The following is a 112,387-nucleotide window of genomic DNA, read 5'->3' on the forward strand; positions in this document are numbered from 1 at the left end:
AACGAATCCATGACGTGCTGATGTTCATGGCACTTTGCCGGGGGTTGCTTCGCTGTCACGCCAGAATGCGATGAACTTAAAAAAACGCCCGCTGGGGGAAGCGGGCGCTTGGCGTGCTAACGGGGATGGTGGCCCCAGGCTGCTTAACGTAAGCCCAGCAGCGAAAGGATGAACAACACCACGACAACCAGACCCACGATATAGATAATGCTACGCATAACGGCACTCCTTGCTTTAGCGTTTCATGAAAATCAAAGGGTTGCTTCTCCCTTAACAGGCCCTTCTAGCGTAGCAGCCTTTTTTGATGTTTGCGTAATTTCGTGAACAGCCTGCCCAGCAATGCCGACCCACGGGTCAACGATGCGCTTAGCCGCCCGTTCGTCGACACCCCCAGCGGGCGCATGCTCTACTCTACGGGTACGAGCCATCTGCTCTCGGCGGCCCTCCCCCGGCGGCCAGTTCCAGCAGCAGTTGAATGGGCTGGTGGCGGGCCTGTTGGAGGAAGGCGAGGCCGCCGAACCGTAATCGGCTACGTTGGAGAGTTGCCCAATTTGCTGCGGATAAAATCACTGTGGCTGACGTGCAGGAGGTCGGCCAGGCGGCGAATGCGGTGCTCTTCCAGCGGGTCCAGCGCGCCATCGGCCCAGGCCACCTGCCACATCATGGCCACTACTTCCAGGCGCTGCTCATAGCCGTAGTGCTGTTTGATCAAGCTGATGAACTGGTAGTGGTCCACGGCGTCGTCCACTTCTGCCTCCGCCAGGCGCATCAGTTCGGCCACTGCCTGCTCATCGAGGCGATAGCGCGTCATCAGCATGCGCTGCATGGCGGCGCGCTCGGCCTCGCTCTGTTCATAGTCGGCCCGCATCACTTCGCATAATAGCGCAGCACAGGCGAGTTCCAGGGTCAGGGCCTGATCGTCGCGCTGCTCCGGGGCCGACAGCGTCCGCTGAAAGAAGCTTTGAATCGCGTCCAGCACGGCAATTACTCCTTGCGTTTGGCCAACTGCTCTTTGAGCTGTTTGGGCACCTGCTTGATGATAAGACGGTCCTGCGCGGCATCGTACTCGATGCTGGAACCCAGCAGGTGCGAATCGAAGCTGATCGACACCCCACCCGCTCGGCCGGTAAACCGGCGGAACTGGTTGATGGTGCGCTTGTCCGGCGGAATCTCCGGAGAGAGGCCGTAATCGGCGTTGCGGATATGGTCGTAAAACGCCTGTGGCTGCTTCTCGTCCACCAGCTCGGAAAGCGCTTCCAGCGTCATGGGTTCGCCACGGCGCAGCTGCTCGTTGGCGTAATCCACCAGGGTGTCGGTTTTTTCACGGCTGGCGTCGTCGTCCAGGTCTTCTTTTTCGACGTAGTCGCTGAAGGCCTTGAGCAGGGTGCGGGTTTCTGCCGGGGCATCGATGCCCTCTTCCATGCCCAGCAGCGCCACCAGCCCATCGGAGAGCTTTTTGGCACCACGGTCCTTGAGGAACGAGACGTACTGCGTCGTGGCATCCGCCCGTTGCCACTGGGTGAGGTTCACCCGGGCCGCCAGCGTCAGCTGGCTGGCGTTCAACTGAGCGGCTGGCACGGCCTGATGGGCCTCATTGAAGCCGATCCCTTCCCGCTGATGGATCAAGCCGAAGAACAGGGTATCCGTATCCCCCTGACGAAGGTGCGCCGTCACCAGATAACCACTGACCGACAGCTGCTCCTGCAGCGTTTGCGCAAGGCGCTCGGCCAGGGCGTTGGCCAGCTCGGCAAAACCTTGTTCGGTGCCCGAAGGGTCGGCCGCCAGATAGGCGCTCAGCCAGGCCACCAGAGGCCCGGCCTGCTCCCCCTGCTCGGCAAACCGCCCCCACCCCTTGGCCTTGGTGTTGTAGGTATCGTTGAGGGTGTTGACCAGGCTGGCCATGACGGGGTTGTCGGCCTCGGCGGGTGCCGGGGGCGGCGTCACGGTCAGGCGCTCGCCATCCAACGAGGGCTCCAGGCGGTGCACGGCACTTTGCAGTAGCGGCATAAGCAGGCGTTACCTTTGCAGAAAAACGTGAAACGTCAGGGCTTCAGCCGGTATCCGGTGCGGAAAATCCAGGCAATGGTGGCCAGACTGACGGCTAAAAAGAACAGGATCATCGCAATACTGGCGCCCACACTGACATCACTGATGCCATAAAAGCTCCAGCGAAACCCGCTCACCAGGTACACCACGGGGTTGGCCAGGGTCACGGTTTGCCAGAACGGAGGCAGCATATCGATGGAGTAGAAACTGCCGCCCAGAAACGTCAGCGGCGTAATCACCAGCAGCGGCACCAGCTGCAGTTTATCGAACCCGTCGGCCCAGATACCGATGATGAACCCCAGCAGGCTGAACGTGACGGCGGTGAGCACCAGGAAGGTGAGCATCCAGAAGGGATGGGCAATCTCCAGCGGCACGAACAAGCCCGAGGTGGCCAGGATGATCAAGCCCAGCAGAATCGATTTGGACGCCGCCGCCCCCACGTAGCCGATGACGATTTCCAGATACGACACCGGGGCCGACAATATCTCGTAAATACTGCCGGAGAATTTGGGAAAGAAGATGCCGAAGGAGGCGTTGGAGACGCTCTGGGTGAGCAGCATCAGCATGATCAGGCCCGGTACGATGAAGGCACCATAGCTCACCCCGCCGATCTCGCTGATGCGCGAACCAATCGCAGCCCCGAAGACCACGAAGTAGAGCGACGTGGAGATGACCGGCGAGACGATGCTCTGGAGCAGGGTTCGCCGAGTACGCGCCATTTCTGCCATGTAGATGGCCCGAATGGGATAGAGGTTCATGCGCGCTCCTTGACCAGATCCACGAAGATGTCCTCCAGAGAGCTCTGCCGAGTGTGCAGGTCCTTGTAGGTAATGCCCTCTTTTTCCAGCTGCGCCAGCAGTGACGAAATGCTGCGCCCCTCGGCCTGATGCTCTTCCTGGCGACCATCGTAGGTGTACACCAGCTCGTGCCCGTCGGCCGCCAGGCTCAGTGCTTCATTGGCCAGTGCTTCCGGCAGCGCTTGCAAGGGAGTGTGCAAGTGCAGGGTCAGCTGCTTGCTGCCGAGCTTTTTCATCAGCGCGGCTTTCTCTTCCACCAGCACGATCTGGCCACGATTGATGACCCCGATGCGGTCGGCCATCTCTTCGGCTTCTTCGATGTAGTGGGTAGTAAGGATGATCGTGACGCCGTCATCGCGCAGCCCGCGTACCACTTGCCACATGTCGCGCCGCAGCTCGACATCGACGCCTGCGGTGGGCTCATCCAGAAAGAGAATACGCGGCTCGTGAGACAGCGCCTTGGCAATCAGCACGCGGCGCTTCATGCCCCCCGAGAGGGTCATCAGCCGATTATGGCGCTTGTCCCAGAGGGCGAGTGACTTGAGCACCTTTTCGATATGCGCCGGGTTCGGTGCCTTGCCGAACAGGCCTCGGCTAAAGCTGACGGTGTTCCAGACGGTTTCGAAGGCTTCGTTGGTGAGTTCCTGGGGCACCAGGCCGATACGCTCGCGGGCTTGCCGATAGTGGCGAACGCTATCGAAGCCATCCACCAACACACGGCCTTCACTGGGATTCACCAGCCCGCATACCACGCTGATCAAGGTGGTCTTGCCGGCGCCGTTGGGGCCTAACAGGGCAAAGATTTCACCGCGTGCAATGGTCAGGTCGACACGGCTAAGCGCTTGAAAGCCCCCTGCGTAGGTTTTGTTCAGGCCTTCGATGGCAATGATTGGGTCGTTCAAGGCGTGCTGCTCCTTAAAGCTTGGCCATCATTGGCCAAAAAGGATTTATCCGCACCCGGTTGACATGCCGTGCTGGCAAACAACTCGGGCCTCTTGACGCTCAGTTGCGCCGGAGAAACGTCCCAACAATATTCGCTTGACCTCGCCGTGCGGCATGTACCGCGTAATGTCGGGGTCATCAAGCCTTGCCAGGACATTCCGCGCAGCATTGACATCCGCCTGGATCACGTCCCCGTTTGCACGGTAAAACTTGTCGCCACGGCGCTCACCTTCCAGGCGTCCCGTGATCGAGTCCATTTGCGACGTATAGGCGGCGTTCACGATGTCGTGACGGGTGCCACGCTGCTGCGATACTTCGTCGAGCGCCTGGGCCAGCACCCCCTTGGCCCAGTGGCTCATGCGGCGGTTGTAATCCCGCCACTGTACCTTGCCCGCGATGGGCTGAGTCAGGTCTTCCGAAGCGAGAAGCGCCGCCTCGTCCATGATGGTATGAGCCGCCTGATAGGCGATGGTGCGAAGGTGCTGCTGGGTGCGCTGGCGGCGAGCCACTTGCTTCTTCTTACCCAGATTATTGGCGCGGATGCGTTCGGCCTTGGCGATCCGTCCTGCCGCCCGATGCTTCTTTTCCAGGGCGTGCAGGCAATTGCGCGCCTTGCCAGTGGCGGATACCTGATGGCTGTACGCAGTGAGCACTTGACCGAACGACTCGCCATGATGCTGGCCTTGCGAGTCAGTGAAGGCCTCCGTGTAGCCCTTATCGACACCCATTACCTTGTCCCCATGAGGCCGCCCTGGCGGTTTCTCGTAGGCATAATGGATCTCGACCTTTCCCTCCCGAACGATGACGCGCAGATTCTTCTTTTCCAGGCTGACGTTCTTGCCTGACGTCGTGGTGTATAGCGTGATGCTGCCGCCCACCTTTTTGGACAGATGCAATGTAATAACCAGTTGGCCGTCGATGATTCGCTCACTGTGCTTGTCGGAACGGACGACGAACTGGTTACTACACTGGCTTTTGCCATGCCTGAAATGTTTGCGCATCATGCGATGCAGATAGGTATCTTCTAGCCATTTGTCCTGTTTCAGCAGCGTGTAGAGGCGTTTGCGTTCGGTTTCGTCCGTGGTGCGTGCGGCCACGGCCCGGCGCACCTTGTGCTTGGCAGCCGCCTTGTAGGTCAGGATGTCGTTGATCACATCCTTAGTGGATTCGGCGCGAACCGTGCCATCCAGTGGCAAGTCTGTATGCCAGCCACCCTGGGTTATTTCCTTGCGAACGGCGCTGGCGCTCTTGCCAACGGTACCAAGGGCACCGTACCGGCGCCAAAGGTCGGCCCGAATGAACCCCATCGTCCGGCACATCGCCAGCAAACGCGAAAGATCCGGACTCGTTGCATGAAGAATGCGTGTGACGGTGGTCATAACACTTCCTCTCTCGGCTCCCTGGCCGCGGGATAGTCTCCTTACATCGCGGGACAGCTCAGAACCAGCGCAGCGCGATGCCAATGGCACCGCGACATGGCTGCCGCGATGCATGACGGCCTTTAAAAGGTATTAAGTGCGGCTGGTGATTTCGAGCAAGTGATAGCCAAACTGAGTTTGAACCGGCCCGTGAACCTTGTTGAGTTCACCGCTGAAAACAACTTTGTCGAATTCCGGCACCATTTGGCCGGGGCCAAAGCTGCCCAGGTCGCCGCCCTGACGGCCAGAGGGGCAGCTGGAGTGCTGCTTGGCCACGTCGGCAAAGTCACGGCCGTTTTCGATCTCTTGTTTCAGTGCGTTGCACTGCTCTTCACTGCTTACCAGAATATGACGTGCGCTAGCGCGGGCCATGGTCAACTCCTTAATATTCAACCTGATAACGGTTCAACCCAAAACGGCGGGTCAGTTTATCACGCCGCTGTCGTGTAATGCTTCACCTACGCGGGTCAACGCCTGCTCGTGGGCACTCAGCGCCAGCGGGCCACGGCTACAGGCCACGATGACCCAGTGCTGCGCAGGTGCACCATCGCGGGTAGCAATGCCCGCATCGCAGCTGCGACGGTGCTGGGTGCCGGTCTTGTGAGCAAACGTCACCTCGCGGCCCATGCCACGCTTGAGCCGCTGTTCGCCAGAGCGGGTGCGCTGCATGACCTCCAGCAGGGTTTGCCGCTGCTCGCGGTCGAGGTCGTCCATGCCTCCGTGATGCAGGCTGGCCAGCAGGTCGCCATAGGCACGCAGCGTACCGACGTTTTCACCACTGGCTTCGTAGGCATCGAAGGCGCTGTCGTAGTCTGGCTGCGCGAAACTGCTGGACGATACCCCGAGCGTCCGGGCCAGCGCCGCAGGCCGCTGGCCAAGCCCATGCTGGCGAAGCGACATGAAATCGAGCCCGCCCAGCTGGCGGGCCTGCGGGTGCAGCTGGCCGTACACGCCCTGGCGCACACCCACCAGCAGGCTGATGGGCCCCAACTGCTCGGGGTGCCCGCCGCTGGCCGCAACCATGGCCCGAGCACGGGCGTTGACGTCGGCAAGCCCCACGCGGTTGATCAGCATGTCCGTGGCCGTGTTATCGCTGACCGTCACCATCTGTTCCAGCAGGTAGCGGATGGAAATGGGCGTGCCAGGGTCGTGCCAGTTGACCGGCCCGGCGCCATCCACGAAGTCGCTGCGCGAGAGCGTGATCCGTTCATCCAGCGACAGCGTGCCCGCCTGGCGCTGCGCCAATACTTCAGCGGCCACTGGGACTTTCACCAACGACGCAAGATACCAGGGGCCATCGGCACGCCATGAGTACGCTTCGCCGCTCGTCAGCTGTTGCACGTAGACGCCCAGCTCGCCACCGAATGCCTCTTCGATGGCCGCGATCCGGGCATCCAGGCGGCCCTGCCAAGGGCTCTGCTTGTCGACTTCGTAGTACCAGTTCGTCTCATAACCATGCGCCTGCCCGTGAGTCTCTGCCAGAACGATCGGCCCCATCGGCAGCAGCACGCCCAGCACCATACTCAACCACCAGCGTTTGAAACGTCTCAAACCTTGCCTCCCCATCTACGGCTTACCGTTGCTCTGCCTATTCTCGTACAGGCTATTTATGTCGAGCCACCCAGCGGGTCAGCCCTATCCACAAGGCGGCCCCCAGAATCAACAGCCCGCCCACGCCGAGCACCTGTGGATAAGAGAGGACATTTTCGGCCCCCAGCAAAAAGCGCAGCACCAGAAAAATCATCACGATGTGAAATATGAAGGCCTTGAGGGCATCGCTGCCCACCACGGTCAGCGGCAGCAGCACCTTGGCTGCCATGGCGCCACCGGCCAATGCCAGGCCCAGTAGCACCAGCGCTCCTCCCACACTGAACAGCATGAACTGCAGCCCTGGCGGGTGCTTGCCCGCATTGTTGGCAATCGCCAGCATGGCGGCATCGACATCTCCAGCGCTGATGGCCAGGCCATAAAAACCGGCCACCATCAGCACCCCTACCACGACCAATACGCCGACCAAACGGCGGCGCAGCGCCACATCGAAGTAGCAGCGCAGCAGGGCCTCACCCATCAGCAACCCCGCCAGCACCAGCGGTGCCCGGCTCAGTTGGCCCCAGGTGTAGTGGTCTTCATGATCCACCAACAGCGCCTTGAGAATATCGTTTCCACCGAAGCTCAGCCCTTGAAGCCAGGCCGAGAGCGCGGTCAGCCCCACAATGGCACCGAGTCGTGCCCACAGAGGCGTTCGTGCCCACAGAGGAAGCACCAGCGGCACCCATAACAGGGCAATGGCATAAAACCCGAGGATTTCGACCCAGATGGCAAAGCGGCCATACAGCAGGGTATCGACGATGTCGGCAGGAGAGTAGTAAGGCAGCATCTCGACGATGGTCAGGGCCTTGTACCAGAACCACACTTCCAGGGCGCGCACCCAGAGCTTCAGGCGCCTTTTGGGCCAATCCTCGCTTTGGGTGTGGGACAAAAAGGCCACCGCCAGGGCAATACCGAACACCAGAATGAACAGCGACGATGAAAACTTGGTGATGAAGTGAACGGGGACCATGCCCCAGTCCGGTACGTTGCGTATGCCGACCAAACCACTCACCGCATGGCTGACGATCATCAGCCCAATGGCGATACCTCGTGCGAGGTCGATGGCTTCGATACGCCCTTCGGCGCGAGGCAGCTGGGGAAGCTCTTTCCAATTCAACACGTTGGGCACATCCTTGTGATCGTGGTCAGGGTCATAGCGAAGGGATTTTGTGAAGATGCGTCTTTTACCATAGCGCATTCACGCGCATTTCCCTTCCACGCTTTGCCCCTATGACACGATAGCCCCTATGACACGATAGCCCCTATGACACGTTCGCCCCATGACACGATAGCCCAAACGCAACAGCGCCCCGCAATTGGCGGGGCGCTGCGTGGCTCATCCTTGAGCCGAAGTAGAAGTTACTCCCTTAAGCGGCCGTGGGATTACCAGCCAGAATCATCTTCCTCTTCAGTCTCCCACTGATCCTGCTCTTCTTCTTCCTCTTCATAAGTGAATTCTTGCTCTTCCTCTTCGTACTCGGTGGTCACACCGTCGTTGGTGGCACCGTGCTCTTGATCAGCATCGAAAGAGTTGAATGAGCCTTGATCGTCCTGCATGGTTTCTTCCTGCGGCGCAGTGGGGTGCTCTTCATGCTCCTCCATTGCGAATGCCAGCGGGCTGGCTACCAGGCCAAATGATACACCCAGAATACCGAGTTTCTTCAGAGCTTCCTTTTTCATGGTCGTGCCTCCTAATGGCGTTTCTTTCGTTCAGTTCGGCGTGTTACACATCTAACAACGTTTCATCTTCACGATCGATAAGAGCGGCGTGTCGTCCTGACATTCATGCTTGCCGTTCTTGCCTAGAACATTGCACCCCCCATGCCAGCCTGCGCCAGAAAATTTTTAAATCACTAAATTTCAGTGGTTTATAAAAATTTTCCGCATGCCAACGCGTATCTTCTATAACATTTAATTAGTTTTTTATTGTTTACCTCTGGCACATGGGCCCCTGATGCTCACGCCCCGCTGTAACACTGCTCACTTTACCTTGCCGATGAGCAGCCCGCCAAAGCGTTGGTAGCCGGGGTTGCAAGAGCGGAAAGGTTTATTTTAACCCACCATCACTGCTGGTATCGTTCAGATACCGATCACCGTGAAGAGACTACAAATGCCTACGCAACAAACATCCACGTTTCGTTTGGTTACCCGCAGCGATTTTGATGGGTTGGTATGCGGCGCACTGCTCAAGCATCTGGGGCTGATCGATGAGATCACCTTCGTGCACCCCAAGGACATGCAGGATGGCAAAATCGAGATCGATGCCAACGACATCACCACCAACCTGCCTTATGTGCCCGGCTGCCATCTGGCCTTCGATCATCACCTGAGCGAAACCGTGCGTAACGTCGAGCGGGCCGACAACCACATCATCAATGCCGACGCCCCTTCTGCAGCGCGCGTCGTGTGGGAGTACTACGGTGGCCACGAGGCCTTCCCTGCCCGCTGGGACGACATGATGGAGGCGGTCGATAAAGGTGATTCGGCACAGTTCGATCGCGACGAGATTCTCGACCCGCAAGGCTGGGTGCTGCTGAACTTCATCATGGACGCGCGCACGGGGCTGGGACGCTTCCGCGACTTCCGTATTTCCAACTACCAGTTGATGATGAAGCTGATCGATTACTGCCGTGAGCACACCATCGACGAAATCCTGGCCCTGGAAGACGTCCACGAGCGCACCGCGCTGTACCGTGAACACGCGCAACTGGCCAAACAGCAGATCGAACGCTGCGCCAGCGTACACGGCAATCTGGTGGTCCTGGACCTGCGCCACGAAGAGACCATCTATGCCACCAACCGCTTCGTGATCTACGCCATGTACCCCGAGTGCAACATCTCGATCCATGTGATGTGGGGCCTCAAGCAGCAGAACACCGTGCTGGCCATTGGCAAGTCGATCCTCAACCGCTCCAGCAACACCAATGTGGGCGAGCTGTGCTTGAGCTACGGCGGCGGCGGCCACCTGAATGCGGGCACCTGCCAGGTCGATAATGACCAGGCGGAAAGCGCGCTGGCGGAGATTGTTGAGAAGATCAATGCCGATGGGTAATGGGCATCTGGCCTGATACCCATCCTGTTGCCCCCTCGGCATCTACCGCTTTACTTCGCCCCTTAGCGCCCTATCCGCAAGGGGCGAAGCATTGGCGGACCAGGCTCAATACCCCATCACGCTCGGCAGCCAGGTCGCCAGTCCAGGCACGGCGATCAACAGCAGGATCGTGGCCAGGATGGGCAGCAGGAACGGCAATACGGCTTTGACCACCTGGCCGTACCTCAACCGGGTAATGCCGACCATCAGGAACAGCACCGTGCCGAAGGGCGGCGTGATGACGCCCACCGAGAGCGTGATGACCATCACGATACCGAAGTGAACGGGGTCCAGCCCCGCGCTGAGGGCGGCCGGTACGACGATGGGCGTGAAAATCAGAATGCTCTCGATCACCGACATGAAGCAACCGATCAGCAGGAAAAACAGCGCAAAACAGAGCAGCAGCACGATGGTGGGCATATCGATGCTGGCAACCTGGCCTGCCAGCGCCTGGGGGATACCCATGCGGACCAGAATCCAGCCGTAGAAGCTCGATACCGCGATGATCAGCAGAATGACCGCGCTGAACATCAGGGTTCTACGAAACGCATGGAATAAATCTCGCCCGTTCAAGTCACGGTAGATCACCCCGCCCAGGATCACCGCGTACAGCGAGGCAATCGCACCCGCTTCCGTGGGGGTGAAAAAGCCTCCCCAAATACCGCCCACGATAATGGCGGGCATCATCAGGGGCAGGATGGCCCGTTTGCCCGTGCGCACGACTTCGCAGGCATCGAACGCGGTCGGTGTGGGCATCACCACCCGGCCAGTCATGCCCAGCACCACCGTCATGCCCATCAGTAACAGCGCCATCAGGATGCCCGGCAGCAACCCCGCCATGAACAGCCCGCCGATACTGACATTGGCCAGCCAGCCATACACCACCAGCGCAATGCTGGGCGGCAGGATGGGGCCAATGACGCTGGACGCCGCCGTAATACCGGTGGAATAACCCAGCTCGTAGCCGCGCTCCTTCATGGCCTTGATTTCAATGCTGCCAAGCCCGGCGGCATCGGCGACGGCGGTGCCCGACATGGTGGCAAAAATCGAGCTGGCCACGACGTTGGCATGCCCCAGCCCACCTTTGGTGAACCCCACCAGCGCCGAGGCGAAGTCGAAGATACGGGTGGTCGTGGAGCCCACGTTCATGATGTTGGCCGCCAGAATGAACAGCGGGATGGCCAACAGCGTGAAGTTGTTGAGGGTTTGCACCATGCGCAGCGGCAGTAGCTCCACCGGCAGGCCCCCCGCCCCGGTTACCGCCAGGGCAATGAACGAGGTCACGCCAATGGCCACCACCACGGGCAACCCAATGGCCATCAGGGCCAGCAAGCCCCCTACGAATACGAGCAATTCCATCATGGCTGCGTAGGCTCCTCTTCACGGGGCGCTGCCAACCAGGCCACGGGGCCACGCAGGGTCTGCCACGCGGCGATCAGCGCCATGCCCGAGAAACTGAGCAATACGCCGTAATAGAGAAAACTGAAGCTGATACTCAGCGATACGGTCTTATTGTTGGCACTCATGTCGGACATGATCCAGGCGCCCCAGGCCGCCAGCACGAAAAATCCGCAGGAGATCATGGCCGTCAAGCGGTACTGAAGATGCCTGCCCACGTTGGAGAGCCGGTGACTGAACAGGTCCACGACCAGATGCTCACTACGCACCCACGCCGAAATGGAGCCAAAGCCAATCGCATAAATGGCCAGCAGCGACGCGACTTCTTCTGTCCAGGGCATTCCCAGCCCCAGCAGGTCACGAGCCACCACGGCGGCCACCAGCAGCAACAGAATGGCCACCATCAAGGTCACGCCCACCACATCGCACAGGCGCGTAATGACACGCAGCACACTTTGGGCAGCTCTATCCAGCCCCTGCACGGGTGCCGCTTTCTCTTCCGAGGGAGCATTCATCGATAATTTCCTGAGGTGATCTCGCAATCCACGGCCACGGTGGTGTCGGGCACCCCCGTGGCTGAACCCAACGCGTTGGCGCTAGCGCGTCATTCGCCCTGATGCCCGAGGGCGTCCTCGCTCACGCCATCGGCCATGTCGGCCATGACCCGCTCGATGGCAGGCAACGCAGCGGTTCTGAACGCTTCGATATCCGGTTCGATGATGGTCATGCCCTGCTCTTCCAGCGCGCCGAGGTAGTACTCGTCCAGCTCGCGCTCACGCTCGGAGCCATGGGCTCGCGCCACGTGAATGGCCTCTTCGATCAGCGCTTGATCGTCTTCTTCCAGGCCGTTCCACCACCGCGAACTGGCCACCCAGTTCCACGGGAACTGCACGTGGCTGGTCAGAATGATGTGGTCCTGCACTTCCCATAAGCGCCGGGTATATGGCGAAGAGAGCGAGTTTTCATGGCCGTCTACCTGGCGCGTCTGCATGGCCAGATAGATCTCCGGAGCAGGCACGTTGACCACCTGAGCACCGATCTCTTCCCACACCGTTAGCCACACCGGCAACGAGGGCAGACGCATGCGGAAACCGCGCAAGTCTTCAGGGGTTTCGATGGCCTTGTTGGCGGTCATGTGGCGCGGCCCACGATGCTGAGTGCCAAAGTACTTGAGCCCGCCCTGGTTTTCGGCCTGCTCGATTAACGCCTGCCCAGAGGGGCTCTCCATGTACGCATCCACCTCTTCCCAAGTGGCAAACACGAATGGCACGGTAATGGCGTCGTACTCAGGCGCATACTGCTGGCGCCAATTCCCGCCGGTAATGGAAAGCTGGGTTTGCCCCAGATTGAGCAATTCCAGAATGGCATCCTCGCCTCCCAGCGAGCCCGCTAGGAAAGGGCGAACGTTGAAGCGGCCCGGCGCCTGCTCTTCCAGGTACTCCGCAAAGCGCTCCACGGCGGCGCTTTCGGAACCGCCTTCGCTCATGGTGTTGTTGACTTGGATTTCAATCGGGTTAGCCAGAACGAACGGGGCTGTCGTCAGCATGCCCAGGGTCGCCAGCGTGGCAAGCAGTTGTTTCCGCATGGGAAGGCTCTCTACGGTTGTCGTTATTGGGTGTGGTGCTGATTCGATCTTGAAACAAGCCGCCAAACGGCTCAAATCGGCGTTCGAGAAGGCAGGCTTCGTCAATGACGATGGCTGTAATCGCCCTGAGAATGGCACCTTTTTCAGGGATACTGCGAAAGGCTGCGACTAAAGATGGATACTCAAGGGCTCGGGTTCGTTACCCAATGGCGCTTCCCCCGAGAGGTTCCATCACAATGCAGTATGGGAGTATTCTCCATGCACGAAACCGAGCAGGTCGTGTTCATCACCGGTGCGACGTCCGGCATCGGGCTGGCATGCGCGCATCTTTTTGCCGACGCGGGTTGGGCACTGGTACTGACCGGGCGGCGCCAGGACCGCCTGGCGCAGCTGCAGGCCACCTTCGAACAGCGCGTGCCTACCCATACGGCGGCTTTGGACGTCAGCGACGCCGAGGCGGTGGCCGAAGTCGTGGCGGCCTTGCCCGAGCGTTTTCAGCGCGTGCATACGCTGATCAACAATGCCGGGCTGGCGCTGGGCAAGGACCCGGCGCCGCAAGCATCGCTGGAAGACTGGCATCGCATGATCGACACCAATATCAAGGGGCTGGTCAACGTCACCAAGCACCTGCTGCCGCTGCTGAGCGCTTCCACCCCAGGGGCCACGATCATCAACCTGGGCTCCATTGCTGCCAATACGCCCTACCCGGGCGGCCATGTTTACGGCGCCACCAAGGCCTTCGTGGAGCAGTTCAGCTATAACCTGCGCTGTGACGTGGGCCCGCTGGGCATTCGCGTCACGGACCTGGCCCCCGGCATGACGGCCAGCGAGTTCACCCTGGTGCGCATGAAGGGCGACCAGGGCGTCGCAGACCGCTACTACGAAGGCACCCAGCCGCTCCAGCCAGAAGACGTGGCCGCGCAGGCGCTGCATGTGGCCTCCCTGCCTGCCCACGTCAACATCACCCGCCTGGAAGTCATGCCCGTGTGTCAGCAGTGGTCAGCGCCGACCATTTTGCGCCACCAGACGTAAGCGTTGGCCCGGCGACTTACGCCGGGCCATTCGGCATCCGCGCCTCACGACATCAACCTGACGTCCAGGCGTCATACAAACGCAACACCTTGCTCTCACTCTAGATCGTCGCCACACATGACGGATGAGAGCCATGAACCAATCGCGCATTCGCCTGGCAGGCGTCTCCAAGCACTGGGGCGCGACCACGGCAGTCAACGACATTTCCTTCGATATTCAGCCCGGGCAGTTCGTCATTCTGCTGGGGCCGTCAGGCTGTGGAAAATCCACCACCCTGCGCATGCTGGCGGGGCTGGACGACGCCAGCAGTGGCCGCATCCATATCGGCGAACGGGACGTGACCCACCTGCCGCCCGGCGACCGTGGGCTGAGCATGGTGTTTCAGTCCTATGCGCTATTTCCGCACTTGAGCGTGGCCGACAATATCGTCTTTGGCCTGCGCAGCCGCAAGGTAGCGAAGGCAGAACGGCAGCAGCGCCTGGCCCAGGTGGCCGAGCTGGTGGACCTGACGGATTACCTGCACCGCAAACCGGCACAGCTTTCCGGCGGCCAGCGCCAGCGGGTGGCGTTGGCGCGCGCCATCATTTCCGAACACCCCATCTGTTTGATGGACGAGCCGCTGTCCAACCTGGATGCGCGGCTGCGCAGCGATATGCGCAGGGAGATCAAAGCCCTGCAATCACGACTCGATATGACGGTGGTTTACGTCACTCACGACCAGGTAGAGGCCATGAGCATGGGAGACCGTGTGATCTTGATGCAACAAGGACATATCGTGCAGGACGGCACACCCGACGAGCTTTATAACCAGCCCACCAGCGCCTTCGCCGCCAGCTTCATCGGCAGCCCGGCCATGAACCTGCTGCCGCTGGTGGCCGGGGCACAGGGAGCGGTGATCGAAGGCGAACCCACCACCCCCGTTGCCCCGTTGCCCGCCGCGGGCGGCCAGTTGGGCATTCGCCCCGAGGATATCGAACTGCGCGAGGCCTCGGCGGCTGGCCTGCCCGGCCAGGTGGAAAGCGAAGAGTATCTGGGCGCCGACACCATTGCCCATGTGAGCGTCGGGCAGCACACCCTGCGTGTGCGGCTGGGCGGCAAACACAGCCTGACGGGCCAGCCCTGCCGACTGTTCTGGTCGGCAGACAAGGCCCACCTGTTCGACCCCTCCGGCACACGCCGGGACGACCTGTCGGCGCTGGAACTCACGCCGTATCGCACCATTCCGCGCCCGCCGACGGTGGGCTCTTTTCAGCACTGAGTTTGCTCACCACCCCACAACCCTTGCGACATCACCCACTCTTTGAGGAGTCAGCCATGCGAGTTTCTCATCCCTTGATGTCCGGCGCCCTGCTTGCCAGCGCACTGGGCGCCGCTCAGGTTCAGGCGGATACCATCGATTTGACGATGTACTACCCGGTGTCGGTGGGGGGCGCACTGACCGACGTGATCGATGGCCTGGTGGCTGAATTCGAAAGCGAATATCCGGACATCAACGTGGAAGCCATCTACGCAGGCAACTACGACGACACCCGCGTGCGCGCCATGTCCGCCATGGAAGCCGGGGATGCACCTCAGCTCTCGGTGCTGTTCTCCATCGATCTGTACGAGCTGATCGAGCAGAACGCCATCGTGGCCTTTGATGACCTCATCGACACCGAGGAAGAGCAAGCGTGGCTGGATAGCTTCTACCCCGGCCTGATGGAGAACGGTCAGTTGGATGGCAAGACCTACGGCATTCCCTTCCAGCGCTCCACCATCGTGCTGTTCTGGAACAAGGACGCCTTTGCAGCCGCTGGCCTGGACCCGGAAACGCCGCCGGAAAACTGGGAAGAGATGGCCGAGATGGCCTCCACCGTGCGCGAAGGCTCGAACGGTGAACAGTGGGGCGTGATGGTGCCGTCCACCGGCTACCCCTACTGGATGTTCCAGGCCTTTGCCTTCCAGAACGGCCATCGTCTGATGAACGACGATGGCACCGAGGTCTATTTTGACGACCCGGCCGCCATCGAAGCCCTCGAATACTGGGTGTCGCTGGCCACCGAGCACGACGCCATGCCCAGTGGCACAATCGAGTGGGGCACCCTGCGCCAGAACTTCCTCGAGCAGTCCACCGCCATGATGTGGCACACCACGGGTAACCTGACCGCGGTACGCAACGAGGCCAATTTCGAGTTTGGCGTCGCCATGCTGCCCATGAAGACCCAGCACGGCAGCCCCACCGGTGGCGGCAACTTCTACATCTTCGAGGATGCCAGTGAAGAGGAGCAGCGCGCAGCGATGACCTTCATCCGCTGGATGACCGCCCCCGAGCGTGCCGCCGCCTGGTCCATCGAAACCGGCTACATGGGCGTCAGCCCCGCCGCCTATGACACCGAGGCATTGCAGCATTACGTGGAAGAATTCGCCCCTGCCGCCGTGGCTCGGGACCAGCTCGAACACGGCACTGCCGAACTCTCTACCTACCAGGGTGGCCGCGTGCGCCGTGCCCTGGATAACGCCGTGCAAGCCGCACTGACAGGGCAAATGAGCCCTGCCGACGCGCTGAGCCAGGCCCAGCGTGAGGCCGATGCGGCGCTGCGTCGCTATGCCCGGTAAGTGCCGATAGGCGGACGTTTCCATGCTCGCCGGGGTTCGCCCCGGCTTTTTCTCATCACGGCGGCCCCATGAACCTGAACGCCCATCGAACGATGCAGCTTTACGGCGCCCTGCTGCTTCTGCCCGCGGCGCTGCTGCTTACAGCTTTTGCCTACTTGCCCACCATCACCACCGTGATCAACAGCCTTTTTTTGCCCGGCTTTCGCGGCGAGCCCGCCGCCTTCGTCGGGCTCGACAACTATCGCGTGCTGATGGACGACCCGACGTTCTGGAAAGTCGCCCGCAACAACCTGCTGTACGCGCTGGGCACGGTTCCCACTTCCATGGCGCTGGCACTGGGCATGGCGCTGCTGGTCAATGCCCGCCTGCCCGGGCGCGGGCTGGTACGCATGGCCTATTTCACGCCCACCATTCTGCCCATGATCGCCGCCGCCAATATCTGGATGTTTTTCTACGCCCCGCAGATAGGGCTATTCAACAAGCTGCTCGGCGCCCTGGGGTTTGCCGGGGTGAACTGGCTGGGCGACCCCGGCGTGGCACTGGGGTCGGTCATCGTCATGTCGGTGTGGAAAGAAGCGGGCTTTTTCATGATCTTCTACCTGGCCGCGCTACAGGCCATCCCCCCGGAGCTCAAGGAAGCCGCTGACCTGGAGGGCACGAGCCGCTGGAGCTTCTTTTGGCGAGTGACGTTTCCCCTGCTGATGCCCACCACGCTGTTCGTACTGATCAACGCGCTGATCAATGCGGTGCGGGTGGTCGACCACCTGTTCATTCTGACCAAGGGCGGGCCCAATAACGCCACCAACCTGCTGCTGTATTACGTCTACGAGAACGCCTTCTCGTTCTTCGACCGCACCATGGCGGCCACCATCACCGTGGTCATTCTGCTGGTGTTGGCGGTGGTGGCCACGCTGAAGTTCACGATTCTGGACCGCAGGACGCACTACCAATGAGTACCTCCTCTTTTCCGGTGTCGCCACGGCGCACCCTGGCGCTGCCCCGCCTGGAAACCCTGGCGGCCTGGCTGCTGGCCGTGATCTGGATCTTTCCGCTGCTTTACGCGGTGTGGGCCGCGATTCACCCGCCCGCCTACATGGTACGTTTCGACCTGCTGGCGCCTTTGACGCTGGACAACTTCACAAACGCCTGGGCCCAGGCCCCCTTTGCGCGTTACTACCTGAACACCTTCGCGCTGGTGACCGGCGTGGTACTGGCCCAGTTCGTGGTCTGCACGCTGGCCGCCTTTGCCTTTGCCCGCTTTCCGATCCCCGGCAAGAACCTGCTGTTCATGCTGGTACTGATTCAGCTGTTCGTGTTTCCCGAAGTGCTGATCGTCGAAAACTACCGTATCGCCAGCGAGCTGGGGCTGATCAATACCATCACCGGCATTGGCCTGCCCTACGTGGCCAGCGCCTTCGGCATTTTCCTGCTGCGTCAGACCTTCAAGACCATCCCCCGAGAGCTGGAGGACGCCGCCCGTATCGAGGGCTGTGGCTGGCTGGAAATTCTGTGGAAGGTCTACGTGCCGCTGGCCAAGCCCACCTATCTGGCCTACGGGCTGGTGTCGATCAGCCACCACTGGAACAACTTCCTGTGGCCGCTGGTGGTGACCAACTCCGTGGAAAGCCGCCCGCTGACGGTAGGATTGGGCGTGTTCTCCGCGCCAGAAACCGGCGTCAACTGGGCCACCGTCAGCGCTGCCACGCTGCTGAGTATTGCGCCGCTGCTGGTGGCTTTTCTGCTGTTCCAGCGCCAGTTCGTGCAGTCGTTTTTACGGGCGGGGATTCGCTAACCCAACTCACTCGGGTTTTCGTGCGACAATTCTCCTTCACGCACACGACAAGGAGAGCAGCGATGCACGGCGACCCGGCAGCCCTCAAGGTACTTCAAGAAGTCTTTGGCTTTGAGCGCTTTCGTGGCCCCCAGCAGGCCATCATCGAGCACGTGACGGGCGGCGGAGACGCGCTGGTGCTGATGCCCACCGGCGGCGGCAAATCGCTGTGCTATCAGATCCCGGCGCTGCTGCGCCCCGGCACCGCCATTGTGGTCTCGCCGCTCATCGCGCTGATGCAGGACCAGGTGGCCGCGCTGATCCAGAACGGGGTGCGCGCCGCCTACCTCAACTCCAGCCTCGAGATGCATGAGGCGACGGAGGTGGAGAACCGCCTGCGCGCAGGCGAGCTGGACCTGCTCTACATCGCGCCCGAGCGGCTGGCAACGGCGCGCATGCAGATGCTGCTGGAGCAGACGCGCATTGCGCTGTTCGCCATCGACGAGGCCCACTGCGTTTCCCAATGGGGGCACGATTTCCGCCCCGAGTATCGCCAGCTCTCCCACCTGCATCAGCGCTTTCCTGACGTGCCGCGCATCGCGCTCACCGCCACCGCCGACGTGCCTACCCGGCACGACATCATGGAGCACCTGCAGCTTCAGGAAGCCGCGCTCTACAACAACGGCTTCGACCGCCCCAATATTCGCTACCACATCGCTGAAAATCAGGGCAATGCCAAAGAGCAGTTGCTGAGTTTCATCCGCGAACACCACGACGGCGAAGCGGGCATCGTCTACTGTCTCTCTCGCCGCAAGGTGGAAGAAACCGCCGCCTGGTTGGCGCGTCAGGGGCTCACCGCGCTGCCCTACCATGCCGGGCTGCCCGCCGAGCAGCGCCAGCAGCATCAAACCCGTTTTCTGCGTGAAGATGGCGTGGTGATCGTCGCCACCATTGCCTTCGGCATGGGCATCGACAAACCCGACGTGCGCTTCGTGGCACACCTCAATCTGCCCAAAAGCATCGAAGCCTACTACCAGGAGACCGGCCGCGCCGGACGCGACGGGCTGCCCGCCGATGCCTGGATGGCCTACGGCCTTCAGGACGTGATCACCCTGCGCCAGATGCAGCAGGACTCCAGTGCCGCCGACCAGCAGAAGCGCATCGAACAACAGAAGCTCGATGCCATGCTGGGGCTCTGCGAGATCATCAGCTGCCGCCGTCAGGCGCTGCTCCACTACTTTGGCGATTCGCTAGACGAACCCTGCGGCAACTGCGATAACTGCCTCACCCCACCTGACACCTGGGAGGCCACCGTGGCCGCGCAGAAGGCGCTGTCGTGTGTCTACCGCACCGAACAGCGCTTTGGCGTCACTTATCTGGTGGATGTGCTGCTCGGCAAGCGCAACGAGCGTATCAGCCACTTTGGCCACGACAGCCTGAGCACCTTCGGCATCGGCCAGGAGCTCACCGCCAGCGAGTGGAAAGCGCTGTTTCGTCAGCTGATCGCCAGCGGCTATCTGAGCGTGGACATGGAGGGCCATGGCGCGATCAAGCTCACCGCCAACGCCAGGCCCATACTGCGCGGCGAGCAAAGTCTCACCCTGCGCAAACCCAGCAAGCCTGCGCGGCGCGGAGCCAAAGGGGCATCCGCCGCCAAGGGCCATGGCGTACTGTGGGAAGCGCTGCGCCAGCATCGCAAAGCGCTTGCCGATGCCCAGGGCGTACCCGCCTACGTGATCTTCAACGACGCCACCCTGGCCGAGCTGGTAGCGCAAAAACCGCAAACGCTGCAGGCACTGGGCACCATCTCGGGCATCGGCGCGCGCAAGCTGGCCGATTACGGCGAAGGATTTCTGGCGGTGGTACTGGCGCACCCCAATGAGCCCGAAGCGCCCACCGACATCGGCAATAGCGCCATGGAATCCGCCACGCTGCTGCGCCAGGGGCTAACCCCCGAACAAGTCGCCGAGCAGCGCGGGCTGGCCGCCAACACGGTCTACCGCCATTTGAGCGATGCCATTCAAGGCGGTGAACTGGCCCTGGAAGAGGTGGTCAACCTGGACACAGCGACCCTGGCGCAGATTCACGCCGCCTTCGAGCAGTTTCCAGGCCAGGGGCTGAAAGTCGTATTCGAGGCGCTGGAGGGGCGTATCGATTATTCGATACTGCACTGCGTGCGGGCCTCCATGGCTGCCAAGGGTTAGGCTTTTTACGAAAAGTCGGCGAGCGTAGGCAGTTTTCGTAAAAGCCTAGCGCCATCCTCGCAGATGCTCGCCTTGGGCAATGGCGGCGGCGTCGAACACGCCGGTATCCAGAATCCAGGCGGTGACCAGTGAGGCCGGGGTCACATCAAACGCCGGGTTCCACACCGGTGCATCGCTGGGCGCCCATACCACCTCGCCAAACGCGCCGGCGGCACCGCGCACCTCCGCGCCATCTCGCTGCTCGATGGGAATCGCCGCGCCGGTCGCGCAGACGGGGTCGACCGTGGTGTAAGGGGCCACCACGTAGAACGGTACCTGATGGTAGTGCGCCGCCACCGCCAGCATGTAAGTGCCCACTTTGTTGGCAAAGTCGCCGTTGGCGCAGATGCGATCCGCCCCCACCATCACTTTATCCACCTTGCCCGCCGCCATCAGGCTGGCCGCCATGCTGTCGGTGATCAGCTGGTAGGGAATGCCCAAATCCGCCATTTCCCAAGCGGTCAAGCGGCCGCCCTGGAGCAGCGGGCGGGTCTCATCCACATAGACCTGCAGCTCCACGCCGCGCTGTTTGGCGATGGCCAGCGCGCCAATCGCGGTGCCTACGCCCGCCGTGGCCAGCGCGCCGGTGTTGCAGTGGGTCAGCACCCGGTCGCCGGAGGCCAACAGGTCAGCGCCCCGCTCGGCCATGCGCTGACACAGCGCGCGGTCCTCTTCGAACAGCGCTTGGGCACGCTCGGCCAGGGCATCCGCGCCCTGGGCAAAGCAGGCTTCCATGGCGTCCAGGCAGTACATCAGGTTCACCGCCGTGGGGCGCGTCGCCCGTAAGCGATCACTCACCCACTGCCACTCACTTTGCGGATGGCGAGCCGCATACTGGGCCAGTACGAACGCCGCGCTCAAGCCAATCAACGGCGCCCCGCGAATGGCAAGATGCTTGACGGCGTGCTGCCACGCCTCGGGAGAGTCGCAGCGCACCCACTCTTCGGCCTGGGGGAGCCGGGTCTGGTCCAGGTATTCGAGGGCGTCGGCATGCACTCGTAAACTGCGTGACTGTAACATAACCATGAAGGGCTCCTTGAGGTCTTGAACCGGTGAACTCGGCGCGCGGCTTATCAGGCGCGAAGCTTATCATATAGAATGATGCCCATTGGATGAGACGATGCAGGCCTTATGACTACCTTACACACCGAACTGCTGGACGCCATTGCCTGGGCAGCGCAGCAAGGCTGGACCCCCGCCACCGGCGGCAATTTTTCCGCGCGTACCGAGGCTGGTTACTGGGTCACGGCATCCGGGCGGGATAAAACCCGCATCCAGGCCGATGACCTGCTGCTCTGCGACCTGGAAGGCCGCGTGCTGGAAGGTAGCGGCAAGCCCAGCGCCGAAAGCGATCTGCACGCCGCGCTGTACCGGCTAGACCCGAACATTCACTGCGTGCTGCACACCCACACCGTGGCCAGCACCGTGCTGTCGCGACGCTTTCCCGACGGCATCGAACTGAGCGGTTTCGAGATGCAAAAGGCGTTGGCGGGTAACGCGACGCATGATGCAACGATTCGCCTGCCGGTGGTGCCCAACTCCCAGGACATGGAGGAGCTGGCCAGGCACGTTCGCCAGGGCTGGCCGATGCCTTGGGGCTTTCTCGTGGCGGGACACGGCATCTACGCCGTGGGCGACAGCATTGCCAGCTGCCGCCGCCACCTGGAAGCCATCGAATTCTTACTTGCCTGTGTACTGGAAGAGAGCCGGTGGTCCCAATGAGTCAATCAACCGTTCGCGCTATCGTGACCGATATCGAAGGCACCACCACCGATATCAATTTCGTTCATAAAGTGCTGTTTCCCTACGCCTACGCCAAGCTGCCTGATTTTCTGCGCGAGCACGCAGCCACGCCTGCCGTAGCCGAGCAAATCGACGCCGTACGCAGCGACATGCAGGCCCCTGAGGCCACGCTGGAAGCGGTGATTGCGACACTGCTGCACTGGATCGATACCGACCAGAAAGTGACGCCGCTGAAAGCCCTGCAGGGCATGGTATGGGCCGACGGCTACCAGCGTGGCGACTTCACCGGCCACTTATACGCCGATGTGGCTCCGGCGCTGCGCCAGTGGCAGGCAGAGGGCGTGGCGCTGTACGTGTACTCGTCAGGCTCGGTGCAGGCGCAGAAGCTGCTGTTTGGCTACAGTGACGAGGGAGATTTGACCCCGCTGTTCAGCGGCTACTTCGACACCCATGTTGGCCATAAGCGCGAAGCCGCCTCTTATCAGCGTATCCTCGACACCCTTGACCTGCCGCCCGCATCGGTGCTGTTCTTGTCAGATGTCGTCGAAGAGCTGGATGCCGCTGAACAGGCGGGCATGCAAACCCGGCAGCTGGTACGCGAAGGCACCCAGCCGGGAACACACCACACCTGCGTCGCACGCTTCGACGAGATTGCCGTCTAGCGGCAACGGTTGACCATTGCTTATTTCAGGAGTCATTGATGTCACAACTGAAAGTCTTTGCCGATCAAAACCCTAACGATGCGCTTCTGGATACCACGGACGGCGCGCAAATCGCCGACGAACTGAACCGCGTGGGCGTTCTGTTCGAACGCTGGGCAGCGCCGGGCGAGATTGCCGACGATGCCACCCAGGAAGAGATCCTGGCGCTCTATCAGGAAGATATCGACCGGGTCAAAGCCAAGGGTGGCTACCAGACCGTCGACGTGCTGCACATGGTGCCCACCCACCCGGACAAGGAAGCGATGCGCCAGAAGTTCCTGAACGAGCACCGCCACCATGAAGATGAAGTTCGCTTCTTCGTCAAAGGCCAGGGGCTGTTCTGCCTGCACATCGACGACAAGGTCTACCAAGTGCTCTGCACCCGCAACGACCTGATCAGCGTGCCCGCCAACACCCCGCACTGGTTCGACATGGGCCCCGAGCCGGAATTCACCGCGCTGCGCTTCTTCGACAACGTGGAAGGCTGGGTCCCCCACTGGACCGAAAGCGACATCGCCGGAAAATTCGATCGTTTAGATCAGCTTTGAGCGATGAAGGGTGAAGGGTGAAGGGTGAAGGATAAACCGTAGCGCGGCGTAAGCGGAGCGCACCCGCGAAGCACCGCACAGCGGTGCCGAAGGTGCCACCGAGCGTTGATCATTCACTCTGGCCCCACCCAGGCGGCTACCGCCGCCCCCGCGGGTGCCTCATTTGCTCGTGCCGAGCAAGATGCGTTACGCCGCGCTACGGCGTTTCGCCAAACTCAAGATGGGCACCCGTAGCGCGGTGTAAGCGATAGCGCACCCGCGAAGCACCGCACAGCGGTGCCGAAGATGCCACCGAGCGTTGATCCTCCACAGCGGCCCACCCAGGCGGCTACCGCCGCCTTCGCGGGTGCCTCATTTGCTCGTGCCGAGCAAGATGCGTTACGCCGCGCTACGGCGTTTCTCCACGCTCAAAATGGGCACCCGTAGCGCGGCGTAAGCGGAGCGCACCCGCGAAGCACCGCACAGCGGTGCCGAAGGTGCCACTGAATCAATGGAAAGACGCTTACAACACCGCTTTCTGATTGAACGTTTTGGCGAGTTGCGTCAGCGCGTCGAGGTCTCGGTAGGCTTGCGGTTCCATGATCAGCGTTTGGCCCATCAGCACGTTGCGTGCTTCCAACTCGGCGCGCAGGGCGGTGTCTTCGATCTCTTCGAAGTCGGCGTTGTGGGCCAGCGACAGTACGCGGCGATGCATTTCGATGCCGCAGTAGGCCAGCGCATCTTCACGAATCTCATCCAGCAGGGCATCGCAGGCGTCGTCGGCACTGTTGCCCTGCTCTTCGAATAGCGACCTGGGGAACAGAATACCGGTCCGCTCGGTTTGCCAGAGGTGACGAAACTCCTCATCGAAGCGGGTAAAGCAGTCGCTGATCACCGAGAGAATCCAGGCTTGATACGCTTCCAGCTCGTCTGCCTGGCGGTGGGCTGGCTGGCTGAAGTAGGCCATGAAGAAATTGGCCACGGCCATGCCTAGGTCGAACGCCAAGGGGCCATACTGGGAAAACTCAGGGTCGATAACCCGTACGCTGGTGTCGGTGGCCATGATGGAGCCAGAGTGCAAATCACCGTGCAGCATGGTTTCGGTGTTGGCGGTGAACTTCATCAGCAGCCGCTGCACTTTGGCTTTCAAAGGCGCATTGCGGCGTAGTGCGTCCACCACGGGCGAGAGCTCGGGCGTGTGGCGGTTCATCTCGGCGCCGTAGTAGGGGTCGGTGAACACCAGTGATTCGGTAATCGCGGGGATCGCGACGTTGCCCGAGAACAGGCCCACATCGGCTTTTTTCTCTGGGCTGGCCATGGAAAGCTCCGAACCGCGAAACGCCGTGCGGGCACAGAATTCACCGATGGCTTCCCCTAGCCGAGCCACCCGCTCGCCGCTGATCAGCTTGCGCCGCAAAATCACGTGCGGGTGAAGGTACTCCATCACGATCAGCGCTTGGGGCTTGTCGAAATGGTACACCTCTGGGGCCACGCCAGGCGCACGCTTGGCCTGGCGCACCAGGGCGTAGTATTCGAAATGGGCTCGATAGAGCGGCAGCGGCCAGCTCTCACCGACCATGCGCACGTAGGGCAGCGCCTGCTTGACCACCACGCTACCGGTGCTGCCGGTGACGATGAATACCAGATTGAGGTTGCCATCGCCCACTTCACGGATCTGCCACTGTGCCGGGTCGCCGCCCACGCGGCGGGCGACCGCTTCCACTCCCCCCAGCCGCTGGCCAAGGGTGTCCACTGCCAACGCCTGATAGCTTTGCTCGTCTGCCACGTTTAATCCCTCACCTGAAAGGGTTGTGTGTTTGTCATACCGCGCGGTGGTTGTCAAATTCATGGCGGCTTCTCGCCACGGCGCTCTCTTGGACAAGGGAAATGTTAAACAATGCAACGTCTCTGGATAACTCTTGTAGCAGATTTATAGTAATACCTGACCAACCCAATCAGGTATTCCTCCCACAGGTACTCCATCATGAAAAACAACGGCCCTGTTACCCAAGTGGAACACCCTCTACGCGATGATGATGTGCTGATCTCCAAAACCGACCGAAGCAGCCACATCGCCTATGCCAACCATCGCTTCGTCGAGATTAGTGGCTTCGACTATGAGGAGCTGGTGGGTTCACCACACAACATGGTGCGCCACCCTGACATGCCTGCCCCGGTGTTTGCCGATATGTGGAGCGACCTCAAGGCGGGCCAGTACTGGACCGGGCTGGTCAAGAACCGGCGCAAGAACGGAGACCACTATTGGGTGCGTGCCAACGTGGTGCCCATCCGTGAAAACAATCAAATCACCGGGTTCGTGTCCATTCGGGTAAAACCGGAACAGGCAGAAGTGGCCGAGGCGGAGCGTATTTATCAGGACATTCGTGAGCAGCAGGGTCGCTACACGGTCAAGCACGGTGAGATCATGGCGCGTAACCCGCTGAAGCGCTTGGCAAGTGTCGCCTGGTGGGCGCCGCGACTGGCCAGCATTTCCGGCGTTCTGATGACGCTGTTCACCACGGGGCTACTGATGGCGGGATGCGCTTGGTGGCTAAAGGGCCACGTGGCCACCTCGGTGACCCTGCCGCTGGTGATGATGGTGCTGGCCAGCGGGCTGCTGCTGAGCGCGCTACAGTGGCGCCAGGCGCGTCGGTTGCGTCGCTTCCTGCACAAAGCCAACGACTTTGCACTGCAAATCGCGGCAGGCGACCTGAACGCTCAGGTCCCTACCGTGGGCAACAAAGCCATGGACAACACCCTGGCCACCATGAACTTCATGCGCCGTTCGCTGGATGCACTGATTGGCGACCTGGACCAGCGGATTGCCCGGGTCATGCCCTCGGTGGAGGAGCTGTCGCGGCATAACCAGGCCATGGGCCATCGAGTGGATCAGCAGGCCTCTGCGGTGCAGCAAACGGCTGCCAGCGCCGAGCAGATCGCGTCTACCGTTCGGCAAAGTTCGGAAAATGCCCAACTGGCCAGCCAGGCGTCGGTGGGTAACGTGGGCGAAGTGGACAAGGCCGTGGCCATCATGCAGGAACTGGATGATGCCATGGAGGGCATTACCAGCACGTCCCAGGACATGGCGGGCATCGTCAAGACCATCGACCATATTGCCTTCCAGACCAATATTCTGGCGCTGAACGCCTCCGTCGAAGCTGCCCGGGCCGGTGAACATGGCCGAGGCTTTGCGGTGGTGGCCGAAGAGGTACGCCGCCTGGCCCGTCAGTCAGCCGAGGCAGCCCATCAGGTGCAGACACTGATCGAAACGGCCCGCCAGCGCATCGAGGCAGGCCAGCACAAGGCAGGCTCCGCCGGGGATGCCATGGGCCGTATCCGTCAGGCGAGCCATAACGTCAACGACCTGATGGAGGAGATCCGCGCCGCCGCCCGCGAACAGAGCGAAGGCATCGCTCAGATCAGCCAGGCCATCGCTCAGATCGACCAGGGCACCCAGGAGAGCGCGACCAGCATGGATGCCTACATCAATGCCGTCGACCTCCTCTCCAGAGAAGTGTCTCACCTGGCCCACAGCGCCCACGCGTTCATGCCTATCGGCGAACGCCAACCCCCACTAACGACCCTTCAGGGCACGCAGCCACGCCAGGATAACGTGCTGGCTCTGCCGCCGCGCAAGCCTGCACCCAGCCCACTCGCCAGCGCGGCGTCGTTCTAGACGGTCAGCTTTCTGCCAGGGGCGTCATGCAGACGCGGTTACGCCCCTGGCGCTTGGCATCGTAAAGCGCCTGATCGGCTGCCATGAAAAGTACCGTTTCCTCTTGCCCTACGGTGGGCTGCATGGCGGCCACCCCGATGCTCACCGTCACGTTGGCATCAGGGCCACACCCAGCATGCGCAATGGCCAGCGCTTCGATACTCTCACGGATACGCTCTGCGGCCTGACGTGCCGTATGCGGCTCGGTGCGAGGCATCAGAATCACGAACTCCTCACCGCCATAGCGCACCACCAGATCGTCGGATCGGCTGTTGGATTGTAACGCGGCGGCCACCTGGCGAAGGCATAGGTCTCCTTGCAGGTGGCCGTAATAGTCGTTGTAGGCTTTGAAGTGGTCGATATCGATCACCATGATGGCCAAACAACGCTGTTCCAATTGGGCCACCTGCCAGTGCGCGGGAAAAATGGCATCGAACTGGCGGCGGTTGGCGATGTCCGTCAGTGGGTCGGTCACCGAGAGTCGCGTCAACTGATGATTGGCACTCTGCATATGGCCTGCCTGAATTTTTTCACGCATCAGCAGCAGAAAGGAGGTTCGTTCGCTGTACTCCAGGCGGTAGTTGGCCATCAACGTAAACACCGCCTTGACCAGAATAGCGAACATAGCCAAACGTTTGGCCTCGATTGGCATAGGCTCGTAATAAAATACGAAGACACTCATGACCCCGATACTGATCACCGTGGACGTCAAGGCATAAGGAAAACGCAACGAAAAAACGATGTTTCCAGCCACCAGGATCAGACCAAACGAAAAGACATCCAGATAAGAGTGCGGCGAGCTGGAAATGTAGAAAATGGTGCTGGAGCCGATCATGGCGATCACGACCAGCCCTGCCATCAGCGTTTCACGCAGCCACGGCGGCACCCCACGATAGACCCACCAGAAAATCGCCAGCGCCATGGGTAGCAAGATGACACCGCGAATCATCACGGAGGCCAGAAACGCTTCGGGTCGAAAGCTGTAGTCGTTGATCAGGAACAGGACATAAAGAAGAGCGGTGATCAGGCCCATGATCACCAGATGGCGTTGGCGTGTCTGGTGCGTTTCCTGTTCGAAGAGCGCCTCTAACTCCTGCCTGAACCGTAAGCGGCAGCGTGGTCTGAGCTCATGCTCGATGGCGTTCAGCAACCTATCACTCTTCATTGTCCTTGCTCCTGCGCTGCCCAAGGGCAATCGTTGCCATTTCGGTTAGGCATTCGTTTCATACACTTGTCGAGCCTTCAATTTAGTTTGCCACCTCTTGACGGCGGCGTCGCCTGCCGAACACGTTGGCGAATCCAACGCGTAGAGGTTCCCCCCGCTGGTCAAGGGCGCTAAAATGCCGCCCTTTCTCTACTCGCCATGTTCTTTTCTGGGGCCTCTGCTCAAGGTGATCGCCCCTCAGTTCTCTTCCTCGAGGCCCATTATGTCCACACCCAAGGTCGGTTTTGTGTCGCTAGGCTGCCCTAAGGCACTGGTCGATTCCGAACGCATCCTGACGCAGCTTCGTACCGATGGTTACGAGATCGTACCCACCTACGACGACGCCGATGTGGTGGTCGTCAATACCTGCGGTTTCATCGACAGCGCCAAGGCCGAGTCCCTGGACGCCATTGGCGAAGCCATCGCCGAAAACGGCAAGGTGATCGTGACTGGCTGCATGGGGGTGGATGAGTCCGTGATTCGCGACGTGCATCCCAACGTTCTGGCGGTGACGGGCCCACAGCAGTACGAGCAGGTGGTGAACGCCGTGCATAGCGCGGTGCCCTTCGTCAGCGAGTACGACCACCGCATCGACCTGGTGCCCGCCCAGGGCATCAAGCTGACGCCGCGCCACTATGCCTACCTGAAGATTTCCGAAGGCTGCAACCATACCTGCAGCTTCTGCATCATTCCCTCCATGCGGGGCAAGCTGGTCAGCCGCCCCGTGGGTGAGGTACTGCGCGAAGCCGAAGCCCTGGCGCGGGCCGGAGTGAAAGAGCTGCTGGTGATCTCCCAGGACACCAGCGCCTATGGCGTCGATGTGCGCTACGTGGAGAACGAGTGGCACGGGCGCCAGGTCAAAACGCGCCTGACCGAACTGTGCGATGCGCTGTCCGAGCTGGGCATTCGCGTGCGCCTGCATTACGTCTACCCTTACCCTCACGTGGATGAGCTGATTCCGCTGATGGCCGAGGGCAAGATCCTGCCGTACCTGGATATTCCTTTCCAGCACGCCAGCCCCAGGGTGCTCAAGGCGATGAAACGCCCCGCCTTCGAAGACCGTACCCTGGAGCGCATCAAACGCTGGCGCGAGCAGTGCCCCGAACTGACCATCCGCTCGACCTTCATCGTCGGCTTCCCCGGTGAAACCGAAGATGATTTCCAGTACCTGCTAGACTGGCTGAGCGAAGCGCAGCTGGATCGGGTGGGCTGCTTCCAGTACTCCCCGGTGGAGGGCGCCCCCGCCAATGAGCTGGGCCTGGCGCAGGTGCCCGATGACGTGAAGCAGGACCGTTGGGAGCGCTTCATGGCCCACCAGCAGGAGATCTCGGCAGCCCGCCTGCAGGCCAAGATCGATCGTGAGATCGAGGTATTGGTTGACGAAGTGGACGACGAAGGCGCCATTGGCCGCAGCGAAGCCGACGCCCCGGAAATCGATGGCATGGTCTATCTGGAAAGCCGCCATGCGCTGCGCGCCGGCGACCTGGTCAGAGCACGCGTCACCCATGCCGACGAGTACGACCTGTGGGCCGAGGTGATCGATACCCCCCAGCCGCTGAACTTTGTCAACACCATCGTCAACGCGGGCTAAGCCATCGACATGGAAACCGTATTTAACAAGTAAGTTGAGTTTTCTTTGCCCACAAAGGAGCGAACATGGCCCAGCACACTGTCTCGTCCAGCAACGACCTCACCTTCACCATGGGGCGCGAGGAACTGGTGATTCATCGCCGCTACGAGGTGCTCGGTATCATCAATGATTTCATGATAGGGCTGTGGTTCGTCATCGGTAGCATCTGCTTCTTTTACGAGGGAACAGTGCAAACCGTGGGCGTTTGGTTGTTTGTCATTGGCAGTATCCAACTTTTGATACGCCCGGCCATCCGCCTACACCGCTACGTCTATTTCAAGCGGTTGCCGGATGAGCGGCACGATGCCTAACCTCCGCTCATGAAGCAAACGCCTTGGGCCGCTAACGGGCTTCTTAACCGGTCGGGCAAAGGGCTGTCGGTGATCACCGCATGATAGTCGGCCAGCGATCCGGCGGCGCAGCGCAGCGGCAGGTCGAACTTGGTCTTGTCCAGTACCAGAATACGGTACGCCGCGTGGGCCAGCAGCGCCTCTCGGGCCATGACTTCGTCATCGTTGTAGTCGTACAGCAGGCCCTGGCTATCCATCCCGCCCACCGAGACGATGCCCACATCGACCCGATAACGCTGAAAGAAGCGCCAGGCATCACCGCCTATCACGTCCTGGTCGCGGCGGCGCACGCGACCACCCGCCACGACCAGCTCGCACTCCAGGGCACACAGTTTGATCAGCGCGTGCAGGTTGTTGGTCATGATCTGCAGGCCCTGCTTGCCGTGCAGCGCATCGGCCAGCTGCTCCACCGTAGTGCCGGTGCCTAAAAACAGCGACTGGTGATCGGTAATCAGCGAGGCTGCCTGACGGGCAATGTGTCGTTTGCCGGCCTGATTGACGATCTGGCGCTGGTCATAGCCGACATTCTCCTGGTCAGGAAACGCCATCACCTCACCGTGTCGGCGTAGCAGCAGCCCTTGCTCGGCCAACGAGCGTATGTCGCTGCGCACGGTTTGCACCGAGACGCCAAACCGTCGCGCCAATGCCTCCAGGGTCTGCCGCCCCTCGTCCCGCACGCAGGCCAGTACCGCCCGCCGACGTTGATTGACGTCCATGCTTCCTCCCGGTTTTCCCTTCAAGGTTGCCGCCAGCAAAACGAAAACCGTTTTCTGCTCGACGAAAGCCATTCACTTTCAAACGAAAGCTTAGTGTCACGATGTTGTAAGGCGATGACAGTAGTGTGATCACTGTTCACCTACTGGAGGTTTCCCCGATGTTGAAGCGTTCGTTGTGTCATGCCGTGACCCTTGCAAGCCTTGCCCTGTCCACGCCTCTGTTGGCCAACCAAACGCTGGTGCTCTATACCAGCCAGCCCAACAGCGACGCCCAGCAAACCGTGGATGCCTTCCAGGCGGCCTATCCGGAGATCGAGGTGGAGTGGGTGCGCGACGGCACCACGCGCCTGATGACTCGCCTGCGTTCGGAGCTGGCCGCAGGAGTGAGCAACCCCGACGTGCTGCTGATCGCAGACAGCATGACCATGGAGTCGCTGAAGCAGGAGGGCCATCTGCAACCCTATCTGAGCCCCGAGCGCGACGCCTACGATGAGGCGCTCTACGACGCCGACGGCTACTTCTACGGCACCAAGCTCATTACCACCGGGATCGTTTACAACACGGGTGCCGAGCACCAGCCGCAACGCTGGGCCGACCTGATTGGCCCGGAATACGAAGGCCTGGTCACCATGCCCAGCCCCCTCTACTCCGGCGCAGCGCTGATCCACATGGCCGCCATCGGTGAAACGTCGCTGGGCCTGGAATACTACGACGCCCTGCACGCCAACCGTACGGAAGCCCAAAGCGGTAACGGTGGCGTCTTCAACGCCGTGGCAGCAGGCACCAAGCCGTACGGCATCGTGGTGGATTTCCTGCCTATCCGTGAAGCGGCCAAGGGTTCCCCCGTGGCGTTCGTCTTCCCCGAGGAAGGCGTCAGCGCCGTGACCGAACCCGTCGCCATCATGGCGGAAGCCCAACACCCGGATGCTGCCCAGAAATTCGTCGATTTCGTGCTCTCCCAAGCCGGGCAGGAATTGGTGAGCCAGCAGGGCTACCTGCCTGCGCACCCGGACGTTGCTCCGCCGGAAGGCTTTCCCGAACGCGACTCGATTCAGCTGATGCCGGTCGATATCGAGCAAGCGCTGTCCCAGGAAGAGGCGCTCAAGCAGCGTTTCAATGAGCTGTTTGGCGGTTGATGATGAGCCCTTCGCTGAACGTTGGCAGCCAGCATCGCTGGCTGCTTACCCTGCTCACGCTGCTGGTGGTGTTACTCAGCCTGGCGCCCAGCCTGCGGCTTTTGATGGAAGCCCTCAGCGACCTGGGCCAGGGCAGCAGTGCCCCGCTGTGGAAAGTGCTCAACGCGGCCAGCACCTGGCGCGCCTTGTGGCACAGCCTGTACACCTCGGGCCTGGGCATGCTGATTGCCCTGGTGCTGGGCAGCCTGTTCGCCTTCGTGATCACCCTGACGGACATTCGCGGCAAGGCCTGGCTGGTGTTCTGCTTCATGCTGCCCATGATGATCCCGCCCCAAGTCACCGCGCTGAGCTGGCTACAGCTGTTCGGCCCGGCCAGCCCTTTACTGAAAAGCATCGGCATGGCACCGCCGCTGGGCAGCCCCCAGCCGCTCTATTCCGCCGAAGGCATTGCGCTGCTGCTCGGCATTCAAAGTGCACCGCTGGTATTTCTGGCGCTGCGTACCTCGCTCATGTCGCTCCCCCGTGAGCTGGTCGAAGCGGCCCGCATCAGCGGCGCCCGCCAGGGTCAGGTCTGGGGGCATATCATTCTGCCCGTGACCCGGCACGGCCTGATCGCCGGTGCGGCCATGGCCTTCATCTCCAGCCTGGGCAATTTTGGCATTCCCGCCATGCTGGGCATTCCCGCAGGCTATTACGTGCTGCCCACCTTGATCTACCAGCGCATGGCCAACTTTGGCACCGGCGTGCTGGCAGAAATGGCGGCGCTTTCCCTGTTGATTGGTGTGCTGGCCCTGGCCGGGGTAGCCCTGCAGCAGTACTGGATGAATCGCAGCCGCTTTGGCCTGGGTGGGCACAGCGGTCGAGCCCACGACTTTTCACTGGGGCGCTGGCGTACCGGCGTGACGACACTGCTGATCATGGTGCTGCTCTTGATCCTGGTGGCGCCGCTGCTCGCGCTGGTGGTGAGCTCGCTGGTCCCGGCCATGGGCGTTCCCCTGAGCCTGGATACCATCACCCTCAACGCCTACCACGAGGTCATCGGCCGACAGGGCGCCACCTGGCGGGCCGTGCGCAACAGTTTCTGGCTGGCAGGCGGCGCCGCGCTGGTGCTGATGCTGTGCAGCCTGCCCCTGGCGTACCGTCTTCAGCGCCTGCCGCCTCGTCTACAGCAGCTCACCCTCAGCGTCATCGAGCTGCCCTATGCCCTGCCTGGCGTGGTGCTGGCGATTGCCTGCATTCTGCTGTTCGTGCGCCCGCTGCCACTGATCAATCTGGCGCTGTACGGCACCCTTGGGCTAATTTTCGTGGCCTACCTGGCGCGCTTTCTGGTGGTCTGCCTGAAGCCGGTCAGCGCCAGCCTTGCGCAGCTCGACCCCTCGCTGGAAGAAGCCGCCCAGTTGGCCGGAGCTGGCCCCTGGCGGCGGCTGGCCACCATCGTGATGCCGCTGATCGCGCCCTCCCTGTTTGCCGGTGGGCTGCTGGTATTCCTGCTGGCCGTCAACGAGCTCACCGTGTCGGCGCTGCTCTGGAGCGCCGGCAACGAAACCCTGGGCGTATTGATCTTCAACCTGGACGAAGGGGGCGAAAGCGTGCTGGCGTCGGCGGTGGCCGTGCTGGTCGTGGCCATGGTGGCCACCTTGATGCTGCTGCTGAGCCTGATGGCCCCTCGCTTACCCAAAGGAGTCGTGCCATGGCAAGGCTAATGCTCGACCGCGTCACCAAACAGTTTGGCCAACACACCGCGGTCAATGGCGTCACCCTCGATATCTCTCCCGGCGAATTCGTGGCGCTGCTGGGCCCCAGCGGCTGCGGCAAAACCACCATGCTCCGCATGCTGGCAGGGTTCGAGCAGGTGAGTAGCGGCACCATGACGCTCGGTGAGACGCTGCTGGCCAGCGCCCACCACCATGTGCCCCCCGAGCAGCGCAACATGGCCATGGTGTTTCAGTCCTACGCGCTATGGCCCCATATGAGCGTGGCCGACAACGTGGGCTACCCGCTGAAGCTGCGCCGCATTCAAGGCAGCGACTACCAACGCCGAGTCGCCCAGGCGCTGGAGCAGGTGGCGTTGACCCCCTATGCCCAGCGCTCGCCCCAGGCCCTCAGCGGCGGCCAGCGCCAGCGGGTGGCACTGGCCCGCTGCCTGGTCACCGACCCCAACGTGGTGTTGCTGGACGAACCGCTCGCCAACCTGGACCGCAACCTGCGGGCCGCCATGGAGCACAGCTTCGTGGATTTCCACCGGCGGACCCAGGCCACCATGGTCTACGTCACCCACGACCAAAGCGAAGCCATGGCCATGGCAGACCGCATTGCCGTCATGCGGGAGGGCGAGCTGGTACAGTGGGCCACGCCCGAAACGCTCTACCGAGCGCCGCGCAGCGAATGGGTCGCGCGGTTTATCGGCCAGGGCAGCCTGCTTCACATTGCCAGCGGCGCGCCTAGCCAGCGTCTCACCGAAAGCGCTTTGATGAACGGGCTGGCCGCGCCGCTCACCGCGCGTTCGCAACCCGTGCTGGTGCGCCCGGAGCACGTGCATCTGGATGCCACGGCCCCCAATCCCCACGATCTGACCGCCCGCGTTGAACGGCTGACCTTTCGCGGTGAGCGCTACGAGCTACACCTGCGTCTGAGCACCGGCGATGCCCTGCTGGCGTATCATCCCCACGCCCTTGGCGAAGGTCAGCAGGTCGCAGTACGCCTGCTGGAAGGCTGGTGTCTGGAGCCCGACCAATGAGCGCCTTGATGGAGATCCTCAGCGGGCTGGGCGACAAGGGCCCGGCCGCCATCGTGGTCGAGGCCCAGGGCAAACGCCTGCTGCTGGATGCGGGCGGCGCACTGCATCCCGGTGAGGCGATCACCTGGGCGGCGGGGCTCGCGGTAGACGCCGTGCTGATCAGCCACGATCATATCGATCATATTGGCGGGGGGGCCGAGCTGCCCGAGCAGCTGCCGCTCTACTGCACGCCGCTGGTCGCCAAGGCGCTGCCGCCCCACAGAGCGTGGCAGCCACTGCCCTATCGCGGCCGTCTCGAAGTGGAGGGCATTACCGTCACCACCGGCCAGGCGGGCCACTCGCTGGGGGGAGTCTGGCTGCATCTCGACGTGGCGGGCGGACTTTTCTATAGCGGCGATGCCTGTTTCGAGTCGCGGCTGTTTCCCTTCGATACGCCGCCACCTGCCCGTACGGCGCTGCTGGACGCCTCCTATGGCAGCTACGACCAGCCCCAGGCACACTGCCTCGATACCCTGAGCAGTGCTCTGGACACGCCACTGGTGCTGCCGGTACCGGAAACGGGACGGGCGCTGGAAATGGCACTGTGGTTGGCAGAGGAAGCCAATCGCCGACAGCTCCCCTTGGCCATCGACCCCATCATCCGCGACAACCTTGCCGCTCTGCTGGCGCTACCATGCGGTTTGCGGCGTGACGGGCTGGACGACGCCATCGGCACCCTGCTCCAGCGGCCCAACGCCAGCCATCCGACACTCTGGCTGGTCAGCGACCGTGACGACCAGCCCGCCGACTGGCCCGACCATCGTCTGCTGCACACCGGCTACCTGACGCCACAGCGCTGTGCGCAGCTGGCCGCCAACGAGGTGCTTTGGCAACGCTGGAACGTCCATCTGCGCGCCTCGCACTTGGTGGCGCTGGCCCATCAGCTCCAGGCTGCTCAGGTCGTGCCTCTGTTTACGCGACTGGACGATGAAGCCATTGACCACTGGCGCGAACGTCTAGGCACGCGGCTGACGACCCAGGCACGGCTTGCCCTCAGCAGCCGTTCTCAAGGTTCGGCCGTTTCACTCTTTTCATCTCAGGAATCCATGTCATGACCGCAGTCATCGTTGACGTCGACGGCACGCTTGCCGAATTTCACCCCCAGCAAGTCCATGAGTGGGTGCTGGGCCCCGCCAAACAGTGGGACCCCTTCTTCGCCCATATGGCCCAGGCGCCGGTCATCGAACCCGTGGCCAAACTGGTCAAGTTGCTGAAAGCCCAGGGCCAGCAAATCGTCATTTGCAGCGGCCGCCCGGACAGCCACCGCGAGCATACCCAGGCCTGGCTCGACCGCCATGCCATCCCCTTCGATGCCATGTACCTGCGCCCCGAGGGCGATGACCATGTGGACGATGAAGAGGTAAAAGCCGCGCTACTCGATCAAATGCGCAGCGACGGCTTCGCGCCCTGGCTGGTACTGGACGACCGTGATGCCGTGGTCGCCCAGTGGCGCGCCCTGGGGCTTACCTGCCTGCAGTGCGCGCCGGGGGATTTTTAAGCACTGGCGGGGGGCACATGCCGCTGCCAAAGCAGCAGTGCTACAGGCACCAGCGCCACAGGCACCAACACCAGGTTGAGGGTTGCCCAACCCAGGCCATTGACCAGGGGACCTGCCAGCAGCGCGGTCAGGGCGGCGGTGCCAAATACCATGAACTCGTTGGTGGCCTGGGTGCGGGCCTTGTCCTCTGGTCGGTAGCTCTGGGTCAGCAGGCCGGTGGCGGGCAAGAACGTAAAATTCCACCCAAGCCCCAGCAGAATGAGGGCCACATTGAACCCCAGCAGGCCGCCCTCCCACTGAGCCACCAGCGCACTCATCACCAGCAGCAGGCATCCGGCCACGATCATTTGCCTGGCGCCAAAACGCGTGACCAGATGCCCCGTCAAGAAAGAGGGTAGAAACATCGCCACCACGTGCCACTGAATGGTCATCGACACGTGATCGAAATGATGCCCCGCCCCCGCCATGGCAAGCGGTGTGGCGGTCATGGCCAGGTTCATGACCCCGTACCCCACCATCGCCGCACTCACCGCCACGATGAACCCGGGCTGGCGGAGTATGTGGCGCAACGGCATGGCATTGGCGGCACCGTGCGTCTGGGAGACAGGCGGTAGCCGCGTCGCCATCAGCACCACCAGTGCGAGCAGGTAGAGCAAGGCCAGTCCTATGAAACTCCCCAGAAACGGCACCATGCTCAGCTCACGGCTCACCCTTGCCAACCAGGGCCCGGCAAACGCTGCCAGAACCCCGCCCCCCATGACCAGGCCAATCGCCCGGTCACGCAACGGTGCGGGAGTCGCTTCCACCGCAGCAAAGCGGTACAGCTGCCCAAAACCAATGCCAATGCCGATCAGCCAGGTCGCCACCAGGAAGAGCCCGAAGTGGGCGCTCACCAAGGCCTGCGCCGCGACGAGCGCGCCCAGCAGACCCACCCCATTGCCCAGCATGAAGCCTCGCTTACGGCCCACTTTGGCCATGATCAACGATGCAGGGATAGTGGCACACATCAGCCCCAACCACTGGGTAGCCACCGGGGCCGTTGACCAGCTCGCACTCGGGGCGAGCGCCGCGCCAATCAAGGGCGAGACGGCGATCAACAGGACGTTGCCCGTGACCAGCAGCGCTTGGCAAAGCGATAACAGCGTCACCGTGAATGGCATCAGAACTCCTCCTGAACAGGGACGGCATGGGATGAGGCAAAACGCTGGCGATACACCGAGGGGGATACCCCGTAGTAGCGCAGAAACTGGCGGCGCAGTTGTTCGGCACCGCCCAGCCGCCAGCGCTGCGCCAGACGCTCTAGAGAGAGCTGTTCGCATTCGCTGATCAGTGCCAGGCGTGCCTGTTCAAGGCGCAGTTGGGTCAGGTACGCGCAAGGCGTGGTGTTCAAATGCTGCTTGAACAGTCTCGTCAGATGGCGCGGGGAGACGGCCATCTGCTCGGCCATGCTCGCAAGCCCGAGCTCTTCACTGGGGTCGGCATGGAGCCGATCCAGCAACCGACGCAGCGGCCCCGCCGATTGCTGGCGGCGCAGCACTTCGCTGAATTGGGACTGCCCCCCTGGACGCTGTAAAAACACCACCAGCTCACGGGCCACACGACCGGCCAGTTCAGACCCGTGATCGTCCTCCAGCAGCGACAGCGCCAAATCGATCCCCGCCGTTACGCCCGCGCTGGTGTAGCGGCCATGGCTTTCGATATAGAGTGCATCGGGCTCGACGCTCAGGGCAGGGTACTCCGCCGCCAGCTGTGCGGCATGGCGCCAATGCGTGGTCACACGGCAGCCATCCAGCAAGCCCGCTGCGGCCAGCAAAAAGGCACCGGAACAAATCGAACCCAGCCGTCTCACGGAAGGCGCTACCTCCCGCAACCACTGTTTGACCTCGTGGATATCGCGCTGCTGCATCACGCCACTGCCGCCCGCCACCAACAGCGTATCCAAGGGAAATCGGGGAAGAGGCCGTTGGTAGGAGTGGGTCGCCTGCAGCGCCAACCCTCCGTTCGTCATGAGTGGGCCAACGCTGTCGGCCACCAGCGTCAGGTGATACAACGGCTGAGCACTCAACGCGTTGGCACTGGCAAACACTTGCCAAGGGCCACACACATCCAGCAGTTGGCAATCAGGATAGGCAAGCAGGGCAAGATGGCGGGTCACGGTTTCTCTCCTCGAGACCAAAGCAGTAAACAGAGTGTCTGCGCTACCCCGCTTGTCGGCAAGGACCATTACCCCACAGAAAACGACATCGAGCCAATGCCCTCACGCGCCGCTCAGGCTTTTTGAACGCTGACAAACGCCAACGCCCCGCAAGGCGGGGCGTTGGCGTTGGCGTTGGGGTTGGCGTTACTACACGTGGCCGATGATCAACCGCCTGCAAACGAGGCGTACATGATCACCACGAGCACCACCAGCACGATGCCGGTGGGCACGGCACCTTTCCACGGGGTGAGGTCGACATCGCCCGAGGCTTCCTGGACCCAGTCCGTGGCGCGGGGACGCAGCTTGCCGATCGCCAGCATCACCGCGACCAGCAGCACGAACACCGCAGCGACGAAGTGGAACTCGTGCATGACCAGCGGCAGCTTGTTGAACGGCGGTACGAAGTAGCCTGCCGCAATCAGCAAACAGCCGCCTACCAGGGCCACCTTTGCGGCCATGGGCGGCACGCGCTTGGTCAACAGCCCCACCAGCACCACGGCCAGAATCGGAATGAAATAGATGGCGTTCATGCGCTGCAGGTAGCCGAACAGGCTATCCTGCCCCGCCAGCAGCGGCGCGATGATCATGGTGCTGATGGCCATGATCCAGCCAAACACCTTGCCGGATTTCACCACCTGCTCTTCCGTGGCGTCCTTTTTCAGCACGCCTTTATAGATCCCCAGGCTGAAGATCGTGGTGGTGCTGTTCAGCGCCGAATTGAACGAGGAGAGAATCGCCCCCACCATCACCGCCGCAAAAAAGCCCGTCAGATACGGCGGCAGCACGTTGAATACCAGGTGCCCATAGGCTTCATCGGCGCGCACGCCCTGGTCGGCATACAAGTGGTAGGCAATGATCCCCGGAAGCACCAGATAGAGCGGCCCCAGCAGCTTGAAGAAGCCGGTCAACAGCACCCCTTTTTGGCCTTCCGCCAGATTTTTCGCGGCGAAGGTGCGCTGGATGATTTGCTGGTTGGTGGTCCAGTAGAAGAGGTGCAGCAGCAGTACGCCGGTAAAGATGGTCGAGAACGGCACCTGCTGGTCGGGGCCACCCATGGAGTTGAACTTGCCAGGGTCGCTCTCCTTCAGGATGCTCCAGCCTTCCATGACGCCTGTGCCGCCACTCACCGCCTGAAGGCCGAAGTAAACGATCACGAAACCGCCAATCAGCAGCCCCACGCCGTTGAGGGTGTCGGACACCGCCACCGTGCGCAGACCACCGAACAGCGCATACACGGCGCCAATCAGGCCCACGACCCAGACGGTTGCCCACAGCAGGGCCGTGCTGGATTCGATGCCGGTCAAGCCCTGCAAATCCAGCATGCCCTGCAAGCCAATGGCGCCGGAATAGAGAATGATGGGCAGCAGCACCACCGCGTAGGCAATCAGGAAGATGACGTTGGCAATGAGCTGGGTACCGGCATCAAAACGTATCGCCAGCAGCTGCGGCAGCGTGGCAATCCCGCTTTTCAAGAAGCGCGGCAGGAAAAACAGCGCCAGAGCAACCAGCGCAATCACGGCGATGACTTCCCAGGCCATGACGCTCAGGCCGTCGGTAAACGCCGAGCCGTTCAACCCAACCATCTGTTCGGTGGAGAGGTTGGTCATCAGCATCGATGCGGCAATCAACGGAAACGTCAGCGTGCGCCCCGCCAGAAAATAGCCGTTGGTGCTGCGATGGTCATCGCGGCGTGTAATACGCCAGGTGACGAAGGCCACCAGGCCCGTAAAAAATAGAAACGATGCCAGGGTAAGGGCATGCATGAGGGAGGTCCTTCGAAGCGGTCGCGTCTTGGGCAGTACCCTGTGCGGGCACGAGGCGCAGTTTCTACACGATACGACACGGTGGATGTTGGTAAAAATACCAAGCTTCGCGGGATTCTAAGGAGGTGACACGATTTATCTATTAGCCTTTAGTCTTGCTCAAGTGGCGCAAACGCTGTTTATTTACGTCATTCTGCGTACTGCCTGCCCCTCGATCGGGAAATCACGTCGCGGGTAACGCAGCCACGCCCAGCTATGTCACAATACCGACCCTCAAGGATCACAAGGGAAGCACATCACCATGTTGCACTACCTGCAGGGATTACCGCACTTCTTTGCCTATCTGCTCAGCGCGCTGGGGATGCTGGTCGCGTTCATGTATTGCTACAGCCGACTCACGCCGCATCACGAATGGACACTGATCCGTGAAGGCAATGCCGCTGCCGCACGGGCCTACGGCGGTTCCATCCTCGGCTTCACGCTGCCGCTCTATAGCGCCATGGCCAACTCCATCAGCTACCTCGATTTCATTCTGTGGGGCATCGTGGCCTTCGGGGTGCAGATCGCCACGTTCTTCGGCTTGAAGCTGATGCTGCGCCGCCAGGGCGAGAGCCTTTCCCAGCACATCACCGAGGGGCACCAGGCTTATGGCACGCTGGTGGGCAGCGTTTCCATCGCGGTCGGCCTCATCAACGCCGCTTCCATGACCTGGTAAGGAGTTCGACATGGCAGATCAACATCTTCCTCGCCGCAAGCGCAGTGCACGGCTGTCGTTGGCCATGATGGGCACCGGCGCCTTTGGCCTGACCGCCTGTACCGAACCCGCCCAGGACGAACACATTACCGACGTGAATTTTGACGAACCGCGCAGCTTCCAGAGCGTCGAAGACTGTGTGGCCGCCAATATCTATACCCGCAGCGCCTGTGAGGAGGCCCATACGGCGGCGCTGGAGTCGGTACCGCGCTTCAATACGCTGGAAGCCTGCGAGGCCGAGCACGGCGAAGGCGCCTGTGCCGCGCCCAATGAAGAGCAGACCCAGGCCAGTGGCGGCGGTAGCTGGTTCATGCCCGCCATGATGGGCTACATGATGGGGAGCATGCTGTCGAACACCAACCGTGGGCGTTCCTTCGAGCGGGTTTACCAGGAGCCGGTCTATCGCAACCGTGACAACCAGGGCAACTGGAATGCCGCCGCCAGCCAGGCGACCCAGCGGGTCAATCAACGCAACGACGCCATGCGCAACTCGGTGGTACAAAGCCGTCAAACCACCACGCGCCGTGGCCTGGGCACGCGCTCTGCCTCCTGGGGCTCCTGACCTACACTCGGAGCCCTCATGCTAAGGATCACCGTTCCTGAACGACCCCAGTGGCAAGCCCTGGCACAGCAGCTGGGCTTCCACTTTCACACCATCGACGGCGAGCCCTACTGGAAAGAGAGCGCTTACTACCAGTTCACACTGGAGCAGGTCGAGCACGACATAGAAACACCCACCGAAACGCTGCACGAGATGTGCATGGCGCTGGTCGACCGCGTATGCCGCTCGGAGGCCCTGCTGCAGCGGCTGGCGATCCCCGCACCCATGTGGGAGACCATCCATCGCTCCTGGACCTCCGGCCAACCGCCGCTGTATGGGCGCATGGATTTTGCCTACTCAGGGGACGGCCCGGCCAAACTGCTGGAGCTGAATTATGATACGCCCACCTCGCTTTACGAGGCAGGGTTCTTCCAATGGGTATGGCTGGAACAGGCCATTGCCCAGGGCATCCTGCCTCGCCATGCCGACCAGTACAACTCCATCCAGGAGCGCCTGCTGAACGCCCTGGCACATCTGGGCGACCGGCTCCCCGACCGCACGCTGCATTTCTCTTGTGTGAAAGGCAGCGACGAGGAGCGGGCTACCGTCCGCTACCTGCAGGACATCGCGCTGCAAGCGGGGCTTCACGCGCCGTTCGTCTACATCGAGGATATTGGCGTAACGCCGGGTCAGTCCCACTTCGTGGACCTGGAAGACCAGCCGATGGCGGCAGTTTTCAAGCTGTACCCGTGGGAAGAGATGGCGGTGGAAGCGTTCAGCCAGCAGATCACCCAGCTGGACACCCACTGGTTCGAACCGCCCTGGAAGGCGATTCTGTCCAATAAAGGTATCCTGCCGCTGCTGTGGGAACAGTTCGAAGGCCACCCCAACCTGCTGCCCGCCTATTTCGAGCCAACCGAGAACGCCTCGCCTGCGCCGGGCTGGGTTCGCAAACCGTTTTTCTCCCGGGAAGGCAGCAACGTCAGCCTGACCACCCCCGATGGAGTGTCGGAAAACGTCGACGGGCCTTACACCGATAGCCCATGGATTCGTCAGGCGTACCATCCGCTCCCCAGGTTTGGGGAGCGGCATGCCCTGGTCGGCAGCTGGGTGGTGGGCGATCGCGCCTGTGGTATCGGCATTCGCGAAGACGTGGGCAGAATTACCAAGGACACGTCCTGCTTCGTACCTCACGCGATCGTGTAAGCGTGCGTTTGTGAGCGCACGTCGCACTCAGGCGGCGCTGCTGCCCTGATGATGCTCGGCTGCAGGCTGCCACGCGGGCGCCACTCGAAGAGCTGCGCGATCCACACGGACCGTTTCGGCCCAGGCATTCTCTTGCGGGCGAAAGTGGCGCGCCCCAACCCAACGCAGCGGCTGCGCCAGTTTCACTTCTTCGGGCACGCCGCCCTTGATCAGCTTGAGCAGAAAATTGTCGCTTTCGGTGGGGTGCCAATGCGGCAGCAGCTCGAACGGCGCATTCTGGGAACGGCGTGCTGCCAGCACACCCAGCCCCGGCTGGCAGTGCAGCTCGATGATGTGAGCCACGCCTTTGGCCAACAGCGCGCGATAGGTTTTCTTGTCCAATGGTGCGGTCGATACGGCAGTAATGCTCATGGGCAACGAAGGAAGGCGCTGGGCCAGCTGGCGCCAGCGGTCTTCGCTGGTCACCATGATATCACCCGCCTTGAGCTCCCACAGAGCGTTGGCATGGTCGAACAGCGAACGAGGCTGCCACCCTGCCTGCTGAGGCAGCAAAGCACCCAGCACGAACCCTGGCGCCGTTTGCTTGGAAAGCCAGCTCACCAGCGAGCGCTGAGGTTGGGTATCGACGGTCAGCAGCGTTTGCAGTGCGATGGCTTCCTGCTGCAAGAAAGCGGCTTCGTAACGATGCTGACGCTGCAGCTGATGGCTGAACGCACCACCAATAGCGGTATCGAAAAGCTGGAGATGAGAAAAATCACCCTGTTCACTCAGCGCCGTGGCCCACTCTTCAAGCGTGATGCAAGTAGGTGACAGCAGCTCTCCATCAGAGAGACCAAAAAAACGCGTAACAGCCTGTACCAAACTGTCACGCTCAGCAGTGCCTGCCGATGGCAGCATCTCTGAGTGCGTGATGCCGTGGCGGGACATGATGCCCTGAAGCACCGCGAGCACGGTTGAAGAGGTGAGTGACAACATGATGCTTCCTTAGCAATTTGTCGTATCCATTTCGTTAACAGGCTACCTGCATGTATCACTTTTGTCAAAAAAAACACTTACTACTTATACAAAAAATAATCTTTGTATAGAAAAAATGCCATCCTGGGCAGGTAAGCTACGTCGAACCGTTGGTCAGGCTTCTCAGCGCTGCGCAAATATCACAAAAAGCTCTATTAATCGTTGCTATCATGCTGATGAGCGACGTACGCGTCGTGCGATATTCATACCATAGACGATTTATCCTCATCATGAGGCCTTTGGGTTCACCTGGAGCAAGCCTGCCCATGACTGCGCGCTGGAAATCCTTGCCGTTACGGCTTCGACTGTTTGTCTCGTTCGGAACGGTGCTGGCACTGACCATGCTGCTTGCCCTGTACCTGCAGGCCCGCACGAACAGCGAAGCGCGACTAGCACACTTGCTCAACAACGAGCTGCCGACCCAGGTCGAGAGCCTGGCAACGCGCATCACCCTGGGCTTGAGCCCTGCCCTGGCCATTTCGGAAAGTCTGGCCAACAGCTACTTTATCGAGCAGTGGGTGGCCGACGATCTGCCGGTTGAGCAGCAAGCCGATGTAGAGCGCTACCTGTCACGCTTGATGGGACAACTGGACACCGAACTGCTCTTTATCGCCGCGCAGACCCCCAGCCGCCAGGTCTATCTTCAATATCGTGACGGGACCTTCCAGCAGCGCCCGCTGCAAGGCCCGGACAGCAGCGACGCCTGGTACCACGAGTTCACCCAAAGCGGTGTCGATTACAACCTCAACCTCGATAGCGATACGTTCAACCCGGACGATGCGTTCGTCTTCCTGAACTTCCGTAGCCAGGCCTTGGCTGCCAACGGCCAGCCGAGGGTGGTCGCTGGCGCGGGGCTCAACCTTGCCCGCATGGCCCAGTTCATTGACGAGTACCGCCTGGGTGAAACCGGCCGCGCGGCCATTCTCAGTGCGGATGGCGATTTTCTGATGAGCAGTGAAGAAGCTACCCTTTCTGCACTACGTGACCAGGAATCATCAGGCCTGCTGCACACCGATAGTCAACTCAGGGTGGATGAAGTCGAGCGCGATGGACGCGCCCTGTTTGTGGTGACCCGTTGGCTCCCAGAAGTACAGCGCTACCTGATGGTCGAAGTTGCCAAAGACGAGTACATCACTACCGTGAGGGAGCGTTTTTTCACCTCCATCAAGCTGGGGCTATTGATCCTGCTGGCGGGCCTGGTGCTGCTCTATCCGCTGACCGGCAGCCTGATTCGCCCGTTGACCCGCTTTCAGCGCCAGCTCAAGGAGATCACCCACAGCCTGGATCTTTCCAAGCGGGTAGACACCGATGACCGCGCCGAGCTTGGCGACCTGGCCGCTCAGACCAACGAACTGCTGGCCAGGCTTTCTCGCGCCATTCAGGCCGTGTCGAACAATGCCCTCGCCTTGACCCGGGTGGCAGACCGCTTGGCGCAAACTGCCGGGCTCTCTGGCGTACAGGGGGGCGATGTTCGCCATGAGGCCAACCAGACCATGGCAGCGGCCGTGGAGGAGATGGCGTCATCCGTGGCTGAGATCACATCGACCATGGAGGAGCTATCGACCTCCTCGACTCAGATCGCTGACCACTCCCAGTCGGTGGTGGACGTGGCCAACCAGACCCTGGAGCGCAGCCGTAAAGGCAGCACGGCCATGCAGCTGCTGCAGGCCAGGATGCATGACATCCGCAGCGACAGCGAGCAGAGCCTGGCGGAAATCATGGCGCTAGGGGCCAAGTCAAAACAGATCAGCAAGGTCATGGAGCTGATCAACACCCTGGCCGCACAGACCAAGCTGATTGCCTTCAACGCGGCGCTGGAAGCCTCCAGCGCAGGCGAGTCTGGCCGTCGGTTTTCGGTGGTTGCCAACGAGATACGTCGCCTGGCCGATAGCGTCACCGACTCGACCCATGAAATAGAGGGCCACACCGATGATATCCAGCAAGCCATCAACCGTCTGGTGGTCGCCTCCGAGAAAGGAGCCTCTTCTATCGAACAGGGTGTCGAGGCCAGCCAAAGCACTGCTCAGGACCTCGAAGCCCTGCTCAAGGCCGCTAGCCAAACCAGCAATGCGGCCCAGCAGATTTCGCTATCGACCCAGCAGCAGAAGACCGCCAGCAACCAGGTGGTGATCGCCCTGCGCGATATCGATACCGCCAGCACGCGCAATGCGCAGTCCGTGCGCAGCATCACCGAGATCAGCCAGGACATGATCCAGATGTCCGCCGAGCTGAACGAGCTGGTTCAGGAATTTACGCTGGCCACGCAATCCGACGACCGCCAACAGAGTCGACCATAATCACCGGCATGGGAGGCGCCTGATGAGTGTAATCCGGGTGGTCATGGCTGACGATAGCCCGCTCGCCAGAGAGATATTGCGTGACCTTCTCACCTGCGAAGGCGATATCGATATCGTGGGCGAAGCCAGCAATGGCCAGCAAGCCGTCGAGCTGGCCAAGCGGCTAGCACCCCAGTTGATCACCATGGACCTCAACATGCCGGTCATGGATGGACTGAGTGCCATCGAAGAGATCATGCACACCAAGGGCGTGCCGATTCTCGTCATCAGTGACCGTGCGGATGCCCAGAGTGCCTACAAGGCGCTGGAAGTGGGGGCGCTGGAAGTGATGCCCAAGCCTACCCTGGATGACGCCACCGGGGAGTGGCTGCGCGCTCGAGTTCGCCTGCTGGCGGGGGTCGCGGTCATTACGCGGCTACGCCGTCGAGTGCCTGCAACACCCCCTCAAGCGCTCTTGATACAGAGCTCCCCGCCCCCTCAGGCCTGTGCCACACGCGACTTTCAGCGGGTCGTGGTCATTGCCTGCTCTACGGGCGGCCCCCAGGCACTGGCACGCCTGCTCAGCAAGCTGCCCAGCGACTTTCCCGTGCCGATTCTGATAGCTCAGCACATCAGCCATGGGTTCATCGAAGGCATGGCCACCTGGCTTGGCTCGCTGTGCCCCCTGCCGGTGAGCGTGGCCAAAGAGGGGGAACGTCTCGAATCGGGCCATGTTTACCTGTCACCGTCAGAGCGTAACCTGAGCGTGACGCCTGAACACTGTGTGCGACTGGTGCAGAGCCCACCCGATGCCTTGTATCACCCCAGCTGCGATGTGCTGATGCGCAGCGCCGCGGATGTCTATGGTGCGGATACCATCGGAGTGATTTTGACGGGCATGGGCAGAGACGGCGTCAGCGGTATGCGTGCCATCCAGCAAGCAGGCGGCATCACCCTGGCACAGGACGAAGCCAGCTCCGTGATTTATGGCATGAACCAGGAAGCCATCAATGCTGGCGCCATACAGCACATCATCGGCCTTGACGACCTCCCCGCACGCTTGCTGCGTTTGGTGAGCACGGCCACACCTCGGCAGATCTCCCCATGACCACCCTCGCCGCTTTCAAGCAGCTGGTGCACCAGCGCTGCGGGCTCTCTCTGGAAGGCCTGGCAGAGTCGCGTCTGGAGCGTGCCATCGAGCAGCTTTGCCGCGCTCAGGCAACCCAGGACCCCGCGACCCTGCTGGGCAGGCTCACCCGAGACTCAGCGCTGTTTGATCATTTCATCAGCCAGCTCACCGTCAACGAAACCTACTTCTTTCGTGAGGTAGAAGCCCTGCAGTGGCTCGTCGATGAACACCTGCCTCGTCAATTGGCCACTCAGGGTGGGCCACTGCGGCTACTGAGTGCAGGATGCTCTTCAGGAGAGGAGCCTTACAGCCTGGCCATGCTGTTGATGGAAGCGTACGGCGAACGTGCCAAGGCGCTGTTCCGCATCACCGGCGGCGACGTGGATCAACAGGTGCTGCACAAGGCCAGAGCCGGGAGCTACAGCGGCATGGCGTTTCGTGCTCTGCACCCCGCCCTCAAGGCCCGTTACTTCACCCCGGCGGGGCGCGCCCATCAACTGGTGCCCGCATTGACCGAATGGGTCACGTTCTGCCCCTTCAACTTGCTCGACGCAGACCACCAGGCACTGGGCGGCCCCTTCGATGTGATTCTGTTCCGTAACGTATCGATCTATTTCGATGAAGCCACCCGCCGCGACATCCAGCAGCGCTTGAAGCAGCTGCTGGCGCCACAGGGCATCTTGCTGTGCGGGGTCACGGAAACGCTGGGGAACGACTTGGGCATCCTGTCGTTACAAGAGGAGCAAGGGGTCTTTTATTTTCAGCCCCCTGGCGTCGAACGCGCAAACCATCCACTGCGTTTCACGAGTGCTCCAGAGCCCACTCCCATCACGAGGGAAGCCGCCCCCAGTGAGGCCATCGACATACCGCCTTCGCCACCTGTAGCGGCCGATACTCATGATAGCCCCCGCGAGCCTGCCAGGCGTGAAGAGACGCTGCAGCAGGCCCATGAGCTGCTCGATAACAACCAGTTCGAAGCGGCCTTGCAACTCATCCGCCCGCTGCTGGAGCAGGACCCGTGGTGTGTAGATGCCCTGCTGCTTTCCGGGCTAGCAGTGCGCTGGCTGCAGCGGCCTCAGCAGGCCTACGATTTCTTCAAGCGAGCGCTGTACGTCGCCCCGGAGTGCTGGCCGGCGCACTTCTATCAGGCGGAACTGCTGCGTCAGGGCGAGCTGCCGGACAACCCCGTTCAGCGCCAGCGAGGCTATGCCGCCGTGGTACGCCTGCTGGAAACCACGCCCCAGGCCAGCGGTGCGCTGCAGGTCATCCAGCCGCCGCTGGCCCCCGGCGATGCCTGTTTTCTGGCCAAACGCTATTTGGGTGAGCACACCGCCATACAGGGAGTTGGCTAATGGCACTGGATATGCGTCGTTTCATACAGCGGTTCGTGGAAGAAGCCGCCGACCACTTGCCGCGCCTGCGAGAGGGGGTCCATACCCTGGCGCAGGACGCCATCGGCAACGCGTCTGGTGCGGCGGGCAAGGAGCACGTCAATGAGCTGTTTCGGTCGGCGCACACGCTCAAGGGCTCTTCCAGAATGCTCAAGCTGGCGCCGATCACGGCCCTCGCCCATAGCATGGAAGAGCTGCTGAGTGCCTTTCGCGAGGGCAGCGTTGCGCCTACGGCTGCTTCCCTGGACCTGCTGAATCAGGCCATCGATGCGTTGGACGATCAGGTCGGCCAGCTGGCGCAGGGAGCAGCCCCCGACGCACTGGCCGACGCAGACCCCGCGCTCTGCCAGGCGCTGGAGTCGGCGGCAGGCGCCCCATCGGCAGACGCGCCCTCAGCAACGCCCGCGGTGCAGAAGGCGCTGCCTTCTACCACCGCTTCCGAACAGGCTCCAGCGGCCACGAAGCCCTCATCGGCGTCGTTGGCCTTGAGCGATACGGTGCGGGTCCGTCTCGACCGGCTGGACGACGTGATTCGCCTGATGGGCGAAGTACTGTCGGGCCATCACCACCTGCATGGTCTGGTCGAACAGGCGCGCCAGCTCGGCCTGTCTCTGCCCGCCCAGCATCAAGCCGAGTTTCACGATTTTCAGCGCGAGTTCAAAGACAGCGTGCTGAGCCACGACGCCCTGATGAGCGATCTTCATGACCGTGCCTTGCAGATGCGCATGCTGCCCCTGAGCGTCGTCTTCGACCCACTGGCACAAATGACCCGTGAGCTGGCGCAATCACTGGGCAAGCAGGTGGAGTGCCGCGTTCGGGGGAGCGCCATCGAGCTGGACCGCCAGATGATCGACCGCCTCTCCGACCCTCTGATTCACCTGCTGCGCAACGCTCTGGATCATGGCCTCGAGCGCCCGGAGCAGCGCCAGGCTGCAGGTAAGCCACCGCGTGGCCAGCTCAGCCTGGAAGCCAGGCAGGATGGTGGCTGGGTCGTGGTGGAGATGCGTGACGACGGAGCCGGGATCGATCTGGCGGCCGTGCGCCAGAAAGCGCTTGCCAGGCAGTTGCTCGATGAAGGTCAGCTGGCCTTGCTGAGCGAGCAGGAAACGCTGGAACTGATCCTGCTGCCCGGCTTTTCCACCAAGAGCCTGATCACCGATTTTTCGGGTCGCGGTGTCGGTATGGACGTGGTCAAGCGGACGGTGGTCGATGAGCTCAATGGCGACCTGAACGTCACCAGCGCGCTGGGCAAAGGCACCCACTTTTCGCTGCGCCTCCCCCTTTCATTGGCGCTGATGCGGGTGTTACTGGTGGAGGTCAGTGGCGTAACACTGGGCGTCACCGCCCCCCATGTGGCCGAGTTGCTGGAGCGCTCCCCCGAGGAATTCATCGACGCAGCAGGCCAGACCACGCTGATTCTGCGCAACGAGTTCGTACCGGTGGTTGCCCTCGCCACCTTGCTCGACCTGCCCGCTGCGCCGCCCGCAGGGGACAAGGTGCTATTGCTGGTCGTGCATCAACGTCAGCAAAAGCTGGCGCTGATCATCGATGCGCTGGTGGACGAGCGCGATATGGTCATCAAGCCGCTGCCCAACCACCTTCGCTATTTGCCGCTGGTGTCGGGCATGGTGTCGCTGGGGCGCAATACGCTGGCCAGCCTGCTGCATGTGCCCGCGCTACTGGAGCGCTCCCGCCACTCGTCACTTCGCCAAGCCGCCCAGCTCCCCTCCGATGCAACACGCCATCACATTCTGGTGGTCGATGACTCGCTGAACACTCGTGAGATCGAAAAGGATGTGCTGGAGGCCTGGGGCTATCAGGTCACCCTGGCCGAGAATGGCCGCGATGGCTTGAACAAGGCGTTGGCCGACACCTTTGACGCGGTCCTGACGGACGTTGAAATGCCCGTCATGGACGGCTTTGCGCTAACGGCCCGTCTGCGCGAAAATGACGCCTATCGTCACAAGCCGATCATCATCACGTCTCGCGAGAAAGAGGCCGACCGGCGGCGCGGCATCGAAGTAGGTGCTGATGCCTATATCGTCAAGGGCAGCTTTGACCAAAACAATTTAGTGGAAACCCTGAAGGCCCTGCTAAGCTAGGTTTCCCCACCAGATAGAGAATGATCATGCGAATACTGGTCGTAGACGACGACCCACTAGCTGGGGAAATGACCGCTGCGCTGCTGGAGTTTCAAGGCCATGAGACGGTACTGGCCGAGGACGCCATGGAGGCCATGCGCCAGCTGGAAGCGCACAAGGATGTCGCGCTGATCGTTAGCGACATGCACATGCCGCTGGTGAGCGGCGTCGAGTTACTGGAAATGCTCCGCGAGCAGCAGGTGCACCTGCCGTTCATCCTGCTCACCGGCGACACGCCAACAGCGGCCTTGATGCAGACACCCGGCCTGAGCGCCTGTCTGCAAAAAGATGCCGAGCTAGACACGACGCTGGGGCAGGCCGTTGCCCAGGCCTTCAACAGGTAGCCCGATGTCCTCATCGCTGCACGACAAGCTGAGCCAGCTGCGCCAACGGTTCATTAGCCAATTACCAGGCCGCCTCCAGCAAACTGAGGAGCAGTGGCAAAAGAGCCGCTCCTCCGCCGAGGAAGAAGCAAAGCTGGCCCCGGAGCTGCACCGCTTTTTTCATAGCCTGAAAGGGACGGGGCGCTCGTTGGGGTTCGAGCGCATTGCGCTGCTGGCCGACCAGGGCGAGGCCGCGCTCAGCGAGGCATCATTGCAGGAAGCGCTGATCGTCCAGATACTCGCACAGCTGGCCGAAGAGCAGCAGCGTCTGCAATCACTGGCGGGGCAGCAGAAAGCCCTGGCAGCGCATCAAAGCGTGGAGTTCTCTCCGACACCTGAACAAACCCGCAGCAAGCGCCAGCGGCTGATTTACCTTTGCGATGACGAACCCGACCAGGTCAGCCAACTGCTGCACCATTTGCGCTGCTTCGGGCACGAAGTAGTGCACTTCGACACCACCGATGCCTTTTTCAACGCCGTCATCACGCGCCGTCCGGATGCCATCATCATGGACGTGCAGTTCCCTCAGGGGCAAACCGCAGGTACCGAAACGCTCACCAGCTTGAACAAGCTCACCGGCGAACGGTTACCCTCCATCGTACTGTCGGCTCACGGCGATTTTCTATCGCGTCTGAGCGCCGTGCGCGCAGGCTGCAATGGCTATTTCACCAAGCCCGTGAAACCCCTTGACCTGATGCTGGCCGTGGATGAGCTGACCACCCCTGTCGAAGACGAGCCGCTACGTGTCATGGTGGTCGATGACGAGCCGGAAGTGGCCGCTTACCATGCGCTACTGCTGGAAGAGGCGGGCATGGTGGTGCAACAGGTGAACCACCCCGCCGACGCACTGAGCGCGCTTGAACGTTTCAGCCCTGATCTGCTGCTGGTGGATGTCTACATGCCGGTGTGCTCCGGTGAAGAGCTGGCCAACATCATCCGCCAGCAGCCCGAGTACGTCGGCCTGCCGATCATCTATCTATCCAGCGAGACCGATAGCCAGAAACAGCTGTCTGCCATGACCGCAGGTGTCGAGGCGTTCATCACCAAACCCGTGGTACCCGATGAGCTGGTCTCGGCGGTAAAGCTGCGCGCCGAGCGGCTGCGACTGCTGCGCTCGCTGATGACCCGGGACAGCATGACCGGCCTCTACAACCACAGCACCACCACTGAAATGATCAGCAAGACACTGGCCCAGGCTTACCGGGACAAGACCCGGCATGCCATGGCGATGATCGACATCGACCACTTCAAGGCGGTCAACGATACCCACGGTCACCTGGCAGGGGATCAGGTCATCATCACCCTGGCACGGCTGCTGAAAACACGCTTACGCATGTCGGATATCATTGGTCGCTATGGCGGTGAGGAGTTCGTGGTGCTGCTCAAGGGAATCGACGACCAGCGGGCAGGCGAGCTGATCGACGAGCTGCGGCGTGACTTCGAACAGGTGGACTTTCACGCGGGTGGCGAACGCTTCCGCTGCACTTTCAGCGTCGGGATCAGCAGTTTCCCTGAACATCCCTCTACCGAATCGCTACGCCTCAGCGCCGATCAGGCGCTCTATCGTGCCAAGCACCAGGGGCGCAACCAGGTGGTCATCAGCACGGAGCAGGATCATGGCGGATTCGCGCCCCGCGGGGCATGAGGCAACAAACCTATCCCTTGAGGATGCCATCCGCGAGGACGATGGCCACATCGTCGATGTGGAGGAGCCCTGCCAGCAGGTGGTGCTGTTCACGCTGTCCGGCCAACCCTATGCGCTACCAGGCACGGCCGTGACGGAAATCCTCAAAGGCGATACGCCGGTCTATTTCGTGCCTGGCCTGCCCTCCTCGACCGAAGGCGTCATCCATCTGCGCGGCACCATCGAGTCGCTGATTCGGCTACAGCCGCTGTTGGGGCTGACCGAGAGCCACGCCGACGGCATGCTGCTGATGGTGCGCAGCGCCGGGATACGTACGGCCGTGCGTATCGACCAGTTGAACGACGTGTGCGACTTACCCCTCAGCGCCTTCAAAGCGCCCCCCGAAACGCTGCCTGACGCACTGCGCCCTTTCGTCAGCGCGCTTTGGCAGCCCGAAGAGGCCCGTGTGGCCACGGCCCTGCTTGACCCCGATGCCCTGCTGAAAGCCTACCAGCAGGGGCTGGGCTGAGCCGTGAACAGCGAGCAAACAGGCCACGATGGCACTCGAACCGTGACCTGCGTGGTCTTTCAGGCAGGCGGTTATCAGGTGGCCATCGACGCGCGCTACGTTCAGCGCATCGATAGCCACTGTTGCCAGCCGCGCCACGCCAGTGTCGACACGCTACTCTTTGATCGCCCCGGCGACTCCAGCCGCTGGCTAACCCTGCGCGACGCCGAAGGCTCGTGGCAGCTGGGCATTGGTTCGGAGAGTCGGCTGGCACGCCTGCCGGTCGCCCAGCTGCATTCGCTGCCTCCCCTGATCGCCGCCCGCTCGGGCATGCCCGCGCTGTGCGGGCTGATGCTGGAACAGCAGCGGCTGACCTTGCTGCTGGATGGCCAACGGCTGTCGCCGTCAGTGCTCCAGCCATAGGCAGCGCACGGCGTCCCCTGGGGCTATCTGCTGGTGAGCATCGATGACGGCCAGCGCATCGGCCTCGATACACGAAGAGAGCACCGCCGAGTTCTGGTCTTCAAACGCCACCGCGTAGATTCCCTGAGCGCTAAAGCGCAGCGCCACGCGCATGTAGTGTTGCCGTGGCCCCGTCTCGGTGGTGAACTGCGCCTTCGCGGTGATCTCTGGCAGTGACGCAAGCGCAGGGCGGCCCAACAACGCTCCCATCAGCGGGCGTAAAAAGAGCCAGGCGCCAACGAATCCGGACACCGGATTGCCTGGCAGGCCGACAAAGCGCGCCTCGCCCCCTGCCTCAGCCGGCAGGCGTCCCAGCGCCAGCGGCTTACCGGGGCGAATGGCCAGCTTCCACATATCCAGCTGCCCCAACGACTCCAGCGCAGCCTTGACGTGGTCCTCTTCCCCCACGCTGACACCACCGGTGCTGACCACCACGTCGGCCACGGCCGCCGCCTGTTCGAGAATCTCGACGGTGCGGGCATAGTCGTCGGGAACGCTGACCCGCTGTACGACCTCAGCACCAAAGCGCTCCAGCAAACGCGTCAGCATCGGGCGATTGGAGTTATAGAGCTGGCCAGGCTGCAAGGGCATGCCTGGGTCGACGATCTCGTCGCCGGTGGAGAGCAGCGCCACCCGGGGCCGACGGCGCACGCTGACCTCGGTCACTCCTTGCCCCGCCAGGTGCCCCAGTGCAGCCGCTTCCAGGCGCTGCCCCGCCTTGAGCAGCACGTCTCCACGCTGCACGTCACGCCCCTTGAGCCTGACGTTGTCACCCGCGGGTACGTCATGGGGAATCACCGCGTGGCCGTCGTCCAGGGTGACGCGCTCCTGCATGACCACGCAATCCGCGCCCGCCGGAATCTGGCCCCCGGTAAAGATCCGCGCGCAGCTGCCTTCTGCCAGCGGTTGGGCCAGGCTTCCGGCAGCAATCCGCTGACTGACCGGCAGCCGCTTGCCCGCGTCGCTGGCGCGCAGCGCATAACCATCCATGGCACTGTTATCGAAGGGCGGCACGTCCAGCGTTGCCATCACCGGCTCAGCCAGCACCCGACCCGCCGCCTCTTCAAGCGGCACCTGCTCGGCTGGCAGCGGCACAAGCCCTGCCAGCAGCGCATCGAGAACGGCGCTGATAGGCTGCAGTGGCGGTGGCTGATGTTGTGCGCGTTGCTCAGCCATGCTGCCCCCGGCCGGGAATGACCAGGTTGGCAAAGTTGCAGGGTTTGTGGCGGCTATCCAGCTGCTCGGCCAGAATGCCGTCCCACCCGGTGCGGCAGGCACCGGTGGAGCCCGGCAGGCAAAACACCACCGTGGCGTTGGCAAAACCACCCAGGGCGCGGCTTTGAATGGTGGAGCTGCCGATTTCGTCGCCACTCAGCTGGCGAAAGCGCTCGCCGAACCCCTCGATGCGCTTGTCCAACAGCACCGAGACCGCCTCTGGAGTGGAGTCACGGCCGGTGAAACCGGTACCGCCGGTGGTCAGCACCACCTGCACGCCGGGGTCGGCAATCCACTGGGCCACCACGGCACGAATCTGGTACACGTCGTCCGGCACGATACGCTTGTCGGCCAGCCGGTGCCCCGCTTCGGTCAGCCGCTGAACCAGCGACTGACCCGAGCGGTCGGTCTCTTCGGTGCGGGTGTCCGAGACGGTGAGCACCGCAATATTCAGGGCTTCCATGGCATCCATTGGCGCTACTCCTTGGGCTCGTTCTGTGAAGGGGCTTTCTTGCGCGCCTGGCGAGCCTCGAGTGCCGCCAACTGCTCCGGGGTGGCCTCGCCCTGGTGGTTGGCTTTCCATTCGCTGTAGGGCATGCCATAGACATACTCCCGGGCAGCGTCCATTTCCAGAGGCGTGCCGCGCTCATCGGCTGCGCTGACCAGCCACTTGGAGAGACAGTTACGGCAGAAGTCCGCCAGAATCATCAGGTCGATGTTCTGCACGTCCTTGTTGTCATCCAGGTGCTTAAGCAAGCGACGAAATGCAGCGGCTTCCAGCTCCGTGCGGGTCGCGGTATCCAGTTCATCGAACGTAGCCATGCGGGTTCCTCTTTCAAGACAGGGTTGATATGCAGCATAACAAAAGACACCGCCCGAGGGCGGTGTCAGCGACGATCTTGCGTCATCCTATGGTGGTGCGTCAGCCCGGTTTCGTAGAGGGCTCGCTGCTGTCGCCCGCTTTCTGAGCAGCCACCTCTTCCTCGCTCAGCGACTGCCCCTTGACCTCTTCGTACCACAGGTTGTGGTGCTCCTTGGCCCAGGTTTCGTCTACGTAGCCGGTGGTCATGCCTTCCAGCGACCCTTCGGTCCCTACCGTACCGATGTAGATGTGCCCCAGCGCCACGGCGGTCAAGCCCAGCGCGCCCACGGCATGGATGATGTTGGCCCACTGCATGGTATCGCGGCTCTGCCCGTAGTTCGGGAAGTCGAGTACGAAGCCACTGGCCACCACCAACAGCCCTGCGGTAGCCAGCAGCCAGTACCAGACTTTTTCACCGCCGTTGGCAAAGCCTGCATCCGGGTGGCCTTTACCGACCAGGCCGCCGCCCTGCTTGAACCACTGCAGGTCATGCTTCTTGGGGATATTGTCCTTCAGCAGCTTGACCAGCAGCACGATCAGCAGGATGCCGAACAGTGGCCCCAGATAGTTGTGGAGCACCTTGGAGGCCGCAATCATCCAGGCCCATACCGCGTCGCCAAACAGCGAGCGGAAGACGAACTTGCCATACAGCAGGTTGAGACCGGTCAGCGCCAAGGTGATGAACAGCGTCGCCACCGTCCAGTGCAGCGCGCGCATGAACAGTGGCCAGCGCAGCAGCTTGCGCCCGGTACGTGGCTCATCCAGGTGCTTGCGGCCAATCACCAGATAGAACAGCGTGATCACGCTGGCCATGCCCAAAATGGCAATCAAACCAAACGGCGAGACCCAGCGATTGCGCAGGATCCGCCACGTTTCACCGCTGGCGTTGATCAGGTTGTAGTTGCTGTCGTGACGCGAATCACGATAGTTCGGGCCGGTTTCACCGCTGCGCACCTGGCGCCACTGCTCGGCCGTAATGCCCGGAGCCGCCGTGGTCATCTCCCGTTGCGGGTCTGCCTGGGCCACGGCCAGCTGGCTCACGCCGAGACTGGCCATCAGCAGTAGCAGCATCAGGCACAGGTGCCAGACACGCTTCAGCCCGCGGGCGGCATGCCCGTTGGTCGATGCAGGCATTTCAACGGTGGTCATGGTCATTGTGGTCATGACACGCCTCCTTAGCCTTTACGGGCAGCATCGTAGGCAAGGTTGTCGGTGCTGGCCTGGGGATTGTTCGACCACGCTCCATCCGGGTGGCCACGATGGACGACACGCTGACGGAAGATGTCGGCAACGTCCTGCGCATCACCTGCCAGCAGCGCTTTGGTCGAGCACATCTCGGCGCACAGCGGCAGCTTGCCTTCGGCAATACGGTTGGAACCGTACTTCTGGTACTCCTCTTCCTTGCTTTCTGCCGGGCCGCCTGCGCAGAAGGTGCACTTGTCCATCTTGCCGCGCTCGCCAAAGGCGTTCTGCTTGGGGAACTGGGGTGCGCCGAAGGGGCAGGCATACAGGCAGTAGCCGCAGCCGATGCACAGGTCCTTGTCGTGCAGCACGATACCGTCGTCGGTCTTGTAGAAGCAGTCGGTGGGACAGACAGCCATACAAGGGGCGTCGTCACAGTGCATGCAGGCCACCGAAATCGACATTTCGCTGGCTTCACCGTCGTTCAGCGTGACCACGCGGCGGCGCTGAATGCCCCACTCGACGTCGTTGGCATTTTTACAGGCGGTGACGCAGCCGTTGCATTCGATGCAGCGCTCGGCATCACACATGAATTTCATTTGAGCCATGGTGTTCTCCTCTTGCCGATGCGGACGTTGCCGCATCGGCCTGCTGTCTGGTCGGGTCGCGCGTGATCGTTCAAGCGCGCTCAATACGACAAATGGTGCACTTGGTCTCTTGCATCAGTGTCACCGGGTCGTAGCCGTAAGTGGTCGCCGTGTTGGCTGCCTCGCCCTGAACATAGGGTGCCGTGCCTTCCGGGTAGCGATCATGCAGGTTCTCGCCCTGGAAGATGCCGCCAAAGTGGAACGGCATGAAGGCCACCTTGCGATCCACCCTGGGCGTGACCAGAGCTTTCACCTTGACGCGGCCGCCCTCGGCGCCTTCGACCCAGACATCGTCACCGTCACGTACGCCGATATCGTTGGCATCGGCAGGGTTCATCTCGACGAACATTTCCTGCTGCAGCTCCGCCAGCCAGGACATCGAGCGGGTTTCTTCACCCCCGCCTTCGTACTCGACCAGTCGGCCAGACGTCAGAATGATCGGGTAGTCCGCGCTGTTGTCACGCTCCTGAATGGTCTTGTAGAGCGTGGGCAGACGCATGATGGAGTCGAAATCGTCCCAGGTGGGATACCGCTCGACCAGATCACGCCGCGTGGTGTAGAGCGGCTCGCGGTGCTTGGGCACGGCATCCGGGAACGTCCACACAACAGCACGGGCCTTGGCATTACCGTAAGGCGCACAGCCGTGTTCGATGGCCACTCGCTGAATACCGCCGGAGAAGTCGGTTTTCCAGTTTTTACCTTCAGCAGCCTCTTTCTCTTCGGCCGTCAGGTCATCCCACCAGCCCAGGTCTTTCAGCAGCTGGTCGTTGAACTCCGGATAACCGTCATCGATATCGCCGCCCACCGGGGCTGAGCCTTCGGCCAGCAGATTGACACCGTCGCGCTCGATACCAAAGCGGGCGCGGAAGCCCATGCCGCCTTCCATCACGGGCACGCTGGTATCGTAGAGGTTCGGGGAGCCCGGGTGACGGAACTCCGGGGTGCCCCAGCAGGGCCACGGCAAACCGTAGTAGTCGCCATCCGAGGGGCCACCCTGAGCACGCAGATTTTCAAAGCTGAAGGTGTGCCAGTTTTGCTGGTGCTCTTTCAGGCGCTCCGGGCTTTGGCCGGTGTAACCCACCGTCCACATGCCGCGATTGATTTCGCGCAGCACGTCTTCGATCACCGGACGATTACCTTCCATGGCGTAGTTCTTGACGAACTCGTTGCCAAAACCCAGCTTGTTGGCAAACAGGGTCATGATCTCATGGTCGGGCTTGGACTCGAACAGCGGCTCGATGACCTGATCACGCCACTGGATCGAGCGATTGGTGGCGGTGACGCTACCGGTGGTTTCGAACTGGGTGGCGGCAGGCAGCAGGTAGACGCCGTCGGTGCGGTCGTGCATGACGGCCGCGACGGTGGGATACGGGTCGACGATGACCATCATCTCGAGCTTCTGCATGGCCTTTTGCATTTCAACGCCGCGGGTTTGCGAGTTGACCGCGTGGCCCCAGTAGAACATCGCTTTCAGCGCCGTACGCTGGGAGATGTTGTCGTCCTCTTCCAGCACGCCATCGACCCAGCGCGATACGGTGATACCGTTGGTGTACATGGGCTTGCCGTCGGCATACTCGGTGTCGTCGAAGCGACCTTTCAGCCAGTCGTACTCCACGTCCCACACCTTGGCCCAGTGCTGCCAGGCGCCTTCGGCCAGGCCGTAATAGCCAGGCAGCGAGTCGCAGCCCAGGCCCAGGTCAGTGGCACCCTGTACGTTGTCGTGACCACGCAGGATGTTGGCACCACCGCCCGACTTGCCGATGTTGCCCAGTGCCAGCTCCAAGATGCAGTAGGCGCGGGTGTTGTTATTGCCGGTGGTGTGCTGAGTACCGCCCATACACCAGATCACACAGCCCGGACGGTTGTCGGAAAGCCGCTTGGCCACCTCGAACATGTCGGCTTCCGAGACGCCGGTGATGTCTTCCACGACGCTGGGCGGGAACTGGGCGACTTCGGCACGCACTTCATCCATGCCGTAGACGCGCTGGTTGATGTATTCGCGGTCTTCCCAGCCGTTTTCGAAAATGTGCCACAACAGGCCCCAGATGTAGGCCACATCGGAGCCAGGGCGGATGCGCACGTACTTGTTGGCCTTGGCGGCCGTACGCGTGAAGCGCGGATCGGCAACGATGATGTCGCAGCTGTTGCGCTCCTTGGCAATCAGGATGTGCTGCATCGCCACCGGGTGGGCTTCACTGGGGTTGGAGCCGATGAACAGCATGGAGCGGCTGTTGTGCATATCGTTGAGCGAGTTGGTCATCGCCCCGTAGCCCCAGGTATTGGCCACACCCGCTACCGTGGTGGAGTGGCAGATACGCGCCTGGTGATCGGTGTTGTTGGTGCCCCACATGGAGGCGAGCTTGCGCATCAGATACGCCTGCTCGTTGCTGAACTTGGCCGAGCCCAGCCAGTAGACGCTATCGGGGCCATAGGCGTCCCGCAGTTCCAGCAGCTTGTCGCCGATCTCATTGACGGCGTCGTCCCAGCTCAGGCGCTGCCATTCACCCGCGACCAGCTTCATCGGGTACTTCAGGCGACGCGTGGAGTGGCCGTGCTGGCGCAGAGAGGCGCCTTTCGCACAGTGGGCGCCACGGTTGATCGGGTGGTCGAAGGCTGGCTCCTGCTTGGTCCAGATGCCCTCCTGCACTTCTGCATACACGCCACACCCCACTGAACAGTGGGAGCAGATGGTGCGCTTGGTTTCGACGGGGGAGTCGAGCACCGGGGTCTTGTTCGCCGCTTCGGTGCGCTGCATCATCGGCGCGCCCATGAAACCAACCGCCGCAACACCGGCCGTACCCGCGCCGGTACGCTTGAGGAATTGGCGACGAGAGATACCCAGCCCAGACGCGGCCGGAGCTTGAGTTTTACGAGTTAAGCGCATGGCAAATCTCCTGATGGTCGCCGTCAGTCACGCAGCGAGGCGTAGTAGGCACGAACGTGATCCGTCTCGCGGTAATTCACCGACTGGGCTTCACGCTGGCTGGGCGTCTTGTCGCTCGCCTGTACGAGGGTAACGTGACCGACCGCCGCTGCCGCACCTGCTGCTGCGGTGCCCAGGCCAACGGTCTTCATGAACCGACGCCGTTCAGGGTTATGTGACGTGTGCATAGGGTTCTCCACTGTCATGCTTGTTATGCTTGGGCCGCTGGCCCGGCTATTCACTGACCGCGAACCAGGGTCAGGTCACGAGTCGTACTGGCTGATGGGCGGCTCGGTCGCTGATACGCGCCTGCTCGCTCTCCATGAAGGCACTGCCTAGCGCGCCCAGCGCGGCATAGAAGGCAGCCTCCACGTCAGCCACATCGTCGAAGCAGCGCTTTGCCCAGGGGGCCAAGTGCTGCTGAAAAAAAGCTACCTGCTCATCTGCCTGAGCTTCTACCAGCATGCCCATGACTTCACACACGGCGGCAAGGTGATCCTCGGGCTCATGGGTGCGTTCACTGCGCTCGAAGCCCAGCTCCCTCAGGTCACGGCGCAGCGCCACCAGCGCGGCTTCCATGAGCTCACCCTGCTGATACCAGGAGGCATAGGGCACGATATCGCCCTGAATGACGCCCACCAGATGGCGAAAGTGGGCGCGCTGCAGTCGCTCGGGGTCGGCCTGGGCGGCTGCCTTGGCAAGGCCAGCCCAGCATTCGGCCAGCCGCGTGCCGTCCTGTTCTACCTCCAGCTCGGCCAGCCAGGCCAGGAGCTCGACGTCGGGCGACTGGCGCAACAGCCGTGCCAGCAGCTGGTAGATATCCCCGCGCAGCGCGTCGACCTCGCTGAGCATCGCCTCGGTTTCACTCATGGCGTTACACCTTCAACTGCGCGTCAGGGTCGCGCATCATGGTTTTCCAGACGTCTTTCACGCGGCAGTCCTCACACATTTCCAGACGCGCCAGCGCATCGCCGGCAAAATAGGGGTGATTGGCCAGCTTGGTTTTCATGGCGGCCACCGTGCTGACCGTCGCGAACGGTTTGCCACAGCCGATACACTCAAAGGCAGGCTCTTCATGGCACACGTGGCGCGTTTCACGGGCAGGCGCGGCCAGAAAACCAGGCACCAGCGTGATGGCATTTTCCGGGCACGCCTGTTCACACAGGCCACACTGCACGCAGTCGGCTTCCAGGAAGCTGAGCACCGGTGTATCGCCGCCTGCCTGCAACGCGGGTGTCGGGCAGTTGCTGACGCAGGCATAGCACAACGTACAGGCGCTACTGTCCACGTCGATGCCGCCGAAGGCCGCGCCTTCCGGCAACGCTTGACGCTCACCGCTGGGGGTTCCCAGCGCGGCCAGGCGTGCCAGTACCTGATTCAATCGCGTGCGCTTGTTGGGCTCGCGGAAGCTGACGGCAGTGTCACTCAACGGCAGCAGGCTGGGCAGAGCATCGCGCGCGTCAGTGGCGTTGGCCGCCACCAGTTGGATACGTTCGACGGCGTGGCCAAGCGCTGCCAGCAACCCCTGGGCCAGCGCCACCTGATGATTCAGAAAGGCGCTCAAACGGGGCGGCATGCCCTCGTGAAGCTGAATACGTACTTCAGAGGCGCCGCTGGCCAAGGCCGTCAGCCACTGGTCGTGGCCAGCCGCGCCCAGCTCTTCCAGCGGCACATCGATGAGATGGCCTGGCGTGACCACGCCCGCCTGGCGCTCTTGCTCCAGAGTATCGTGAGTAACGAAGCGCAGCACGGGCACCTCGCCTCCCGCCTCACGGTAGGCCTCGAGCCACGCTGCCAGCGTATCCTGCTGACGGCGCGTTTCGGGCAGCCTGAACTCGATGGCACCGGTGGGGCAGGCGCTGGTGCAACTACCGACGCCCTGGCACAGAAAGGGATCTATCTCGATGCGGGACTCGATACGCCCCTTGATGCTGGTGATGGCATCCGCCGGGCAGACGTCCAGGCAGCGGGTACACCCGACATTGCCACTGGCCGAATGCGCGCACAGGTCGGTATTGACCTGGAAGTAACGGGGCTTGTCGAACTCGCCTACCAGCTCGACGGCACTCTCCAGCACTTGCTGGCGCTGCTCATCGGCAGCCTCGGGAGCGAGTCGCAAATAGCCAGGCGGCGGCAGTTCCCATGGCATCGCGGGCAGCATGCCGGGGGCCGTCAGGTCCAGCACGACATCGAAGGCGTCACGCTCGACCAGCACTTGTGCCAGATCCAGCGTTTCACCCTGTGAAAACGGCACCTGAAGATGAAACGCGCCCAGGTGCCCGGTGATAGTGAGCTGCGCCAGCTGCTCGGCACTCAAGGGCTGCTCGATGACGGGCTCACTGCCCATCGGCAGCTCGGCGGCGTCGTTCAGGGTCAGTAGCGTCAGCGATGCCAGCCCCTGATGCTGCAGTGCGCGAGCGGCGGCTGTCACGGGTTGAACGGCACCGATCAGCACCACGTGTCCACGACTATGGTAGGTAACGTTGGCGGGGGTCAGATTGACTGGCCAGGAGATACGCCGACGCACCGCTTCACGAGCGGCCGCGTTGCGCTGGTCGTCAATCGACGCCAGTTGGATTCGTTGGTTCATGCACGCTCACGGTCAATGGGTCGTTCTTATTATTTGAATGGTCGTTTTAATGGTCATTTTGACACAAGTGCGGCGTAACGCCACTGTCCTTATGCTTTCAGCGTATGGCGCTATGCCGCCTTTTGCCACTTTCATTGGTCGTATCACTGTCAACGGTGGCCCACCAGACCAACGCTAACCTCATGATAAAAAAGACAACTATCGTTCAGAGCGCTCACGGCGAGCGTGACAAGATAAATCAGACTGGTCGTCTAGGTCGGTTCTTTGTACAAAACTGCCATCGCCGTTGCAAGCCGCCATCTCCTCCGTATGGTCAGCCGACGGGGTGTCCTGGGGCTCTGTACGGGGTTCTGTCCGGGACTCTGCTGCTGGCGTGCTCTCCTCCTGGGGCACCTCGCTGGCCTCTTCCGCTTGGTGAGTCCACCGCCTGAGCTTGCCCGCCAGCTCGCTGGCCATGGGCTTCAACTGCTGCGTGTAGTCGGCATCGTAATCATCCAACCCGTCACGCACGTTGTAGTTGCCGGTGGCCCACAGTCGGCGCAGGGCACGGCGGCGCAGCGCCGAACTGACCCCCGCCGCCATGAAGGCACTGAAGTCGCTGCCAGCGGGCAGGGTATCAGGGTCGGGGAGCGTATCGTCCAGGCTGCCGGGCGCAGGTGCCGGGGGCTCAGCGGGGTCGGCCGGGGCTTCCTGGTGTACGTGCGCGTCAGCCAGCACCGGCGCTTCCTCACTTGCCTGGGCAGGCTCGGGCACCATGACGTCATCGCTCTCGAGACCGCGCTTTTTACGCGACCAACGCTCTAATCGGCTCATCGGGTCACTCCTTGTCGGGCAGCGCCTGAGCGCGGCCTGCCCCTTTGCGTTTTTTCTTGCGCTGCTCCACGGGGGCTTCTCCGTGACGGGCCAGATAGCGTTCGATCCACACCTGAATGGCCAGCGGCATGGGTGCCTCCAGCACCTGCTGTTCGCCATCCAGCCAGCCCGCCGCCACGTCCTGGCTCGCGGTAATGGCATCCGGCCTGGCTGGCTGACCGGTAAAACCAGCGCGCACGAAGAGTCTTGGGGTAGCGGACGTCAGGTTGAAGCGGTAAGCCGCACGTTCGGTCATGGAGAGCTGCAGATGCAGCACGTGGTCACCCTGGTCACCGGGCACCAGCTCGGTGATACGCCACTGGGTCACGGTAAACGCCCCCATGGTCTTTTGCTCGGCCACCAGGGTGGCACTAATGGCACGCAGATTATCACTCATGAGTTGCCCCTTTAGACCTTGAACGGGTAGACAAGTAAGCCTTTTGAGCGCCATCATCGTCAACTCAGACTATTTTACTCAACTATTACGTTAAACGCCGCGCCCATCGGGCGAGGCAGTGACGCGGAGCAGTGAGGATTGCGCATGCCCGCCCTTCAGTTAAGCCGTGCCCGGCTGCCAGCCACCACCACCATTAGCGTGATGGATGCCTACGGAGCAACCTGCCAGCAGGCCATTGCCGCCGAACGCGCCCTGACGGTCTACCTCAACAAGCGTGAAATCGTGACGCTGATGACCTTGGGCGATGACCCCGAAGCGCTGGTGGTTGGCTACCTGCGTAACCAGGGGCTGCTGTACCGGGCAGAAGACCTTATGGTGGTACAGGTGGATTGGAAGGTAGAGGCCGCCGCCGTGGTCACGCGCCATCTGCCCGACGACCTGGAAGCACGCCTGGGGACCCGCACGGTGACCACGGGATGCGGGCAGGGCACGGTATTCGGCAAGCTGCTGGAGCAGACATCGCTCACGGCGCTGCCCGCCACGCCGCTGGCCCAGTCGACCCTCTACCAGCTGCTGACCAACCTGAACCACTATAACGAAACGTATCGTAGCGCAGGGGCCGTGCATGGCTGCGCGCTGTGCCAGCAGGCCCAGGTGCTCGATTTCGTCGAGGACGTGGGGCGGCACAACGCCGTGGATACCCTGGCAGGCCGCCAGTGGTTGAACCAGGCCAACAGCCAGCAGGCCGATCTCTTCTACACCACCGGCAGGCTGACTTCCGAGATGGTGCTGAAAGTGGCACAAATGGGCATCAGCGTGCTGGTCTCACGCTCGGGGGTGACCCAGAAGGGTGTCGAGCTGGCCGAACGCTTCGGCGTGATGCTGATTGCCCGCGCCAAAGGCAAAAGCTTCCAGGCCATCAACGCCGAAGGGCGCTTGACGCTGGATGCCATTCCCCCCAAACCGCCGAGCGCTCGCTCGTCCAGGGAGGCAGGCATATGATCGCGACACACGACCTTACCGGCATGATTCTCGCGGGGGGTGAAGGCCGCCGCATGGGCGGCCGTGACAAGGGCCTCGAGCCCTTCTCAGGCCTGCCGCTGGTGGCACACACCGTCAAGCGCTTCGACGGCCAAGTTCATGAGCTGATGATCAACGCCAACCGCAACGGCGATGCATACGCGCTGTTCGCCGATCGGGTGATCGCCGATGCCGAAGGCGGCTTCAAGGGCCCTTTGATGGGCATTTATAGCGGCCTGCGCGCCGCCCGCACGCCGTGGCTGCTGGTTGCCCCCTGCGACTCCCCCGCGCTGCCCCATGACCTGGTGGCGCGCATGGTGGCAGGCATCGTCACGGAGGATGGCACGCACGATATTGCCGTGGCCTTCGACGGCGAGCGCCTGCACCCCGTGGTGGCGCTGCTGCGCACCTTGCTGGCCGACGACCTGGCCGCCACCCTGGCCGAGGGCGAACGCAAGATCGACCGCTGGTACGCTCGCCACGCCTGGTGCCGCGTGGACATGTCCGACTGCCCTGAGGCGTTCGCCAACCTCAATACCGAAGAGGAAAAAGCCCGCCTGGAACAGGCGCTGGCAACGTCCTCACGGGAGACCCCATGAGCCTGTCGTGTTTCGAGCTGGGCGAGCAGATGCTCAGCGTCGATGCTGCCCGCGAGGCGCTGATGACGCTGGTGGCGTCGCCGGTGGCCACCGAGCAGGTCGCCTTGAGCAGCGCTCATGGCCGTCGGCTGGCAGAGGACATCATTGCGCCCATCGATGTACCGCAAAACACCAACGCCGCCATGGATGGCGTGGCCCTGGCCTGGCCCAAAGCGCCTCCCTACACCACCCATTTCCCCATCGTGGGGGGCGCCTTCGCCGGGCAGGCGTTTGCCGACGAGGTGCCTGCGGGCCAGTGTGTACGCATCACCACCGGTGCGCCGATCCCCCGGGGTACCGATACGGTGATCATGCGTGAACAGCTGATCGACGATGGCGCAAGCGCCACCGTCGATGCGCCCGAACGGGTCACGGCCGGGCAGCACGTGCGCCAGGCCGGGGAAGACATTGCCAAAGGCAGCGTGGCCCTTGCCGCAGGCGCGCGCCTGGACGCCGCTCGCATGGGGCTGGTGGCCTCGCTGGGCCATGCCGTCGTCACGGTGTATCGGCGCCCCCGGGTGGCGATTTTTTCCACCGGTAACGAGGTGACGCCACCAGGCGACCCACTCCCCAGCGCAGGCGTCTACGACACCAACCGATTTACCCTGATGGGCCTGCTCGCCGAGCAGGGGGCCGAGGTGCTGGATCTGGGCATTCTCCCCGACGACCTCGACGCCATCGAAACCGCACTGGCCAGCGCCGCCACCCAGAGCGATCTGGTGATCACCAGCGGTGGGGTTTCCGTGGGCAATGCCGACTACACTCGGGCGGCGCTGGAAAAGCTTGGCCGCCTGGCCTTCTGGCGGGTAGCGCTACGCCCCGGACGGCCCATGGCCTGCGGACAGCTGGGCGCTACACAAACGCCCCTGATCGGCCTGCCGGGCAACCCGGTAGCGGTCATGGTGACATTCCTGCAATTCGTGGTACCGCTGCTGCGGCAGTTGCAGGGCCTGACCCCAGCGCCGCCGCCCCGGCTCAAGGCAATTGCCCAAACCACGTTGAAAAGCCGCTTGCAGCGCACTGACTTCATTCGCGGCGTTTACCACTGCGATGACCAGGGTACGCTGCATGTGCGCAGCACTGGAGCCCAGGGGTCGGGGATTCTGACTTCCATGGTGGCCGCCAACTGCCTGATCGAACTTGGCGATAACCAGGCAGGCGCCCAGCCAGGCGAGGTGGTCTGCATACAACCGATAACGAGCTGGCAATGACCGAACAACTGATCGACGACTTTGGCCGCCGAGTTCGCTACGTGCGGCTATCGGTGACCGACCGCTGCGATTTTCGCTGTGTCTACTGCATGAGCGAAGAGATGACCTTTCTGCCACGCGCCCAGGTGCTCACTCTGGAGGAGCTGGCTCTGGTGGCCCGCGCGTTTACCGAGCTGGGCGTTGAGAAAATCCGCCTGACGGGCGGTGAGCCGCTGGTGCGCAAGGGCATCGAACAGCTGGTGGACGACATCGGCGCGCTGCCGGGGCTGGATGACTTCACCATGACCACCAACGGCGCGAGCCTGCGCAAGCATGCCAGGCGGCTTTACGCGGGCGGCTTGCGTCGGCTCAACATCAGCCTCGACTCACTGCACCCCGAACGCTTCAAGCAGCTGACCCGCACGGGCGAGCTGGCCCGCGTGCTGGACGGCATTCAGGCAGCCAAGGAGGCTGGTTTCACCCGTATCAAGCTCAACGCGGTGATTCTGAAAGGGCGCAACGAAGACGAGGTGCTCGACCTGGTGAGCTTTGCCCGCCGCGAGCAGCTGGACATCAGCTTCATCGAGGAGATGCCGCTGGGGGATGTCTCGGACCACTCACGGGCAGAGACCTTCTACTCCAGCGATGACGTGCAGGCGCTGATCGAAACCCGCTACCCGCTGACCCCCACCACCGAAAGCACGCCGGGGCCCTCGCGCTACTTCAGGATGGCCGACAGCGACAGCCGCGTGGGGTTTATTTCCCCCCACAGCCATAACTTCTGCGACAGCTGCAACCGCGTACGCGTCACCGTGGAGGGCCGGCTGCTGCTGTGCCTGGGCAATGAACACTCGGTGGACCTGCGCGCGGTGCTGCGCCGTTACCCCGGCGAGATCGCGCCGCTCAAGCAGGCCATCATCGACGCACTGCCATTGAAGCCCGAGCGCCACCACTTCACCACCGATGGCGATGTGCAGGTGGTGCGCTTCATGAACATGACCGGAGGGTGAGCCGTTGGCGCTTGAGGCACTCGTACCCGTGCATATCGTGACCGGCTTTTTGGGTAGCGGAAAAACCACGCTGATTCATCAGCTGATAGAGCAGAAACCCACCCATGAAAAATGGGCCATTCTGGTCAACGAGTTCGGTCAGATCGGCATCGACCAGACCATGTTCGCGGCCCGTGATGACGTGGTGGTCAAGGGCCTGCCTGGCGGCTGCCTGTGCTGTCAGCTGGCATTCGTGCTGCAGGCGGCGCTGGTAAATCTGCTGGCACGCCAGAAACCCGACCGGGTGATCATCGAGCCTTCGGGGCTTGGGCACCCCGCCGGGCTGATGGATTTGCTGCAGGGTGAGGCTTTTCAGGACGTGGTGGCGGTGCAGGACATCATCGCCACCCTCGACCCGCGTCGGCTGGACGAAGCACGCGTGCGAGCGCATGAGACTTTTCAAGATCAGCTGACCATGGCCGATGTCGTGGTCATCACTCTGGCCGACATGGCCAGCGACGAACAACATGCACGGGCCGAGCAGTTCATCGACACGCTCTGGCCGCCGCGCAAATGGGTGCATAGCACCCAGCAAGGCCCCTTGCCCATTGACCGCCTGCTGAGCCCTTCGGCCCCCCGCCCTGCGGCGCCAGCCGCCATGCCCGCCGCGCACCAGGCCCTGGCCACCAGCGGCCCCAGCCTCGAAGGGGCATTCTTCGATCTCCCTCCGCCCCTCGGCAAGGCGCAGCAGCAGTCCGCCAGCGCTCTGGGCTACACCAGCACCGGCGTGCGCTGGCACCCCGCCGAGCGTTTCGACCTGGACCGTTTGGCGCTATGGATGAGCGAGCTACCTGCCACCGCCAGGGTGAAGGGCGTCTTCCATACGGACGATGGCTGGAAGCAGCTCAACCGCGCCGAAGGCACCCAGCGCGTGGCCGCCAGTGCCTGGCGACAAGACTCCCGGCTGGAAGTGATTACCCCTGACGGCACGCTGCCCCTGGCTGATGCTACGCTTCCTGATCAGCTACGCGCCCTGGGGGCCTGGCGGTGAGGGACGTTGCGCGCGTACGGCCTGCTCCATTTCCTCCACCGGCAGGGGCCGCCCGAACAAGTACCCCTGAAACGCATGGCATCCGTGGGCCATGAGCCATGCCTGATGCGCCCGAGTTTCGACCCCCTCGGCGATGACATCCAGATTCAGGCTCTTGGCCAGGGCAATGGTACTTTCGACGATGGCGGCATTGGCACTGCTCTCGAGCACCTGCTGCACGAAAGACTGGTCGATCTTCAACTGATCCAGCGGGAGCTGTGCCAGATACGCCAGCGACGAGTAGCCGGTGCCGAAGTCGTCCAGCGAGAAGCGAACGCCGCGCGCCTTCAGGCTTAGCATCTTGTCACGGGCATCGTCTCGGGCGTCGACGAACAGCGTTTCGGTGACTTCCAGCTTCAACCGCTCGAGCGGGGCTCGGGTGCGCTGGAACACCTGCTCCACTCGATGTAGAAAATCGCTCTCGCGGAACTGCAGAGGGCTGATGTTGACTGAAATGGTCAGCTGCTCGAACCCCGGCTGGTGCTGCCACGCTGCCAACTGATGGCAGGCTGCCTCCAGCACCCACTCGCCTACGTCGTTGATCAAGCCGGTGCTTTCCAGCAGCGGAATGAACTCACCGGGCGACACCAGCCCGCGTTCAGGATGGTACCAGCGCAACAGCGCTTCGACGCCCTTGATGCGCCCCTGTTCATCCACCTGGGGCTGATAGTGCAACAGCCACTGCTGGTGATCCAGCGCCAGACGCAGGTCAGACTCCAGCTTGACCCGTGCCAGCAGCGCGGCCTGCATGGAGGGGTCGAAAAAACGTAGGCCGCGCCGGCCACTGGCCTTGGCCTGGGAAAGCGCCATGTCCGCCTGCTGCAGATAATCATCGGTACTGTGTTGGCTGTCGGCCATGACGGTGATGCCCACGCTGGCCGTGACCGACGCCTGCTCACCCCCCACCTGGATCGGGGTATCCAGCGCTGCCATCAGCTTGCTGGCGATATGCTCGGCCAGCGCCTGCGTTTTACGCGAGCTGCCATCCACTCCCTCGACCAACACGGCAAATTCGTCGCCGCCCAGTCGCGCCAGAGTGTCCGTATCGCGCAGCATCTGGCCAAAACGGCGTGCCACGTTCTGCAACAGCCGATCACCGATATGATGCCCCAGCGTATCGTTGACATGATTGAAGCTATCCAGGTCCAGCAGAATCAGCGCTCCGCAGCGCTGGTGGCGGTTCAGCTCCTTGAGGGCCACGCCGATTCGGTCGATGAACAGGCGACGGTTGGCAAAGCCGGTCAGCGGATCGTAGAACGCCAGCTGATGAATCTCCTGCTCGGCCGCCTTGCGTTCGCTGATGTCACTCATGGTGGCCACATAGTGGGTCAAGCTGCCGTTGCGGTCATGCACGGCACTGATGGTCAGCCACTCGGGAAACAGCTCGCCGTTCTTGCGCTGGTTCCAGATTTCTCCCTCCCAGCTTCCCGTGGAGAGTACGCTGCGCCACAAACACCGGTAGAAGGCGGCATTGTGGTGCCCAGAGCTGAACATGCGTGGGTTCCTGCCCACGACCTCTGCATCACTGTAGCCGGTGATGCGCTTGAAAGTGTCGTTCACTTTCAGGATCGTGCCCCGTGCATCGGTCACCATGATGCCCAAATGTGCCTGAAATGCAGCGGCAGCAATTTGCAGCTCCACCTCGGCGCGTTTTGCGTCAGTTACCTCACGGGTCACGGAAAGCACTCCTTCCAATTCGTCCGGTTGTTGGGTGCTGCTCACCAGAGGACTCAACGCCCCCTCGGCAGGGCCTGGCCGCCGCACATGGTGCAGATAGAAGCGCTGATCCAGGGCCGACCAATAAAGCGGCGTGACCACTTCGTCATACGCTGACTGGCTGAAACCTCGCAACGTGCCGTCTGGCTCAGATCCCTGCCCGCATGACGGTTGTCGCCGCTGCTTACCCAAGCGCGCCCGTCTGCATTCAACACGCCAAGCTCATCGATCAACGGCAGCTGGCACGGGCAGTAGCGCGGGCTTCAGCCGCCTGTAACTCCTGCTCATACTGCTCCTTCAACAGCCAGCCAAACAGTGCCAGGAGAGCCCATCACTCGGCGTGAGCGACATCATGCATACCTTAGTCAGGCATCCCGTGGGCGCACCTGATAGAGTGAAAAAAGACAGAGGAAGATACACCAGCCCGAGACATGGGGGGGATTGTTAAAGTGTGACGCGATGTTTTTTTGATGTATATCAATTTTTAGCACAATAGAGCATCAAAAACGGCATGTCGGTATAGCAGGCAAGGCAACGAGGCAAGCATGGCATCTCTGGGTCAAATGAGTGATTACGACATACGCCTGGTGCGTATTTTCAAGACCGTGGTGGAGTGCGGTGGCTTCACCGCTGCAGAAACGACGCTGGGCATCAGCCGCTCGGCCATCAGCCAACACATGAGCGACCTGGAGAGCCGACTGGGGTTTTCGCTTTGCCAGCGAGGTCGCGGTGGGTTCAGCCTGACCGAAGAAGGCAAGGAGATTTACCAGGCAGGCCTGACCCTGCTGACCGCCCTCGAAACCTTCAAAAGCGATGTCAATGCACTGCATCACACCATAAAGGGCGAGCTGAATATCGGCATCACCGATAACCTGGTGACGCTACCCGCCATGAACGTTACCCACGCCCTGGCGGCGCTGACGGCGCCCAACCATGCGGTCACCGTCAATATTCATATGGAACCCTCTGACGCGGTGATCCGGGGCGTCATGGATGGGCACCTGCACGTCGGGGTGGTGCCTGCCGTGAACCTGCCCACCAGCCTGGAGACACGCTGGCTTTACGACGAGCCGTCCTACCTGTACTGCTCGGCCGAGCACCCCTTGTTTCCACAGGCCGATGAGAGGCTCGAAGCAGGCGACATTGCCCAGTACCCCGCCATACAGCCCCGCTACCCGCTACCGGAAAAAGCCCGCCAGGCCCACGAAGCACTCAACCGTCGAGCCTCTGCGTCAGACCGGGAAGGCGCTGCCTTCCTGATCCTGACCGGGCGCTTCATTGGCTTTCTACCCGAACACGTGGCCGCCCAGTGGGTCAGCGCAGGCAAGATGCGTGCCCTGCTGCCCCAGCACTACGCCTATCGCATCCCGTTCGTGCTGATTACCCGCCACGACCGCCGCCCCAACCGCGTGGTGGATGCCTTCCTGGGGCTGGTGAAGGAAGCCAACTAGCGGCGCAGCCCGCCAGGCTCTGCCCGACAGCTAGCTGCGCCATGCGCTACCGCATCAAGGCTGGCGAGCCGCCTCGCTGGCCATCAGCGGCACAGGGCCTGCCTGGGGAGACGACGCCAGCGTACGGCTGGCGACGTAATACACCACCGCCCCCAACGCCGAGCCCGTGAACCAGCCGTAGTCATAGAACCAGTTCATGGTACCGGTCAGCAGCGACAGCAGGGTCAGGCTCACCGGAATGCCGAAGGCAATGAATCCGGCGATATTGACCGCGGGGTAAGCCTGGTGGTCCATGTACAGGCTAGGCACATCCAGGCGCTGGCGTTTGATCAGGAAATAATCCACCGCCATGATGCCTGCAATCGGGCCCAGCAGGCTGGAGTAGCCCAGCAGCCAGTTGGAGTACATCTGCTCCAGTGAAACGCCCTGGCTCACCACCCCCGCCTTTTGCAGCAGGTCGTAGCCCATCAGCAGCACCCCCACGGCGCCGGTCATCAGCACGCCACGGGTTTGGTTGATCAGCTTGGGGGCAATGTTCTGAAAGTCATTGGTGGGTGAGACGATATTGGAAGCGGTGTTGGTCGAGATGGTCGCCACGATGATCAGCAGCATGGCCATGATGACCCAGAAAGGGCTGTCGATATAGCCGATCAGGCGCACCGGGTCGGCCACGGTTTGGCCTACCAGCGTTTCCGAGGCGGCGGTCAATACCACGCCCAGGGCAGCAAAGAAGAACATGGTCAACGGCAAGCCCAGGATCTGCCCGACGATCTGGTCCTTCTGGCTCTTGGCGAAGCGGCTGAAATCAGGAATGTTCAGTGACAGCGTCGCCCAGAAGCCCACCATGGCCGTCAGGCCAGCAAAGAAATAGCCATACACCGAAGCACCTTCCGGGCGCGACGGCGGCTGGGACAGCAGTTCGGTCATCGACATGTGCGGCCACGCCCACATCATCAGTCCGATCCCCACGGCCAACAGCAGCGGTGCCGCCAGGGTTTCCAGCCACTTGATCGACTCGGCCCCGCGAATCACCACGTACAGGTTCATGGCGCCAAACACGAAGAAGCCAATTACTTCGCCGACGCCACCCAGCGCCGCCCAGGCGGGAAACAGCGCCGACAGCAGCAGGTGAATGGCCAGCCCGCCAAACATGGTTTGAATGCCAAACCAGCCGCAGCCTACCAGCGCCCTGACCAGGCAGGGCACGTTGGAGCCCAGGATGCCAAACGAAGAGCGCAGCACCACCGGAAAGGGAATGCCGAATTTGGTGCCGGGAAAAGCGTTCAGCGTCAGCGGAATCAGCACGATCACGTTGGCCAGCAGAATGGCCAGCAGCGCCTCGCCCACGCTCAGCCCAAAGTAGGCCGTGAGCACGCCGCCCAGGGTGTAGGTAGGCACGCAGATCGACATACCGACCCACAGCGCCGCAATGTTCCATTTGCTCCAGGTACGCTCTTTTGCTTCGGTAGGCGCAATATCTTCATTGAAGCGGGCGCTTTCACGCACATCGTCTTCCACTGCCAGTTCGACCAACCCCTGCTGATCGATCATTCGAGATTTAGCTGCCGTCATTGTTGTCTCCTCAGCCTCGCCATTGCCTTTTTATCTTCAAAGGTTCAGCAAGTTGTGCAGCAATAAGCGTGCCTAAACGCATGCCCACGCCACTAACCTATTGAACACAAAGCTGACTTGATAGACATATATAATAGCGACGCCTTTCGTATCGTTGTTGTTATACGCACGGGTATTAAAACCTCATAAAAAGGGTAGCGGCATCTCTATAAAACGCACCATCAAGATGCAAAAGAAATCACAACCAACCAATAAAAAAATAACAAAACACTGATAAATATGAAAAAAATATAAAAACCATAATAGTGCAACGCTTCACCATATTGACAAAAAAGCCAGGTTAAAAAATTAAAAAACTGCAAAAACAAACACTTAAAACCTCACATACTTTTCTATAAAAACTGCTTGCAAACAGCCTTCATCCAGCGCTATGTTCAAAAAGCTGTCCAATATGACAGCTTTGTAAACAATAATAATTCCCGACCGTGAGTCGCGTTCATGACACGCCCAGCACCGAGCGATACACGACTGACTTCCCATCCATTCGGAGGTCGGCGCGTTATGACAAAAGAGGGGTAGTCCATGCAGAAAATGAAGATTGGCCTGATCCAGATGGCCCTGAATACCAGCACCGACCAGGAACCCGGCGCCATTCGTGACGCGATGAACGAAGCGCACCTGCCCATGATTCAGCAAGCCGCCGAGCAAGGCGTGCAGGTGCTGTGCTTCCAGGAGGTGTTCAATCAGCCCTATTTTTGCCCCAGCCAGGACAGCAAATGGTACGCCGCCGCCGAGCGAGTGCCGGAGGGCCCCACCTGCCAGATGATGCAAAAGCTCGCGGCCGAGCACCGCATGGTGATCATCGTCCCTATCTATGAAGAGACCGAGACTGGCGTTTACTACAACACCGCCGCCGTGTTCGATGCCGACGGCAGCTACCTGGGTAAATACCACAAGACACACATTCCCCAAGTGGCTGGCTTTTGGGAGAAATTCTTCTTCAAGCCGGGACAATCCAACTGGCCGGTTTTCGATACCGCCTACGGCAAGATCGGCGTGTACATCTGCTACGACCGCCACTTCCCGGAAGGCTGGCGGGCACTGGCGCTCAACGGCGCCGAAGTGATTTTCAACCCTTCTGCCACGGTGGCCGGTCTTTCCCAATACCTCTGGGAGCTGGAGCAACCCGCCTCTGCCGCTGCCAACGGCTGCTTCATCGCCGCCATCAATCGGGTTGGCACCGAGGCACCCTGGAATATCGGCGACTTCTACGGCTCCAGCTACATCGTCAACCCACGCGGCAAGATCGAAGCCCAGGCCAGCGCCACGGAAGACGAGCTGCTGGTGCATGAGATCGATTTAGACATGGTGCGCGAAGTGCGCAACAGCTGGCAGTTCTTCCGCGACCGCCGCCCCGAAACCTACACCCGCCTCACCGACGGTGAATGATTCTGCTGGCTAAACACAACGACAGGAGCGAACCATGAGCTTATTGATCAAGGGCGGCACGGTGGTCACCCACGCCGACACTTACCGCGCCGATGTGCTGTGTGTCGACGGCAAAATCCACGCCATTGGCACCGACCTGGACGTGCCGGAAGGCTGCGAGATCGTCGATGCCAGCAACCAACTGGTGATGCCTGGCGGCATCGACCCCCATACCCACATGCAGATGCCCTTCATGGGCGCGGTGGCCAGCGAAGATTTCTACACCGGCACCGCCGCCGCCATGGCGGGTGGCACCACTACGATCATCGACTTCGTGATTCCCAGCCCCGGCCAGTCGCTGCTGGAAGCCTTCGAGACTTGGCAGGGCTGGGCGGAAAAAGCCGCCACCGACTTCGCCTTCCACGTGGCGATCACCTGGTGGGATGAGAGCGTTAAAGAGGAAATGGGCACCCTGGTACGCGACCACGGGGTCAACAGCTTCAAGCACTTCATGGCCTACAAGGGCGCCATCATGGCCACCGATGACATTCTGGTGGAGAGCTTTTCCCGCTGCCTGGAGCTGGGCGCGGTGCCCACCGTGCATGCCGAAAACGGCGAGCTGGTCTACCACATGCAGCAAAAACTGCTGGCCCAGGGCATCACCGGGCCGGAAGCCCACCCGCTTTCCCGCCCACCGCAGGTGGAAGGCGAAGCCGCCAGCCGCGCGATTCGCATTGCCTCCACCTTGGGCGCGCCGGTCTACCTGGTGCACGTCTCCACCAAAGACGCGGTGGATGAAATCGCCTACGCCCGCCAGCAGGGCCACCCGGTGTTCGGCGAGTGCCTGGCGGGCCACCTGGTGATCGATGACAGTGTTTACCAGCACCCGGACTGGGCCACCGCCGCCGCCCATGTGATGAGCCCGCCTTTCCGGCCCAAAGGCCACCAGGAAGCGCTCTGGCATGGCCTGCAATCTGGCAATCTGCAAACCACCGCTACCGACCACTGCTGTTTCTGCGAAGAGCAGAAGGCCGCCGGGAAAGATGACTTCACCAAGATCCCCAACGGCACTGCGGGTGTGGAAGACCGCCTGGCCGTGCTGTGGGACGAAGGGGTGAATACCGGCAAGCTCTCGCCCCAGGAGTTCGTGGCGGTCACCTCCACCAACACCGCCAAAATCTTCAACCTCTACCCGCGCAAAGGGGCGATTCAGGTGGGTGCCGATGCCGACCTCGTGGTCTGGGACCCCAACGGCACCCGCACGATTTCCGCCAGGACCCACCACCAGAACGTCGATTTCAATATTTTCGAGGGTAAAACGGTGCGCGGCATTGCCCGTCACACTATTAGCCAAGGCAAGTGGACATGGCGTGATGGCGAGCTGCACGCCGAGCGCGGCGCAGGTCGCTACTTGGAACGCCCCGCCTACCCCGGCGTTTTCGAGCTGTTGGCCAAACGTGCCGAGCTGAATACGCCCGTTGCGGTAACGCGCTAACACCATTCAAGGGAGAAACGACCGTGACCCATTCACTTGATCACCTGCCTAGCGCAAAAGAGGTCGGCACCTACGACCCAGATACGTTGGCACATAATTTCAGCGACCTTCACCCTCCACTGACGCCGCGCCAGGCAATGATTGAAAGCCAGCGCTGCCTCTACTGCTTCGATGCGCCATGCGTCGAGGCCTGCCCATCGGATATTGATATACCGAGCTTCGTCCGCCAAATCAGTGAAAACAACATTAATGGCGCAGCAGAAACCATTCTGGAAGCCAATATCCTTGGCGGCAGCTGCGCCCGCGTATGCCCCACTGAAATTCTCTGCGAGCGTAGCTGTGTGCGTAACCACGATGCCGAGTGTCAGCCAGTACTGATCGGCCTGCTACAACGCCACGCCACCGACCATATGCAGTTTGAGAGCCACCCCTTCAAGCGCGCTGCCAGCACTGGTCGCCATATTGCCATAGTGGGTGCCGGGCCTGCCGGGCTCTCCTGCGCGCATCGCCTGGCGATGCTGGGCCATCAGGTGACGATTTTTGAGGCCGAGCAAAAGCCCGGTGGGCTTAACGAGTACGGTATCGCCCGCTACAAAATGACCGACGACTTTGCCCGCAAGGAAGTCGAGTTCCTGCTGGACATTGGCGGCATCGACCTCCAGTACGGCCAGCGCCTGGGCGACAACCTCACTCTCGATACCCTGCGCCAGCAGTACGACAGCGTATTTCTGGGGTTGGGGCTGGGAGCCAGCCGCACGCTGGGGCTGACCGGCGAAGATGCACCGGGCCTGATGCCCGCCGTGGACTACATCAAGACCCTACGCCAAACCGATGACCTGGGCAGCCTGGCCGTGGCCAAGCACTGCATCGTGATTGGCGCTGGCAATACCGCCATCGACATGGCCACGCAAATGGCGCGTTTGGGGGCCAAAGAGGTCACTCTGGTGTATCGCCGTGGCACTGAGGCGATGTCCGCCACCGACCACGAACAGGAGATCGCCAAGGCCAACGGCGTGCGTATGGTGACTTGGGCCCAGCCGGACGAAATTCTGCTGGATGCTCAAGGGCGAGTGGCAGGCATGCGTTTTGCCAACACCGCAGAGCAGCAGGGCCGCCTCTCCACCACGGGCGAGACCTTCGAGATCGCGGCGGATGCCGTTTTCACCGCCATCGGCCAGGGCTTCGAGGGCGACAGCCTACGCGATGCCACCGCCTCCGAACTGGCCCGGGATGGCGAGCGCATCCACGTCAATGAGCTGTTCCAGACCTCATTGGCCAACGTTTACGCTGGCGGCGACTGCGTCAAACCCGGCCAGGACCTCACCGTGCAAGCAGTACAGCACGGCAAGCTGGCCGCCCACGCCATCCATCAAGCGCTCGCCGCCCAGCAGGAGGCCGCATGAACACCACACCTTTCAACACCCTCTCTTTTCCAGGCAAGAAACACAGCGGCGACAGCGTGGTGAACGGCGTAGATCTATCGGTGAACTTTGCCGGTATCAAAGCCCCCAACCCCTTCTGGCTGGCCTCGGCCCCGCCTACCGACAAAGCCTACAACGTGGTGCGCGCCTATGAAGCGGGCTGGGGCGGCGTGGTATGGAAAACCCTTGGCGAAGAGCCCGCGGCGGTGAACGTCTCCTCCCGCTACTCGGCCCACTACGGCAAAAACCGCGAGGTGATCGGTTTCAACAATATCGAGCTGATTACCGACCGTTCGCTGGAGATCAACCTTCAAGAGATCACCCAGGTGAAGAAGGATTGGCCGGACCGGGCGCTGATCGTCTCCATCATGGTGCCCTGCAACGAGGAGGCCTGGGCGTATATCCTGCCGCGGGTGGAAGCCACCGGCGCAGACGGCATCGAGCTCAATCTGGGCTGCCCCCACGGCATGCCGGAACGCGGCATGGGCGCAGCGGTGGGCCAAAACCCGGATTTGATCGAAAAAGTCACCTACTGGTGTAAAAAGCACTACTCCAAGCCGGTCATCGTCAAGCTCACCCCCAACATCACCGATATTCGCGTGGGCGCCCAGGCGGCACTGCGAGGCGGCGCTGATGCAGTCTCGTTGATCAACACCATCAACTCCATTACCAGCATCGACCTGGACAACATGGTCGCCAAACCCACCGTGGGCCATCAGAGCACCCACGGCGGCTACTGCGGCAGCGCGGTGAAACCCATCGCCCTGAACATGGTGGCAGAAATTGCCCGAGACCCAGCCACGCCCACGCTGCCCATTTCCGGTATTGGCGGGATTTCCACCTGGCGGGATGCGGCGGAATTCATCGCCCTGGGCGCGGGCAGCGTGCAGGTGTGCACCGCTGCCATGCTCAACGGTTTTCGCATTGTTGAAGAGATGAAAGATGGCCTCTCCCGCTGGATGGCGGAAAAAGGCTACGACTCCATCGAAGCGTTTTCCCGCAGGGCGGTGCCGCAAACCACCGACTGGAAGCACCTGGACATCAACTTCAAGACCATCGCCCATATCGATCAGGACCTGTGCATCGAGTGTGGCCGCTGCTATATCGCCTGCGAGGACACCTCTCACCAGTCGATTGCCAAGCTCACCGAGCAGGACGGCGCGCGCCGCTACGAGGTCATCGAAGACGAGTGCGTGGGCTGCAACCTGTGCCAGATCACCTGCCCGGTGGAAAACTGCATCACCATGGTGCCTCAGGAAACCGGCAAGCCCTTCCTCGCCTGGGACGACGACCCACGCAACCCCTTCCGCGTCGCCTCTTAGTCTCTTCGCTTGGCCAAATACAGACGGCCACTCGCACAGAGCCCCGCCACCGGTTTACGGTGGCGGGGCTCTGTGGCTTATAGAGATAACCTCAGCCTATCAAAACGCTTCCCACTCCTGCTCGGCACTGGCGGCCGCTTTGGACTTTGGCTTACTCGTAAGCTGGGGGCGCAGCAGCTCGCCGCGGGGCGGCGGGGTAGCCAGCGCGGGCTGACGACGCTCGCTCCCCTGCTCCAGGCGGAATGCCGCCACCACGCCCTCCAACCGCTCGGCCTGCTCCTCCAGCGAGCTGGCCGCCGCAGACGCTTCTTGCACCAGCGCCGCGTTCTGTTGGGTGACCTCATCCATCTGAGCGACGGCCTGATTGACCTGCTCGATGCCCGCGCTCTGCTCCTGGGAGGCTGCCGATATTTCATCCATGATGTCGGTGACCCGGCGTACCGACCCGACGACTTCCCGCATGGTGGCACCGGCTTTTTCTACCAGTTGAGAGCCTTCATTGACCTGCGCCGTGGAAGCATCGATCAATCGCTTGATCTCCTTGGCCGCCTCGGCGCTGCGGCTAGCCAGGTTGCGTACTTCGCTGGCGACAACTGCGAAACCGCGCCCCTGCTCGCCTGCCCGGGCAGCCTCGACCGAGGCATTGAGTGCCAGGATATTGGTCTGGAACGCAATCGAGTCGATCACGTTGATGATATCGGCCACCTGCTGGGAGCTCGAGGAAATCCCGTGCATGGTCGAGATGACCTGATCGACCACGTCGCCGCCTTCTACCGCCTTACCCGAAGCATCGTTGGCCAGCGTGCTGGCCTGACGTGCGTTATCGGCATTCTGCCGCACGGTTTGAGTCAGCTGTTCCATGCTGGCGGCAGTTTCCTGCAGGGAGGCCGCCTGCTGCTCGGTGCGTGACGACAAATCGGCGTTGCCCCCGGCAATTTCTCGTGCGCCGATGTAGATCGAGCCGCTGCTGTCACGCACGGTCGATATCGTGGCCAACAGGCCATTCTGCATGCGCTGCATGGCACTGAACAGCTTGCCGATTTCATTGCTTCCGCGCAGGTCCACGCGGGCTGAGAGGTCGTTTTCGGCAATGCGTTCGAAGTGCACCACGGCTTCATCCAGCGGCTTGACGATGGACCTCACCATGGCCATACGCACCAGCACGATGGTCAAAAGCGCAACGATGATCACGGCGATATCGATGTAACCGAACATTTGCATGTCGCGTTCATAGTTGGCCACCAATTGATCACCGTAATCGGCCAGGAAGTCATTGAACGCCATGCTCGATGAGATAAACTCCTGGTTAAGAGAACTAAGGGTTTGCCGTATACTCATCAACTGTACGTCATTACCAGAGGTGACCGCCGCAGCGAGCGGCACAAGCCCTTGCTGCATGACCGCATGAAAGTCGGTAATGACGGCATCGGCCAATTCGCCATTGATGTCACGGGGGGACGAAGCCTCGAACTCGGCAAAGTAGCGCTGGGCTGATTGCAAGAAGCCGTCGGCCTCCGCCAGATAGGACTGAGCTTGCTGACGCTGCCCATCCTCAGCCGCTACGACAGCGTTCATGTAAGCCAACTGAGAAAACCCCACCGAACGTTGAACACGTGCAAGCGGCAACATCTGATCCATCGAAATGGTATCCAGTACTACTAGCGAGCGCGCTCCCCTTTCGCCTGATAAATGACCAATAAAAGCAACTACCATGATCAATACACCAAAGATGGCCAGTACAACGGTCAGGCCTGTTTTTACCGAGATGTTTGCCAATAGCTTGTTCATGTTACCCCCTCGCTGACCAACCAACGTTTGCCAGCCCAGTCGAGAAATCCCTTTTCTTGAATGTGATGCCCGTTACCGAGCCTCAATGTGTTAACCACATTCTGTTGGGCGGTCACTATTCCGACAATAGGGTTTACATTGTTTGACGTTATAGATAACTTGCTAACAATCATGCTTCTTTTTCGTGCAGCTTCACCAAAACTGCACCATTCCCACGCTGCACCGCACCATCACTTCCCCCTTTAAGCACAAGATGCTCCTTTCATACTTCTGACTAACTTTTTGAAAAGCTGATGTTTCGCAAAAACGACTAAGCCATTTGGCATGTTAGCTGCACAAGACAAGGGGATAGCAAACTGGGCCAACGTGGGCCTGGCGATAAAAAAGACGATCAACAGACAACGGCGTCTGCAACAGCTCCTCAACGGGGGCTGATTGCAGGCGCCGTTTTTGTCTCCAAAGGGCAGGAACCGTGTCATGCGTAAAAAAATCTCTTCGTCCCACTCACCGGAACGTCGTCACTTTCTCAAAAGCTCCGCCGCCGTGGTGGGAGGCTCTGCCGTGCTCAGCAGCCTGCCCATGAGTTGGGCTTTTGCCAACGGCGCTTTGGAAACCACGTCGGCCAAGCTCGGTTTCATTGCGCTGACGGATGCAGCGCCGCTGTTCGTGGCCGATGAAAAAGGATTTTTTGCCAAGCACGGCATGACCGATGTGGAGGTCCTCAAGCAGTCTTCCTGGGGTACCACCCGAGACAATCTGGTGCTGGGTTCCCAGCGTAACGGGATCGATGGCGCGCACATCCTGACGCCCATGCCTTACCTGATCGCCAGCGGTGCCATGACCCCCAACAACATTCCCGTGCCGATGAGCATTCTGGCGCGCCTCAATCTCAACGGGCAGTGCATCTCGGTGGGCGATGAGTACGCCGACCTCAAGGTCGCGCTGGATACCCGTGAGTTTGCCCAGGCTCTGGCGGAAAAGCGCAGCGGAGGCAGCGAAGTCAGCGCTGCCATGACCTTCCCCGGCGGCACGCACGACATGTGGATTCGCTACTGGATGGCCGCCGGGGGCATCGACCCCAACCGCGATATTTCCACCATTACCATCCCGCCGGCCCAGATGGTGGCCAATATGCGGGTGGGCAGTATGGACACCTTCTGCGTGTGCGAGCCCTGGAACCAGCAGTTGATCAACCAGGGCATCGGCTACACCGCCAACACCACCGGCGAGCTGTGGAACGACCACCCGGAAAAAGCCTTCGCCATGCGCAGCGACTACGTCGAAGCCCACCCCAACGCCACCAAAGCGCTGCTGATGGCCATCATGGAAGCGCAAATGTGGTGCGAAGACCCGGCAAACCACGAGGAGATGGCCCAGATCTGCTCACGCCGCCGCTGGATTCATGCGCCTTATGCCGACCTCATCGACCGTATTCAGGGCAACTTCGATTACGGCACCGGGCGCGTCGTGGAAAACCATCCGCACATGATGCGCTACTGGGACAAGCACGCCTCCTACCCCTTCAAGAGCCACGACCTGTGGTTCCTGACCGAGAACAAGCGCTGGGGCTACTTGCCGCAGGACTTCGACAGCGCGGCCCTGATCGAGCAGGTCAACCGCGAAGACCTGTGGCGAGAAGCCGCTCACGCCCTTGGCGTGGCCTCGGCAGACATTCCGGACTCCACCTCTCGCGGCGTCGAAACGCTGTTCGACGGCAAGGTCTTCGACCCGGAAAACCCGCAAGCCTACCTCGATAGCCTGGAGATCAAGGCGCTGGCCTGAGCCAGGCAGCCTGGGAGAACCTCATGACGACTTCATCAAGAGCCAATACGCTGTCTACCTCCATGCCAGGCGTGCACCCTGTGCTGCTACGCCTGCGCGACACCCTGGTCAAGAACGTGCTGCCGCCGGTGGTCGTGATGGCCATTCTGATCGGCCTGTGGGAAGCGCTGTGCTCCTATCCTGGCGCGGCGCTGCCGCCGCCCTCGCAGGTGCTCAACGATACCTGGGAGCTGATCATTCATCCCTTCTACGACTACGGCGGCAACGACAAGGGCATGGGCTGGCAGATTCTGGCCAGCCTGGAACGCGTGGCCTATGGCTACCTGTTGGCAGTGGTGGTAGGCATCAGCCTGGGCGTGCTGGTGGGCCAATCGACCTGGGCCTTGCGTGGCCTCGACCCCGTGTTTCAGGTGCTGCGCACCGTGCCTCCGCTGGCCTGGCTGCCGATTTCACTGGCCGGGTTTCAGGACAGCACCCCTTCGGCCATTTTCGTGATCTTCATCACCGCCATCTGGCCCATCATCATCAACACTTCGGTGGGGGTGCGTAATATCCCCGAGGATTACCGCAACGTGGCCCGAGTGATTCGCCTCAACGGCATGGAGTATTTCACCCGCATCATGCTGCCCGCCGCCGCACCCTATATCTTTTCGGGCCTGCGCATTGGGGTAGGGCTTTCCTGGCTGGCCATCGTGGCCGCCGAGATGCTGATTGGCGGCGTGGGCATCGGCTTTTTCATCTGGGACGCCTGGAATGCCTCCATGCTCAGCGACATCGTGCTGGCACTCATCTATGTGGGCATCGTGGGCTTCATTCTTGACCGCATCGTGGCCTTCATCGGCCAGTGCGTGACCCGTGGCACCACCCAAAGCTAACCCAGGAGATTGGATCATGGCTTCACACTATTTAAGCGTCGAGCAGGTGGACATGACCTTTGCCACCAAAGGTGCCACTACCAACGTGCTCAAGGAGATCGACCTGGGCGTCGCCAAAGGTGAGTACATCTCGATCATTGGCCATTCGGGCTGCGGCAAGTCGACCCTGCTCAACATCATCGCCGGACTCACCTCCTCGACCTCTGGCGCGGTCATCCTGGATGGCAAGGAGGTCAATGCACCAGGCCCCGACCGTAGCGTGGTCTTCCAAAACCACTCGTTACTGCCTTGGCTCACGGTGTACGAGAACGTGGCGCTGGCGGTGAACAAGACCTTTGCCCGCCGCAAGACCAAGGCCGAACGCCACGCCTGGATTCTCAAGAACCTGGACATGGTCGGTATGTCCCATGCCCTCGACAAACGCCCGTCGGAGATTTCCGGCGGCATGAAGCAGCGGGTAGGGATCGCCCGCGCTTTGGCCATGGAGCCCAAGGTACTGCTGCTGGATGAGCCGTTTGGCGCCCTGGATGCGCTGACACGCGCCCACCTGCAAGAAGAGGTGATGCGCATTCAGGACGAGCTGGGGAATACCGTCATCATGATCACCCACGATGTGGATGAGGCCGTGCTGCTGTCTGATCGTATCGTCATGCTGACCAACGGCCCCTCGGCGCGCATTGGTGAAATTCTCGATATCGACCTGCCGCGCCCCCGCAACCGTATCACGCTGGCCGACGACCCTCGTTACAACCGCTACCGCCAGGAAGTGCTGCGCTTCCTGTACGAAAAGCAGCGCAAGGTAGAGCACTTGGCCGAACGGCGTGAGAAAGCCCCCAGTACTGCCACGGCTAAAAAAGCCCGCGCCTAGTTTCTTAAAATAGCCTGAGGGGTGGCCTGGGGATTGGAAAAGTGGTTTTTCAGCGTTTCGCTCAGCGGCACGTTCAGGGTAATCCCCTTGCCGGGCAACGGCTGCAGGAACCACCGCTCGTAAAGCGCCAGCATCTCATCGCTTTGATAGATCTGGCGCAGCGCCTGGTTGACCTGCTCGACAAAGGCGTCATCGCCTCGGCGCATCAGCAGCCCCAACGGCTCCTCCGCCGTCACCGCCTCTTCCGACAGGCGATAGGCGCCGGGGTTGCCGGTTTCTGCCATCATCGTGCTCAGCAGAATGTCATCCATGGCAAATGCCGCCACCCGCTCATGGGTGACCAGGTCAAAAGCCTCCTGAAGCGTTTCCACCGGCACTACCGACAGGTTCAAACGCTGCTCGCGGTTGGCCAGATTGATCTGCCCCACGTTCACCGTTCCGCGCGCCACACTGACGCTGCGCCCCGCCAGATCCTGCAGCGTGGCAAACCCATGTTTGGCCAGCGCAACATAGCGCACGGAGACGAAAAAGTGGCTCAGCGAAAAATCCGCACTACGGCGGCGCTCTGCCGTATTCGTACTGGCATTGCATTCGATATCGATCACACCGCTATTCAATAATTGAACCCGGTTACCCGGGGTACGGAAGACGTATTCGATCTCCAGGCGGGGAAGTGCCAGTTGCTGCTGTAAATGCTCCGCCACCCGCTGACACAGCTCGATGGAATACCCCACCACGCGGCCCTGATCATCCGCATAGGAAAAAGGGGCCGTATCGCCATAGCCAACTCGCAGCGTGCCGGTTTCCCTGAGGCGTTCCAGGGTATCGATGTTGATCGCGGCCACCGGCTCTATGGCGTTGGCCATGCCCACCGCCAGCAGCCCACTCACTAGAGCGGCACTCCACGCACTTCCGCTAGACACCATGACCTGCTCCCATGGTCATGCCGCTACTGAACACCTGATAACGCCCTCGCCCCATGGCCTTGGCGGCGTAGAGCGCCACGTCGGCACTGCGCAACAGGGTATGGCTGCTTTCGCCATCCCGTGGGGCCAAGGCAATCCCGATGCTGACACCGATCTGGACGCGCTCTCCCTGCAGGTCAAAGGGTTCGCGCAGCGCAGCGACCAGCCGCCCTGCCCGCACACTGGCTTCGTCCAGCGCATGGTGGTGAACAGGCTGGAGAATCGCGAACTCATCGCCCCCCAGGCGCGCCACCAGCTCGCGTTCGGCCAACAGCTGCTGCACCCGTCGACTGGCCTGGACCAGCAGCTCATCCCCGGCGGCATGCCCTAACGTATCGTTGACGGCCTTGAAGCGATCCAGATCAAAAATCATCACATTGAAGCGCTCACCGCTCGGCAGCTGCGCGACGGCATCCCGCAAGGCATCGTTGAACTGAACACGATTAGGCAGCTTGGTCAGCGCATCGTGGTGCGCCAGGTGCTGGAACTTGAGCGCCTCCTCCTTGACCTCCAGCAGCAGCTCACGCTCGACGACTTTTTTGCGTAACGCTTCGATGGCTTGAGCCATACAGCCAATTTCATCCTGGCGCTGCGTGTAGGGCGTTGCCTGCTCGGTTCGGTTATGGGAAATATGCGTCAGCGCCTTGATCAGACGCGGTACGGGCTTGAACAGCCGATGCATCAACAGGCTCAACAGCAAGGCCGTGGCCAACAGCACGATGCCCAGCGAGGCGACAACCTTCAGCAAAAACTCACGATGCCCGTGATACAGCGTCGCCTTCGTGCCAATGGAGGCGACCGACACCCCCCATAGCTCCCCTTGGGAAGACACGATGGGCAGCGCACTGATGAAGTGCTCCTCATGGCCAAGCCATGCAAAACCCACGTACGGCTCGTTACCGGACGCGGCCAGCGATAGCTCCGGGACTTGAGGCAGTGTGAGCGAGACGTCTTCACCGTGATGGGCATCGGCGACCATGCTGAAGCGGCCATCCGGTAAGCGGGAAAACAGCCAGACGTTGTGGCGCGTTTGCGCACTCGCCAGCGCCAACACATCCACGGGACTGAAACCGGTACTGAGCACCGAGTCTTCATCCCCAAGGGCCTGTTCCGACACCAGGTGCGTCACTTGACCCGAGGGGTCGGTGCGTACCGCCACGTTCGTGTAGATGCGCCGAATCGTAGCGCTCACGATTTGGGCATTCACCAGCGCTTCCCGAGCCCACTGTTCGCGTGCACTGCGCTCCACAATGGTCAAGCCCAGCAAGGCGCCCATGGAATAGGCAAACACCACGCCCAACACCATGAAGGCCGCCACTTTGCCGACCAGGGTGCGATACCAGGGCAGCCCAGCGGCTGGCAACGGTGGTTCTTGCGAACTGGATGGTTCCATATTGGCCGACTCCCCCTCAGCCACGTCTTGCCACATCGCCCCATTGCTGATCATCGATCCTGTCAATGGCATGTTAGCGCCACGCCATGCAGAGCGTTCGTTACCTTGTTGTGCGCGTGCGCGCTCGTTATTCATGTCTTCTTTTCGCAAACTACCATTAAAGACGCGCACGAGTGGCTAAAAATTTAAACGTTTCTTGTTACCTGACCACGCCTGATTGGCATGCGGCTTGCTGCATCTTTCTTGACCATGACACGCGACGACGTATCGAAGGGGAAAAAGATGCACCATTCAGACTACCCACTTAGCGAAGTACCCCTCCAGGCTCGGAAAGGGCTACTCTCTACCTCAGCGGTACTGCTTGGCTTTACCTTTTTCACCGCCACCATGTGGGCGGGTGGCTCCCTGGGCCAAGCCTTCCCGATTGGCCAGCTACTGTGGATTATCGTGGCAGGCAACCTGCTACTGGGTATCTACGCAGCAACGCTGGCTTATATCGCCTGCCAGAGCGGCCTGAATGCCGTCCTGATGGGACGGTTCTGCTTCGGCGAAAAAGGCAGCAAACTCTCTGACATTATCCTCGGCTTCACCCAGATTGGCTGGTACGCTTGGGGAACCGCCACGATAGCTCTGGTGCTGGTACGCACCACGGGGATGCCTGAATGGCTGGAAATCCCCTTGATGGTGCTGTTTGGCTTTGGATTCTGCGTGACCGCCATGATCGGCTATCGAGGCATGGACTGGCTGTCGCGCTTCGCCGTACCCGCCATGATGCTCTTCATCCTGGTCAGCCTGTTCACCGGGCTGGTCGATGTGCGCGGCTTTGCAGGATTAAGTCAGCAAACGCCAACGGAAAGTATGAGTGTCGCAGCAGCGATCACCGTGATTATCGGTACCTTCATCAGCGGTGGCACCCAGGCGACCAACTGGAGTCGCTTTGCCAGGACGCCGAAAGTTGCGGTGATCGCAACGCTGGCCGCTTTTTTCATTGGCAATGGATTGATGGTGCTGACCGGTGCCTTGGGCACGATGATTTACCAGCAGGCAGATATCGTCGATGTTCTCATTGCCCAAGGTTTTCTCTCCCTCGCGGTATTGATGCTGTTCCTGAACATATGGACGACCCAGGACAACACGATTTACAACTTCGCCGTGGCGGGATGCAACTTGCTGCGCACCGAAAAGCGCCGCTTGGTCACCGTCAGCGGCGCCGCCATTGGTACCGTGCTGGCGGTAGGTGGCATGTACAACCTGCTCATTCCATTTCTGGTGCTGCTCGGCACGTTTATCCCTCCCATGGGCGGGGTGATCATGGCTGATTTTTGGCTCAGGCACCGAGGCCGCTACCCTGCTTTGGCCTCTGCGCAGCTACCCGATTTCAATCGGCGCGGCCTCGCCGCCTATGCCATTGGTGCCGGGGCTGCCTATTTTTCTCCGTTACTACCGCCGCTGGTGGGTGTCGCAGTCGCGGCAGGCAGCTACGCCGTGCTGCTACGTCTGAAGCACGCTACGCTGGGTGATAGCTTCCCATCGACGGCCAAACAATAAGTGAGCACCTGTTTATGAACATGCAGATCATCAATGCCCGCCTTCGCCAGCGCCCTGGGCTTTATCGGCTGGATATCGAGAACGGTGTCTTCACCGCAATCACCGCTCAGGATGCGCCGCAAACGGCAGGCGAAGGCCAGAGGGATGCGGGCGGCAAACTGCTGTGTGCGCCGTTTATCGAGCCGCACATCCACCTGGATGCGGCCCTGACCGCTGGCGAGCCTCACTGGAACCAGAGCGGCACGCTGTTCGAAGGCATCGAACGCTGGGGAGAGCGTAAGCCGTTGCTTGACGAGGCGGACATTCGGGAGCGCGTACTGAAGACCCTCAACCTGTTGATCGGCAACGGCGTGCAGTTCGTGCGCACCCATGCCGACACCAGCGACCCCAGCCTGGTAGGCCTGAAAACCCTTTGCACACTGCGAGACGAGCTGAAGGACAAAATCGACATTCAGGTGGTGGCATTTCCACAGGATGGCCTGCTTTCATACCCCGGCGGCGACAAGCTCATGGAAGAGGCGCTGGAGTTCGGCGCCGATGTGGTAGGCGGCATTCCTCACTTCGAGTACACGCGAGAGTTGGGCGTGGCATCCATGAAGCGCGTCATCGAACTGGCCATCAAGTACGACCGCCTGGTGGATGTACACTGTGACGAAATCGACGACCCCAACTCGCGGTTTCTCGAAGTGCTCGCCTGTGAGGCACTGTTTCATGAGCTGGGCAGCCGCGTGACCGCCAGCCACACCACGGCGATGCACTCCTACGACAACGCCTACTGCTCGAAGCTGTTTCTGCTGCTCAAGCGCTCGGGCATCAACTTCATTTCCTGCCCCACCGAGAGCATCCACCTGCAAGGGCGCTTCGACACCTACCCCAAACGGCGCGGCGTAACACGCGTCAAGGAACTCAACGAAGCCGGTATCAACGTCTGTTTTGCCGAAGACTCCATCTTCGACCCCTGGTACTCGCTGGGCAACGGCAAACTGCTGCGAACGCTGGATTTTGGCCTGCATATCTGCCAGATGATGGGCTATCAGGACTTCAGCCAGGCGCTGTCGCTGATCACCGACAACAGCGCCCGCACGCTCAACATCGAGGCACGTTACGGTATCGAGGTGGGCAAACCCGCCAGCTTCAACCTGCTGGATGGAGAAGACGACTACAGCGTGCTACGCAACCAGGGTGACGTACTGCTCTCCGTCCGCCACGGTGACATCATCATGCAGCGGGAGCCCGCACGCATCGTGACGCCACCGTGGCTTGGTTAGGGCTTGCGGCAAAAACCATCCACTAAATGGCCGTGTAAAAACGTTTATTTTATGTCGAGCAAATAGCCATAAAACGCCGTATTGCGCTGCCAGCCCAGTGATTCATATAAACGCTGGGCCCGCTCATTCTCTACCTGCGTCATTAGTATCAAACGCGCGACACCATGCTCACGGGCAAGTTGAGTAGCGGCTTCCATCAGCGTACGCCCGGTCCCTTTCTCACGGCACTGCGGCAGCACGAAGAGGTCGTTCAACGTCCAGCGAGCATTTAAACCTACTGTGGAAACCCCCGGGTAGAGCTGCACGAAGCCAGTCAAGGAGCCCTCCTGCCCCTCGCTCACCAAAATACGAGAGTCTGCCTGCCCAAAGCGCTGACGCAGAAAATCAAGCGCTGCTTGAATATCACTTGGCTGTTGATAAAACTGCCGATATTCGTCTAATAAAAGGGAAAGCGCTTCCAAGTCCTGGATGGTCGCTAGGCGAACAGTGGTCATATCGATTACCTCAACGCGTGGTTATAAAGGGAGCGGGGCATATTCTCTGGGGGCAATCTTGTAGTAGTGTAGCGTTCTTTATACGCTCATTTATAAACCTGATAGAAAGGGAACGGCCGTTCCCCATGGGGTCAAGGTGGCTCAATTGCTCTCTTCACACACAGAATCGCGCGCCTCGGTCTACAAGGCCTGGAGCGTGCATGTCTTCACTGCCAGCGGTGTCTTGCTGGGCACCATGGCGCTGTTGGCGCTGATCGATAACAACCCCGTGGCCTGCCTGCTGTGGCTAGGCGCCGCCATGATGGTAGACGGCCTGGACGGCACCCTGGCGCGCAAGTATGAAGTGAAGACCATTCTGCCCCACTTCGATGGCTCCACGCTGGATATGGTGATCGACTATCTCACTTGGGCATTCATCCCGGCGCTGTTCATCTACTTTTTCGTCGAGCTGCCCACCCACTTCGAACTGCTCTCGGTCTTCATCATCCTGCTCTCCTCCATGTTCTGCTTTTGCAACGTGAACATGAAAAGCCAGGACAACTACTTTGTCGGTTTTCCTGCTGCCTGGAACATCATCGCCGCCTACTTCTATATTCTTGATTTTCCGCCGTTTGTCACCTTCGCGATCATTCTGCTCATGGCAGCCCTCACCGTCACCCGCATGAAGTTTCTGCACCCTTTCCGGGTACGGCAATTCATGCCGCTGAACATCACGGTCACGCTGGTGTGGTGTGTCTGCACGACTTCGCTGATTCTCTCGAACCCCACCCATGCCGCTTGGGCCTTATGGGGTTGGGTGCTGACATCGGTCTACTTCACCGGCATGTGCCTGTGGCGCACCGCTCGGGAATGGTTTGCCTGATCCTCTAACCACCACGGTACACGACGGATGACGAACGGCTTTATCGCCCCGGATGGGCAACCCCGCTGCCAGTGGTGCGCAGGAGCGCCGGAATTCCTGCCGTACCACGACCAGGAGTGGGGGTTTCCGGTCGATAACGACCAGCGCCTGTTCGAAAAACTGTGCCTGGAAAGCTTTCAGTCGGGGCTCAGCTGGCGCACGATCCTCAATAAGCGCGACAACTTTCGCGCCGCTTTTCACCACTTCGATTTTCATCAGGTAGCTCACTTTGGCGAACAGGACGTGGAGCGCTTACTGCAAGACGCGGGCATCATTCGTCATCGTGGAAAAATCGAAGCCACCATCAATAACGCCCAGCGCGCCCAGGAGATGGTCGAGCAGGAAGGGTCGCTGGCGGCGTTCTTCTGGCGCTATGAGCCCAGCGACACCGTGGCCCCCCAATCGCAGACCACCTCGCCAGAATCCATCGCCATGGCGAAGGAGCTGAAAAAACGCGGCTGGAAATTCTTCGGCCCCACCACGGCGTTCGCCTTTATGCAGGCCATGGGGCTGCTCAACGACCACTCGCTCCACTGCATCACACGCGAACAGGTGGAGCAGGCGCGCAAGCAGTTTCAGCGCCCGGGCTGATCGATTGATTTAGATAGACGACGCCGTGGCATGGTGGCGCGCCTCTTCCACCATCTCTGTCGCTATATTCCCGACGGTGCGCACCGCTTCTTCGATGGCGGGGGTGAGCGTAAACGCATAGTTCAGCCGCAGGCACTGGCGAAACTTGCCGGAGGCGGAGAACAGCGAGCCCGGCGCCACGTGGATGGCATGCTGCGCCAGACGCTGATTGAGCTTCACGCAATCCACCACGGCGGGTAACGCTACTCGAGGATATTGGTATCACCCGCGCCCAGGCAGCCCAAGAAGGCCATAAAGCGTTCTGGAAACATACGTCCCTTGAGGAGACTCCCCATGAAAAGCGCTGACTACTACCTGCTGGACGTCTTTACCGAGCAGCCATTTACCGGCAACCCGCTCGCGGTTTTTCTGGCGTCCGATGAACTGGACACCTCCACCATGCAGGCCTTGGCCAATGAATTGAATCTGGCAGAAACGGTTTTTTTGAGCGCCGCCACACAACCGAACCACTATCCAATGCGGATTTTCACGCCGACGAGAGAACTCCCGTTTGCAGGCCACCCGACGGTAGGTACCGCACACTTGCTGGCAGCATTGGAACTCGCCAACCCCGCGCACCCCCTGGTGCTTCACCCGCCCATTGGTGCGCTGACGGTTCGCTACGAAAACGGCCAGGCCATGTTCACGACGTCGCAACCAGCCCTACTGGCCGCCAGTACGATCGACCGGCTGACGGCCGTTGAGCTGCTGGGGCTCGATATCCATCAGGTAATAGGCGACCCCGTCATGGCCTCCCTGGGGCTGCCCTTTCATTTGATCGAGCTGGCCGATGTGAAGGCGCTGGAGAGCGTCCACATTTCATCGGCGCTTTGGGCCAGTGCGGTGATGACCAGTGAGGCCCCCCAAGTTTATCTTTACGTCATCGAACAACACGAGGCCACCCGCACGGTGGTTCGTAGCCGCATGTTCTGCATGCATGCCAGCCTTTGCGAAGACCCCGCAACCGGCAGTGCCGCCGCCGCCCTGACCCACTATCTGGCATCGCTCACCAGCGACGCACTGCATTGCACGATTCATCAGGGCATTGAAATGGGTCGTCCCAGCGTCATCGAAACGGCTGCTAATGGCCATCTCGAAGCTGGGCATGTGCAAGTGGGAGGGCACGCCGTTCTGGTGGGCAAGGGAACCATGACGCTCAATGCCCATTAGGGGGAGGTTTGTCGGCAGGTTGAGCCAGCAGCTCATTGCCCTATACGCTTCAACGACGCTGTCGCAGGCAACCGAGCAAACCATCACTGCGTGAGCACTACAAACAATGTTGGGATCACGAAACATCACACCCGAACATCGTGACGCACTCCTCAAGCCGTCAACCCAATCCCTCTCAAAATCACCGAGGTCACCGACTGCACGGCTTTTTCGAACTGCAGGTCGTCCAGCGGTTTGTCGTCATTGAGCAGGTAAATCTGGTAATCGAAGTCGGCGTAGTGCTGGGTGGAGGCCCAGATCATGTAGAGCAGGTACGAAGGCTCGACAGGGTTGATTTGGCCGGAGTCGATCCACTCGCGAATTTTCGACTCTTTCAACTTGGCCCATTCATAGAGGTTGTCGCGCAGCCGCTCCTTGAGAATCGGGGCGCCCTGCATCACTTCGGCCGCCCATATCTTGGAACCGTGGGCGCGGTAGCGAGAATGATTCATTTTGGCGCGAATGTAGGTGGAGAGAACCACCCGTGGGTCGTCGTACAGCTCGAAGCAGAGCGCGTCCTGCTTCCACACCTCCAGCAGCGCCAGCAGCACCTCCTGGTAGAGCGCCTTCTTGGTCGAGAAATAGTAGTGCACGTTGGACTTTGGCAGGTCGGCCAACTGGGCAATGTCGCCCATGGAGGCACCGGCGTAGCCTTTTTCGGCAAACAGCTGCTCCGCCGCTTGAAGGATTTTCTTGACGTTGGTTTGCCGTATTTCGTCCTGTGTTCTTGCCACGCTGATGTCCCTTTGCAACCGTCCGCTCACAATACGCACCAAAAACTGCACCACCGCCCCACGAGGAGGCAGGCGGTGGTGCAGAGAAGATGGCGTAGTTAGCGCATCGCGTCAACGCTGGTTGGTGGGAAACGAGAACTCCGCCCGGGTGGCTTCGCTGACGGAGGGCCAGCGTTGGGAAACCGCTTTTCGGCGCGTGTAGAAGCGCACCGAGTCTGGGCCGTAGGCGTGGAGGTCGCCAAACAGCGAGCGCTTCCAGCCGCCAAAGCTGTGGTAGGCCACCGGCACGGGCAGCGGTACGTTCACCCCCACCATGCCCACTTCGATACCGTCGGTGAAGCGGCGGGCGGCTTCGCCATCGCGAGTGAACAGGCAGGTGCCGTTGCCGTATTCGTGGTCGTTGATCAGCTGCATGGCGTCGTCCAGGCTGCCGACCCGCACCACACAGAGTACCGGCCCGAAGATCTCTTCCTGATAAATGCGCATCTCCGCAGTGACGTGATCGAACAGACAGCCACCGACGAAATAGCCCTCTTCATGGCCAGCCACGCTCAGGCCGCGCCCATCCGCCACGAGCGAAGCGCCAGCGTTAACGCCGTCTTCGATAAACCCAAGCACTTTATCGCGATGTTCGGCGGTGACCAGCGGGCCCATGTCCAAGCCTTTATCGGTACCGGGGCCCACCTTCAACTGAGCGATCTTGGGCAGCATGGTGTCGACCAGACGGTCGGCGGTTTCATCACCCACGCACACCGCCACCGAAATCGCCATGCAGCGCTCGCCGCAGCTGCCGTAGGCGGCGCCCATCAGCGTGTTGGCGGCGTTTTCCAGGTCGGCGTCCGGCAGAATCACTGCGTGGTTTTTCGCGCCACCCAGCGCCTGAACGCGCTTACCTGCCGCCGAGCCACGGGAGTAGATCGCCTCTGCCACGGGGGTAGAGCCCACGAACGAAATGGCTTTTACGGCCTTGGCATCCAGCAAGGTTTCTACCGCTTCGCGACCGCCATGCACTACGTTCACCACGCCTTTGGGCAGCCCGGCCTCCTGCAACAACTCGGCCACGGCCATGGCGGCCGACGGGTCTTTTTCGGAGGGCTTGAGGATAAAGGTATTACCGCAGGCAATCGCCATGGGGTACATCCACAGCGGCACCATAGCGGGGAAGTTGAACGGCGTAATGCCCGCCACCACGCCCAGCGGCTGGAAGTTGGACCAGGCATCGATTCCCGGCCCCACGTTGTGGGAGTACTCGCCTTTCAGCAGCTCCGGCACGCCACAGGCGTATTCGACGTTTTCAATGCCACGTTTCAACTCGCCCATGGCGTCTTCCACCGTCTTGCCATGCTCTTCGCTGACCAGCTGCACCAGGCGGTCGGCGTGCTCTTCCAGCAGCTGCTTGAAGCGGTACATGACCTGGGCACGCTTGGCGGGCGGCGTATCACGCCAGGCAGGAAACGCCGCCTGAGCCGCAGCAATGGCTCGCTCCACATCCGCCGCGCTGGCATCCGCCACTTGGCGAACCACCTTGCCCGTGGAAGGGTTGGTCACATCCAGCGTACGCTGGGTTTCCACCAGCTCACCATTAATCAGGTGGGAAACAACACTCATCATGAAACTCCGAAACAGGGTGGGCCAAGGTTATGCCAGGGAATCCAGGGTACTGGCGACGGCATCGAACAAACGCTCAAGCTCGGCTTCCGTGGTGCCAAAGGGAGGGCCGAACTGCAGGGTGTCGCCGCCGTAGCGCACGTAAAAACCGGCTTCCCACAACGCCATATGGGCATCGCGGGGGCGAATCGTCGGGTCGCCGTTACGCGGCGCAAGCTGCAGGGCACCGGCCAGGCCGTAGTTGCGAATATCGACGATATGTTGACGGCCTTTCAGGGCGTGCAGCTTCTGCTCGAACACCGGGGCAATCGCACTGACCTGCGCGGGGAAGTCCTCACGCTCGAACAGTTCCAGCGCCGCCAGGCCAGCGGCACAGGCCACGGGGTGAGCGCTGTAGGTGTAACCATGGGGAAACTCGATGGCATGCTGCGGGCCACCGGCGTGCATGAAGGTGTCGAAAATCTCCCGGGAGGCAATCACGGCCCCCATGGGCACCGCCCCATTGGTGATCTGCTTGGCCACGTTCATGATGTCCGGCGTGACGCCAAACGCTTCGGCACCGGTGGTCGCCCCACTGCGGCCAAAGGCGGTAATGACTTCATCGAAAATCAGCAGAATATCGTGGGCGGTGCAGATTTCCCGCAGCCGGTTCAAGTAGCCCTTGGGCGGCACGATCACCCCCGCCGAGCCTGACATGGGTTCCACGATCACGGCGGCAATGGTCGACGCATCGTGCAAGGCAATTTGATCCAGCAACGCATCGGCCAGCTCAGCACCGGTTTCCGCCTGGCCACGGGTGTAGGCATGGCCCGCTTGCAGCGTATGGGGCAGGTGCGTCACGTCCATCAACTGGCCGTAGTGCTTACGGTTACCGCCAATGCCCCCCAGGCTGGTGCCGCCGATATTCACCCCGTGGTAGCCCTTGGCGCGGCCAATCATGCGGGTTTTTTCCGGCTTGCCCTTCAACCGCCAATACGCCTTGGCCATCTTGACCGAGGTATCGGCGGCTTCTGAACCGGAGTTGGTGAAAAACACGTGATCCAGCCCAGCAGGCGTGAGGCTGGCGACCTTCTCTGCCAGCTTGAACGCCAACGGGTGGGCCATCTGAAAGCCGGGGGCAAAATCCAGCGTGCCCAACTGCGCCGCTACCGCTTTTTGAATCTCTTCACGGTTATGGCCCGCCCCGCAGGTCCACAGGCCAGAGAGCGAATCGAACAGTTTGCGCCCCTGGTCATCGATGTAATAACGCCCTTCGGCGCCCGCAATCATGCGCGGGTTGGCACGAAAGTCCCGGTTGGCACTAAAGGGCATCCAATAGTGCTGATTCAGCGGCGCGGACGCCTCCCCATCACGGGATGCGTGCTCGGCGGTCTGCGTGGCGGATGGTCGTTGTACGTCCAACATGGTGTTCGTCTCCTCATGTCCGGCTGCCTGGCAATATGGCATGCAGCCAGCATGCGCCACTCGACACGTATGTAAAATTACGCTTTTCTTTTGTTCACGTTAGAGAATAGATACGTAACATCGCCGCATTTAACTCTACGCTGGCAGTTAATGAATAAACGACAGGACGCTCGCCAGCCTTACCTGTGCTCATTCAACAAGGATTTCCCATGAACTCATTGACTGACCCCAGCACTACACAGCGCCATTTACAGACCGACAGCGACCGCCTTTGGGCGTCGCTCATGGAGATGGCCAAACTAGGGGCCACGCCCAAGGGCGGCGTGAACCGTCAGGCGTTGACCGACCTGGAGCGCCAGGGCCGCGACCTGTTTATTCAGTGGTGCCGTGCCGAGGGCTGCACGATCCGCATTGATAATATCGGCAATATCTTTGCCCGTCGGGAAGGCAGCGACCCCAGTGCCAAAACAGTCATGGCGGGCAGCCACCTGGATACCCAACCCACCGGTGGCAAATACGACGGCTGCTTCGGTGTCATGTCGGGTCTTGAAGTCATTCGTACGCTCAACCAGCACAACATCACCACGCGCTCGTCCATCGAAGTGGTCGCCTGGACGAACGAAGAGGGCTGCCGCTTTCCTCCCTGCATGATGGGCTCTGGCGTCTTTACCGGCGAACTGGCGTTCGATGCCATGATGGCGCGCACCGACGCCGAAGGCATCACGGTGAGTGACGCGCTGGATGCCATTCACTATCGCGGTCAGGATGAGGTGTCGCCGGACGAGATCAAGGCGTATTTCGAGCCTCATATCGAACAAGGCCCCATTCTCGAAGATACCGATACCACCATTGGCGTGGTCATCGGCGGGCTTGGGCAGAAGTGGTTCGACTTGACCCTGACCGGGCTCGAAGCCCATGCAGGGCCCACGCCCATGAACCTGCGCCGGGATGCCATGATGGGCGCGGCAGAAGTCACCCAGGCACTCAACCGGATTGCCCATGAGCATCAACCCCACGGGCGCGGCACGGTGGGCTGCATGACGCTGCACCCGGGCTCGCGCAACGTGATTCCCGGCCAGGTCAAGATGACCCTGGACATGCGCCACTGGGAACCCGAGGCCCTCATTGCCATGGGGCAAGCCGTGGCCAGCGCCGTGGAAGAGATCTGCCAACGTCACGGGCTGGAGTACGAACTGACCCCGACGGCCGATTTTGCCCCTGAGCATTTCGATCAGGCATGCGTGAACAGCGTACGCCAGGCCGCTGAAAAGCTGCAGCTATCGCACATGGATATCATCAGCGGCGCAGGCCACGACGCGATGTTCATTGGCCGTGTTGCCCCCGCCGCGATGATCTTCATTCCCTGCAAGGATGGCATCAGCCATAACGAGATCGAAAGCGCCACGCCCGAGCACGTCCACGCAGGCTGTAACGTGCTGCTGCACGCCATGCTGGAAGCGGCAGAGGTGCATGACAGAGGTGCATGACAGAGCTGCATGACATTGAGTCGTGAAGCGTGGGCAGTGTGGCTAAACGTCAGCCAACTGCCTGCGTGCCAACTCGGCGAACTGTTTGCGCGAGGGTTTGAGCGCCACCTGCGGCGGCCAGGGTAGCCAGGCATCGGGGACCATGAAGCCCGGCAGCGCCTCGCGCACCCAGGCGGCCAGGGCCTCGGGGCAGAGCGGATCGGTTTGCGGTTCGATGAAGGCCACCGGGCGCTCGCCCCACTCCGGGTGGGGCACGGCCACCACCAGCGCCTGGGCCACGCCCGGGTAGTCGACCAGCCGCTGCTCGATGCTTTCCGGCTGTATGTTTTCACCGCCGGAAATGAACACGTTGTCGAGCCGCCCTTCGACGACGAGCGCCTGCTGGTCGTTGAAGTAGCCTCGGTCACGGGTGGCGAACCAGCCCTCGTCGTTGACGGCGGGGTCCAGTGCGCCGTCGGCCAGATAGCCGCTGAACAGCGTGTCGCCCTTGACCTGAATTTCGCCGTCCACCACCCGCACCTGACGCCCCGGCAAGGGCTGCCCTACCACGCCAGGGGCGGTGGGCAAGCCGGTACACACCTGGCTGGCCATTTCCGACAGCCCATAGCTGACCTTGGGCGTCAGCCCCAGGCGCTGCAAGCGTTCGACCAGCGGCGCGGGAATGGCCGCGCCCCCCAGCAGCAGCTCGCGAAGCTGGGTATGTCGAGGGTCGAAGCCTTCCCTCAGTAGCCGCCAAAGCTGCGTCGGCACCAATGAAAGGTGGGTGATAGGCTGCTGCATCAGGCGCTCGGCCAGCGGGCGAGTCGTATCGTCCAGCACCAGCCGCCCCCCGGCCAGAAAAACCCGAAACGCAATGGCATAGCCCCCCACATGAAACAGCGGCAGCGAAAGCAGCCAGCCGCTATCCGGGCCCACAGGAATCAGCGACGCCGAACCCCGCGCCGAGGCCAGATGATTCCCCACCCGGTGCAACACCGCCTTGGGCGGGCCACTGGAGCCAGAGGTGAGGATGGTGTTGCTGCGCTGGCTCGCGTACAAGACCGGTGGCTCACCGGGGTCGGCCTCCGCACGGTAGTCGAGGGAGATCGGCGGCAGCTCGGAAGAGTAGGCAAAGTCGCTCTCCGGCTGGCACACCCGGGTGACCTGCACCCGCCGCGCCAGCGCCTGCTGCTGAGCCACAGGAAACGCCGGGTTCAGCGGGCAGAACACCACCCCTGCCCTAAGGCAGGCCCAAGCCAGCAACACGCCCTGCAACGACCCTCGGGTGGGCACCAAAAGGGGCATGCCCCGTACCAGGCCCTGCCTGGCCAACTGCTGGGCCAGGGATGCCACGCGCCGGTTCAACGTGCGATAGCTCAGGCGCACCGCGCCCGCCTCCACCGCGATATGCTCCGGCGCCTGTTGGGCCCAGTAGTGAATGGGGCATGTCTCGGTCACGGGGAAAGCTCCTTGCAGTCGTCGCCAGCGGCGGCGTGGTAGAGGCAGTGCAGCCGCGCGTGCCGCAACTTACCGGCTGGCGAGAGAAGTGATTCGCTGAACGCCTGGGCGGTATCCAGCCCCGCAGGCTCCTCGGGAGCCCACTGCCGGGCCAGGCAACTCAACTGCCCCAACCCCCACTGAGATTCGAAACTGGATGAGATCACCACCCGCAAGCGGTGGGCCCTGGCGCGCTGAACCAACGTCTGGCAGGCCGCGAACCCGCCAATCAGCGTCGGCTTGATGACCAGCGCGGCCAGCCGGGGGTGCGGCGCCCAAACGGTGCCGCGCTGCAGAGTTTCATCCAGGGCGATGTCGATGCCCGTGGCGTCCGCCACGGCGATGCTGTCGGCCAGCGTAGCACAGGGCTCCTCCAGGTAATCGACTTGGGCAGGCGAGAGCTGCTGGCAAAAGCGCAGTGCCTGCTCACGCTGCCAGCCACCGTTGGCATCGAGGATCAGCCGCGTGTTGGGTAGCCATCTGGCGAGGCTTGTGATCAAGGCCAGCTCCGCGTCGCTCGGGTAGCGGGCCACCTTCAGTTTGATGCGCTCTGGTGGAGCGGCCTGCCATTGGGCCGCGCGCTCGGGCAGTGCATTTATCAGCGCTTGCGGGGTGCCCTGCAGCAATGGGTAAGGCGGCCGAAGGTCAGGCAGGGAAGCGGGCCAGCGGTGCCGCGCACAGTCGAAACCAAACTGTACTGAAGGTAACGTTGGCGTGGCTGTCTCACCGCGCTCTATAGCCGCCAGGCAGGCCAGGCTCTCGGCGGCGGCGTCAGCGAGGCTCTCACGGGAGAAGCCCGGCAGCGGGGCCATCTCGCCCCACTGGCCGTTGATCGTGACTAACAGCCCTTCTCTGCTCGCCAGCCGCTGGCCTTTGAACGTCAGCGGCTGGCGAAACGGTAGCGAGTAGCGGTAAAGCGCCAGCGCCATCAGGGGTTGCGCGGATAGCGCGAGAAGTCCGGGCGGCGCTTTTCATTGAAGGCGTTGCGCCCTTCCTGCCCCTCGTCGGTCATGTAGAAGAGCATGGTGGCATTGCCCGCCAGCTCCTGCAGCCCGGCCTGGCCGTCGCAGTCGGCGTTCAGCGCCGCTTTCAGGCAGCGCAGCGCCATGGGGCTATGCTGCAGCATTTCACGGCACCAGCGCACGCTCTCTCGCTCCAGCTCGGCCACCGGCACCACGTGGTTCACCAGCCCCATCTCCAACGCCTGGGCGGCGCTGTACTGTCGGCACAGGAACCATATTTCACGGGCTTTTTTCTGGCCGACGATTCTCGCCATGTAGGCAGCCCCGTAGCCCCCGTCAAACGACCCCACCTTGGGGCCCGTTTGCCCGAAAACGGCGTTATCGGCGGCGATGGTCAGGTCGCACATCATGTGCAGCACGTGGCCACCGCCAATGGCGTAGCCTGCCACCATGGCAATAATCGGCTTGGGGCAGGTACGAATGTCACGCTGGAAATCCAGCACGTTGAGGTGATGGGTGCCCGCCTCATCGCGGTAGCCGCCGTAGTCGCCACGAATGCGCTGGTCGCCCCCGGAGCAGAAGGCCTGTTCGCCCGCCCCGGTCAGCAGAATCGCGCCGATGGCGCTGTCGTGGCGCGCGCGGCCCAGGGCATGGATCATCTCGCTCACCGTTTGCGGGCGAAACGCATTGCGCACCTCAGGGCGGTTGATGGTGATCCGGGCAATGCCCTCCTCAGCGGTGTGATAGAGGATGTCCTGGTACTCCTGCGAGGCGTCCTGCCACGCGATAGGGGCATACAGCGCCTGTTCCGTGAGTCCTTCGATCATGCTGACCTCGTGCTTTATCAGGGGTGTGCGTTCTTTTTGGTAAGGCGGTGTTCGCGGGCGGGCCTCAGCGCAGCCAGCCCACGACCACCAGAGCCAGCGCCAACAGGCTCAGCAAGGCTGCCAGGCCGTACATCAGCCATTTGTTGCGGGTGTCCTGGCCAAGGCTCAGGTCGAATAGGCCATGGCGCAGCCGGTGGGCGGCATGAAACAGCGGCAAGCACACGGCGGCGCCGATGAACAGCACACCGGGCAGGCTGAACAGCAGGCGTGAGGCCCGCTCGTGACCAAGCGCCTCGGCGGGCAGCAGGCCCAGCGGCAGCAATAGCCCGATGAACAGAATCACCGCAGGCAAGACCACGGCAAAACAGACGCCCCCCGCACTGAACAGCCCCCACCACAAGGGTTCGTCATAGGCTTGCCGAGGCTGGCTCAGGTGTGCTTTTTGATGTGAGGTTTTCATGCGCCGCCCCTCCCCAAGAGCCAGAACAACACGACCGCCACTGCCACGACCCCCGCCCACTGGCCAGCAACGATGGCGCCAGCGGGCACGCTGCGCCCCGCCACGCGTAGCGGCATGACCCGAGGAAACAGCACGAAGAAGGTGGCCGCGTGATAGAGACTGGCCACCAGCGCCAGCGCATTCAGCAGTAGCACCAGCGGCGAGCCCATGAAGGCCACCCAGCCCTGCCAGCTCGCCGGGCCCTGCAACAGCGCGAACACCCCTGCCAACAGGCAGAGAATGAAAAACACCAGCGGCACCACCGTGGCTTCGCGCAGCATATAGCGCTTGAAGAAACCGTGCTTCAGCCACCAGTTGCGCTTCAAGGGCGGCAGCCGTTGTGATGATGATTTTTCCATATCCAATCTCCTACACCTTTTCTAACTGAGCTATCTCAGTTAGTGACGGATATCCGATACCGTTGAGCGGGGCAGGTTGTAGCGAGGGTCTTTCGCCAAGGATGGCGAAAGTAGCGCCCATGGATGGGTTCACAGCGCCCTCGCGGAAACCTGCCGCACGGCAACGCGGCTTGGTTACCCCTACCCCTTGAACAGCGCGATCAGCGTATGTTTGGCGGCCTCGACCTTGCCCTGGTTGACCGCAGCGGCCGGGTCGACGTGCTTGGGGCACACCTGCGAGCAGAAGCCCACGAAGGTACAGCTCCAGACGCCATCATGGCGGTTGAGCTGCGCCATGCGCTGGCGTTTGCCTTGGTCCCGGCTGTCCAGGTTGTAACGGTGTGCCAGGGTCAGCGCCGCAGGCCCCAGAAACTCCGGGTTCAAGCCAAACTGCGGGCACGCCGAATAGCACAGGCCACAGTTGATGCAGTTGGCAAACTGCCGATAGCGCGCCAGCTGTTCAGGCGTTTGTGTGTGGGGCTGCGCCTGGCCGGGGTCGAAGGTTTGCACCGGGTCCTGTTCGATCAGGTAGGGCTTCACCGCCGCCAGGTGCTCCAGGAACAGCGCCATGTCCACAACCAGATCCCGCTGCACGGGGAAGTGCGCCAGCGGTTCGATACGAATCTCGCCAGGGTAGTCGCGCAGGAAGGTTTTACAGCCCAGCTTGGGAATGCCGTTGACCATGACGCCACAGGAGCCACAAATCGCCATTCGGCAAGACCAGCGGTAGCTCAGCGTGCTGTCCTGCTGCTCCTTGATATGGTTCAACGCGTCGAGAAGCGAGGTGCTCTCCTCCACCGCAACGTCGTAGGTTTGCCAGTAGGGTTCCGCTGCGCTGTCGGGCAGGTAACGCTTGATGCTGATGTGCTTGTTCATGCCTTGCCTCCCTTGGCCGCATCCCCGTAAACCCGCGCGGCCGGGGCCGAAAAGCGGGTATCCACCGCCTGCCAGCGCAACTCGGCGGGCGCATCACCCTGGTAAAACACCTGGCTATGCTTGAGATAGCCAACATCGTCACGGGCCTGCAGGCCCTCGTCCAGGCGCTGGTGGGCACCCCGGGATTCGCGGCGCTCCAAGGCGGCCAGGCACGACGCCTCGGCGATCTCCAGCCCATAGCCAAACTCCAGACACTCCAGCAGCTCGGTATTGAATATCTTGCTGGTGTCACTGACCCGCACTTGGGCATAGCGCTGGCGCAGCTGGCGAAGGGTGTCCAACGCCTGCTGCATGCCTGCTTCGGTGCGGTAAATGCCGCAGCCGCTCTCCATGGCCTGCACCATGGCGTGCTTGAGCGTCACCCAGGATTCAACGCTGCCCTGGCCATCGCAGAGCGTGACCAGCCGCGCCTGCTGCCGCTGGGCCTGCGCCTGCAAGACCGGCAGCGCCACCCAGTCGGTGCGGGCAGCCCGCAGGCTGGCCTGCTCCCCGGCCAAACGGCCAAAAACCAGCAGCTCGGTCAGCGAGTTGGAGCCCAGCCGGTTGGCCCCATGCAGGCCTACCGAGGCACACTCCCCGGCGGCGTACAGCCCCGCGATGGTGGTTTCGCACTGGGGATCGGTTTCGATGCCGCCCATGGTGTAGTGCACCGCAGGCCGAATCGGGATCGGCTCCTTGACGGGGTCGACGTTGATATAGGATTTGGCCAGCTCGCAGATGAACGGCAGACGCTCATGCAGATAGTCGGCGCCCAGGTGGCGAAGGTCGAGATAGACCACGTCGCTGTCGCCAAACTTGCCGGTACGCCCGGCCTGCTGCTCCTGCCAGAACGCCTGGGAAAGCTTGTCCCGAGGGCCCAGCTCCATGTACTTGTTTTCCGGCTTGCCCAAGGGTGTTTCCGGCCCCAGGCCGTAGTCCTGGAGGTAGCGGTAACCCTCCTTGTTGAGCAGAATACCGCCTTCCCCCCGGCACGCTTCGGTGATCAGGATGCCCGAGCCGGGCAGGCCGGTGGGGTGGTACTGCACGAACTCCATATCGCGCAGCGCCACGCCGTGGCGGTAGGCCATGGCCATGCCGTCGCCGGTGACGATGCCCGCATTGGTGTTAAAGCGGAACAGCCGCCCCGCCCCGCCGGTGGCCAGCACCACTGCCTTGGCACGCAACAGCAGCAGCTCACCCGTGGCGACCTGCAGAGCAATGACGCCCACCACGGCCCCTTCGTGCACGGCCAGGTCCAGAACGAAGTACTCGTCGAGGCGTTCGATCTCGGGGTATTTCAGCGAGGTCTGAAACAGCGTGTGCAGCATATGGAAGCCGGTCTTGTCGGCAGCAAACCAGGTGCGCGCGGTTTTCATGCCACCAAAGCGGCGCACCTGTATGCGGCCATCGGGCTGGCGGCTCCAGGGGCACCCCCAGCGCTCCATCTGCACCAGCTCCTGGTAGGCGTGGCGCACGAAGTAGTCCACCACGCCCTGCTCCACCAGCCAGTCGCCCCCGGAAACCGTGTCGTCGAAGTGCGCCTGAAACGAGTCCTCGTCACTGGTCACCGCGGCTGCGCCCCCCTCGGCGGCCACCGTGTGGGAACGCATGGGGTACACCTTGGACACCAGCGCAATGCGCTGCGCGTGACCGCCCTGTTTGGCCTGCTCGGCGGCCGCGATGGCGGCCCGCAGGCCCGCGCCCCCACCGCCGACGATGACGATATCCACATCCTGCTGCTGCATGGCACCCCCTTGTGCGGCTGCACTTCTCATGACGGACTTCTCATGACGGACTTCTCATGACGCAATTCTCATGACGTGATTCCGGCCTGCGCACGGCCTGCCGCCCTGCTGATGAAGCGACGTTATCACAGCCCGACCGGCCCTCGGCCTTGATCTAAAGCATGATTGATGTAGATCAAATAAACCGCGACTTGCCTTGCCTATGCTTTCCCTGACACCCGTGAAACACCACGCTGAACCTCATCTCTGCTGTGCTCACTCAGGCAAGGCGCTACGGCTTGCCGATAACTTATCGAGAGGTCGCCATGAACCTCAGCGCTTCGCTCCGCTCTCGCTGGCCGCTGCTCGCGCCACTGGCCACCACGCTGGTGATCGCCCTGCTGCCTACCCCGACCGGGCTACCACCCCATGCCTGGTACTTCTTTGCCATCTTCATGGGCTGCGTGGTCGGCCTGATTCTGGAACCCCTGCCCGGCGCGGTCATCGGGCTGGTCGGCGTTACCCTGGTGGCGCTGCTTTCCCGCTGGGTGCTGTTCTCCCCGGAGCAGCTGGCCAACGACGGCTTCAACGCCGCCAACCAGGCCTTCGCCTGGGCGGTTTCGGGGTTCACCAACGCTACCGTCTGGCTGATTTTCGGTGCATTCATGTTTGCCCTGGGGTATGAAAAGACCGGGCTGGGGCGGAGGATCTCGCTGTGGCTGGTGCACGCCATGGGCAAGCGCACGCTGACCCTGGGCTACGCGGTGATGATCGCCGATGGCATTCTGGCCCCTTTTACGCCCTCCAATACGGCGCGCAGCGCAGGCACCATCTATCCGGTCATTCGTAACCTGCCGCCGCTGTACGACTCGCACCCCAACGACCCCAGCATGAAGCGCATGGGCAGCTTCCTGATGTGGACCGCCATTGCGGCCACCTGCGTGACCAGCTCGATGTTTCTCACCGCCCTGGCGCCGAACCTGCTGGCCATCGCGCTCACTGAAAGCGCCACGGGCATCCATATCAGTTGGGGGCAGTGGTTCGTGGCGGTGGTGCCGGTAGGGGTCCTTCTGCTGCTGTTGGTGCCGCTGCTGTGCTACTGGCTGTGCGCCCCGGAGGTAAAGGCCGGGCATGAAATCTCCGACTGGGCGAAAGGGGAACTGCAGAACCTGGGCCCGCTGACCCGCCACGAAATCGTGCTGGTCATCATGGTGGTCACCGCGCTGCTGCTATGGATCTTCGCTGGCGACCGGGTATCGGCGTCGCTGGTGGGGCTGGTAGTCATCTGCGGCATGCTGCTGACCGGCATGGTGAGCTGGAACGACATTCTCGACAACCGCGCCGCCTGGAACACCTTCGTGTGGTTTGCCACCCTGGTGGCTCTGGCGGGCGGCTTGAGCCAGGTGGGCTTCGTGGGCTGGTTCGGTAACGTGGTGGGTGGGCAGATCAGCCACTTCGACCCGCTGCTGGCCATGGTCGCCCTGGTGGTCATCTTCTACGTTCTGCACTACTTCTTCGCCAGCATCACCGCCCACGTAACTGCCCTACTGCCGGTCATGCTGGCGGCAGCTTCAGGCATTGCGGGGCTGGACATGCAGCTGTTCGTTCTGCTGTTGCTGCCCACCTTGGGTTTCATGGGCATCCTGACCCCTTATGGCACCGGCCCCAGCCCGGTGTATTACGGCAGCGGCTACTTGCCCAGCGCGCTGTACTGGCGCCTGGGGGCCATCTTCGGGCTGCTGTTCCTGGTGGCCTGGCTGGCCATTGGCCTGCCCTGGCTACTGCTGATTCAGTGAGCCATGTACTGACTCAGTGCACCATGCGCTTGCCGCGCCTCAGCGCGGCAGCGTTTGTGCCAAGTGCTGCGCCAGTTGCTGTGCCAAATGCCCTGCCATGGCCTTGGGGTGTTCCACGTGCAGGTTATGGCCGCCCGGCAGCGCCCAGTGGCGCAGGCGCGGCGCGTGCTGCGCCAGGCGGTTGGCCAGGGTGTTGAACTTATGGTCCCGCAGGCCGGAGAAATAGCCCACCGGCAGGTCGGTCTCGGCCAGCCACTGCCAGAGAGAGGGCTGCCGACCCAGCGAGGTGGCCCGCAGCATGTGCGCCACGGCGGGGCCATGGTTGGCCAACCGGCGCTGAATCTGACGCTGGCGCTGTGGGGGCGTCAAATCGGCAAACACCGGCTGCTGGTACCATGCTGTCAGCACGTCGGCCAGCGGCGACTGTTCAAAACGCTGCGCCCAGTGCTCATCGTGGGCGCGGCGCGCTTCCCGCTCTGGCGCGGCCAGCCCGGGGTGCGCGCTCTCCAACCACAGCGCCTCCAAACCGCCGGGCCGCTGGCTGGCATGATAGAGCACCAGCCGGCCACCCAGGGAGTAGCCCAGCAGGCCATAACGCCCCACGCCCGCCTCGGCCAGCGTGCCGCTGAGCCAGTCATGAAAATCCGCAAAAGAGCCCACCGCAGGCGTGGTGGGCTGCCCATGCCCCGGCAGGTTCAGCGCCAGGCAGCGCACGCCCGGCAGCACTTGTTCCAGCGCCTCGCCAAGCGCCTGCCAATCGTCCCTATCGCCCAGCAGGCCGTGCAGCATTACCAGCGTAAAGGGCAGCGAAGGGTCAGGATGCATGGGCTGCCTCCCGGAGCCACGCGCCCAGAGCCTGCAGCGCATCGGTGGCCTGCTGATGGGGCACCGTGACCTCGATCAGCGTCACCCCGACTTCCAGCGCCTGGGTGTAGGCCTCGCAAAACGCCGCCAGCGTGGTCGGTGCGGCATAGTTCAGATGAAACATGCGCGCCGCATGCTCGAACGCGAGCCCGTGGGGTTGGCGATAGTAGCGCTCCAGCAGGTCGCCCTCGTCCGGCACCGGCAGCATGTGGAAAATGCTGCCGCCATCGTTATTCAGCACCACCACGACCAGCGGCGCCTGGGCCCTGGCCAGCAGCGCCAGGCTGTTGAGGTCGTGAAGCGCGCTGGTGTCGCCCAGAATCACCGTGGTGGGCTCATCGGTCGTGCAGGCCAGCCCGTACGCGGTGGCCAGCAGCCCATCGATGCCCGAAGCCCCGCGATTGGCCATCACCCGCAGCGGCGTCGAACGGGTGGAGCCCAGCATGTTCATCAACCGGGCGGGCAGGCTATTGCCCACGAACAGCGCTCCTCTGGCCAGTTGGGCCAGCTGATGACACACCCCCAGCTCGGAAAACTCCGCCGTAGAGCGCTCGATGCCCTGGCGGGTGCGCTGCTGAAGGCGTGCCAGGGTATGCCAGGGGGGCTGGGCGGGCCCGGCGGGCAGTGTGGCGATGGCCTCGGCGGGCGTGCACACCAGCCGCTGGGTAAGGGTGAAGTCCGGGTCCAGGCGCTGGGGTAACGGGTCGACCAGCCACGCCTGCTGCCAGGGGTGGCTTGCAATCATCTGGGTCAGGCGTTTGGAAATCAGCCTACCGCCAAACTGCAGCAGCACGTTGGCGCGGCCCAGCTCGGCGCTGACCTGCGGGTCCTGAAGGGCCAGGTCCATGTGCACCAGGTGGCGCGGGTCGCCGTATAGCTGGCTTTGCAGGTCGGCCAGCAGCGGCCAGCCCAACTGCTCGGCCAGGGCCGCAATGGGGGCCGCCTGTTGAGGGTCATCGATGCGCCCCACCACGATTACCCCACGCTGCCGGGTGAAGGCGGCGGGCCATGCCACCGGCAAGGCGGCGGGGGCGGTTTGCCAGGCGCTCCAGGGGGCAGCGCTGTGCTGCCAGCGCGAAAGCGGCGCCAGGTAGTCGCTGGCCTCCACGGGTGGGCCGGAGGGGTAGAGCGGTTCGCGGTAGCGGCAGTTGAAGTGCACCGGGCCCGGCAAGCGGTGCTGTCGCGCCATGGTCTGGTCGATCGTGCTGAGCAAATAGGCAGCGGGAATCTCGCGGCTGGGGGTCGGGAAGTCGTGGTGCACCACCGTGTGGCGGGCGAAGATATCCCGCTGGTCGATGGCCTGGTTACTGCCGTTATCCAGCAGCTCGATGGGCCGGTCGGCAGACAGAATCACCAGCGGCACGCCCAGCAGCGCGGCTTCCACCACGGCCGGATAAAGGTTGGCCACCGCCGTGCCGGACGTGGTGATCACCGCCACCGGCTGCTGGGCGCCTCGGGCCAAGCCCAGCGCCATGAACCCCAGCCCACGCTCGTCGAAGTGAGTATGGCAGCGCAGCCCGGCGTGCTCGCTGGCCGCCATGGTCAGCGGGGTGGAGCGCGAGCCCGGCGCCACGACTACTTCGCGCAGCCCCCAGCGGTACAGCTCTTCCAACAGCAGCGACGCCCAAACGTGGTTAAAGGTGGCGTAATGCATCGGCTTATCCCATCCCCAGCAGCGAGAGAATATCGGCAATCTTGGCATCCAGCTCGTGCCACTCGTCGTCGGCCTGCGACCCCGCCACGATACCCGCCCCCGCGTACAGGCGGATCGCCGTATCGCTGACTTGGGCACAGCGAATCGACACCGCCAGCTCGCTGGAGCCATGCCCCACGCGGCCAAAGGCACCGGCGTACCAGCCCCTGGCGTGGCGCTCCAGCTCACGGATTCTGGCCAGCGCCGCCGCCCGCGGGGTGCCGCCGACGGCGGGCGTAGGGGGCAGCACGCTGAGCAGCTGCTGGTCGGTGATGAAGGGGTGCAGCTCGGCGTGAATTTCGCGGCGAATATGCTGCACGGACCGCAGCGGCACCACGTGGGCCTCCCCCATCTCCAGGCGCTGGGCCAGCGGCTCCAGCTGGGTCAACAGCTGCTGGTACACGCACTGGTTTTCCAGGCCGTTCTTTTTATCGGCCAGCAGCGCCCCGGCGAGCGCTTCGTCCTGCACCGTGTCACGCCCCCGCCGGGCCGTACCGGCCAGTGCCTCCGTGATCAGCTGCTGGCCCTGGCGGCGGTAGAGCCGTTCGGGGGAGCAGCCAATCAGCGCCGTACCGGGCGCCCACTGCACCCCGAAATGGAAGCAGTGCCGCGCCTCGGCCTGCCAGCGCCCCAGCAAGGCCCAGGGGCTGGGCACGCGCTCGGCGGTCAGGCAGGTTTCTCGGGAAAGCACCACTTTTGGAAGCTGCTGCAGCCGTTCGGGCTGGGTCACCTGCGACACCCAGCGGCCCCACTCCGGCCGAGTGGGCGTATCACACCGCTGGTAGCTGCCATGGGCTACCGGGGGCAGCGGCTGTTCCGGGGCGATGGCCGCCAGGCACGCCTGGGCGGCGGCCAGCTCTTCGGCGGGAGGGCGGTCATCGAAGCGCAGGTTCACGGAAAGCGTGCATCGCCCCTGCTGACGCTTGAGCAACACCCGGGGCAGTATGAAGCGGCAGTCACCAAACCCGGGCCAACCCGCCGACTGGGCATCGAAGGCCACCCCGCCGAAATAGTCGGGTGAGCCGCTGTCGGGCTGGGCTTGAGCTTGAGCTTGAGCTTGGGCTTGAGCCTGCATATCGACCTGCAGCGCCACCAGAGAGTCAAACGCTCGCGCTTCGCCCAGCACGGCATAGCCCGCCGCCGAGGCCTCACGCGGCTGCCAATAAAGGCGGGGCGTCACGCGCTGTGCGTTCAACCACCCCACCAAATCCTCCACCTCGCAGGGCACGCTCAGGCTCTGCGTACCCCGGCATGCCAAAAGGTCCAGCGCCGACAGCTGTGCTGCCAGCGCCTTCGCGGCCTGGATCACCTGCATAGTCGTTACTTCCCTGACAACCGATGCCTGATATAGGGTAGCACCCAGCGGTCGCCGCCATAGCGCCCGGCGTTGGCACCGGCCACCAGCAGGAAAAAGCTCAGGGCGATCATCCAGGGGTTGGTGGACACCGTGCCCGCCATCAAGAACGACATGTTCATGACGATAGCAAAGAAAGCGGCATAGCAGGTCAACACGCCCACGATCAGCCCCAGCCCCACCAGCACTTCCCCCAGCGGGATCATCACGTTGATCACATCCGCATACGGCAGCGCGACATGCTCCAGAAACGCCACGTAGTTGGGGTAGACCATACTGCCTTCGCGCATGACCGGGTTGGCCACGGCGTTGCGCAAAAACCCTTCGGCATTGAAGCCGCCGGTCATCTTGCCGATGCCCAGGGTCAGCCAGGTAATGCCCAGGTACAGCCTCAACAGTAGCCAAACCAGGGCAGCATATTTGTTTTGTCTGAAAAACTCGCCGATCATCGCGTAGACTCCTGCCACGTTCACTTTCAGGGGGAAGCCCCAGTGTGCGTCAGGACGGATACCTCTTTTTTGACCCAGGTCGTGGTTTTTGCCATTAATGATACAGAGTTGAATGTTTACTCTGCCCGATGGCTACACCGACCGGCCACGCTGACCAGTTCAGCGACTGCAACAGGAATGCTCACCATGGAACACACCACCCCACACCGCCCACTTCATGCCTGGTTGCTCGCCGCACGGCTGCGCACCCTGCCGCTGGCCTGCGCCTCGATCCTGCTGGGTTCGGGCATGGCGGCGCAGGCGGGTGGCTTTCAGGGTGGGGTGCTGCTGCTGTCGCTGCTCACGGCCATTCTGCTGCAGGTGCTTTCCAACCTGGCCAACGATTATGGCGATGCCCAATCGGGGGTGGACGATGCTAGCCGCACCGGCCCCGTGCGGGCGGTGGCCAGCGGGCTATTGACCCCAGACGCCATGCGCCGGGGCATGCTGCTCACCGGGCTGGCGGCGGCCATAGCGGGGTTATCGCTGCTGTTCGTCGCTTTTGGCAGCGACCTGCGCAGCTGGCTGGTGTTCGTGCTGCTGG

103 protein-coding genes (1 of these 103 cut by a window edge) are annotated in these 112,387 nt (G+C 61.9%); 51 read left to right on the forward strand and 52 right to left on the reverse strand.

Annotation, left to right across the window (positions count from 1 at the left end):
* Nucleotides 1–360: 360 nt before the first annotated feature.
* Complete coding sequence (locus HSS18214_RS19295) at nt 361–525, forward strand: hypothetical protein (RefSeq protein WP_189464235.1); 165 nt, start codon at nt 361–363, stop codon at nt 523–525.
* A 4-nt stretch (nt 526–529) separates the two neighbouring features.
* Here HSS18214_RS19295 and HSS18214_RS0109650 read toward each other — a convergent pair whose 3' ends face one another.
* The 9 genes from HSS18214_RS0109650 to HSS18214_RS0109690 all read right to left on the reverse strand — a co-directional run bounded on the left by HSS18214_RS0109650 (nt 530) and on the right by HSS18214_RS0109690 (nt 8,473).
* Nucleotides 530–979 carry a tellurite resistance TerB family protein gene (locus HSS18214_RS0109650; RefSeq protein ID WP_016915094.1) on the reverse strand — a complete coding sequence of 150 codons (450 nt, stop codon included), beginning with the start codon at nt 977–979 and terminating at the stop codon, nt 530–532.
* 5 nt (nt 980–984) lie between these two features.
* On the reverse strand, nt 985–2,007 hold the full coding sequence (locus HSS18214_RS0109655) for a nucleoid-associated protein (protein ID WP_016915095.1): 1,023 nt from the start codon (nt 2,005–2,007) through the stop codon (nt 985–987).
* Between the two features lie 35 nt (nt 2,008–2,042).
* Complete coding sequence (locus HSS18214_RS0109660) at nt 2,043–2,804, reverse strand: ABC transporter permease (RefSeq protein ID WP_016915096.1); 762 nt, start codon at nt 2,802–2,804, stop codon at nt 2,043–2,045.
* The gene (locus HSS18214_RS0109665) at nt 2,801–3,745 is read right to left on the reverse strand and encodes an ABC transporter ATP-binding protein (RefSeq protein ID WP_016915097.1); all 945 of its coding nucleotides are present in this window, start codon (nt 3,743–3,745) and stop codon (nt 2,801–2,803) included. Before HSS18214_RS0109665 ends, HSS18214_RS0109660 begins: the two co-directional genes overlap by 4 nt.
* 45 nt (nt 3,746–3,790) lie before the next feature.
* The gene (locus HSS18214_RS18030; RefSeq protein ID WP_050980303.1) at nt 3,791–5,164 is read right to left on the reverse strand and encodes a transposase; all 1,374 of its coding nucleotides are present in this window, start codon (nt 5,162–5,164) and stop codon (nt 3,791–3,793) included.
* A gap of 132 nt (nt 5,165–5,296) precedes the next feature.
* Nucleotides 5,297–5,575: a peptidylprolyl isomerase gene (locus HSS18214_RS0109675; RefSeq protein WP_016915098.1), complete on the reverse strand. Its 279-nt coding sequence runs from the start codon at nt 5,573–5,575 to the stop codon at nt 5,297–5,299.
* A 51-nt stretch (nt 5,576–5,626) separates the two neighbouring features.
* Nucleotides 5,627–6,700: a serine hydrolase gene (locus tag HSS18214_RS0109680; RefSeq protein WP_156808506.1), complete on the reverse strand. Its 1,074-nt coding sequence runs from the start codon at nt 6,698–6,700 to the stop codon at nt 5,627–5,629.
* 106 nt (nt 6,701–6,806) lie between these two features.
* On the reverse strand, nt 6,807–7,991 hold the full coding sequence (locus HSS18214_RS0109685; RefSeq protein WP_016915100.1) for a heparan-alpha-glucosaminide N-acetyltransferase domain-containing protein: 1,185 nt from the start codon (nt 7,989–7,991) through the stop codon (nt 6,807–6,809).
* Nucleotides 7,992–8,176: 185 nt separating this feature from the next.
* Nucleotides 8,177–8,473: a hypothetical protein gene (locus HSS18214_RS0109690; protein ID WP_016915101.1), complete on the reverse strand. Its 297-nt coding sequence runs from the start codon at nt 8,471–8,473 to the stop codon at nt 8,177–8,179.
* 430 nt (nt 8,474–8,903) lie between these two features.
* On the opposite strand from HSS18214_RS0109690, the gene HSS18214_RS0109695 reads away from it, so the two are divergent.
* Complete coding sequence (locus HSS18214_RS0109695; RefSeq protein WP_016915102.1) at nt 8,904–9,845, forward strand: DHH family phosphoesterase; 942 nt, start codon at nt 8,904–8,906, stop codon at nt 9,843–9,845.
* Nucleotides 9,846–9,950: 105 nt separating this feature from the next.
* Here HSS18214_RS0109695 and HSS18214_RS0109700 read toward each other — a convergent pair whose 3' ends face one another.
* From HSS18214_RS0109700 to HSS18214_RS0109710, 3 genes are all read right to left on the reverse strand, one after another.
* Nucleotides 9,951–11,246 carry a TRAP transporter large permease gene (locus HSS18214_RS0109700; RefSeq protein ID WP_016915103.1) on the reverse strand — a complete coding sequence of 432 codons (1,296 nt, stop codon included), beginning with the start codon at nt 11,244–11,246 and terminating at the stop codon, nt 9,951–9,953.
* The gene (locus HSS18214_RS0109705; protein ID WP_016915104.1) at nt 11,243–11,797 is read right to left on the reverse strand and encodes a TRAP transporter small permease; all 555 of its coding nucleotides are present in this window, start codon (nt 11,795–11,797) and stop codon (nt 11,243–11,245) included. Before HSS18214_RS0109705 ends, HSS18214_RS0109700 begins: the two co-directional genes overlap by 4 nt.
* An 89-nt stretch (nt 11,798–11,886) precedes the next feature.
* Nucleotides 11,887–12,867, reverse strand: a complete 981-nt coding sequence (locus HSS18214_RS0109710) for a TRAP transporter substrate-binding protein (protein WP_016915105.1) — start codon at nt 12,865–12,867, stop codon at nt 11,887–11,889.
* A 258-nt stretch (nt 12,868–13,125) separates the two neighbouring features.
* Between HSS18214_RS0109710 and HSS18214_RS0109715 the strand changes: the two genes are divergently transcribed.
* The 6 genes from HSS18214_RS0109715 to recQ all read left to right on the forward strand — a co-directional run bounded on the left by HSS18214_RS0109715 (nt 13,126) and on the right by recQ (nt 20,469).
* Nucleotides 13,126–13,899 (forward strand): SDR family NAD(P)-dependent oxidoreductase, encoded by a 774-nt coding sequence (locus HSS18214_RS0109715; protein ID WP_016915107.1) that lies wholly within the window; start codon nt 13,126–13,128, stop codon nt 13,897–13,899.
* 133 nt (nt 13,900–14,032) lie between these two features.
* Entirely contained in the window at nt 14,033–15,157 is a 1,125-nt protein-coding gene (locus tag HSS18214_RS0109720) for an ABC transporter ATP-binding protein (RefSeq protein WP_016915108.1), read from the forward strand.
* Nucleotides 15,158–15,213: 56 nt separating this feature from the next.
* Nucleotides 15,214–16,494: an ABC transporter substrate-binding protein gene (locus tag HSS18214_RS0109725; protein ID WP_026001850.1), complete on the forward strand. Its 1,281-nt coding sequence runs from the start codon at nt 15,214–15,216 to the stop codon at nt 16,492–16,494.
* A gap of 68 nt (nt 16,495–16,562) precedes the next feature.
* Nucleotides 16,563–17,447, forward strand: a complete 885-nt coding sequence (locus tag HSS18214_RS0109730) for a carbohydrate ABC transporter permease (protein ID WP_016915110.1) — start codon at nt 16,563–16,565, stop codon at nt 17,445–17,447.
* Nucleotides 17,444–18,286 (forward strand): carbohydrate ABC transporter permease, encoded by an 843-nt coding sequence (locus HSS18214_RS0109735; protein WP_016915111.1) that lies wholly within the window; start codon nt 17,444–17,446, stop codon nt 18,284–18,286. The genes HSS18214_RS0109730 and HSS18214_RS0109735 overlap by 4 nt, the downstream gene beginning before the upstream one ends.
* A 62-nt stretch (nt 18,287–18,348) precedes the next feature.
* On the forward strand, nt 18,349–20,469 hold the full coding sequence (gene recQ, locus HSS18214_RS0109740; RefSeq protein ID WP_016915112.1) for a DNA helicase RecQ: 2,121 nt from the start codon (nt 18,349–18,351) through the stop codon (nt 20,467–20,469).
* Between the two features lie 45 nt (nt 20,470–20,514).
* On the opposite strand, the gene mtnA is transcribed toward recQ, so the two are convergent.
* Nucleotides 20,515–21,534: an S-methyl-5-thioribose-1-phosphate isomerase gene (gene mtnA / locus HSS18214_RS0109745; RefSeq protein ID WP_016915113.1), complete on the reverse strand. Its 1,020-nt coding sequence runs from the start codon at nt 21,532–21,534 to the stop codon at nt 20,515–20,517.
* A 105-nt stretch (nt 21,535–21,639) separates the two neighbouring features.
* Here mtnA and mtnB point away from each other — a divergent pair, with 105 nt between their 5' ends.
* The 3 genes from mtnB to HSS18214_RS18035 are packed head-to-tail and all read left to right on the forward strand — an operon-like array spanning nt 21,640 to nt 23,500.
* Nucleotides 21,640–22,230, forward strand: coding sequence for a methylthioribulose 1-phosphate dehydratase (gene mtnB / locus HSS18214_RS0109750; RefSeq protein ID WP_016915114.1), 591 nt, complete (start codon nt 21,640–21,642; stop codon nt 22,228–22,230).
* Complete coding sequence (gene mtnC / locus HSS18214_RS0109755; RefSeq protein ID WP_026001852.1) at nt 22,227–22,913, forward strand: acireductone synthase; 687 nt, start codon at nt 22,227–22,229, stop codon at nt 22,911–22,913. The genes mtnB and mtnC overlap by 4 nt, the downstream gene beginning before the upstream one ends.
* Nucleotides 22,914–22,951: 38 nt before the next feature.
* Nucleotides 22,952–23,500, forward strand: a complete 549-nt coding sequence (locus tag HSS18214_RS18035) for a 1,2-dihydroxy-3-keto-5-methylthiopentene dioxygenase (RefSeq protein ID WP_016915116.1) — start codon at nt 22,952–22,954, stop codon at nt 23,498–23,500.
* A 502-nt stretch (nt 23,501–24,002) separates the two neighbouring features.
* On the opposite strand, the gene mtnK is transcribed toward HSS18214_RS18035, so the two are convergent.
* Nucleotides 24,003–25,265 carry an S-methyl-5-thioribose kinase gene (gene mtnK, locus HSS18214_RS0109770; protein ID WP_016915117.1) on the reverse strand — a complete coding sequence of 421 codons (1,263 nt, stop codon included), beginning with the start codon at nt 25,263–25,265 and terminating at the stop codon, nt 24,003–24,005.
* A gap of 198 nt (nt 25,266–25,463) precedes the next feature.
* Between mtnK and HSS18214_RS18040 the strand changes: the two genes are divergently transcribed.
* Nucleotides 25,464–27,155 carry a methyl-accepting chemotaxis protein gene (locus HSS18214_RS18040; RefSeq protein WP_016915118.1) on the forward strand — a complete coding sequence of 564 codons (1,692 nt, stop codon included), beginning with the start codon at nt 25,464–25,466 and terminating at the stop codon, nt 27,153–27,155.
* 4 nt (nt 27,156–27,159) lie between these two features.
* On the opposite strand, the gene HSS18214_RS0109780 is transcribed toward HSS18214_RS18040, so the two are convergent.
* Nucleotides 27,160–28,359: a GGDEF domain-containing protein gene (locus HSS18214_RS0109780; protein WP_016915119.1), complete on the reverse strand. Its 1,200-nt coding sequence runs from the start codon at nt 28,357–28,359 to the stop codon at nt 27,160–27,162.
* 262 nt (nt 28,360–28,621) lie between these two features.
* Between HSS18214_RS0109780 and rimO the strand changes: the two genes are divergently transcribed.
* Both rimO and HSS18214_RS0109790 read left to right on the forward strand, forming a co-directional pair.
* Nucleotides 28,622–29,989 carry a 30S ribosomal protein S12 methylthiotransferase RimO gene (gene rimO, locus HSS18214_RS18045; protein ID WP_016915120.1) on the forward strand — a complete coding sequence of 456 codons (1,368 nt, stop codon included), beginning with the start codon at nt 28,622–28,624 and terminating at the stop codon, nt 29,987–29,989.
* Nucleotides 29,990–30,054: 65 nt separating this feature from the next.
* Nucleotides 30,055–30,339, forward strand: coding sequence for a YrhK family protein (locus HSS18214_RS0109790; RefSeq protein WP_016915121.1), 285 nt, complete (start codon nt 30,055–30,057; stop codon nt 30,337–30,339).
* On the opposite strand, the gene HSS18214_RS0109795 is transcribed toward HSS18214_RS0109790, so the two are convergent.
* A complete protein-coding gene (locus HSS18214_RS0109795) occupies nt 30,336–31,094 on the reverse strand; it encodes a DeoR/GlpR family DNA-binding transcription regulator (protein ID WP_016915122.1) in 759 nt (252 codons plus the stop codon). The two genes, HSS18214_RS0109790 and HSS18214_RS0109795, sit on opposite strands and share 4 nt — an antisense overlap.
* A 158-nt stretch (nt 31,095–31,252) precedes the next feature.
* On the opposite strand from HSS18214_RS0109795, the gene HSS18214_RS0109800 reads away from it, so the two are divergent.
* The 5 genes from HSS18214_RS0109800 to HSS18214_RS0109820 are packed head-to-tail and all read left to right on the forward strand — an operon-like array spanning nt 31,253 to nt 36,504.
* Entirely contained in the window at nt 31,253–32,230 is a 978-nt protein-coding gene (locus HSS18214_RS0109800; protein WP_016915123.1) for an ABC transporter substrate-binding protein, read from the forward strand.
* A gap of 2 nt (nt 32,231–32,232) precedes the next feature.
* The gene (locus HSS18214_RS0109805) at nt 32,233–33,933 is read left to right on the forward strand and encodes an ABC transporter permease (RefSeq protein ID WP_026001853.1); all 1,701 of its coding nucleotides are present in this window, start codon (nt 32,233–32,235) and stop codon (nt 33,931–33,933) included.
* Nucleotides 33,921–34,967 (forward strand): ABC transporter ATP-binding protein, encoded by a 1,047-nt coding sequence (locus HSS18214_RS0109810; RefSeq protein WP_026001854.1) that lies wholly within the window; start codon nt 33,921–33,923, stop codon nt 34,965–34,967. Before HSS18214_RS0109805 ends, HSS18214_RS0109810 begins: the two co-directional genes overlap by 13 nt.
* Complete coding sequence (locus HSS18214_RS0109815; RefSeq protein WP_016915126.1) at nt 34,964–36,061, forward strand: MBL fold metallo-hydrolase; 1,098 nt, start codon at nt 34,964–34,966, stop codon at nt 36,059–36,061. The genes HSS18214_RS0109810 and HSS18214_RS0109815 overlap by 4 nt, the downstream gene beginning before the upstream one ends.
* Nucleotides 36,058–36,504 carry a phosphatase domain-containing protein gene (locus tag HSS18214_RS0109820; RefSeq protein WP_016915127.1) on the forward strand — a complete coding sequence of 149 codons (447 nt, stop codon included), beginning with the start codon at nt 36,058–36,060 and terminating at the stop codon, nt 36,502–36,504. The genes HSS18214_RS0109815 and HSS18214_RS0109820 overlap by 4 nt, the downstream gene beginning before the upstream one ends.
* Here the strand turns inward: HSS18214_RS0109820 and HSS18214_RS0109825 are convergent.
* The 3 genes from HSS18214_RS0109825 to HSS18214_RS0109835 form a co-directional block, all read right to left on the reverse strand.
* Nucleotides 36,501–37,664 (reverse strand): MFS transporter, encoded by a 1,164-nt coding sequence (locus tag HSS18214_RS0109825; RefSeq protein ID WP_016915128.1) that lies wholly within the window; start codon nt 37,662–37,664, stop codon nt 36,501–36,503. The genes HSS18214_RS0109820 and HSS18214_RS0109825 overlap by 4 nt on opposite strands.
* Nucleotides 37,664–38,659: a GlxA family transcriptional regulator gene (locus HSS18214_RS0109830; protein WP_016915129.1), complete on the reverse strand. Its 996-nt coding sequence runs from the start codon at nt 38,657–38,659 to the stop codon at nt 37,664–37,666. Before HSS18214_RS0109830 ends, HSS18214_RS0109825 begins: the two co-directional genes overlap by 1 nt.
* 206 nt (nt 38,660–38,865) lie before the next feature.
* Nucleotides 38,866–40,464 (reverse strand): solute:sodium symporter family transporter, encoded by a 1,599-nt coding sequence (locus HSS18214_RS0109835; RefSeq protein ID WP_016915130.1) that lies wholly within the window; start codon nt 40,462–40,464, stop codon nt 38,866–38,868.
* A gap of 301 nt (nt 40,465–40,765) precedes the next feature.
* Between HSS18214_RS0109835 and HSS18214_RS0109840 the strand changes: the two genes are divergently transcribed.
* The 3 genes from HSS18214_RS0109840 to HSS18214_RS0109850 are packed head-to-tail and all read left to right on the forward strand — an operon-like array spanning nt 40,766 to nt 42,965.
* On the forward strand, nt 40,766–41,179 hold the full coding sequence (locus tag HSS18214_RS0109840) for a DUF350 domain-containing protein (RefSeq protein ID WP_016915131.1): 414 nt from the start codon (nt 40,766–40,768) through the stop codon (nt 41,177–41,179).
* A 10-nt stretch (nt 41,180–41,189) separates the two neighbouring features.
* Nucleotides 41,190–41,780 carry a DUF1190 domain-containing protein gene (locus tag HSS18214_RS0109845; protein WP_016915132.1) on the forward strand — a complete coding sequence of 197 codons (591 nt, stop codon included), beginning with the start codon at nt 41,190–41,192 and terminating at the stop codon, nt 41,778–41,780.
* A gap of 18 nt (nt 41,781–41,798) precedes the next feature.
* Nucleotides 41,799–42,965 (forward strand): glutathionylspermidine synthase family protein, encoded by a 1,167-nt coding sequence (locus HSS18214_RS0109850; RefSeq protein WP_016915133.1) that lies wholly within the window; start codon nt 41,799–41,801, stop codon nt 42,963–42,965.
* A gap of 27 nt (nt 42,966–42,992) precedes the next feature.
* On the opposite strand, the gene HSS18214_RS0109855 is transcribed toward HSS18214_RS0109850, so the two are convergent.
* Nucleotides 42,993–43,940, reverse strand: coding sequence for a hypothetical protein (locus HSS18214_RS0109855; RefSeq protein ID WP_016915134.1), 948 nt, complete (start codon nt 43,938–43,940; stop codon nt 42,993–42,995).
* Nucleotides 43,941–44,245: 305 nt separating this feature from the next.
* Between HSS18214_RS0109855 and HSS18214_RS0109860 the strand changes: the two genes are divergently transcribed.
* Genes HSS18214_RS0109860 through HSS18214_RS18050 form a run of 8 tightly spaced genes read left to right on the forward strand, consistent with a single transcriptional unit; the run spans nt 44,246 to nt 53,854 of the window.
* On the forward strand, nt 44,246–46,276 hold the full coding sequence (locus HSS18214_RS0109860; protein WP_016915135.1) for a methyl-accepting chemotaxis protein: 2,031 nt from the start codon (nt 44,246–44,248) through the stop codon (nt 46,274–46,276).
* A gap of 22 nt (nt 46,277–46,298) precedes the next feature.
* Nucleotides 46,299–47,363: a chemotaxis-specific protein-glutamate methyltransferase CheB gene (gene cheB / locus HSS18214_RS0109865; RefSeq protein ID WP_016915136.1), complete on the forward strand. Its 1,065-nt coding sequence runs from the start codon at nt 46,299–46,301 to the stop codon at nt 47,361–47,363.
* On the forward strand, nt 47,360–48,736 hold the full coding sequence (locus HSS18214_RS0109870; RefSeq protein WP_016915137.1) for a CheR family methyltransferase: 1,377 nt from the start codon (nt 47,360–47,362) through the stop codon (nt 48,734–48,736). The genes cheB and HSS18214_RS0109870 overlap by 4 nt, the downstream gene beginning before the upstream one ends.
* Nucleotides 48,736–50,877, forward strand: coding sequence for a hybrid sensor histidine kinase/response regulator (locus HSS18214_RS0109875; RefSeq protein WP_016915138.1), 2,142 nt, complete (start codon nt 48,736–48,738; stop codon nt 50,875–50,877). Before HSS18214_RS0109870 ends, HSS18214_RS0109875 begins: the two co-directional genes overlap by 1 nt.
* A gap of 26 nt (nt 50,878–50,903) precedes the next feature.
* Nucleotides 50,904–51,260 (forward strand): response regulator, encoded by a 357-nt coding sequence (locus tag HSS18214_RS0109880; protein WP_016915139.1) that lies wholly within the window; start codon nt 50,904–50,906, stop codon nt 51,258–51,260.
* Between the two features lie 4 nt (nt 51,261–51,264).
* A complete protein-coding gene (locus HSS18214_RS0109885) occupies nt 51,265–52,944 on the forward strand; it encodes a diguanylate cyclase (protein ID WP_016915140.1) in 1,680 nt (559 codons plus the stop codon).
* Complete coding sequence (locus HSS18214_RS0109890; RefSeq protein WP_016915141.1) at nt 52,916–53,452, forward strand: chemotaxis protein CheW; 537 nt, start codon at nt 52,916–52,918, stop codon at nt 53,450–53,452. The genes HSS18214_RS0109885 and HSS18214_RS0109890 overlap by 29 nt, the downstream gene beginning before the upstream one ends.
* Before the next feature lie 3 nt (nt 53,453–53,455).
* Nucleotides 53,456–53,854 carry a hypothetical protein gene (locus HSS18214_RS18050; RefSeq protein ID WP_016915142.1) on the forward strand — a complete coding sequence of 133 codons (399 nt, stop codon included), beginning with the start codon at nt 53,456–53,458 and terminating at the stop codon, nt 53,852–53,854.
* Here the strand turns inward: HSS18214_RS18050 and HSS18214_RS0109900 are convergent.
* The 11 genes from HSS18214_RS0109900 to HSS18214_RS0109950 all read right to left on the reverse strand — a co-directional run bounded on the left by HSS18214_RS0109900 (nt 53,837) and on the right by HSS18214_RS0109950 (nt 64,561).
* Nucleotides 53,837–55,069, reverse strand: a complete 1,233-nt coding sequence (locus HSS18214_RS0109900; protein ID WP_016915143.1) for a molybdopterin molybdotransferase MoeA — start codon at nt 55,067–55,069, stop codon at nt 53,837–53,839. The two genes, HSS18214_RS18050 and HSS18214_RS0109900, sit on opposite strands and share 18 nt — an antisense overlap.
* A complete protein-coding gene (moaB, locus tag HSS18214_RS0109905) occupies nt 55,062–55,580 on the reverse strand; it encodes a molybdenum cofactor biosynthesis protein B (RefSeq protein WP_016915144.1) in 519 nt (172 codons plus the stop codon). Before moaB ends, HSS18214_RS0109900 begins: the two co-directional genes overlap by 8 nt.
* A 5-nt stretch (nt 55,581–55,585) precedes the next feature.
* Nucleotides 55,586–55,930 (reverse strand): DUF1244 domain-containing protein, encoded by a 345-nt coding sequence (locus HSS18214_RS0109910; protein ID WP_016915145.1) that lies wholly within the window; start codon nt 55,928–55,930, stop codon nt 55,586–55,588.
* Nucleotides 55,931–56,030: 100 nt separating this feature from the next.
* The gene (locus HSS18214_RS0109915) at nt 56,031–57,134 is read right to left on the reverse strand and encodes a formate dehydrogenase subunit gamma (protein ID WP_016915146.1); all 1,104 of its coding nucleotides are present in this window, start codon (nt 57,132–57,134) and stop codon (nt 56,031–56,033) included.
* Nucleotides 57,135–57,145: 11 nt separating this feature from the next.
* Nucleotides 57,146–57,760 (reverse strand): formate dehydrogenase FDH3 subunit beta, encoded by a 615-nt coding sequence (gene fdh3B, locus HSS18214_RS0109920; protein ID WP_016915147.1) that lies wholly within the window; start codon nt 57,758–57,760, stop codon nt 57,146–57,148.
* 70 nt (nt 57,761–57,830) lie between these two features.
* Nucleotides 57,831–60,683 carry a molybdopterin-dependent oxidoreductase gene (locus HSS18214_RS0109925; RefSeq protein WP_016915148.1) on the reverse strand — a complete coding sequence of 951 codons (2,853 nt, stop codon included), beginning with the start codon at nt 60,681–60,683 and terminating at the stop codon, nt 57,831–57,833.
* A 23-nt stretch (nt 60,684–60,706) separates the two neighbouring features.
* A complete protein-coding gene (locus tag HSS18214_RS0109930) occupies nt 60,707–60,910 on the reverse strand; it encodes a twin-arginine translocation signal domain-containing protein (RefSeq protein WP_016915149.1) in 204 nt (67 codons plus the stop codon).
* Between the two features lie 70 nt (nt 60,911–60,980).
* Complete coding sequence (locus HSS18214_RS0109935) at nt 60,981–61,592, reverse strand: TorD/DmsD family molecular chaperone (RefSeq protein ID WP_016915150.1); 612 nt, start codon at nt 61,590–61,592, stop codon at nt 60,981–60,983.
* 4 nt (nt 61,593–61,596) lie between these two features.
* A complete protein-coding gene (locus HSS18214_RS0109940) occupies nt 61,597–63,312 on the reverse strand; it encodes a 4Fe-4S dicluster domain-containing protein (RefSeq protein WP_016915151.1) in 1,716 nt (571 codons plus the stop codon).
* A 198-nt stretch (nt 63,313–63,510) separates the two neighbouring features.
* A complete protein-coding gene (locus HSS18214_RS0109945; protein ID WP_016915152.1) occupies nt 63,511–64,125 on the reverse strand; it encodes a DUF3306 domain-containing protein in 615 nt (204 codons plus the stop codon).
* 4 nt (nt 64,126–64,129) lie between these two features.
* Complete coding sequence (locus HSS18214_RS0109950; protein ID WP_016915153.1) at nt 64,130–64,561, reverse strand: DUF3305 domain-containing protein; 432 nt, start codon at nt 64,559–64,561, stop codon at nt 64,130–64,132.
* A gap of 144 nt (nt 64,562–64,705) precedes the next feature.
* Between HSS18214_RS0109950 and HSS18214_RS0109955 the strand changes: the two genes are divergently transcribed.
* The 5 genes from HSS18214_RS0109955 to HSS18214_RS0109975 are packed head-to-tail and all read left to right on the forward strand — an operon-like array spanning nt 64,706 to nt 69,449.
* Nucleotides 64,706–65,563 (forward strand): formate dehydrogenase accessory sulfurtransferase FdhD, encoded by an 858-nt coding sequence (locus HSS18214_RS0109955; protein WP_016915154.1) that lies wholly within the window; start codon nt 64,706–64,708, stop codon nt 65,561–65,563.
* Entirely contained in the window at nt 65,560–66,180 is a 621-nt protein-coding gene (mobA, locus tag HSS18214_RS0109960; protein WP_016915155.1) for a molybdenum cofactor guanylyltransferase MobA, read from the forward strand. The genes HSS18214_RS0109955 and mobA overlap by 4 nt, the downstream gene beginning before the upstream one ends.
* Nucleotides 66,177–67,430, forward strand: coding sequence for a molybdopterin molybdotransferase MoeA (moeA, locus tag HSS18214_RS0109965; RefSeq protein ID WP_016915156.1), 1,254 nt, complete (start codon nt 66,177–66,179; stop codon nt 67,428–67,430). Before mobA ends, moeA begins: the two co-directional genes overlap by 4 nt.
* The gene (gene moaA, locus HSS18214_RS0109970; protein ID WP_016915157.1) at nt 67,427–68,419 is read left to right on the forward strand and encodes a GTP 3',8-cyclase MoaA; all 993 of its coding nucleotides are present in this window, start codon (nt 67,427–67,429) and stop codon (nt 68,417–68,419) included. Before moeA ends, moaA begins: the two co-directional genes overlap by 4 nt.
* A 4-nt stretch (nt 68,420–68,423) precedes the next feature.
* On the forward strand, nt 68,424–69,449 hold the full coding sequence (locus HSS18214_RS0109975; RefSeq protein WP_016915158.1) for a CobW family GTP-binding protein: 1,026 nt from the start codon (nt 68,424–68,426) through the stop codon (nt 69,447–69,449).
* Here the strand turns inward: HSS18214_RS0109975 and HSS18214_RS0109980 are convergent.
* Nucleotides 69,423–71,339, reverse strand: a complete 1,917-nt coding sequence (locus HSS18214_RS0109980) for a putative bifunctional diguanylate cyclase/phosphodiesterase (RefSeq protein ID WP_016915159.1) — start codon at nt 71,337–71,339, stop codon at nt 69,423–69,425. The genes HSS18214_RS0109975 and HSS18214_RS0109980 overlap by 27 nt on opposite strands.
* A 410-nt stretch (nt 71,340–71,749) precedes the next feature.
* Here HSS18214_RS0109980 and HSS18214_RS0109985 point away from each other — a divergent pair, with 410 nt between their 5' ends.
* Nucleotides 71,750–72,655: a LysR family transcriptional regulator gene (locus tag HSS18214_RS0109985; RefSeq protein WP_016915160.1), complete on the forward strand. Its 906-nt coding sequence runs from the start codon at nt 71,750–71,752 to the stop codon at nt 72,653–72,655.
* Between the two features lie 54 nt (nt 72,656–72,709).
* Here HSS18214_RS0109985 and HSS18214_RS0109990 read toward each other — a convergent pair whose 3' ends face one another.
* On the reverse strand, nt 72,710–74,227 hold the full coding sequence (locus HSS18214_RS0109990; RefSeq protein WP_026001860.1) for an NCS1 family nucleobase:cation symporter-1: 1,518 nt from the start codon (nt 74,225–74,227) through the stop codon (nt 72,710–72,712).
* A 582-nt stretch (nt 74,228–74,809) separates the two neighbouring features.
* Here HSS18214_RS0109990 and HSS18214_RS0109995 point away from each other — a divergent pair.
* The 4 genes from HSS18214_RS0109995 to preA are packed head-to-tail and all read left to right on the forward strand — an operon-like array spanning nt 74,810 to nt 79,893.
* Nucleotides 74,810–75,676, forward strand: a complete 867-nt coding sequence (locus tag HSS18214_RS0109995; RefSeq protein WP_016915162.1) for a nitrilase-related carbon-nitrogen hydrolase — start codon at nt 74,810–74,812, stop codon at nt 75,674–75,676.
* A 34-nt stretch (nt 75,677–75,710) separates the two neighbouring features.
* Complete coding sequence (gene hydA / locus HSS18214_RS0110000) at nt 75,711–77,150, forward strand: dihydropyrimidinase (RefSeq protein WP_016915163.1); 1,440 nt, start codon at nt 75,711–75,713, stop codon at nt 77,148–77,150.
* Nucleotides 77,151–77,173: 23 nt separating this feature from the next.
* Nucleotides 77,174–78,553: an NAD(P)-dependent oxidoreductase gene (locus tag HSS18214_RS0110005; protein ID WP_016915164.1), complete on the forward strand. Its 1,380-nt coding sequence runs from the start codon at nt 77,174–77,176 to the stop codon at nt 78,551–78,553.
* Complete coding sequence (gene preA, locus HSS18214_RS0110010; protein ID WP_016915165.1) at nt 78,550–79,893, forward strand: NAD-dependent dihydropyrimidine dehydrogenase subunit PreA; 1,344 nt, start codon at nt 78,550–78,552, stop codon at nt 79,891–79,893. The genes HSS18214_RS0110005 and preA overlap by 4 nt, the downstream gene beginning before the upstream one ends.
* A 99-nt stretch (nt 79,894–79,992) precedes the next feature.
* Here the strand turns inward: preA and HSS18214_RS19675 are convergent, their stop codons facing one another.
* Nucleotides 79,993–81,681: a methyl-accepting chemotaxis protein gene (locus HSS18214_RS19675; RefSeq protein WP_016915166.1), complete on the reverse strand. Its 1,689-nt coding sequence runs from the start codon at nt 81,679–81,681 to the stop codon at nt 79,993–79,995.
* A 477-nt stretch (nt 81,682–82,158) separates the two neighbouring features.
* Here HSS18214_RS19675 and HSS18214_RS0110020 point away from each other — a divergent pair, with 477 nt between their 5' ends.
* From HSS18214_RS0110020 to HSS18214_RS18055, 3 genes are read left to right on the forward strand one after another with little or no spacing between them, the layout of a single operon-like run.
* Nucleotides 82,159–83,463, forward strand: coding sequence for a CmpA/NrtA family ABC transporter substrate-binding protein (locus HSS18214_RS0110020; RefSeq protein ID WP_016915167.1), 1,305 nt, complete (start codon nt 82,159–82,161; stop codon nt 83,461–83,463).
* 23 nt (nt 83,464–83,486) lie between these two features.
* Nucleotides 83,487–84,338, forward strand: a complete 852-nt coding sequence (ntrB, locus tag HSS18214_RS0110025) for a nitrate ABC transporter permease (RefSeq protein WP_081194688.1) — start codon at nt 83,487–83,489, stop codon at nt 84,336–84,338.
* Nucleotides 84,339–84,354: 16 nt separating this feature from the next.
* Nucleotides 84,355–85,206, forward strand: coding sequence for an ABC transporter ATP-binding protein (locus tag HSS18214_RS18055; protein ID WP_016915169.1), 852 nt, complete (start codon nt 84,355–84,357; stop codon nt 85,204–85,206).
* On the opposite strand, the gene HSS18214_RS0110035 is transcribed toward HSS18214_RS18055, so the two are convergent.
* Complete coding sequence (locus HSS18214_RS0110035) at nt 85,203–86,132, reverse strand: amino acid ABC transporter substrate-binding protein (RefSeq protein ID WP_237718607.1); 930 nt, start codon at nt 86,130–86,132, stop codon at nt 85,203–85,205. The genes HSS18214_RS18055 and HSS18214_RS0110035 overlap by 4 nt on opposite strands.
* Nucleotides 86,122–87,564 (reverse strand): GGDEF domain-containing protein, encoded by a 1,443-nt coding sequence (locus HSS18214_RS0110040; protein WP_156808505.1) that lies wholly within the window; start codon nt 87,562–87,564, stop codon nt 86,122–86,124. Before HSS18214_RS0110040 ends, HSS18214_RS0110035 begins: the two co-directional genes overlap by 11 nt.
* A 282-nt stretch (nt 87,565–87,846) precedes the next feature.
* Here HSS18214_RS0110040 and codB point away from each other — a divergent pair, with 282 nt between their 5' ends.
* Together codB and codA are read left to right on the forward strand one after the other, a co-directional pair.
* The gene (codB, locus tag HSS18214_RS0110045) at nt 87,847–89,112 is read left to right on the forward strand and encodes a cytosine permease (RefSeq protein WP_016915172.1); all 1,266 of its coding nucleotides are present in this window, start codon (nt 87,847–87,849) and stop codon (nt 89,110–89,112) included.
* A gap of 14 nt (nt 89,113–89,126) precedes the next feature.
* The gene (gene codA / locus HSS18214_RS0110050) at nt 89,127–90,380 is read left to right on the forward strand and encodes a cytosine deaminase (RefSeq protein WP_016915173.1); all 1,254 of its coding nucleotides are present in this window, start codon (nt 89,127–89,129) and stop codon (nt 90,378–90,380) included.
* A gap of 44 nt (nt 90,381–90,424) precedes the next feature.
* On the opposite strand, the gene HSS18214_RS0110055 is transcribed toward codA, so the two are convergent.
* Entirely contained in the window at nt 90,425–90,874 is a 450-nt protein-coding gene (locus HSS18214_RS0110055) for a GNAT family N-acetyltransferase (RefSeq protein ID WP_016915174.1), read from the reverse strand.
* 145 nt (nt 90,875–91,019) lie between these two features.
* Between HSS18214_RS0110055 and pcsA the strand changes: the two genes are divergently transcribed.
* Both pcsA and HSS18214_RS0110065 read left to right on the forward strand, forming a co-directional pair.
* Nucleotides 91,020–91,736 (forward strand): phosphatidylcholine synthase, encoded by a 717-nt coding sequence (gene pcsA / locus HSS18214_RS0110060; RefSeq protein ID WP_016915175.1) that lies wholly within the window; start codon nt 91,020–91,022, stop codon nt 91,734–91,736.
* Nucleotides 91,737–91,763: 27 nt separating this feature from the next.
* The gene (locus HSS18214_RS0110065; protein ID WP_016915176.1) at nt 91,764–92,366 is read left to right on the forward strand and encodes a DNA-3-methyladenine glycosylase I; all 603 of its coding nucleotides are present in this window, start codon (nt 91,764–91,766) and stop codon (nt 92,364–92,366) included.
* Nucleotides 92,367–92,375: 9 nt separating this feature from the next.
* Here the strand turns inward: HSS18214_RS0110065 and HSS18214_RS0110070 are convergent, their stop codons facing one another.
* The gene (locus tag HSS18214_RS0110070; RefSeq protein ID WP_016915177.1) at nt 92,376–92,585 is read right to left on the reverse strand and encodes a hypothetical protein; all 210 of its coding nucleotides are present in this window, start codon (nt 92,583–92,585) and stop codon (nt 92,376–92,378) included.
* A gap of 114 nt (nt 92,586–92,699) precedes the next feature.
* On the opposite strand from HSS18214_RS0110070, the gene HSS18214_RS0110075 reads away from it, so the two are divergent.
* Nucleotides 92,700–93,575: a PhzF family phenazine biosynthesis protein gene (locus HSS18214_RS0110075; protein WP_016915178.1), complete on the forward strand. Its 876-nt coding sequence runs from the start codon at nt 92,700–92,702 to the stop codon at nt 93,573–93,575.
* Between the two features lie 152 nt (nt 93,576–93,727).
* Here the strand turns inward: HSS18214_RS0110075 and HSS18214_RS0110080 are convergent, their stop codons facing one another.
* The 3 genes from HSS18214_RS0110080 to aptA all read right to left on the reverse strand — a co-directional run bounded on the left by HSS18214_RS0110080 (nt 93,728) and on the right by aptA (nt 97,267).
* Nucleotides 93,728–94,348, reverse strand: a complete 621-nt coding sequence (locus tag HSS18214_RS0110080) for a TetR/AcrR family transcriptional regulator (RefSeq protein ID WP_016915179.1) — start codon at nt 94,346–94,348, stop codon at nt 93,728–93,730.
* 111 nt (nt 94,349–94,459) lie between these two features.
* Nucleotides 94,460–95,956 carry a CoA-acylating methylmalonate-semialdehyde dehydrogenase gene (locus HSS18214_RS0110085; RefSeq protein ID WP_016915180.1) on the reverse strand — a complete coding sequence of 499 codons (1,497 nt, stop codon included), beginning with the start codon at nt 95,954–95,956 and terminating at the stop codon, nt 94,460–94,462.
* Between the two features lie 30 nt (nt 95,957–95,986).
* Nucleotides 95,987–97,267, reverse strand: coding sequence for an omega-aminotransferase AptA (aptA, locus tag HSS18214_RS0110090; protein WP_229800801.1), 1,281 nt, complete (start codon nt 97,265–97,267; stop codon nt 95,987–95,989).
* A 302-nt stretch (nt 97,268–97,569) separates the two neighbouring features.
* On the opposite strand from aptA, the gene HSS18214_RS0110095 reads away from it, so the two are divergent.
* On the forward strand, nt 97,570–98,847 hold the full coding sequence (locus tag HSS18214_RS0110095) for a Zn-dependent hydrolase (RefSeq protein ID WP_016915182.1): 1,278 nt from the start codon (nt 97,570–97,572) through the stop codon (nt 98,845–98,847).
* Nucleotides 98,848–98,889: 42 nt separating this feature from the next.
* Here HSS18214_RS0110095 and HSS18214_RS0110100 read toward each other — a convergent pair whose 3' ends face one another.
* The 7 genes from HSS18214_RS0110100 to frdA form a co-directional block, all read right to left on the reverse strand.
* On the reverse strand, nt 98,890–100,284 hold the full coding sequence (locus HSS18214_RS0110100; RefSeq protein ID WP_016915183.1) for an AMP-binding protein: 1,395 nt from the start codon (nt 100,282–100,284) through the stop codon (nt 98,890–98,892).
* A complete protein-coding gene (gene menC / locus HSS18214_RS0110105; RefSeq protein ID WP_016915184.1) occupies nt 100,281–101,252 on the reverse strand; it encodes an o-succinylbenzoate synthase in 972 nt (323 codons plus the stop codon). The genes HSS18214_RS0110100 and menC overlap by 4 nt, the downstream gene beginning before the upstream one ends.
* Nucleotides 101,252–102,112: a 1,4-dihydroxy-2-naphthoyl-CoA synthase gene (menB, locus tag HSS18214_RS0110110; protein ID WP_016915185.1), complete on the reverse strand. Its 861-nt coding sequence runs from the start codon at nt 102,110–102,112 to the stop codon at nt 101,252–101,254. The genes menC and menB overlap by 1 nt, the downstream gene beginning before the upstream one ends.
* Nucleotides 102,113–102,176: 64 nt before the next feature.
* The gene (frdD, locus tag HSS18214_RS0110115; RefSeq protein ID WP_016915186.1) at nt 102,177–102,572 is read right to left on the reverse strand and encodes a fumarate reductase subunit FrdD; all 396 of its coding nucleotides are present in this window, start codon (nt 102,570–102,572) and stop codon (nt 102,177–102,179) included.
* Entirely contained in the window at nt 102,569–102,970 is a 402-nt protein-coding gene (locus HSS18214_RS0110120; protein WP_016915187.1) for a fumarate reductase subunit C, read from the reverse strand. The genes frdD and HSS18214_RS0110120 overlap by 4 nt, the downstream gene beginning before the upstream one ends.
* 180 nt (nt 102,971–103,150) lie before the next feature.
* On the reverse strand, nt 103,151–103,885 hold the full coding sequence (locus tag HSS18214_RS0110125; protein ID WP_016915188.1) for a succinate dehydrogenase/fumarate reductase iron-sulfur subunit: 735 nt from the start codon (nt 103,883–103,885) through the stop codon (nt 103,151–103,153).
* Nucleotides 103,882–105,669, reverse strand: coding sequence for a fumarate reductase (quinol) flavoprotein subunit (frdA, locus tag HSS18214_RS0110130; protein ID WP_016915189.1), 1,788 nt, complete (start codon nt 105,667–105,669; stop codon nt 103,882–103,884). The genes HSS18214_RS0110125 and frdA overlap by 4 nt, the downstream gene beginning before the upstream one ends.
* Nucleotides 105,670–105,974: 305 nt before the next feature.
* Between frdA and HSS18214_RS0110135 the strand changes: the two genes are divergently transcribed.
* A complete protein-coding gene (locus HSS18214_RS0110135) occupies nt 105,975–107,444 on the forward strand; it encodes an anion permease (RefSeq protein ID WP_016915190.1) in 1,470 nt (489 codons plus the stop codon).
* Between the two features lie 39 nt (nt 107,445–107,483).
* Here HSS18214_RS0110135 and menH read toward each other — a convergent pair whose 3' ends face one another.
* Genes menH through HSS18214_RS0110155 form a run of 4 tightly spaced genes read right to left on the reverse strand, consistent with a single transcriptional unit; the run spans nt 107,484 to nt 111,804 of the window.
* Complete coding sequence (menH, locus tag HSS18214_RS0110140; RefSeq protein WP_016915191.1) at nt 107,484–108,269, reverse strand: 2-succinyl-6-hydroxy-2,4-cyclohexadiene-1-carboxylate synthase; 786 nt, start codon at nt 108,267–108,269, stop codon at nt 107,484–107,486.
* Complete coding sequence (menD, locus tag HSS18214_RS0110145) at nt 108,259–109,962, reverse strand: 2-succinyl-5-enolpyruvyl-6-hydroxy-3-cyclohexene-1-carboxylic-acid synthase (protein WP_016915192.1); 1,704 nt, start codon at nt 109,960–109,962, stop codon at nt 108,259–108,261. Before menD ends, menH begins: the two co-directional genes overlap by 11 nt.
* Nucleotides 109,963–109,966: 4 nt before the next feature.
* The gene (locus HSS18214_RS0110150; RefSeq protein WP_016915193.1) at nt 109,967–111,316 is read right to left on the reverse strand and encodes an isochorismate synthase; all 1,350 of its coding nucleotides are present in this window, start codon (nt 111,314–111,316) and stop codon (nt 109,967–109,969) included.
* A gap of 5 nt (nt 111,317–111,321) precedes the next feature.
* A complete protein-coding gene (locus HSS18214_RS0110155; RefSeq protein WP_016915194.1) occupies nt 111,322–111,804 on the reverse strand; it encodes a DoxX family membrane protein in 483 nt (160 codons plus the stop codon).
* 186 nt (nt 111,805–111,990) lie between these two features.
* Here HSS18214_RS0110155 and menA point away from each other — a divergent pair, with 186 nt between their 5' ends.
* A protein-coding gene (gene menA, locus HSS18214_RS0110160) for a 1,4-dihydroxy-2-naphthoate octaprenyltransferase (RefSeq protein WP_016915195.1) crosses the window boundary here: on the forward strand, nt 111,991–112,387 show its 5' end (the start). Its footprint extends 530 nt past the window's final position; only the first 397 of its 927 coding nucleotides appear in the window; it begins with the start codon at nt 111,991–111,993; its stop codon lies beyond the right edge, outside the window.

Origin of the sequence: Vreelandella stevensii S18214 (assembly GCF_000275725.1) — a bacterium.
Lineage (GTDB): Bacteria > Pseudomonadota > Gammaproteobacteria > Pseudomonadales > Halomonadaceae > Vreelandella > Vreelandella stevensii.

What these genes read in the sequence shown, in the direction of transcription:
- HSS18214_RS19295 (WP_189464235.1), top strand. Translation starts at nt 361, where the DNA reads ATGCGCTTAGCCGCCCGTTCGTCGACACCCCCAGCGGGCGCATGCTCT.
- HSS18214_RS0109655 (WP_016915095.1), bottom strand. Translation starts at nt 2,007, where the DNA reads ATGCCGCTACTGCAAAGTGCCGTGCACCGCCTGGAGCCCTCGTTGGAT.
- HSS18214_RS0109660 (WP_016915096.1), bottom strand. Translation starts at nt 2,804, where the DNA reads ATGAACCTCTATCCCATTCGGGCCATCTACATGGCAGAAATGGCGCGT.
- HSS18214_RS18030 (WP_050980303.1), bottom strand. Translation starts at nt 5,164, where the DNA reads ATGACCACCGTCACACGCATTCTTCATGCAACGAGTCCGGATCTTTCG.
- HSS18214_RS0109675 (WP_016915098.1), bottom strand. Translation starts at nt 5,575, where the DNA reads ATGGCCCGCGCTAGCGCACGTCATATTCTGGTAAGCAGTGAAGAGCAG.
- HSS18214_RS0109680 (WP_156808506.1), bottom strand. Translation starts at nt 6,700, where the DNA reads ATGGGGCCGATCGTTCTGGCAGAGACTCACGGGCAGGCGCATGGTTAT.
- HSS18214_RS0109685 (WP_016915100.1), bottom strand. Translation starts at nt 7,991, where the DNA reads ATGCGCTATGGTAAAAGACGCATCTTCACAAAATCCCTTCGCTATGAC.
- HSS18214_RS0109690 (WP_016915101.1), bottom strand. Translation starts at nt 8,473, where the DNA reads ATGAAAAAGGAAGCTCTGAAGAAACTCGGTATTCTGGGTGTATCATTT.
- HSS18214_RS0109695 (WP_016915102.1), top strand. Translation starts at nt 8,904, where the DNA reads ATGCCTACGCAACAAACATCCACGTTTCGTTTGGTTACCCGCAGCGAT.
- HSS18214_RS0109700 (WP_016915103.1), bottom strand. Translation starts at nt 11,246, where the DNA reads ATGATGGAATTGCTCGTATTCGTAGGGGGCTTGCTGGCCCTGATGGCC.
- HSS18214_RS0109705 (WP_016915104.1), bottom strand. Translation starts at nt 11,797, where the DNA reads ATGAATGCTCCCTCGGAAGAGAAAGCGGCACCCGTGCAGGGGCTGGAT.
- HSS18214_RS0109710 (WP_016915105.1), bottom strand. Translation starts at nt 12,867, where the DNA reads ATGCGGAAACAACTGCTTGCCACGCTGGCGACCCTGGGCATGCTGACG.
- HSS18214_RS0109715 (WP_016915107.1), top strand. Translation starts at nt 13,126, where the DNA reads ATGCACGAAACCGAGCAGGTCGTGTTCATCACCGGTGCGACGTCCGGC.
- HSS18214_RS0109720 (WP_016915108.1), top strand. Translation starts at nt 14,033, where the DNA reads ATGAACCAATCGCGCATTCGCCTGGCAGGCGTCTCCAAGCACTGGGGC.
- HSS18214_RS0109725 (WP_026001850.1), top strand. Translation starts at nt 15,214, where the DNA reads ATGCGAGTTTCTCATCCCTTGATGTCCGGCGCCCTGCTTGCCAGCGCA.
- HSS18214_RS0109730 (WP_016915110.1), top strand. Translation starts at nt 16,563, where the DNA reads ATGAACCTGAACGCCCATCGAACGATGCAGCTTTACGGCGCCCTGCTG.
- HSS18214_RS0109735 (WP_016915111.1), top strand. Translation starts at nt 17,444, where the DNA reads ATGAGTACCTCCTCTTTTCCGGTGTCGCCACGGCGCACCCTGGCGCTG.
- recQ (WP_016915112.1), top strand. Translation starts at nt 18,349, where the DNA reads ATGCACGGCGACCCGGCAGCCCTCAAGGTACTTCAAGAAGTCTTTGGC.
- mtnA (WP_016915113.1), bottom strand. Translation starts at nt 21,534, where the DNA reads ATGGTTATGTTACAGTCACGCAGTTTACGAGTGCATGCCGACGCCCTC.
- mtnB (WP_016915114.1), top strand. Translation starts at nt 21,640, where the DNA reads ATGACTACCTTACACACCGAACTGCTGGACGCCATTGCCTGGGCAGCG.
- mtnC (WP_026001852.1), top strand. Translation starts at nt 22,227, where the DNA reads ATGAGTCAATCAACCGTTCGCGCTATCGTGACCGATATCGAAGGCACC.
- HSS18214_RS18035 (WP_016915116.1), top strand. Translation starts at nt 22,952, where the DNA reads ATGTCACAACTGAAAGTCTTTGCCGATCAAAACCCTAACGATGCGCTT.
- HSS18214_RS18040 (WP_016915118.1), top strand. Translation starts at nt 25,464, where the DNA reads ATGAAAAACAACGGCCCTGTTACCCAAGTGGAACACCCTCTACGCGAT.
- HSS18214_RS0109780 (WP_016915119.1), bottom strand. Translation starts at nt 28,359, where the DNA reads ATGAAGAGTGATAGGTTGCTGAACGCCATCGAGCATGAGCTCAGACCA.
- rimO (WP_016915120.1), top strand. Translation starts at nt 28,622, where the DNA reads ATGTCCACACCCAAGGTCGGTTTTGTGTCGCTAGGCTGCCCTAAGGCA.
- HSS18214_RS0109790 (WP_016915121.1), top strand. Translation starts at nt 30,055, where the DNA reads ATGGCCCAGCACACTGTCTCGTCCAGCAACGACCTCACCTTCACCATG.
- HSS18214_RS0109795 (WP_016915122.1), bottom strand. Translation starts at nt 31,094, where the DNA reads ATGGACGTCAATCAACGTCGGCGGGCGGTACTGGCCTGCGTGCGGGAC.
- HSS18214_RS0109800 (WP_016915123.1), top strand. Translation starts at nt 31,253, where the DNA reads ATGTTGAAGCGTTCGTTGTGTCATGCCGTGACCCTTGCAAGCCTTGCC.
- HSS18214_RS0109805 (WP_026001853.1), top strand. Translation starts at nt 32,233, where the DNA reads ATGAGCCCTTCGCTGAACGTTGGCAGCCAGCATCGCTGGCTGCTTACC.
- HSS18214_RS0109810 (WP_026001854.1), top strand. Translation starts at nt 33,921, where the DNA reads ATGGCAAGGCTAATGCTCGACCGCGTCACCAAACAGTTTGGCCAACAC.
- HSS18214_RS0109815 (WP_016915126.1), top strand. Translation starts at nt 34,964, where the DNA reads ATGAGCGCCTTGATGGAGATCCTCAGCGGGCTGGGCGACAAGGGCCCG.
- HSS18214_RS0109820 (WP_016915127.1), top strand. Translation starts at nt 36,058, where the DNA reads ATGACCGCAGTCATCGTTGACGTCGACGGCACGCTTGCCGAATTTCAC.
- HSS18214_RS0109825 (WP_016915128.1), bottom strand. Translation starts at nt 37,664, where the DNA reads ATGCCATTCACGGTGACGCTGTTATCGCTTTGCCAAGCGCTGCTGGTC.
- HSS18214_RS0109835 (WP_016915130.1), bottom strand. Translation starts at nt 40,464, where the DNA reads ATGCATGCCCTTACCCTGGCATCGTTTCTATTTTTTACGGGCCTGGTG.
- HSS18214_RS0109840 (WP_016915131.1), top strand. Translation starts at nt 40,766, where the DNA reads ATGTTGCACTACCTGCAGGGATTACCGCACTTCTTTGCCTATCTGCTC.
- HSS18214_RS0109845 (WP_016915132.1), top strand. Translation starts at nt 41,190, where the DNA reads ATGGCAGATCAACATCTTCCTCGCCGCAAGCGCAGTGCACGGCTGTCG.
- HSS18214_RS0109850 (WP_016915133.1), top strand. Translation starts at nt 41,799, where the DNA reads ATGCTAAGGATCACCGTTCCTGAACGACCCCAGTGGCAAGCCCTGGCA.
- HSS18214_RS0109855 (WP_016915134.1), bottom strand. Translation starts at nt 43,940, where the DNA reads ATGTTGTCACTCACCTCTTCAACCGTGCTCGCGGTGCTTCAGGGCATC.
- HSS18214_RS0109860 (WP_016915135.1), top strand. Translation starts at nt 44,246, where the DNA reads ATGACTGCGCGCTGGAAATCCTTGCCGTTACGGCTTCGACTGTTTGTC.
- cheB (WP_016915136.1), top strand. Translation starts at nt 46,299, where the DNA reads ATGAGTGTAATCCGGGTGGTCATGGCTGACGATAGCCCGCTCGCCAGA.
- HSS18214_RS0109870 (WP_016915137.1), top strand. Translation starts at nt 47,360, where the DNA reads ATGACCACCCTCGCCGCTTTCAAGCAGCTGGTGCACCAGCGCTGCGGG.
- HSS18214_RS0109875 (WP_016915138.1), top strand. Translation starts at nt 48,736, where the DNA reads ATGGCACTGGATATGCGTCGTTTCATACAGCGGTTCGTGGAAGAAGCC.
- HSS18214_RS0109880 (WP_016915139.1), top strand. Translation starts at nt 50,904, where the DNA reads ATGCGAATACTGGTCGTAGACGACGACCCACTAGCTGGGGAAATGACC.
- HSS18214_RS0109885 (WP_016915140.1), top strand. Translation starts at nt 51,265, where the DNA reads ATGTCCTCATCGCTGCACGACAAGCTGAGCCAGCTGCGCCAACGGTTC.
- HSS18214_RS0109890 (WP_016915141.1), top strand. Translation starts at nt 52,916, where the DNA reads ATGGCGGATTCGCGCCCCGCGGGGCATGAGGCAACAAACCTATCCCTT.
- HSS18214_RS0109900 (WP_016915143.1), bottom strand. Translation starts at nt 55,069, where the DNA reads ATGGCTGAGCAACGCGCACAACATCAGCCACCGCCACTGCAGCCTATC.
- moaB (WP_016915144.1), bottom strand. Translation starts at nt 55,580, where the DNA reads ATGGATGCCATGGAAGCCCTGAATATTGCGGTGCTCACCGTCTCGGAC.
- HSS18214_RS0109910 (WP_016915145.1), bottom strand. Translation starts at nt 55,930, where the DNA reads ATGGCTACGTTCGATGAACTGGATACCGCGACCCGCACGGAGCTGGAA.
- HSS18214_RS0109915 (WP_016915146.1), bottom strand. Translation starts at nt 57,134, where the DNA reads ATGACCACAATGACCATGACCACCGTTGAAATGCCTGCATCGACCAAC.
- fdh3B (WP_016915147.1), bottom strand. Translation starts at nt 57,760, where the DNA reads ATGGCTCAAATGAAATTCATGTGTGATGCCGAGCGCTGCATCGAATGC.
- HSS18214_RS0109925 (WP_016915148.1), bottom strand. Translation starts at nt 60,683, where the DNA reads ATGCGCTTAACTCGTAAAACTCAAGCTCCGGCCGCGTCTGGGCTGGGT.
- HSS18214_RS0109930 (WP_016915149.1), bottom strand. Translation starts at nt 60,910, where the DNA reads ATGCACACGTCACATAACCCTGAACGGCGTCGGTTCATGAAGACCGTT.
- HSS18214_RS0109935 (WP_016915150.1), bottom strand. Translation starts at nt 61,592, where the DNA reads ATGAGTGAAACCGAGGCGATGCTCAGCGAGGTCGACGCGCTGCGCGGG.
- HSS18214_RS0109940 (WP_016915151.1), bottom strand. Translation starts at nt 63,312, where the DNA reads ATGAACCAACGAATCCAACTGGCGTCGATTGACGACCAGCGCAACGCG.
- HSS18214_RS0109945 (WP_016915152.1), bottom strand. Translation starts at nt 64,125, where the DNA reads ATGAGCCGATTAGAGCGTTGGTCGCGTAAAAAGCGCGGTCTCGAGAGC.
- HSS18214_RS0109950 (WP_016915153.1), bottom strand. Translation starts at nt 64,561, where the DNA reads ATGAGTGATAATCTGCGTGCCATTAGTGCCACCCTGGTGGCCGAGCAA.
- HSS18214_RS0109955 (WP_016915154.1), top strand. Translation starts at nt 64,706, where the DNA reads ATGCCCGCCCTTCAGTTAAGCCGTGCCCGGCTGCCAGCCACCACCACC.
- mobA (WP_016915155.1), top strand. Translation starts at nt 65,560, where the DNA reads ATGATCGCGACACACGACCTTACCGGCATGATTCTCGCGGGGGGTGAA.
- moeA (WP_016915156.1), top strand. Translation starts at nt 66,177, where the DNA reads ATGAGCCTGTCGTGTTTCGAGCTGGGCGAGCAGATGCTCAGCGTCGAT.
- moaA (WP_016915157.1), top strand. Translation starts at nt 67,427, where the DNA reads ATGACCGAACAACTGATCGACGACTTTGGCCGCCGAGTTCGCTACGTG.
- HSS18214_RS0109985 (WP_016915160.1), top strand. Translation starts at nt 71,750, where the DNA reads ATGGCATCTCTGGGTCAAATGAGTGATTACGACATACGCCTGGTGCGT.
- HSS18214_RS0109990 (WP_026001860.1), bottom strand. Translation starts at nt 74,227, where the DNA reads ATGACGGCAGCTAAATCTCGAATGATCGATCAGCAGGGGTTGGTCGAA.
- HSS18214_RS0109995 (WP_016915162.1), top strand. Translation starts at nt 74,810, where the DNA reads ATGCAGAAAATGAAGATTGGCCTGATCCAGATGGCCCTGAATACCAGC.
- hydA (WP_016915163.1), top strand. Translation starts at nt 75,711, where the DNA reads ATGAGCTTATTGATCAAGGGCGGCACGGTGGTCACCCACGCCGACACT.
- preA (WP_016915165.1), top strand. Translation starts at nt 78,550, where the DNA reads ATGAACACCACACCTTTCAACACCCTCTCTTTTCCAGGCAAGAAACAC.
- HSS18214_RS19675 (WP_016915166.1), bottom strand. Translation starts at nt 81,681, where the DNA reads ATGAACAAGCTATTGGCAAACATCTCGGTAAAAACAGGCCTGACCGTT.
- HSS18214_RS0110020 (WP_016915167.1), top strand. Translation starts at nt 82,159, where the DNA reads ATGCGTAAAAAAATCTCTTCGTCCCACTCACCGGAACGTCGTCACTTT.
- ntrB (WP_081194688.1), top strand. Translation starts at nt 83,487, where the DNA reads ATGACGACTTCATCAAGAGCCAATACGCTGTCTACCTCCATGCCAGGC.
- HSS18214_RS18055 (WP_016915169.1), top strand. Translation starts at nt 84,355, where the DNA reads ATGGCTTCACACTATTTAAGCGTCGAGCAGGTGGACATGACCTTTGCC.
- HSS18214_RS0110035 (WP_237718607.1), bottom strand. Translation starts at nt 86,132, where the DNA reads ATGGTGTCTAGCGGAAGTGCGTGGAGTGCCGCTCTAGTGAGTGGGCTG.
- HSS18214_RS0110040 (WP_156808505.1), bottom strand. Translation starts at nt 87,564, where the DNA reads ATGGAACCATCCAGTTCGCAAGAACCACCGTTGCCAGCCGCTGGGCTG.
- codB (WP_016915172.1), top strand. Translation starts at nt 87,847, where the DNA reads ATGCACCATTCAGACTACCCACTTAGCGAAGTACCCCTCCAGGCTCGG.
- codA (WP_016915173.1), top strand. Translation starts at nt 89,127, where the DNA reads ATGAACATGCAGATCATCAATGCCCGCCTTCGCCAGCGCCCTGGGCTT.
- HSS18214_RS0110055 (WP_016915174.1), bottom strand. Translation starts at nt 90,874, where the DNA reads ATGACCACTGTTCGCCTAGCGACCATCCAGGACTTGGAAGCGCTTTCC.
- HSS18214_RS0110065 (WP_016915176.1), top strand. Translation starts at nt 91,764, where the DNA reads ATGACGAACGGCTTTATCGCCCCGGATGGGCAACCCCGCTGCCAGTGG.
- HSS18214_RS0110075 (WP_016915178.1), top strand. Translation starts at nt 92,700, where the DNA reads ATGAAAAGCGCTGACTACTACCTGCTGGACGTCTTTACCGAGCAGCCA.
- HSS18214_RS0110085 (WP_016915180.1), bottom strand. Translation starts at nt 95,956, where the DNA reads ATGAGTGTTGTTTCCCACCTGATTAATGGTGAGCTGGTGGAAACCCAG.
- aptA (WP_229800801.1), bottom strand. Translation starts at nt 97,267, where the DNA reads ATGCCCTTTAGTGCCAACCGGGACTTTCGTGCCAACCCGCGCATGATT.
- HSS18214_RS0110095 (WP_016915182.1), top strand. Translation starts at nt 97,570, where the DNA reads ATGAACTCATTGACTGACCCCAGCACTACACAGCGCCATTTACAGACC.
- menC (WP_016915184.1), bottom strand. Translation starts at nt 101,252, where the DNA reads ATGGCGCTGGCGCTTTACCGCTACTCGCTACCGTTTCGCCAGCCGCTG.
- menB (WP_016915185.1), bottom strand. Translation starts at nt 102,112, where the DNA reads ATGATCGAAGGACTCACGGAACAGGCGCTGTATGCCCCTATCGCGTGG.
- frdD (WP_016915186.1), bottom strand. Translation starts at nt 102,572, where the DNA reads ATGAAAACCTCACATCAAAAAGCACACCTGAGCCAGCCTCGGCAAGCC.
- HSS18214_RS0110120 (WP_016915187.1), bottom strand. Translation starts at nt 102,970, where the DNA reads ATGGAAAAATCATCATCACAACGGCTGCCGCCCTTGAAGCGCAACTGG.
- HSS18214_RS0110125 (WP_016915188.1), bottom strand. Translation starts at nt 103,885, where the DNA reads ATGAACAAGCACATCAGCATCAAGCGTTACCTGCCCGACAGCGCAGCG.
- frdA (WP_016915189.1), bottom strand. Translation starts at nt 105,669, where the DNA reads ATGCAGCAGCAGGATGTGGATATCGTCATCGTCGGCGGTGGGGGCGCG.
- HSS18214_RS0110135 (WP_016915190.1), top strand. Translation starts at nt 105,975, where the DNA reads ATGAACCTCAGCGCTTCGCTCCGCTCTCGCTGGCCGCTGCTCGCGCCA.
- menH (WP_016915191.1), bottom strand. Translation starts at nt 108,269, where the DNA reads ATGCATCCTGACCCTTCGCTGCCCTTTACGCTGGTAATGCTGCACGGC.
- menD (WP_016915192.1), bottom strand. Translation starts at nt 109,962, where the DNA reads ATGCATTACGCCACCTTTAACCACGTTTGGGCGTCGCTGCTGTTGGAA.
- HSS18214_RS0110150 (WP_016915193.1), bottom strand. Translation starts at nt 111,316, where the DNA reads ATGCAGGTGATCCAGGCCGCGAAGGCGCTGGCAGCACAGCTGTCGGCG.
- HSS18214_RS0110155 (WP_016915194.1), bottom strand. Translation starts at nt 111,804, where the DNA reads ATGATCGGCGAGTTTTTCAGACAAAACAAATATGCTGCCCTGGTTTGG.